General features: G+C 70.6%; 96 protein-coding genes, 1 tRNA gene and 1 pseudogene (1 of these 98 only partly in view). 49 read left to right on the forward strand and 49 right to left on the reverse strand.

Annotated elements, in window-relative coordinates:
- Positions 1-81 precede the first annotated feature (81 nt).
- From ACFU8W_RS11670 to ACFU8W_RS11700, 7 genes are all read right to left on the reverse strand, one after another.
- Entirely contained in the window at positions 82-741 is a 660-nt protein-coding gene (locus ACFU8W_RS11670; protein WP_327246280.1) for a response regulator transcription factor, read from the reverse strand.
- Complete coding sequence (locus ACFU8W_RS11675; RefSeq protein ID WP_384034973.1) at positions 714-2,006, reverse strand: sensor histidine kinase; 1,293 nt, start codon at positions 2,004-2,006, stop codon at positions 714-716. The genes ACFU8W_RS11670 and ACFU8W_RS11675 overlap by 28 nt, the downstream gene beginning before the upstream one ends.
- Before the next feature lie 133 nt (positions 2,007-2,139).
- A complete protein-coding gene (locus tag ACFU8W_RS11680; RefSeq protein WP_345518135.1) occupies positions 2,140-2,598 on the reverse strand; it encodes an anthrone oxygenase family protein in 459 nt (152 codons plus the stop codon).
- 110 nt (positions 2,599-2,708) lie between these two features.
- On the reverse strand, positions 2,709-3,530 hold the full coding sequence (locus ACFU8W_RS11685) for a glycoside hydrolase domain-containing protein (RefSeq protein WP_266985507.1): 822 nt from the start codon (positions 3,528-3,530) through the stop codon (positions 2,709-2,711).
- Between the two features lie 206 nt (positions 3,531-3,736).
- Complete coding sequence (locus ACFU8W_RS11690; RefSeq protein ID WP_384034978.1) at positions 3,737-5,350, reverse strand: von Willebrand factor type A domain-containing protein; 1,614 nt, start codon at positions 5,348-5,350, stop codon at positions 3,737-3,739.
- A 140-nt stretch (positions 5,351-5,490) separates the two neighbouring features.
- The gene (locus ACFU8W_RS11695) at positions 5,491-6,366 is read right to left on the reverse strand and encodes an ABC transporter permease (RefSeq protein WP_384034981.1); all 876 of its coding nucleotides are present in this window, start codon (positions 6,364-6,366) and stop codon (positions 5,491-5,493) included.
- Complete coding sequence (locus ACFU8W_RS11700) at positions 6,363-9,086, reverse strand: alpha/beta fold hydrolase (RefSeq protein ID WP_384034984.1); 2,724 nt, start codon at positions 9,084-9,086, stop codon at positions 6,363-6,365. Before ACFU8W_RS11700 ends, ACFU8W_RS11695 begins: the two co-directional genes overlap by 4 nt.
- Positions 9,087-9,249: 163 nt before the next feature.
- Between ACFU8W_RS11700 and ACFU8W_RS11705 the strand changes: the two genes are divergently transcribed.
- Positions 9,250-9,669 carry a GNAT family N-acetyltransferase gene (locus ACFU8W_RS11705; protein ID WP_384035351.1) on the forward strand — a complete coding sequence of 140 codons (420 nt, stop codon included), beginning with the start codon at positions 9,250-9,252 and terminating at the stop codon, positions 9,667-9,669.
- 82 nt (positions 9,670-9,751) lie between these two features.
- On the opposite strand, the gene ACFU8W_RS11710 is transcribed toward ACFU8W_RS11705, so the two are convergent.
- Positions 9,752-10,570, reverse strand: a complete 819-nt coding sequence (locus tag ACFU8W_RS11710) for a maleylpyruvate isomerase family mycothiol-dependent enzyme (protein ID WP_384034987.1) — start codon at positions 10,568-10,570, stop codon at positions 9,752-9,754.
- Positions 10,571-10,659: 89 nt separating this feature from the next.
- Positions 10,660-11,253 (reverse strand): DUF4291 domain-containing protein, encoded by a 594-nt coding sequence (locus tag ACFU8W_RS11715; RefSeq protein ID WP_384034990.1) that lies wholly within the window; start codon positions 11,251-11,253, stop codon positions 10,660-10,662.
- Positions 11,254-11,477: 224 nt separating this feature from the next.
- On the opposite strand from ACFU8W_RS11715, the gene ACFU8W_RS11720 reads away from it, so the two are divergent.
- Both ACFU8W_RS11720 and ACFU8W_RS11725 read left to right on the forward strand, forming a co-directional pair.
- Positions 11,478-12,206: a VC0807 family protein gene (locus tag ACFU8W_RS11720; protein ID WP_384034993.1), complete on the forward strand. Its 729-nt coding sequence runs from the start codon at positions 11,478-11,480 to the stop codon at positions 12,204-12,206.
- A 278-nt stretch (positions 12,207-12,484) separates the two neighbouring features.
- Positions 12,485-12,907 (forward strand): hypothetical protein, encoded by a 423-nt coding sequence (locus ACFU8W_RS11725; RefSeq protein WP_345518104.1) that lies wholly within the window; start codon positions 12,485-12,487, stop codon positions 12,905-12,907.
- 106 nt (positions 12,908-13,013) lie between these two features.
- Here ACFU8W_RS11725 and mmsA read toward each other — a convergent pair whose 3' ends face one another.
- The 5 genes from mmsA to iolC are packed head-to-tail and all read right to left on the reverse strand — an operon-like array spanning position 13,014 to position 19,340.
- On the reverse strand, positions 13,014-14,513 hold the full coding sequence (gene mmsA / locus ACFU8W_RS11730) for a CoA-acylating methylmalonate-semialdehyde dehydrogenase (protein ID WP_384034998.1): 1,500 nt from the start codon (positions 14,511-14,513) through the stop codon (positions 13,014-13,016).
- Between the two features lie 20 nt (positions 14,514-14,533).
- Entirely contained in the window at positions 14,534-16,414 is a 1,881-nt protein-coding gene (iolD, locus tag ACFU8W_RS11735; protein ID WP_384035001.1) for a 3D-(3,5/4)-trihydroxycyclohexane-1,2-dione acylhydrolase (decyclizing), read from the reverse strand.
- Positions 16,411-17,355: a 5-deoxy-glucuronate isomerase gene (gene iolB, locus ACFU8W_RS11740; protein WP_384035004.1), complete on the reverse strand. Its 945-nt coding sequence runs from the start codon at positions 17,353-17,355 to the stop codon at positions 16,411-16,413. The genes iolD and iolB overlap by 4 nt, the downstream gene beginning before the upstream one ends.
- A gap of 30 nt (positions 17,356-17,385) precedes the next feature.
- Entirely contained in the window at positions 17,386-18,273 is an 888-nt protein-coding gene (locus ACFU8W_RS11745) for a deoxyribose-phosphate aldolase (protein ID WP_345518096.1), read from the reverse strand.
- Complete coding sequence (gene iolC / locus ACFU8W_RS11750; RefSeq protein ID WP_384035006.1) at positions 18,270-19,340, reverse strand: 5-dehydro-2-deoxygluconokinase; 1,071 nt, start codon at positions 19,338-19,340, stop codon at positions 18,270-18,272. Before iolC ends, ACFU8W_RS11745 begins: the two co-directional genes overlap by 4 nt.
- Before the next feature lie 133 nt (positions 19,341-19,473).
- Between iolC and ACFU8W_RS11755 the strand changes: the two genes are divergently transcribed.
- From ACFU8W_RS11755 to ACFU8W_RS11765, 3 genes are all read left to right on the forward strand, one after another.
- The gene (locus ACFU8W_RS11755; protein ID WP_384035008.1) at positions 19,474-20,436 is read left to right on the forward strand and encodes a sugar phosphate isomerase/epimerase family protein; all 963 of its coding nucleotides are present in this window, start codon (positions 19,474-19,476) and stop codon (positions 20,434-20,436) included.
- Positions 20,437-20,522: 86 nt separating this feature from the next.
- The gene (locus tag ACFU8W_RS11760) at positions 20,523-20,900 is read left to right on the forward strand and encodes a peptidoglycan-binding protein (RefSeq protein ID WP_384035011.1); all 378 of its coding nucleotides are present in this window, start codon (positions 20,523-20,525) and stop codon (positions 20,898-20,900) included.
- A gap of 218 nt (positions 20,901-21,118) precedes the next feature.
- A complete protein-coding gene (locus ACFU8W_RS11765) occupies positions 21,119-21,316 on the forward strand; it encodes a MarR family transcriptional regulator (protein ID WP_345518089.1) in 198 nt (65 codons plus the stop codon).
- A 116-nt stretch (positions 21,317-21,432) separates the two neighbouring features.
- Here ACFU8W_RS11765 and ACFU8W_RS11770 read toward each other — a convergent pair whose 3' ends face one another.
- Both ACFU8W_RS11770 and ACFU8W_RS11775 read right to left on the reverse strand, forming a co-directional pair.
- Positions 21,433-22,479, reverse strand: coding sequence for a zinc-dependent alcohol dehydrogenase family protein (locus ACFU8W_RS11770; RefSeq protein ID WP_384035015.1), 1,047 nt, complete (start codon positions 22,477-22,479; stop codon positions 21,433-21,435).
- 77 nt (positions 22,480-22,556) lie between these two features.
- Positions 22,557-24,785, reverse strand: coding sequence for an MMPL family transporter (locus tag ACFU8W_RS11775; protein WP_384035018.1), 2,229 nt, complete (start codon positions 24,783-24,785; stop codon positions 22,557-22,559).
- 157 nt (positions 24,786-24,942) lie between these two features.
- On the opposite strand from ACFU8W_RS11775, the gene ACFU8W_RS11780 reads away from it, so the two are divergent.
- The 3 genes from ACFU8W_RS11780 to ACFU8W_RS11790 all read left to right on the forward strand — a co-directional run bounded on the left by ACFU8W_RS11780 (position 24,943) and on the right by ACFU8W_RS11790 (position 28,727).
- Positions 24,943-25,728 carry a TetR family transcriptional regulator gene (locus ACFU8W_RS11780; protein WP_384035021.1) on the forward strand — a complete coding sequence of 262 codons (786 nt, stop codon included), beginning with the start codon at positions 24,943-24,945 and terminating at the stop codon, positions 25,726-25,728.
- 134 nt (positions 25,729-25,862) lie between these two features.
- Entirely contained in the window at positions 25,863-26,171 is a 309-nt protein-coding gene (locus ACFU8W_RS11785) for a heavy-metal-associated domain-containing protein (protein WP_327246263.1), read from the forward strand.
- A 138-nt stretch (positions 26,172-26,309) separates the two neighbouring features.
- Positions 26,310-28,727, forward strand: coding sequence for a heavy metal translocating P-type ATPase (locus ACFU8W_RS11790; protein WP_384035023.1), 2,418 nt, complete (start codon positions 26,310-26,312; stop codon positions 28,725-28,727).
- A gap of 485 nt (positions 28,728-29,212) precedes the next feature.
- Here the strand turns inward: ACFU8W_RS11790 and ACFU8W_RS11795 are convergent, their stop codons facing one another.
- The 6 genes from ACFU8W_RS11795 to ACFU8W_RS11820 form a co-directional block, all read right to left on the reverse strand.
- Positions 29,213-30,502 (reverse strand): citrate synthase, encoded by a 1,290-nt coding sequence (locus ACFU8W_RS11795; protein WP_327246261.1) that lies wholly within the window; start codon positions 30,500-30,502, stop codon positions 29,213-29,215.
- A gap of 129 nt (positions 30,503-30,631) precedes the next feature.
- On the reverse strand, positions 30,632-32,932 hold the full coding sequence (locus tag ACFU8W_RS11800) for an ATP-dependent RecD-like DNA helicase (RefSeq protein WP_384035028.1): 2,301 nt from the start codon (positions 32,930-32,932) through the stop codon (positions 30,632-30,634).
- Between the two features lie 212 nt (positions 32,933-33,144).
- Entirely contained in the window at positions 33,145-33,960 is an 816-nt protein-coding gene (locus tag ACFU8W_RS11805; protein WP_345518075.1) for an ABC transporter permease, read from the reverse strand.
- A 38-nt stretch (positions 33,961-33,998) separates the two neighbouring features.
- On the reverse strand, positions 33,999-34,883 hold the full coding sequence (locus ACFU8W_RS11810; RefSeq protein ID WP_345518073.1) for an ABC transporter permease: 885 nt from the start codon (positions 34,881-34,883) through the stop codon (positions 33,999-34,001).
- Positions 34,884-34,896: 13 nt separating this feature from the next.
- On the reverse strand, positions 34,897-36,099 hold the full coding sequence (locus tag ACFU8W_RS11815) for an ABC transporter substrate-binding protein (RefSeq protein ID WP_384035033.1): 1,203 nt from the start codon (positions 36,097-36,099) through the stop codon (positions 34,897-34,899).
- Positions 36,100-36,202: 103 nt separating this feature from the next.
- The gene (locus tag ACFU8W_RS11820) at positions 36,203-37,240 is read right to left on the reverse strand and encodes an ABC transporter ATP-binding protein (protein WP_345518069.1); all 1,038 of its coding nucleotides are present in this window, start codon (positions 37,238-37,240) and stop codon (positions 36,203-36,205) included.
- Positions 37,241-37,355: 115 nt separating this feature from the next.
- Here ACFU8W_RS11820 and ACFU8W_RS11825 point away from each other — a divergent pair, with 115 nt between their 5' ends.
- From ACFU8W_RS11825 to ACFU8W_RS11840, 4 genes are all read left to right on the forward strand, one after another.
- Positions 37,356-38,177, forward strand: coding sequence for a GntR family transcriptional regulator (locus tag ACFU8W_RS11825; RefSeq protein WP_345518067.1), 822 nt, complete (start codon positions 37,356-37,358; stop codon positions 38,175-38,177).
- Positions 38,128-38,934: a cache domain-containing protein gene (locus ACFU8W_RS11830; protein ID WP_384035038.1), complete on the forward strand. Its 807-nt coding sequence runs from the start codon at positions 38,128-38,130 to the stop codon at positions 38,932-38,934. Before ACFU8W_RS11825 ends, ACFU8W_RS11830 begins: the two co-directional genes overlap by 50 nt.
- Before the next feature lie 392 nt (positions 38,935-39,326).
- Complete coding sequence (locus ACFU8W_RS11835; protein ID WP_384035041.1) at positions 39,327-39,662, forward strand: hypothetical protein; 336 nt, start codon at positions 39,327-39,329, stop codon at positions 39,660-39,662.
- A 539-nt stretch (positions 39,663-40,201) separates the two neighbouring features.
- On the forward strand, positions 40,202-40,669 hold the full coding sequence (locus tag ACFU8W_RS11840) for a transglycosylase SLT domain-containing protein (RefSeq protein WP_345518061.1): 468 nt from the start codon (positions 40,202-40,204) through the stop codon (positions 40,667-40,669).
- 259 nt (positions 40,670-40,928) lie between these two features.
- On the opposite strand, the gene ACFU8W_RS11845 is transcribed toward ACFU8W_RS11840, so the two are convergent.
- From ACFU8W_RS11845 to ACFU8W_RS11855, 3 genes are read right to left on the reverse strand one after another with little or no spacing between them, the layout of a single operon-like run.
- The gene (locus tag ACFU8W_RS11845; protein ID WP_384035044.1) at positions 40,929-41,759 is read right to left on the reverse strand and encodes a sugar phosphate isomerase/epimerase family protein; all 831 of its coding nucleotides are present in this window, start codon (positions 41,757-41,759) and stop codon (positions 40,929-40,931) included.
- Positions 41,756-42,901 carry a dihydrodipicolinate synthase family protein gene (locus tag ACFU8W_RS11850; protein WP_384035048.1) on the reverse strand — a complete coding sequence of 382 codons (1,146 nt, stop codon included), beginning with the start codon at positions 42,899-42,901 and terminating at the stop codon, positions 41,756-41,758. Before ACFU8W_RS11850 ends, ACFU8W_RS11845 begins: the two co-directional genes overlap by 4 nt.
- Positions 42,898-44,049 (reverse strand): Gfo/Idh/MocA family protein, encoded by a 1,152-nt coding sequence (locus ACFU8W_RS11855; protein ID WP_384035051.1) that lies wholly within the window; start codon positions 44,047-44,049, stop codon positions 42,898-42,900. Before ACFU8W_RS11855 ends, ACFU8W_RS11850 begins: the two co-directional genes overlap by 4 nt.
- A 108-nt stretch (positions 44,050-44,157) precedes the next feature.
- On the opposite strand from ACFU8W_RS11855, the gene ACFU8W_RS11860 reads away from it, so the two are divergent.
- Together ACFU8W_RS11860 and ACFU8W_RS11865 are read left to right on the forward strand one after the other, a co-directional pair.
- On the forward strand, positions 44,158-45,261 hold the full coding sequence (locus tag ACFU8W_RS11860; RefSeq protein ID WP_345518052.1) for a LacI family DNA-binding transcriptional regulator: 1,104 nt from the start codon (positions 44,158-44,160) through the stop codon (positions 45,259-45,261).
- Between the two features lie 121 nt (positions 45,262-45,382).
- On the forward strand, positions 45,383-46,171 hold the full coding sequence (locus ACFU8W_RS11865) for a sugar phosphate isomerase/epimerase family protein (protein WP_384035056.1): 789 nt from the start codon (positions 45,383-45,385) through the stop codon (positions 46,169-46,171).
- 121 nt (positions 46,172-46,292) lie between these two features.
- On the opposite strand, the gene ACFU8W_RS11870 is transcribed toward ACFU8W_RS11865, so the two are convergent.
- On the reverse strand, positions 46,293-47,231 hold the full coding sequence (locus ACFU8W_RS11870; RefSeq protein WP_384035059.1) for an EamA family transporter: 939 nt from the start codon (positions 47,229-47,231) through the stop codon (positions 46,293-46,295).
- A 100-nt stretch (positions 47,232-47,331) separates the two neighbouring features.
- Between ACFU8W_RS11870 and ACFU8W_RS11875 the strand changes: the two genes are divergently transcribed.
- Positions 47,332-48,240 (forward strand): LysR family transcriptional regulator, encoded by a 909-nt coding sequence (locus ACFU8W_RS11875; RefSeq protein WP_384035062.1) that lies wholly within the window; start codon positions 47,332-47,334, stop codon positions 48,238-48,240.
- A 198-nt stretch (positions 48,241-48,438) separates the two neighbouring features.
- Complete coding sequence (locus ACFU8W_RS11880) at positions 48,439-50,268, forward strand: glycoside hydrolase family 3 protein (protein ID WP_384035065.1); 1,830 nt, start codon at positions 48,439-48,441, stop codon at positions 50,266-50,268.
- A gap of 76 nt (positions 50,269-50,344) precedes the next feature.
- On the opposite strand, the gene ACFU8W_RS11885 is transcribed toward ACFU8W_RS11880, so the two are convergent.
- Both ACFU8W_RS11885 and ACFU8W_RS11890 read right to left on the reverse strand, forming a co-directional pair.
- Positions 50,345-51,829, reverse strand: coding sequence for a S28 family serine protease (locus ACFU8W_RS11885; protein WP_384035068.1), 1,485 nt, complete (start codon positions 51,827-51,829; stop codon positions 50,345-50,347).
- Positions 51,830-51,930: 101 nt separating this feature from the next.
- Positions 51,931-52,365, reverse strand: coding sequence for a hypothetical protein (locus ACFU8W_RS11890; RefSeq protein WP_384035071.1), 435 nt, complete (start codon positions 52,363-52,365; stop codon positions 51,931-51,933).
- 223 nt (positions 52,366-52,588) lie between these two features.
- Here ACFU8W_RS11890 and ACFU8W_RS11895 point away from each other — a divergent pair, with 223 nt between their 5' ends.
- Entirely contained in the window at positions 52,589-53,020 is a 432-nt protein-coding gene (locus tag ACFU8W_RS11895; protein WP_384035074.1) for a hypothetical protein, read from the forward strand.
- 10 nt (positions 53,021-53,030) lie between these two features.
- On the opposite strand, the gene ACFU8W_RS11900 is transcribed toward ACFU8W_RS11895, so the two are convergent.
- The 5 genes from ACFU8W_RS11900 to ACFU8W_RS11920 form a co-directional block, all read right to left on the reverse strand.
- The gene (locus ACFU8W_RS11900; RefSeq protein ID WP_384035077.1) at positions 53,031-56,771 is read right to left on the reverse strand and encodes an ABC transporter ATP-binding protein; all 3,741 of its coding nucleotides are present in this window, start codon (positions 56,769-56,771) and stop codon (positions 53,031-53,033) included.
- 154 nt (positions 56,772-56,925) lie between these two features.
- A complete protein-coding gene (locus ACFU8W_RS11905; protein WP_384035354.1) occupies positions 56,926-57,825 on the reverse strand; it encodes a serine hydrolase in 900 nt (299 codons plus the stop codon).
- A 399-nt stretch (positions 57,826-58,224) separates the two neighbouring features.
- Positions 58,225-59,910 (reverse strand): thiamine pyrophosphate-binding protein, encoded by a 1,686-nt coding sequence (locus ACFU8W_RS11910; RefSeq protein WP_384035080.1) that lies wholly within the window; start codon positions 59,908-59,910, stop codon positions 58,225-58,227.
- A complete protein-coding gene (gene speB / locus ACFU8W_RS11915; protein ID WP_266985424.1) occupies positions 59,907-60,884 on the reverse strand; it encodes an agmatinase in 978 nt (325 codons plus the stop codon). The genes ACFU8W_RS11910 and speB overlap by 4 nt, the downstream gene beginning before the upstream one ends.
- 171 nt (positions 60,885-61,055) lie before the next feature.
- A complete protein-coding gene (locus tag ACFU8W_RS11920) occupies positions 61,056-62,522 on the reverse strand; it encodes a sodium:solute symporter (protein ID WP_384035083.1) in 1,467 nt (488 codons plus the stop codon).
- Between the two features lie 132 nt (positions 62,523-62,654).
- On the opposite strand from ACFU8W_RS11920, the gene ACFU8W_RS11925 reads away from it, so the two are divergent.
- The 5 genes from ACFU8W_RS11925 (at position 62,655) to ACFU8W_RS11945 (ending at position 68,327) form a co-directional block, all read left to right on the forward strand.
- Positions 62,655-64,139 carry a PucR family transcriptional regulator gene (locus ACFU8W_RS11925; RefSeq protein WP_384035086.1) on the forward strand — a complete coding sequence of 495 codons (1,485 nt, stop codon included), beginning with the start codon at positions 62,655-62,657 and terminating at the stop codon, positions 64,137-64,139.
- A gap of 189 nt (positions 64,140-64,328) precedes the next feature.
- Entirely contained in the window at positions 64,329-65,486 is a 1,158-nt protein-coding gene (locus tag ACFU8W_RS11930; RefSeq protein WP_266985418.1) for an acyl-CoA dehydrogenase family protein, read from the forward strand.
- Positions 65,487-65,505: 19 nt separating this feature from the next.
- On the forward strand, positions 65,506-66,381 hold the full coding sequence (tesB, locus tag ACFU8W_RS11935) for an acyl-CoA thioesterase II (RefSeq protein ID WP_384035090.1): 876 nt from the start codon (positions 65,506-65,508) through the stop codon (positions 66,379-66,381).
- Between the two features lie 89 nt (positions 66,382-66,470).
- A complete protein-coding gene (locus tag ACFU8W_RS11940; protein ID WP_384035093.1) occupies positions 66,471-67,472 on the forward strand; it encodes a cation diffusion facilitator family transporter in 1,002 nt (333 codons plus the stop codon).
- Positions 67,473-67,754: 282 nt separating this feature from the next.
- A complete protein-coding gene (locus ACFU8W_RS11945; RefSeq protein WP_376662687.1) occupies positions 67,755-68,327 on the forward strand; it encodes a hypothetical protein in 573 nt (190 codons plus the stop codon).
- 159 nt (positions 68,328-68,486) lie between these two features.
- Here ACFU8W_RS11945 and ACFU8W_RS11950 read toward each other — a convergent pair whose 3' ends face one another.
- Both ACFU8W_RS11950 and ACFU8W_RS11955 read right to left on the reverse strand, forming a co-directional pair.
- On the reverse strand, positions 68,487-69,266 hold the full coding sequence (locus ACFU8W_RS11950; RefSeq protein ID WP_384035097.1) for a phosphatase: 780 nt from the start codon (positions 69,264-69,266) through the stop codon (positions 68,487-68,489).
- Between the two features lie 405 nt (positions 69,267-69,671).
- Positions 69,672-70,280, reverse strand: coding sequence for a TetR/AcrR family transcriptional regulator (locus ACFU8W_RS11955; RefSeq protein ID WP_384035100.1), 609 nt, complete (start codon positions 70,278-70,280; stop codon positions 69,672-69,674).
- Between the two features lie 108 nt (positions 70,281-70,388).
- Between ACFU8W_RS11955 and ACFU8W_RS11960 the strand changes: the two genes are divergently transcribed.
- The 12 genes from ACFU8W_RS11960 (at position 70,389) to ACFU8W_RS12015 (ending at position 84,784) form a co-directional block, all read left to right on the forward strand.
- The gene (locus ACFU8W_RS11960) at positions 70,389-71,996 is read left to right on the forward strand and encodes a carboxyl transferase domain-containing protein (protein ID WP_384035103.1); all 1,608 of its coding nucleotides are present in this window, start codon (positions 70,389-70,391) and stop codon (positions 71,994-71,996) included.
- 13 nt (positions 71,997-72,009) lie between these two features.
- On the forward strand, positions 72,010-74,088 hold the full coding sequence (locus tag ACFU8W_RS11965) for an acetyl/propionyl/methylcrotonyl-CoA carboxylase subunit alpha (protein ID WP_345518002.1): 2,079 nt from the start codon (positions 72,010-72,012) through the stop codon (positions 74,086-74,088).
- Positions 74,085-75,023 carry a hydroxymethylglutaryl-CoA lyase gene (locus ACFU8W_RS11970; RefSeq protein ID WP_384035106.1) on the forward strand — a complete coding sequence of 313 codons (939 nt, stop codon included), beginning with the start codon at positions 74,085-74,087 and terminating at the stop codon, positions 75,021-75,023. The genes ACFU8W_RS11965 and ACFU8W_RS11970 overlap by 4 nt, the downstream gene beginning before the upstream one ends.
- 29 nt (positions 75,024-75,052) lie before the next feature.
- The gene (locus ACFU8W_RS11975) at positions 75,053-76,213 is read left to right on the forward strand and encodes an acyl-CoA dehydrogenase family protein (RefSeq protein ID WP_345517998.1); all 1,161 of its coding nucleotides are present in this window, start codon (positions 75,053-75,055) and stop codon (positions 76,211-76,213) included.
- A gap of 260 nt (positions 76,214-76,473) precedes the next feature.
- On the forward strand, positions 76,474-77,115 hold the full coding sequence (locus ACFU8W_RS11980) for a GNAT family N-acetyltransferase (RefSeq protein ID WP_384035109.1): 642 nt from the start codon (positions 76,474-76,476) through the stop codon (positions 77,113-77,115).
- The gene (locus ACFU8W_RS11985) at positions 77,112-77,471 is read left to right on the forward strand and encodes a hypothetical protein (protein WP_384035112.1); all 360 of its coding nucleotides are present in this window, start codon (positions 77,112-77,114) and stop codon (positions 77,469-77,471) included. Before ACFU8W_RS11980 ends, ACFU8W_RS11985 begins: the two co-directional genes overlap by 4 nt.
- Positions 77,472-77,579: 108 nt before the next feature.
- On the forward strand, positions 77,580-78,614 hold the full coding sequence (locus ACFU8W_RS11990) for an ABC transporter substrate-binding protein (RefSeq protein WP_384035115.1): 1,035 nt from the start codon (positions 77,580-77,582) through the stop codon (positions 78,612-78,614).
- 100 nt (positions 78,615-78,714) lie between these two features.
- On the forward strand, positions 78,715-79,566 hold the full coding sequence (locus tag ACFU8W_RS11995; protein WP_384035118.1) for a siderophore-interacting protein: 852 nt from the start codon (positions 78,715-78,717) through the stop codon (positions 79,564-79,566).
- Between the two features lie 152 nt (positions 79,567-79,718).
- The gene (locus tag ACFU8W_RS12000; RefSeq protein WP_384035121.1) at positions 79,719-81,167 is read left to right on the forward strand and encodes a pyridoxal phosphate-dependent decarboxylase family protein; all 1,449 of its coding nucleotides are present in this window, start codon (positions 79,719-79,721) and stop codon (positions 81,165-81,167) included.
- Positions 81,151-82,428 carry a lysine N(6)-hydroxylase/L-ornithine N(5)-oxygenase family protein gene (locus tag ACFU8W_RS12005; protein WP_384035124.1) on the forward strand — a complete coding sequence of 426 codons (1,278 nt, stop codon included), beginning with the start codon at positions 81,151-81,153 and terminating at the stop codon, positions 82,426-82,428. Before ACFU8W_RS12000 ends, ACFU8W_RS12005 begins: the two co-directional genes overlap by 17 nt.
- The gene (locus ACFU8W_RS12010) at positions 82,425-83,012 is read left to right on the forward strand and encodes a GNAT family N-acetyltransferase (protein ID WP_384035126.1); all 588 of its coding nucleotides are present in this window, start codon (positions 82,425-82,427) and stop codon (positions 83,010-83,012) included. Before ACFU8W_RS12005 ends, ACFU8W_RS12010 begins: the two co-directional genes overlap by 4 nt.
- Entirely contained in the window at positions 83,009-84,784 is a 1,776-nt protein-coding gene (locus tag ACFU8W_RS12015) for an IucA/IucC family protein (protein WP_384035129.1), read from the forward strand. The genes ACFU8W_RS12010 and ACFU8W_RS12015 overlap by 4 nt, the downstream gene beginning before the upstream one ends.
- A gap of 89 nt (positions 84,785-84,873) precedes the next feature.
- Here the strand turns inward: ACFU8W_RS12015 and ACFU8W_RS12020 are convergent, their stop codons facing one another.
- Complete coding sequence (locus ACFU8W_RS12020) at positions 84,874-86,499, reverse strand: beta-N-acetylhexosaminidase (protein ID WP_384035132.1); 1,626 nt, start codon at positions 86,497-86,499, stop codon at positions 84,874-84,876.
- A 422-nt stretch (positions 86,500-86,921) separates the two neighbouring features.
- Here ACFU8W_RS12020 and ACFU8W_RS12025 point away from each other — a divergent pair, with 422 nt between their 5' ends.
- The gene (locus ACFU8W_RS12025) at positions 86,922-87,197 is read left to right on the forward strand and encodes a hypothetical protein (protein WP_384035135.1); all 276 of its coding nucleotides are present in this window, start codon (positions 86,922-86,924) and stop codon (positions 87,195-87,197) included.
- A gap of 43 nt (positions 87,198-87,240) precedes the next feature.
- Complete coding sequence (gene glmS / locus ACFU8W_RS12030; protein WP_345517978.1) at positions 87,241-89,070, forward strand: glutamine--fructose-6-phosphate transaminase (isomerizing); 1,830 nt, start codon at positions 87,241-87,243, stop codon at positions 89,068-89,070.
- 104 nt (positions 89,071-89,174) lie between these two features.
- On the opposite strand, the gene ACFU8W_RS12035 is transcribed toward glmS, so the two are convergent.
- Together ACFU8W_RS12035 and ACFU8W_RS12040 are read right to left on the reverse strand one after the other, a co-directional pair.
- The gene (locus tag ACFU8W_RS12035) at positions 89,175-89,747 is read right to left on the reverse strand and encodes an acetate uptake transporter (RefSeq protein WP_266985374.1); all 573 of its coding nucleotides are present in this window, start codon (positions 89,745-89,747) and stop codon (positions 89,175-89,177) included.
- A gap of 237 nt (positions 89,748-89,984) precedes the next feature.
- The gene (locus ACFU8W_RS12040; RefSeq protein WP_037694266.1) at positions 89,985-90,506 is read right to left on the reverse strand and encodes a universal stress protein; all 522 of its coding nucleotides are present in this window, start codon (positions 90,504-90,506) and stop codon (positions 89,985-89,987) included.
- Positions 90,507-90,818: 312 nt separating this feature from the next.
- Here ACFU8W_RS12040 and ACFU8W_RS12045 point away from each other — a divergent pair, with 312 nt between their 5' ends.
- The 4 genes and pseudogenes from ACFU8W_RS12045 (at position 90,819) to ACFU8W_RS12060 (ending at position 93,567) form a co-directional block, all read left to right on the forward strand.
- On the forward strand, positions 90,819-91,151 hold the full coding sequence (locus ACFU8W_RS12045) for a hypothetical protein (RefSeq protein ID WP_384035141.1): 333 nt from the start codon (positions 90,819-90,821) through the stop codon (positions 91,149-91,151).
- Positions 91,152-91,530: 379 nt separating this feature from the next.
- Positions 91,531-92,756: pseudogene (locus tag ACFU8W_RS12050) on the forward strand (helix-turn-helix domain-containing protein).
- A 10-nt stretch (positions 92,757-92,766) separates the two neighbouring features.
- Positions 92,767-93,369, forward strand: coding sequence for an oligoribonuclease (gene orn / locus ACFU8W_RS12055; protein ID WP_345517974.1), 603 nt, complete (start codon positions 92,767-92,769; stop codon positions 93,367-93,369).
- Between the two features lie 125 nt (positions 93,370-93,494).
- Positions 93,495-93,567: transfer RNA gene (locus ACFU8W_RS12060), tRNA-His, on the forward strand.
- Positions 93,568-93,676: 109 nt separating this feature from the next.
- Here the strand turns inward: ACFU8W_RS12060 and ACFU8W_RS12065 are convergent.
- The 8 genes from ACFU8W_RS12065 to ACFU8W_RS12100 form a co-directional block, all read right to left on the reverse strand.
- Entirely contained in the window at positions 93,677-94,708 is a 1,032-nt protein-coding gene (locus ACFU8W_RS12065; RefSeq protein ID WP_384035144.1) for a LacI family DNA-binding transcriptional regulator, read from the reverse strand.
- A gap of 238 nt (positions 94,709-94,946) precedes the next feature.
- Positions 94,947-96,407, reverse strand: coding sequence for a GH1 family beta-glucosidase (locus tag ACFU8W_RS12070; protein ID WP_345517970.1), 1,461 nt, complete (start codon positions 96,405-96,407; stop codon positions 94,947-94,949).
- A gap of 122 nt (positions 96,408-96,529) precedes the next feature.
- Positions 96,530-97,450 (reverse strand): carbohydrate ABC transporter permease, encoded by a 921-nt coding sequence (locus ACFU8W_RS12075; protein ID WP_384035147.1) that lies wholly within the window; start codon positions 97,448-97,450, stop codon positions 96,530-96,532.
- Positions 97,451-97,464: 14 nt separating this feature from the next.
- Positions 97,465-98,463, reverse strand: coding sequence for a carbohydrate ABC transporter permease (locus tag ACFU8W_RS12080; RefSeq protein WP_384035150.1), 999 nt, complete (start codon positions 98,461-98,463; stop codon positions 97,465-97,467).
- 170 nt (positions 98,464-98,633) lie between these two features.
- Entirely contained in the window at positions 98,634-99,959 is a 1,326-nt protein-coding gene (locus ACFU8W_RS12085) for an extracellular solute-binding protein (RefSeq protein WP_345517966.1), read from the reverse strand.
- A gap of 751 nt (positions 99,960-100,710) precedes the next feature.
- Positions 100,711-102,192, reverse strand: coding sequence for a cellulose binding domain-containing protein (locus ACFU8W_RS12090; RefSeq protein WP_384035154.1), 1,482 nt, complete (start codon positions 102,190-102,192; stop codon positions 100,711-100,713).
- Between the two features lie 135 nt (positions 102,193-102,327).
- On the reverse strand, positions 102,328-103,746 hold the full coding sequence (locus ACFU8W_RS12095; protein WP_384035157.1) for a sensor histidine kinase: 1,419 nt from the start codon (positions 103,744-103,746) through the stop codon (positions 102,328-102,330).
- Positions 103,743-104,441, reverse strand: a complete 699-nt coding sequence (locus ACFU8W_RS12100; protein WP_384035160.1) for a response regulator transcription factor — start codon at positions 104,439-104,441, stop codon at positions 103,743-103,745. The genes ACFU8W_RS12095 and ACFU8W_RS12100 overlap by 4 nt, the downstream gene beginning before the upstream one ends.
- 78 nt (positions 104,442-104,519) lie before the next feature.
- Here ACFU8W_RS12100 and ACFU8W_RS12105 point away from each other — a divergent pair, with 78 nt between their 5' ends.
- Entirely contained in the window at positions 104,520-105,047 is a 528-nt protein-coding gene (locus ACFU8W_RS12105; RefSeq protein WP_384035163.1) for a hypothetical protein, read from the forward strand.
- A 32-nt stretch (positions 105,048-105,079) separates the two neighbouring features.
- On the opposite strand, the gene ACFU8W_RS12110 is transcribed toward ACFU8W_RS12105, so the two are convergent.
- Complete coding sequence (locus tag ACFU8W_RS12110; protein ID WP_384035166.1) at positions 105,080-105,970, reverse strand: spermidine synthase; 891 nt, start codon at positions 105,968-105,970, stop codon at positions 105,080-105,082.
- 85 nt (positions 105,971-106,055) lie between these two features.
- Positions 106,056-106,571 carry a hypothetical protein gene (locus ACFU8W_RS12115; protein ID WP_384035169.1) on the reverse strand — a complete coding sequence of 172 codons (516 nt, stop codon included), beginning with the start codon at positions 106,569-106,571 and terminating at the stop codon, positions 106,056-106,058.
- A 239-nt stretch (positions 106,572-106,810) separates the two neighbouring features.
- On the opposite strand from ACFU8W_RS12115, the gene ACFU8W_RS12120 reads away from it, so the two are divergent.
- Positions 106,811-108,190 (forward strand): tetratricopeptide repeat protein, encoded by a 1,380-nt coding sequence (locus ACFU8W_RS12120; protein WP_384035172.1) that lies wholly within the window; start codon positions 106,811-106,813, stop codon positions 108,188-108,190.
- A 125-nt stretch (positions 108,191-108,315) separates the two neighbouring features.
- Here the strand turns inward: ACFU8W_RS12120 and ACFU8W_RS12125 are convergent, their stop codons facing one another.
- Positions 108,316-108,912 (reverse strand): histidine phosphatase family protein, encoded by a 597-nt coding sequence (locus ACFU8W_RS12125; RefSeq protein ID WP_327246202.1) that lies wholly within the window; start codon positions 108,910-108,912, stop codon positions 108,316-108,318.
- Positions 108,913-109,160: 248 nt separating this feature from the next.
- On the opposite strand from ACFU8W_RS12125, the gene ACFU8W_RS12130 reads away from it, so the two are divergent.
- The 6 genes from ACFU8W_RS12130 to ACFU8W_RS12155 all read left to right on the forward strand — a co-directional run.
- The gene (locus ACFU8W_RS12130) at positions 109,161-110,093 is read left to right on the forward strand and encodes a phosphatase PAP2 family protein (protein ID WP_384035357.1); all 933 of its coding nucleotides are present in this window, start codon (positions 109,161-109,163) and stop codon (positions 110,091-110,093) included.
- The gene (locus ACFU8W_RS12135; RefSeq protein WP_384035175.1) at positions 109,993-111,186 is read left to right on the forward strand and encodes a hypothetical protein; all 1,194 of its coding nucleotides are present in this window, start codon (positions 109,993-109,995) and stop codon (positions 111,184-111,186) included. Before ACFU8W_RS12130 ends, ACFU8W_RS12135 begins: the two co-directional genes overlap by 101 nt.
- Complete coding sequence (locus tag ACFU8W_RS12140) at positions 111,177-112,790, forward strand: hypothetical protein (protein WP_384035178.1); 1,614 nt, start codon at positions 111,177-111,179, stop codon at positions 112,788-112,790. Before ACFU8W_RS12135 ends, ACFU8W_RS12140 begins: the two co-directional genes overlap by 10 nt.
- Positions 112,787-114,121: an AAA domain-containing protein gene (locus tag ACFU8W_RS12145; protein ID WP_384035181.1), complete on the forward strand. Its 1,335-nt coding sequence runs from the start codon at positions 112,787-112,789 to the stop codon at positions 114,119-114,121. Before ACFU8W_RS12140 ends, ACFU8W_RS12145 begins: the two co-directional genes overlap by 4 nt.
- Positions 114,122-114,270: 149 nt before the next feature.
- On the forward strand, positions 114,271-114,612 hold the full coding sequence (locus ACFU8W_RS12150) for a hypothetical protein (RefSeq protein ID WP_345517946.1): 342 nt from the start codon (positions 114,271-114,273) through the stop codon (positions 114,610-114,612).
- A 178-nt stretch (positions 114,613-114,790) separates the two neighbouring features.
- On the forward strand, positions 114,791-115,343 hold the 5' portion of the coding sequence (locus ACFU8W_RS12155) for a hypothetical protein (protein ID WP_345517945.1). Its footprint extends 188 nt past the window's final position; only the first 553 of its 741 coding nucleotides appear in the window; it begins with the start codon at positions 114,791-114,793; the stop codon falls past the right edge of the window.

Raw genomic sequence — 115,343 nt, forward strand, 5'->3', positions numbered from 1 at the left:
GAGGTACATCGACTACCGCACAGGACAGTTGACGCCGTATCACTCACAGCACTGTCGCACGTGCGGCCACGGGAAGGGGAGTTACGCGCGGAGGAACGCCAGCACCGCCAGCACCCTGCGGTGCGTCTCGTCGGCCGGCGGCAGGTCCAGCTTGGCGAGGATGTTGCCGATGTGCTTGCCGACCGCGGCTTCGGAGACCACCAGGTCGCGGGCGATCGCGCCGTTCGACCTGCCCTGGGCGACCAGGGCGAGCACTTCCCGCTCGCGGGCGGTGAGCCGCTCCAGCGGATCGCGGCGGCGACGCAGGAGTTGGCGTACGACCTCCGGGTCGACGACGGTGCCGCCGTCGGCGACCTCCCGCAGGGCGTCGATGAACTCCTCGATCTGGCCGACCCGGTCCTTGAGCAGATAGCCGACACCGGATCCGTCTCCTGAGTCCAGGAGTTCGGCGGCGTACGTCCGCTGCACGTACTGACTGAGCACCAGAACCGGCAGAGCGGGCTGCTTCTCGCGGAGTTCCACCGCCGCGCGCAGTCCTTCGTCCTGGAGACCGGGCGGCATCCGGACGTCGGTCACGACGATGTCCGGAGTGTGTGCGGCGACGGCCGCGAGGAGCGCTTCCGCGTCGCCGACGGCGGCGACGACCTCGTGGCCGCAGCGGGTGAGCAGTCCGATGAGACCTTCACGGAGCAGCACGCTGTCCTCGGCCAGCACTACGCGGAGCGATCGGTCCACTCGCAAGGAATCTCCACACGCAACAGGGTCGGGCCGCCGGGCGGGCTGGACAGCGCAAGTCTGCCATCCAGTACGGAGACCCGGTCGGCGAGACCGGTCAGCCCGGTTCCTTCGCCACCGGTGCGCGCACCGCCCCGCCCGTCGTCGCGGATCTCCAGGAAGAGCCGGCCCGCGGCGTGGCCGCCGGTCACCTCGGCGCGGCTCGCACCGCTGTGCCTGGCGACGTTGGCGAGCGCCTCGCGGACCACGAAGTACGCGGCCGCCTCGACGGCCTCGGGGAACCGGCCGGGGAGCGCCAGTTCCAGGTCGACGGGGGTCGCGGACCGGTCGGCCGCGTCGGAGACGGCCGCTTCCAGGCCGTAGTCGGCAAGGACCTTGGGATGGATGCCGTGGATCAGTTCGCGCAGTTCGGCCAGCGCCTGACCGGCCTCCTGGTGGGCCTTGGCCAACTGGTCGGCGAGGGGGCCGGGCGGCGCGTCGAGGCGGGCGAGTCCGAGGGTCATGGTGAGCGCGACGATGCGCTGCTGGGCGCCGTCGTGGAGATCGCGTTCGATGCGGCGCCGTTCCGCCTCGAAGGCGTCGACCAACCGGACCCGGGAGCGGGTGAGTTCGGTGACCCTGTCCCCCATGTCGTCGCCCCTGTCGGCGATGAGGAGGCGGGTCAGTCCGGCTCTCGCCCCGGCCAGCAGGCCCAGCGCGTAGCAGCCGAGCGCGAGGAGGACGAGTCCGAGCACAGCGGTGGCGAAGGCTTCGGGCCAGGTGGTGACCGTCCACTGCTTCACCACGCGGGCCTCTTCGCCGTTCCCGTACACCTGCATCACCGCGGGGGTGGACATCAGCGCCAGTGGGACGGCCACGCACACACCCAGCGCGAGGGCGTCGAGCGGCCACAGGACCACGGCCCAGAGCAGCGTGTACCCGAGTTCCCGCCAGGTCGCAGGCTCCCGGTAACGGAACGCCAGCCAGCTCCACAGCCCGGGTTCGGCCGGGCGGCGGTGCGGGCCGGGCGCCGGGGCCCGGTCCATCAGGCGGAGCCGTACCCGCTCCAGGGACCCCACCGGGATCCCCGCGAGGGCGGTCAGCGCGAGCAGCGGCAGCCCGAGCACCACGAGGGTGAGCGCACCGCCGAGCAGCACGCCGAGCGTGATCACGAACAGCACCACGACGCCTGCCGCGGCTCCGCTCAGCAGGTATCCGGCCGACCGCCAGGGCCACGACGACAGCAGATAGCGGGGTCCCGGCAGGGCCTGCCAGACGTTCCGAGGGCGCATGGCCTCACCGTAGAAGACGCTGCTCCGCCGGAACCATCGGTGCTGCCGGAGTCCCGGGGGTAGGGCTGGGCATACCTCCGGGACTCTCTGCGGCGGCTCAGCGGTTGACGGGGTCTTCCACCTGACCCACGGGCTAGACCGCGGCAGCGACCAGCAGCGCGAATGCCGCTGCCGAGAGCACGGTGCGGATCCGGTGGAGAGCGGTCCAGCGGGACTCGAATGCCTGGCGGGCCGTGCTGTCGTCGCCGCCCTCGGCCGCCGCGAGCGCCGAGTTGAGCGGGATGTTGCCGCTCACGGTGACAAGGTGGCTGAGCGCCGCGCAGACCAGCCCGCCTGCGACGAGTCCCCGCTCGACGGAGGTCCGGCCGTCGACGGGGACGACGAGCGCGGCGACCGGGAAGGCGATCACGCCGAGGAAGAGGACGAGGAACACCGGCCCCGGCACCTTCTCGTTGAAGCGGCGCATCGCGGCGGTGAACTGATCGTCCGGCAACAGCTTCAGGCCGGGCATGATCCCGGTCGTGAAGCACACCAGGAAGCCGGCATAGAGACCGGTGGTGACGGCGGCGAGTGCGAGCAGCAGAGAGGCCATGGCGCACATCATGGCGCGGCGCGGCGGGCCGCGCGGCACCCTTTCGCCAAGGCGCCGCTGCCCGGCCCGCCCCCTGCCCCCGTCCGCCCCTGCTTCACGTCCGCCGGACGCTACTTGGCGACGACGGCCACCGGCGCGTCCCACGCGTCGCGGTCGATGGTGAGGGTGGCCCCGTCGTGGGTCACCTTCTTGTTGACCGCGTACTGGTGGCCGCGGCGGTGCCCGGTCCACAGGGTCTTGTCGTACGGGAATCCGGTGGTCGTGGAGTAGATGTCGTCGTACCGGGCGTACCAGAGGATCTCCGGCAGGTCGGTGCGCGTCGCGGCCTTGGCGACGACGGCGGCGCTGGAGTTGCTGAAGCCGTAGAAGCCGGTCCAGTACCCCTTGGCGTGGACCGTCTTGTCCCAGGAGCGGATGTAGGCGAGGACGGTGTTCACGCAGGACGTGTTGGTGGGGTCGAAGTACTCCATGTCCAGGTAGACCGGGCTGCCGGTCCTCATCCCCAGCGCGGACGCCTTGGCCACCGCGTCGGCGCCGTCGGTGGCGCCCAGCGCGGTGGCGTTGGCGGCGGTCATCTTCTCGGGGTTGTTGCTGGTCTGGCACGGCGGTTGCGCGCCGACGTACAGCGGGATCAGCTTCCAGCCCCCGGCGCTCACGGACTTCACCCAGGACGGGGTGAGCTGGGGCTGGGCGCACCCGCGGTTCTTCCCGCCGATGTACACCGCGGCAGCCCGGTACACCGAGGTGGCCCGCCACTTCTGCATGGTGGTGAGCGTCGGTGCGGTGCAGGTGTCGAAGGCGTGGCCGGTGAAGACGGTCGGCGCGGGCCGGGTGACGGTGGTCGCGGTGGCCGCCTCTGCGGCGAACGCCGCACCGGCCAGCACGCCCACCCCGGCCAGCGCCATTCCTATCCGGCGCCGCTTCTTCGACATGCGGTGATTCGACACAGAGACCTCGACGATGAGTACGGGGACGACATGGGACGGGACGGAGCCGGCTGGACACTGCGTCAACAGGCGACTCGGAAGCAGCAAACCTTCTCATACGGAAATCCGATATCGACCGTATGAGCGGTTCCCTTGCCCAAACCTGAGCCAACTCTGAGACTTCCTTGACCGAATCCGGCGCCCCGGCCGGGTCAGCCCATCTCGCCCTCCTGCTCGCCCCCGCCGTCGGGCCCCCTGTCGTCGCCCCGGAGCCGGTCCGCCTGCGTGATCGCCGTCGCCAGCTTCCGTACGGAACTGTCCTCCGTGCCGGCCGCCAACGCCGACGCCCGGGTGGAGAGTTCACCGAGACCCGGCTGACCCGGCAGCGTGCCGCCGCGCAGTTCCTCCGCGAAGTACGCCGCCACCGCGGCCACCTGGAGCCGCTTGTTGCCGTCGTCGCTCCACAGGCTGCCGTCGATCGCGCCGGTCCCGACCGTTCCCGACTGCTCGTGCGGCGCCCGTGTCTTCGGGTCCAGCCAGCGCACCGTCGCGGTCGCCACATGTCCGGCGGCGCCGTCCCGGAGCCGTACGGCATAGAGCGCGGTCACCGTGTGCCCGGGGCCGACCTCGCCGCCGTCCACGCTGTCGTCGCGGAAGTCGTCGTCGGCCACCTTGCGGTTCTCGTACCCGATGAGCTTGAACTGCTTGACGTTCTTCGGGTCGAAGGCGACCTGCGCCTTGGCGTCACGGGCCCGCAGTTCGATGTGGGCGGGAAGCTGGTCGACGAAGACCTTGCGCGCCTGGGTCTCGTCGCCGATGTAGGTGGTGTGGCCGTCGCCCTTGTCGGTGAGGCGTTCCATCAGCGCGTCCCCGTAGTCACTGCCGACGCCGACGCCGAAGAGGGTGATGCCGTACTCACGGCGGGCGTCGTCGATCCGTTCGAGGATGGCGTCGGCATCGGTCTCGCCGGTGTTGGCGAGGGCGTCGGAGAGCAGGACGACCCGGTTGTTCGCGCCCGCGCGGTGACCGGCGACCGCCTCTTCGTAACCGCGCCGGACACCCGCTTCCACATTGGTGGAGTCGGTGGGTTTCATGGAATCGACCGCGTCACGGATCTTTCCGCGGTGGTCCCGCAGCCGGGTCATCGGCACCAGGGTCTTCGCCTTGTCGCTGAAGGTGACCAGGGAAACGGAGTCGTCGTCGCGGAGTTCGTCGGTGAGGATCGAGAGGGACTTCTTCACCAGGTCGAGGCGGCCGGTCCCGGCCATGGAGCCGGAGATGTCGACGACGAAGGTCAGCGCGGCGGGCGGGCGTTCGCCGTCTTCGTCCGCGACACGGGTGGCCAGACCGACCCGTACGAGCGACCAGTCACCGGAGCCTTCGCCCGCACGTGCCCCGTCGACCGTCACCGAGAATCCGTTGCCGGCCGGCCGCCGGTAGCCCTGGCGGAAGCTGTTGACGAACTCCTCGGGCCGTACGGTCTCCGCCCCCGGCAGTTCGCCGTCTCCGAGCTTGCGGCGCGCGTACCCGTAACTGGCGGTGTCCACGTCCAGTGCGAACGTGGAGAGATAGTCCGGCGCCACGGGCTTCTCCGGCCTGTCCTCCGCCTTCTGCGAGGCGCCGTCCTCGGCGCCGGGCGCGGGCGCGGGGGCGACCTGGCCGCCCCGGCTCTTCCCCTGCGGGCCGTCGGCACGTTCGGCGGACGAGTTGTACCCGCCTCCCCCCGCCCCGCAGCCGGTGAGCAGCGCCCCACCCGCAAGCATCCCGGCCGCCAGCACCAGGCCGAGCGTCCTTCGATACGTCCGGCCATGCGTCCGGTTTTCCATCCCGTACCCCCAACCATCGCGTCAGCACTTGTGAATGTGACGTTCGGGGCGGCGCCGGGGAGCAGACGAAGACGTTGCGGAACAGTCTCGATGCGGCAACGGCGGGCAGAAACGGCGCGAACCGCCGCGGAACATCAACGTCAGGACACGATGTCCTTACGGCTGAACCCGCGGAACGCGAAAGCGAACAGGATCAGGGCGTACGTCACCGAGATCGACGCCCCCTTCACCATGCCGCCCCACTCCAGGTCCGGCTGGAGCGCGTCCGCCCAGGCGAACTGCCAGTGCGCCGGCAGGAAGTCGCGCCAGGAGCCGAGCGCGGTGACAGCGTCCAGCACATTGCCGACGATGGTCAGCCCGACCGCACCGCCGACCGCGCCCAGCGGGGCGTCGGTCTTCGTCGACAGCCAGAACGCCAGCCCGGCAGTGACCAGTTGGGAGACGAAGATGTAGGCGACGACGAGAGCGAGCCGCGGCACGGTGTCGCCGGTCGCGAGCGCACCGCCGGTGGGGAGTTCGAGCGGCCCCCAGCCGTACGCCGCCGCTCCCGCGGCCAGTGCGACGAGTGGCAGCAGCACCATCGCGGCCAGGCTGAAGCCGAGCGCCACGACGAGTTTGCTCCACAGCAGCCTGGCCCGTGGCACGGGTGCGGCGAGCAGGTAGCGCAGCGAGGACCAGCCGGCCTCCGAGGCGACGGTGTCCCCGCAGAACAGTGCCACCGGCACCACGAGCAGGAACCCGGCCGAGACGAACAGGCAGGTCGCGGCGAAGTTCGCGGCGGACGCGGTCGCGGTGTCCATCAGCGTGAGCCGGTCGCCGCCGCCCCGGGAGCCCGGGGTGCCGCCGATCGCGAAGGCGGTGATCAGGATGAACGGCAGCGCCGCCAGCACCCCGCCCATCAGCAGGGTGCGCCGCCTGCGCAGCTGCCGAACCGCCTCGACACGCAGCGGCAGGGTGCGCCGGGCCAGGTAGCCGGGCGCCTCGGCGGCGTGGGTGGCATCGACTGCGGCACTCATGCGGAGCCTCCGGAGATCAGAGTGAGGAACGCGTCCTCCAGGCGACGGTGCGGCCCGACCCCCGTCAACGGCACGTCCAGCCGGACCAGTTCGGCGATCAGCCGGGAGGAGTTCGCGCCGTCGAGCCGGACGAGCAGGCCCAGCCCGTCGTCCGTACGGACGGCCGAGCCGATCCCGGGGAGTGCGGCGATCTTCTCCACCAGCGGTTCGGCGATCTCCTCGGCGACGGTGACGAGCAGCATGTCGCCCGAGCCGGTGATCTCGGCGACCGGTCCGGCCTGCACGAGTCGGCCCCGGTCCATGACCACCAGGTGGGTGCAGGACTGCTCGACCTCGGAGAGGAGATGGCTGGAGACGATGACGGTCCGGCCCCCGGCCGCGTAGCGGATCATCACGTCCCGCATCTCGCGGATCTGGGGCGGGTCGAGCCCGTTGGTCGGCTCGTCGAGGATGAGGAGGTCCGGCATGCCGAGCATGGCCTGGGCGATCGCGAGCCGCTGCCGCATGCCCTGGGAGTACGTACGCACGGCGCGGGCCAGCGCGTCACCGAGCCCTGCGATCTCCAGGGCCTCCTCGATGTGCGAGTCCCCGGCGGGGCGGCCGGTGGCCTGCCAGTACAGCTCCAGGTTGGCGCGCCCGGACAGGTGCGGCAGGAATCCGGCGCCCTCGACGAACGAGCCGACCCGGGACAGCACGGGCGCGCCCGGCCGGATGGTATTCCCGAAGACGCGGATCTCGCCGTCGTCGGGCGTGATGAGCCCCATCAGCATGCGGAGCGTGGTGGTCTTGCCCGCGCCGTTGGGCCCGAGGAGTCCGAGGACCTGGCCCTTCTCCACACGGAAGGAGAGGTCCTTCACGGCGTACCGGTCGGCGGACTTGGCGTACTTCTTCGACAGTCCGGCGATCTGGAGGGGGACCTCGGCGAGCACCGGATCGGGGGCGGGGGTCGCGGTACGCCGCCGTGCGGTGAGCAGCAGGGCGAGAGCGATGACGGCGGCCGCCGCCGGGAGCCCCCAGGTCCACCACGGCAGGGCGGCCGATGCCGTCTTCACCGCGGGGGCGGTGGGGACGGTCAGCGGGCCGGCGAGGGAGACGCTGTACGTGGTCGGCTCGGTCGGTGAGGCGTAGCCGAGGTCCGTGGCGGAGAGGACGAGCCGGAGCCGGTGTCCGGCGTCGAGTGCGTGGTCGACGGCGGGCAGGGTCAGCTCGACGGTCTTGTTCTGCCGCTCCGGCGTGATCCGGTAGGGGGCGACGAGCTGGGCGGGCAGCACCTGCTGCTTCCCGTCCGGCGAGACGTCGTACACCTTGCCGAACAGGACCGCGTCGCCCTGCCCGGCCGTCACCTTCACGCGGACGGTGGGCGATCCGGTGATGCGCATCGACGTATCGAGCGGTGCGGAGTCGAAGCGGGCGTACTGACCGGGGAAGTCGACCGACAGACCGACGCCGAGGGACGAGAGCTGGGCAATGCCGCCGCCGACGCCCGGGACGGCGGACACGGCGGGCGGGTTGGCACCGGCGGGGTTGCGGAACGTCTGCGTCCGACGGTCCGCGGATCCACCGCTCCGCCCGCCACTCGCCGGTGCACCCGCGCCCGCGATGCCCGGCCCGTCGCTCGTCGCGGTCAGCGCGATCTCCCGGTCGCCGCTGGACAGCCCGGGATACGTGTCGCTGCTTGCCCCGCGCTGGAGCGCCGCCCCGTCTGTGGAGTCGATTCCTCCGGTACGAGTGACGCGGAAGGCGGGTCCGGTGCCGGCGCCCTTGTCCTCCTTCAGATAGCGGTCGAACCAGGCCCCGATCCGGTTCTCGACCCGCCCGCTCTCCATGTCCCCGCCGTCGTGCCCGCCCGCGATCCAGTCGACGGCGACGGGTGCGCCGTTCCCGCTGATGGTCCGCGCCATGGCATCGGCCTGGCCGAGCGGGAAGAGGGAGTCGGTCTGCCCCTGCACGATGAGCGCGGGCACCTTGATGCGGTCGCCGACGGCGCTCGGCGACCGTTCACTGAGCAGCGCACGCGCGGCGGCGTCCGGCTTCCCGGAGACGGCGACCCGTTCGTACATGGCACAGAGCTGCTTCTCGAACTTCTCGCAACCGCCGCCCGAGGTGACGAAGATCCCGGCCCAGAGCTTCTTGAAGACCCCGTCGGGGAAGAGTGCGTCGGCGAGGTTCCAGTAAGTGATCACCGGCGCGATGGCGTCGACGCGCCGGTCGTATCCGGCGGCGAGGAGCGAGACCGCGCCACCGTACGAGGCGCCCGTGACGCCGACCCGCGGGTCGCCCTTCGCGTCCAGCTGCACCTCGGGCCGCCGGGCCAGCCAGTCGATCAGCCCGGACACGTCCTTGACCTCGCGGTCGGGCGCGTTGAGCGAGATCTCCCCGCCGGACTTCCCGAATCCGCGGGCCGACCAGGTCATGACGGCGTACCCGGCACCGGCCAGCTCCTCCGCCTGCGCCCGCACATCGTCCTTGGAACCGCCGAAGCCGTGCCCGATCAGCACGGCGGGCCGTCGCTCCGAACCGCCGGACGTGAAGTACGAGGTGTCGAGGGAGACCCCGTCGATCCGCATCGTCCGGTCCTCGCGGTGCACGGCGGGCGCACGGTCGTCGGCCACCGCGGTCCAGGTACCGGCACCCGCGAGCACGACGAGCGCGGCCACGGCCGCCGCCCACCGGCTGCGCTTGCGGGTCCACCGGCGCCATCGGGAGTCAGGGGTCTGCATGTGACGACCCTAAGCGCACGGCCCGCGCGCCCGGGCTGCCGCGAGGGGGAACTGTTCGGCCTCCTTCCGGCGTACGGTGCTCCCCTGCCGTACTCCGTACGCGGTATGCCCGCGCCCGGCCCGCCTCCCCAAGGCTCCCGAAAGGTTCCCGATGGACAACCACGTGGAGATCCGCCGCGCGACGACCGTGGCCGAACTCACCGCAGCCCAGCACCTGTACGACGGTCCGGCGCGCCAGGAATGGGCGGAACGGTTCCTCGCCTCCGACGGCCATCTGATGCTGATCGCCTATGTGGACGAGGTGCCCGCCGGTTTCGTCTCCGGCATCGAGATGACCCACCCGGACAAGGGCACGGAGATGTGCCTCTACGAGCTCTCGGTCGACGGGCCCTGCCGTCGGCGCGGCATCGGGCGCGCCCTGACGGAGGCGCTGGCCGCCGTCGCCCGGGAGCGCGGCTGCTACGACATGTGGGTGGGTGTGGACCTCGACAACGAGGCCGCCCTCGCGACGTATCGGTCGGCGGGGGCGGGTGACGACGGCCGGTTCGCCATGCTGACCTGGAAGTTCGACGCATCCGCGTAATCGGACCGCGAGAGCCCGCGCGTGCCGGCCGCCTCCGACGCCAGGTCCCTCGCCCGGCTGACGGGCCGTGAGCTCGGCTGCCTCAGGGAGCAGTGAACAAGGTCGGGAAGCGGGGTGCGAGCCAGGGCTTGCGACCCCAGGTGAGCACGCGGCCGCGGGCGATGGCGCCCCAGGGATCGCAGCGGCCGAGCGCGATCAGCAGGAACGTCACCGGCTCGATGAGGATCGTGCAGTCCGGGCGGCTCACCGGCCCGCGCTCGACGGTCACCGCACCGTCGGTGACGATCACCCCGAACCGCGAGCCGCCGCGCAGACGGATGTCGAAGCGGGCGGTCAGCCCGGCGCATGCGGCGGAGACGACCCGCGGCATGACCGTGAGCATGAAGGGCATCGACAGCTCGACCCGGCTGCGGTCGAGCATGTGCGGACGGCCGAGCGCGCGGGCGAGATCGTAGCCGTGGCCGAGCATGTGGGTGAGCAGGTACGAGCCGAGCGCCGCGAGATCCATCGAGCCCAGCGGCGTTTCCACCGGCTCGTCCGGCGCTCGGTGTTCCGCGGCTCCGAGGAAGGCGGCCGCCTGTGCCACGATCATTGCGGCCAGCGGATCCGCCCCACGCTCCTCGAACCCGGCGAGGGCGCGCTCGTTGGCCGCCGCCAGGCTCTGCGGCGTGCCGTCGCCGTAGCTGCGCTCGTGGCCCGCGGCGACCTCCGCCATCAGCTCGTTGGCCTGCGCCAGATGGGCTGCCGCCTCACCGAGCGTCCACTCGGATCCGGGGACGGGCACGCTCGTGTCCGTGCGGCCGCGCAGCAGCGCCGCTATCTCCTCGGCGGTGTCGCGTATCGCCTCGGCGATCCCTTCGGGAAGCGTGTCGTGCCGCTCCCGGGCAGGCGTGGGTTCCACGGCTGTCTCCCCTCGTCCGTCTCCCCTGGCCGGTCTCCGCGTTCGGGGCCCGGTGGACACGTGCAGAATGCCAGGTCGCGCAGGTCGGGTCAGCCCCTGGGCGGCGTCGCGTCCGTCCCGTACGGCAACTCGGCCGGCAGCAGTGCCCTCGCCTCGTCGAGCCGGCCCGCCCGCACATGGCCGTGGATCTCCCGGGCGAGCGGGGTGACGTCACGGATCGAGACCGTCCACTCGTCCGCGTACCGCCGCGCCGCTTCTGCGCCGAGCCCCAGTTGCAGGGAGCGGTACGGAAGCGGGTTCAGCCGGAGGTCGCGTTCGGGGTCCCACTGGACGCGGGCCGGGGAACGGCGCAGGCTGCGTCGCCAGCTCTCGGCGTCCGGGTGAACTCCCCTTACGTAGTGGGAGAGTTCGGCATGGTTCAGGGCCCAGGCGAAACCCTCGCGGGTGATCTCCACCGCCAGGACGGTCTCCTGGCCCTCCTTCGTGCCCCAGCCGCAGCGGTACATCATCCACAGGAAGCTGGGCTTGATCCACGTCATGCGGTCGCGCTTCCAGGCCGCGGGGAAGCGGCCGTCACGTGCGGCGGGAAGGCCGACGGACGGGGTGTACGCCTGGTAGACGGTGACGGTCATGTCCGTGTACTGGGCACGGATCTCGTGCTGTGGCCTGGTCGGGGCGGTCATGGCCTCATCACATCACCCGCCGGACGGGCTCGGCGAGCGGGTTACGGGGTGTGCGAGCCCCGGATTCCCAGCCCGCTGTCCGGGATGTCATCGGCCGGGCCTGACATTCGTCATACGGACCTCGGTACACGCGGCTCTGCCGGGCACCGGGCCCCGGCGGCCAGTCTGTACGTACCGAGAGCGGGGCCGCGAAGGCGTCCGCCGATACGGGAGAGGAACCCGTCATGAGCAGCCCGGCCGCCACAGCCACCGCCCCTGTCGCAGATGCTCCGGTCGCCGCCGCCCCGTCCGCTCCCCGCAGCGCGCTGCTCGACAGTGTGCTTCCGCTGCTCGTGGATGTGGGCGTGCCGCTCGTCTCGTACTACGCGTTGAAGGCGGCGGGTACGGGGACGTTCGCGGCGCTGGCCTGGAGCAGTGTGGTGCCGGTCGTCCGAACCGTGTGGGGGGTGGCGCGCAGGCGCCGGCTCAACGGTCTGGCGGCGCTGATGGTGACGGTCAACGTGGTCGGACTGCTGACGAGCCTGATGGTCGGTGACCCGCGGCTGATGCTCGCCAAGGACAGCGGGGTGAGCAGCATCATCGGGCTCGTCGTCCTGGTGTCCGCATGGAAGGGGCAGCCGATGATGAGCGCGGCGGTGCGGCCGTGGCTGGTCAAGGGGGATGCGGCCAAGGACACCGCGTGGCAGCGGCTGTCCGCGGAGTCGGCGGCGTTCCGGCGGGCGGAAGTGCGGTTCTCGGCGGTGTGGGGTGCGGCGCTGCTGGGTGAGTGTGTGGTGCGGACGGTGGGGGCGTACACCGTGCCGGTCGAGACGATGGTGTGGCTCGGCACGGTGATCATGGTGGCGACGATGGTGTTCGGGTTCCTGGTCTCGGGCCGGGTGGGCGCCGTTCCGATGGCGCGGATGATCGCCGAGGCGGCCCCTGCCGAGAGGGCCACGGACGCCGCACGGTGACGCCGTGAGCCGAAGGGGGGAGCCGTCGCGGCTCCCCCCTTCGGCTTTCCGGACTCGGCACTGATCCAACCCGGGTGATGCGTCGCTGAGCGGCCGATGGGACGACCGGCCATTACCCGGGAGGTAATTGAGCACCTCCGCCCTCCGTCCATACCGTCCGGGTACGGGCCTGCGTCCCACCGAGAACGCCGCCGTCCGGGGGCCGCTCCTGCCTCCGCCGCGCGGACCGGCGGCGGCTCGTTGCCCGCGTGACCGCATGACAACGAAAGGAAGACCTCATGATGTCGTCCCAGAACGTGGGTACGGTCCCGTCCACGGGCGCCGCCCGTTCCGATGGCCTTCTCCGCCTGGCCCTCGTGGCGGACGTGGTCCTCACCGGTGCGAACGGCATCGGCTACCTCGCGCTGGCCACGGTCCTGGACTCGTTCCTCGGCGTGCCTCAGTCCGTGCAGTACGCGGTGGGCGTCTTCCTCACCGTGTACGCCCTGTGGGTGCTGGTCGTCTCCCGTCAGGAGCGCATCAGCCGCGGCGCGGTCGCCGTCGTCATCGGCCTGAACGTGGCATGGGCCGTGGCAAGTGTCGTGACCGTGCTCGAGGACGCGCTGACGGCGACGGGCGCCGGCAACGGGTGGATCGTGTTCCAGGGCCTGACGGTGGCGGCCATGGGTGCGGTCCAGTACGTGGGTCTGCGGCGCATGTGAGAGCGGGCCGGGCAGCCGGATACGGCTTCCGTGCATGCCGACGGCCCGTACGGATACAGCTTCCGTACGGGCCGTCGGCGCGGAAGAGCAGCGGAACCAGTGGCGATCAGTGGTTGCGCGGGAAGCCCAGGTCCACGCCCGCCGGGGCGTCCGCCGGGTCCGGCCAGCGGGTGGTGACGACCTTGCCACGGGTGTAGAAGTGCACGCCGTCGTTGCCGTAGATGTGGTGGTCGCCGAAGAGCGAGTCCTTCCAGCCACCGAAGGAGTGGTAGCCCACCGGCACCGGGATCGGCACGTTGACGCCGACCATGCCGGCCTCGATCTCCAGCTGGAAGCGGCGGGCGGCGCCGCCGTCGCGCGTGAAGATCGCGGTGCCGTTACCGAACGGCGAGGCGTTCATGAGGGCGACGCCCTCCTCGTACGTCTCGGTGCGCAGAACGCAGAGCACCGGGCCGAAGATCTCGTCCTTGTACGCGTCCGAGTCGGTGGACACGTGGTCGAGGAGGGAGAGGCCGATCCAGTGGCCGCCCTCGAAGCCGTCGACGGTGTGGCCGGTGCCGTCGAGGACGACCTCGGCGCCCTGGGCCGCCGCGCCGGTGACGTACGAGGCGACCTTGTCGCGGTGGGCCGCGGTGATCAGCGGACCCATCTCGGACGTCGGGTCGTTGCCGGGACCGATCTTGATCTTCTCGGCCCGCTCCTTGATCTTGGCGACGAGCTCGTCACCGATGGCGCCCACCGCGACGACCGCGGAGATCGCCATGCAGCGCTCACCGGCGGAGCCGTACGCGGCGGAGACCGCGGCGTCGGCGGCGGCGTCGAGGTCCGCGTCCGGCAGGACCAGCATGTGGTTCTTCGCACCGCCGAGCGCCTGGACGCGCTTGCCGTTGGCGGAGGCGGTGGTGTGGATGTAGCGGGCGATCGGGGTCGAGCCGACGAAGGAGACCGCGGCGACGTCCGGGTGGTTCAGCAGCCCGTCGACCGCGACCTTGTCGCCGTGCAGGACGTTCAGCACGCCGTCCGGCAGACCGGCCTCGGCGGCCAGCTCGGCCAGCAGGTTGGCGGCCGACGGGTCCTTCTCGCTGGGCTTGAGGACGAACGTGTTGCCGCACGCGATGGCCAGCGGGAACATCCACATCGGCACCATGGCCGGGAAGTTGAACGGCGTGATGCCCGCGACGACACCGAGCGACTGACGGATCGAGGAGACGTCGACCCGGCTGGATACCTGGGTGGACAGCTCGCCCTTGAGCTGGGTCGTGATGCCGCAGGCGAGCTCGACGATCTCCAGACCGCGGGCGACCTCGCCGAGCGCGTCGGAGTGCACCTTGCCGTGCTCGGCGGTGATCAGCGCGGCGATCTCGTCGCGGTGGGCGTCGAGCAGCGCGCGGTAGCGGAAGAGGACGGCGGTGCGGGCGGCCAGCGAGGACGTGCCCCACGTGGCGTACGCGTCCTTCGCTGCGGCGACCGCGGCGTCGACCTCTTCGAGGGAGGCGAGCGCGACCTGGGTGGTGACGGCGCCGGTGGCCGGGTCGGTGACCGGGCCGTAGTTGCCCGACGTGCCCTCGACGGTCTTGCCACCGATCCAGTGGTTGACGGTCTTCATTACGAAACTCCTTCAGGCCTTCAGAGGTGGCGGCGTCGGGCTGCGACTTGCCGGTCGTAGTCTTCCCGGGCTTTTACCGCCGACGGGCGGGTGGCCGTTTCGGCTACAGGAACATCCCACCACGCCTGCGCCGGAGGGGGGCCCGACACTGTGTCTGCCGTTTCGGTCTCGACGTAGACACAAGTGGGGCGGTCCGCGCTCCGTGCCTCGGTGAGGGCTTCGCGCAGGTCATGGACGGTCTTCGCGCGCAGCACCCGCATTCCGAGGGAGGCCGCGTTGGCGGCGAGATCGACGGGCAGCGGGGGACCGGTGAAACTCCCGTCGGCGCTCCGGTGCCGGTAGGCCGTGCCGAAGCGTTCGCCGCCGACCGTCTCGGAGAGCCCGCCGATGGAGGCGTAGCCGTGGTTCTGCAGGACGACGACCTTGATCGGGAGGTTCTCCTGCACGGCGGTGACGATCTCGGTGGGGTTCATCAGGTACGTGCCGTCGCCGACGAGCGCCCAGACGGGACGGTCGGGGGCGGCCAGCTGCACGCCGATCGCGGCCGGGATCTCGTATCCCATGCAGGAGTAGCCGTACTCCACGTGGTACTGGCGTCGGGAGCGGGTCCGCCACAGCTTGTGCAGGTCGCCGGGGAGCGAACCCGCGGCGTTGATCAGGATGTCGTCGTCGGAAACCAGGGTGTCGAGCAGGCCGAGGACCTGGGCCTGGGTGGGCCGGGCGTGGGGGTCGTCGGCGGCGAACGCGGCGTCGACGCGCTGCTCCCAGCGCTCCTTCGCCTCGGTGCACTCGGTCTCGTACGCCGGGTCGACGCGGTAGTTGCGCCCGTTCAGGGCCCCGCTCAGCGCTTCGAGGGCGGTGCGGGCGTCGGCGACAAGCGGGAGTGCGGCGAGCTTGTGGGCGTCGAAGCCGGTGATGTTGAGGTTGAGGAAGCGCACCGCCGGGTTGGAGAAGAGGGTGGCGGAGGCGGTGGTGAAGTCGGAGTAGCGGGTGCCGATGCCGATGACCAGGTCGGCGCTGCGGGCCAGCTCGTCGGCGGCCGCGGTGCCGGTCGGGCCGATGCCGCCGACGTCGGCGGGGTGGTCGTGGCGCAGCGAGCCCTTGCCCGCCTGGGTGGAGGCGACCGGGATCCGGGTGGCGGCGGCGAACGCGGCGAGGGTCTCCTCGGCGGCGCTGTGGTGGACGCCGCCGCCTGCGACGATCAGTGGCCGGCGGGCGGTGCGCACGGCCCGTACCGCCTGCTCCAGCTCGTGGGCGTCGGGCGCGGGCCGGCGTACGTACCAGATGCGCTCGGCGAAGAACTCCTCCGGCCAGTCGTACGCCTCCGCCTGTACGTCCTGCGGCAGCGCGAGTGTGACGGCACCGGTCTCCGCCGGGTCGGCGAGGATCCGCATCGCCTGGAGGGCGGCCGGGACGAGCGCCTCGGGGCGGGTGATCCGGTCGAAGTAGCGGGAGACGGGGCGCAGACAGTCGTTGACGGAGACATCGCCGGCGGACGGGACTTCGAGCTGTTGCAGGACGGGGTCGGCGGGGCGGGTCGCGAAGGTGTCGCCGGGGAGCAGCAGGACGGGGAGGTGGTTGATCGTGGCAAGGGCGGCACCGGTGACGAGGTTGGTGGCGCCGGGGCCGATCGATGTGGTGACGGCGTGTGCGGAGAGCCGGCCGGACTGGCGGGCGTACCCGACGGCGGCGTGCACCATGGACTGCTCGTTGCGGCCCTGGAGGTAGGGCATGGAGGGCCCGGTCTCCAGCAGCGCCTGGCCGATTCCGGCGACGTTGCCGTGGCCGAAGATGCCCCAGGTGGCGCTGATCAGACGCTGCCGCCGGCCGTCACGCTCGGTGTACTGGCGGGCGAGGAAGGAGACCAGGGCCTGGGCGGTGGTGAGCCTGCGGGTGCTCATCGGGATGCCTCCTGACCGGAGAGTCCGGAGGGACCGGAGAGTCCGTGGAGCGGGAGCCGGGGGTCGACCGGCTGCGCCGGCCAGGTGTCACGGATCCAGCCGTGATCGGGGTGGTCGCTGATCAGCCACTCCCGCTGCTCCCCCGGGCCGGCCATCACATTGATGTAGTACATGGTGTGGCCGGGGGCGGCGATGGACGGGCCGTGCCAGCCGTCGGGGATCAGGACCGCGTCGCCGCTGCGGACCTCGGCGAGGACATCCGTGCCGCCGGGCCGGGACGGGGAGACACGGTGATAGCCGAACCCGGCCGTGCCGCCCCGCTCCTCGATCTCGAAGTAGTAGATCTCTTCGAGGACCGACTCGGCTCCGGGACGGTGCTCGTCATGTTTGTGCGGCGGATACGAGGACCAGTTGCCGCCGGGGGTGAGGACCTCGACGGCGATCAGCCGGTCGCACTCGAACGTGTCGGCGGCGGCGAAGTTGTTGACCTGGCGTGAGCAGGTCCCGGAGCCGCGCAGCTCGACGGGTACCTCCGGCGCGGGGCCGTAGCGAGCGGGGAGTCGTCGCTCGCACTTCGCTCCTGCCAGGGCGAAGCGGCCTCCTGCGCCGGAGGCGATCTGCGCGTGGGCCTCACGTGGTACGTAGGCGAAGTCGGACACCCCGCTGAACACGCTTTCCCGGCCCAGCAGTTCAAAGATCTCACCTGAGGTGTGCACCGTACAGCCACCGGTCAACGGCAGGACGATCCACTCACTCTCCCCGGTGACAAGTGTGTGAACACCACCGGGCTGCAGCTCCACCACACGCAGGCTCGACCGGTCCCAGCCGGCCCGCTTCGGATCGATGTCCAGGGCGTACGGTCCCTCCGCCGCGCTGCCCGCGGGCAGATGCCACCGGTGCCGCGGCCGTTCCCGTACGCGTTCCTCATGGTCCGTCGTCATGCCTTCTCCCTACCCCTCCCTGTCCACTCGCTACAGCAGTGCCACGGCCGTGTCGACGGCACCGGCCACGTCCCCGTCGACCGGATAGAGCAGCGACCTCCCCACCACCAGCCCCTGAACAGTGGGAAGTCGCAGCGCGCCACGCCATTTCTCGAACGCCCCCTCCTGGTCGCCGCCCACCTCGCCGCCCAGCAGCACGGCAGGCAGCGTCGACGTCTCCATCACGCGCGCCATGTCGTCGGGGTTCTCGGTGACGGGGACCTTGAGCCAGGTGTACGCGGAGGTCCCCGCGAGCCCCGAGGCGATGGCGATCGAGGTGGTCACCGCGGCCGCTCCGAGGTCGTTGCGGACCTTGCCGTCGATCCGGCGGCAGAGAAACGGCTCGACGAAGACCGGCAGCCGGTGCGCGGCCATGGCGTCGATGGCGCGGGCGGTGGCGTGCATGGTGTCGAGGGAGCCGGGGTCGTCGTAGTCGATGCGGAGCAGCAGCTTGCCCGCGTCGAAGCCGAGCCGGGCGAGGTCGTCGGGCCGGTGGCCGGTGAAGCGGTCGTCGAGTTCGAAGGAGGCGCCCGCGAGTCCACCGCGGTTCATCGAGCCGATGACGACCTTGTCCTCCAACGCGCCGAGGAGCAGCAGGTCGTCGAGGATGTCGGCGGTACCGAGGACACCGTCGACGCCGGGGCGGGAGAGGGCGAGGCAGAGCCGCTCCAGGAGCTCGAACCGGTTGGCCATGGCCAGTTCGTGCCCGCCGACGGCGAAGGAGCCGCGGGCCGGATGGTCCGCCGCGATGATCATCAGGCGCCCGCTGTCACCGACGAGGGGCCGTCTGCGGCGGCGGGCGGCGGCCTCGGCGACGGCTTCGGGGTGGCGCACGCGCAGCCGTACGAGGTCGGCGACGGATGAGGCCGCGGGTGTCATGAGACCGCCCCGGGCCCGGTTCCGGGTTCGGGTTCGCCGGTGGTGACGGCGCCACGGACGAGTGCCTCTTCCACCTCGTGGGGGAAGGGCATGGCGGGCGAACAGGCGAGCCGGGAGGCGACGATGGCACCGGCTGCGTTGGCGTACCGCATGATGCGCTCGGTCTCCCAGCCCGCGAGCAGCCCGTGGCAGAGCGCCCCGCCGAAGGCGTCTCCGGCGCCGAGACCGTTGACGACGTCCACGGGCAGGGGCGGGACGTCGGCGACGGTGCCGTCCCGGTGGACGGCGAGGACACCCTTGGGGCCCTGCTTGACGACAGCGAGCTCGACCCCGGCGGCGAGCAGGGCGCGGGCGGCCGCATACGGCTCGCGTTCCCCGGTGGCGATCCGGCACTCGTCGAGATTGCCGACGGCGACGGTGGCGTGGGCGAGGGCCTCGCGGTAGCGCGCGGTGGCCGTGGGGTGGACGAGGTGGTCCGCGCCGGGGTGATCGGGCTCGCCGGCCCAGAACATCGGGCGCCAGTCCAGGTCGAAGACCGTGCAGCGACCTCGCGCGAGGCCCCGCTCGCTGCCGGATTCCGCCCGCGCCTCGCCCCTGGCGCGCAGCGCCGCCAGCGTCGCCGTGCGACTGGGTTCCGCGCACAGTCCGGTGCCGGTCATCCAGAAGACCCGGGCCGCCCGGATCGCGTCGAGGTCGAGTTCCGCTTCGTGGATCTCCAGGTCGGGCGCCTTGGGCAGGCGGTAGAAGTAGAGCGGGAAGTCGTCCGGCGGAAAGATCTCGCAGAAGGTCACCGGCGTCGGATACGCGTCGACAGGCGTCACCCATCGGTCGTCCACCCCGAACTCCCGCAACTGCTGGTGGAGATAGCCCCCGAACGCGTCCCGGCCGGTGCGTGTCACCACCGCCGTCCGTCGGCCGAGCCGGGCGGCCGCAACAGCCACATTGGTCGGTGAGCCGCCGAGGAACTTCCCGAACGTGTCGACCTGAGCCAGCGGGCGTCCGGTCTCCAGGGGGTAGAGGTCCACCCCGATCCGCCCCATGGTGATCACGTCGTACATCTCAGGCATACGCATCCCTTCGACCGGCGACCGGAGCGGCTGCCCCCAGGTCTAGCCCTCCCTCCGGAACCCTGTCAACATTTTGTCCGGACATACGGACGTACTCTTGACACTTGTCTTCCGGCGCCGAATTCTTGGCCGCATGACCTCCTCCGCTTCCGCTCCGGCCCGCATCCGTATCGGCTCGGCACCCGACTCCTGGGGGGTCTGGTTTCCCGACGATCCCCGTCAAGTGCCGTGGCAGCGCTTCCTCGACGAGGTGTCCGAAGCGGGTTACGAGTGGATCGAGCTGGGCCCGTACGGCTATCTCCCGACCGACCCGGCCCGCCTCGCCGAGGAGACCGGCCGCCGCGGACTCACCGTCTCCGCGGGCACCGTTTTCACCGGATTGCACCACGGCCCGGACGTCTGGGAACGGACCTGGGCGCATGTCGCCGACATCGCGGCACTCACCCGGGCGATGGGCGCCGGGCATCTGGTGGTCATTCCGTCGTTCTGGCGCGACGACAAGACGGGGGAGATCCTTGAGGACCGCACCCTCACCGCGGAACAGTGGCGCCGGCTCACCACGCAGACGGAGCGGCTGGGCCGCGAGGTGCGGGACCGTTACGGACTGCGGATCGTCGTCCACCCCCATGCCGACACCCATATCGACAGCGAGGAGAACGTCAACCGGTTCCTCGACGCCACCGATCCCGACCTGGTCTCGCTCTGTCTCGACACCGGCCACTACGCCTACTGCGGCGGGGACAGCGTCAAGCTGATCGAGACCTACGGCGAGCGGATCGGCTATCTGCACCTCAAGCAGGTCGATCCGGACGTCCTGGCCGAAGTCGTGGCGGACGAGGTGCCGTTCGGGCCGGCCGTGGCACGGGGCGTCATGTGCGAACCACCGAACGGTGTGCCCGCTCTGGGGCCCGTGCTGGACGCGGCCCGCCGGCTGGACGTCGACCTGTTCGCGATCGTCGAGCAGGACATGTATCCGTGCCCGCCCGACAAGCCACTGCCGATTGCCCGCCGTACCCGCGCCTTCCTTCGCTCCTGCGGCACCCCGGCGCAGACACCCGCGCCCGAGCAGGACACACCGAACCGGGCTCGGATGTGACGTCCGGGCGGTGTGCGGTGTTGTGCTCGGAGAGAAGCGGGTGCGGTGCCTTCCGCACCCCGTGACCGCACGAGGAGCAACTCACCGTGATCCGCACGATGTCTCTCTCCGCCAGGACGGCTGGGGCCTCGGCCCTGGCCGCACTCGCTTTGGCCGCCACCCTCACCGCCGCGCCCGGCGCCTCGGCCACCGGGCGCGTCCCGGAGCAGTCGCTCCTCTCGCCCGGCGCGGCCTGCGTGTTCTACGACGGCAACCAGCTGACCTTCTTCGGCGAACAGGGCGAACGGGTCTTTGAGGTGCAGTGTCTTCTGGCCAACCGCCGCTATCTGCCGTGGAGCGCCGTCGACGGCACCTTCGGGACGACGACCCTCGCCGCCGTTCTCCGTTTCCAGGCGGACCACCCGCCACTCGTCCCGGACGGCCTGGTCGGTCCGCAGACCTGGTCCGCACTCTGGCACGCATAGCCGCCTCCGGCCCGGATGTACGCCTTCTGTCACAGATATCACCCTCTCGTCACACATGTCTGCGTTACGTGGGTCTTCCGTCACAGGCGCTCGACAGCCCCTCCCCGCTCGTCACTCCGTGTCGTTCACCGGACACAGGCTGAGTGATCGTCAGCGTCCGTGCCGCAGTGCCCCCGACAGCCCCCCAGCTGCCGCTGCGGCGCAGAGAGGTGTCACTTATGACGGACAGAAGGCTCTGGTCCTACAAGGACATTGCCGCGCACATCCGGGTGCAGCCGGAAACCGTTCGCTCGTACCGCAAGCACGGTCTCCTTCCCGCACCCGACCATGTGGAGAGCGGTAAGCCCTACTGGTACGCGGACACCGTCCGCGCCTGGGTCGCTGCCCGCCCGAGCAACCGGGGCCGCAAGGACTGACGCCCTCTCCCCCGCCTCCGTCCGTTCCAGGCCCCGTACAGCGACCGGCTCCCACCCGGTGCCGCACGGGGCCTCCGTCCGTGTCCGGTTCCCGTGGCGCCCAGCCCTCGGCCGGGCTACTTCATGGGGTCGATGATCGTCACTCCTGCCCCTGGCGTCTTCCCCATCGCGGCGAGTGCCGCCGGTGCCGCGTCCAGCGGGATGGTGGACGTCACCAGCAGGTCGGGGCGGAGAGTGCCGGCCCGCACCATGTCCATCATCGGCGGGTAGTCGTGCGCGGCCATTCCGTGGCTGCCGAGGATCTCCAGTTCTTGACCGATCACCCGCGCCATGGGAACAACGGGGTCACCGGCCACCGTGGGCAGCAGTCCCACCTGGACATGGCGCCCCTGCCACCGCAGGCTGCGGACCGAGGCGGCACAGGTGACCGGCGAGCCCAGCGCGTCGAGTGACAGATGCGCTCCGCCTCCGGTCAGTTCGCGCACTGCTTCGTCCGCCCCGCCCGGGTGTGCGGACGCGTCCACGCACGCCGCCGCCCCGAACGACCGGGCCAGTTCGAGCGCGCGAGCCGAGACGTCGACCGCGACCACCCGTGCCCCGCACGCCACCGCGATCATGACGGCGGACAGTCCGACCCCGCCGCAGCCGTGCACCGCGACCCACTCGCCCGGCGCCACGCGCCCCTGACCGACGACGGCCCGGAACGCCGTGGCGAACCTGCACCCCAGACCGGCTGCCGTGGCGGACGACAGCCCCTCCGGCACGGCGACCAGATTGACGTCGGCCTGTTCCAGAGCCACGTACTGGGCGAACGAGCCCCAGTGGGTGAAGCCCGGCTGGGTCTGCCGCTCACAGACCTGCTGGGCCCCGGCCGCACAGGCGGGGCAGCGCCCGCAGGCGCAGACGAAGGGCACGGTGACCCGGTCACCGGGCCGCCAGTTGACAACGCCCCGCCCCACTTCCTCGACCACACCGGCGAGTTCATGGCCCGGCACATGCGGCAGGGCGATGTCCGGGTCGTGGCCCATCCAGCCGTGCCAGTCGCTGCGGCACAGCCCGGTCGCCTCGACTCGAACCACGACACCCTGCTCGGAGGGGACCGGATCCGGGACATCCTGCACCCCGGCGTCCTGCCCGAACTCCTCGAACACCACTGCCCTCATCAGCCCGCCCTTCGTTCCGCCCGCCGGCCGGACCGCCACCTGTGCTGTCCGTCGAAGCACTCGTCGGACCGTCGAATCTACGCCCCGGTGCTGATCTTGTCCCGATCGGGAGCGGCTGTGGACATGCCCTCGGCGAGGACCGGTGCGGGCCCCCCTTCGCTCAGCCCGAACTTCTGATGGAAGGCCCGCAGCGGTGCGGGTGCCCACCAGGTCACCCGGCCCATCAGCTTCATCACCGACGGCACCAGCAGGCTCCGCACCACCATGGCGTCCATCAGCACGGCCAGCGCGATGCCGAGGCCCAGCATCTTCGTGTTGGTCACCCGCGACGTACCGATGGCGACCATCACCACCGCGAGGATCACGGCCGCCGCGGTGATCAGTCCGCCGGTGTGCCTCAGCCCGAAGGTCACCGAATGCTCGTGGTCTCCGGTGCGGTCGTACTCCTCCTTGATCCGGGAGAGCAGGAACACCCCGTAGTCCATGGAGAGTCCGAAGGCGACGCAGAACATCAGTACGGGCAAGGTCGTCTCTATGTCCCCTGTACTGGTGAAGGAGAGCAGTCCCGACAGATGCCCGTCCTGGAAGACCCAGACGACCGCTCCGAACATCGCTGTAAGGCTCAGAGCGTTGAGCACCACTGCCTGGAGCGGGATGAGCACGCTGCCGGTGAGCAGGAAGACCAGCAGCAGCGTCACGAGGACGATGATGCCCACCGCCCACGGCAGCCGGTCCGCGATGGCGTCCTTGGAGTCGACGAGGACCGCCGCCGTACCCGTCACCGAGGTGTCGAACGGGGCGGGCTGGGCCCGGAGCTCGCGTACGAGCCGCTGGGACTCCTCCCCCACGGCCTCCCCCTTGGGCAGCACGCTGAAGTACGCGGACCGCCCCTCCGTCACCGGTCCGTCGACTCGGAGCACGCCGGGGAGCGCAGTGATCCTGTTCCGGTAGTCGGCGTACTGGGCGGGCGTCGCGCTGCCTACCGCGAGGACTTCGAGGCCGCCGCCGGGGCTGCCGGGAAAACCGTCCCGTATGTGCTGCTGGACGACATGCGACTCGGCACCTGCGGGCAGCTGGCGGTCGTCCGCCGTACCGAACTTCACCCCGAGGAACGGCAGTCCGAGCAGGACCAGGCCCACCGTGGTGAGGACGGCGAAGACCGGCGCCCGGCGCATCACCAGGGTCGCGAACCGCCCCCACCCCCTGCCCGGCGCGTCCGGCTCGTGGTGCGCCTCGCTCCCCCGGCGGCGCAGCAGTCGGCGCAGATCCAGGGAGTTGACCCGAGGACCGAGAAGCATCAGCGCGGCCGGCAGCAGGATCAGCGCGGCAGCGGCGGCCAGCAGAACCACGGCAATGCCCGCATAGGCGAACGAGCGCAGGAAGTACTGCGGGAAGACCAGCATCGCGGCCAGCGAGACGGCCACGGTCAGCGCGGAGAACACCACCGTGCGCCCCGCGGTGCGCAGGGTCGTGCCCACCGCCGCCCGGGTGTCCGCTCCCGCTGCGAGCTCCTCGCGGAACCGGCGCACGATGAACAGGGCGTAATCGATGGCGAGCCCGAGGCCGAGGGCCGTGGTGAGGTTCTGGGCGAAGACCGAGACGTCGGTGAACTCGGTGATGCCCCGCAGTACGGCGTTGGTCCCCAGGATCGCGACGATGCCGACGCCGAGTGGCAGCAGGGCCGCGATCGCGCTGCCGAAGACCATGACCAGCAGCACCAGAGTGACCGGAAGGGCGATCATCTCGGCCCGCAGCAGGTCCTCCTGGATGGTCGTCTGCATCTCGTGCTGTACGGCGACGGGGCCGCCGACCGAGACCTTCACCGGGCCGTGCGTCCCTCGGTAGGTGGGGGCTATCCGGTCCAGGATCTCGCCCACCGCCTTGTCGTGGCCCTCGATCCTGGCCGCGATCAATGCCTCCCGCCCGTCCTTGGCGCGGAGCCCGGGCGACCTGCTCTGCCAGTACGAACCGACGCCCGTGATGTCCTTCTCCGCAGCCAGCTCCTCGGTGAGCCGTGCGGCCTCGGCGGCCACCGCAGGGTCGTCGACAGAAGTGCTGCCGCTGTCGACCAGCAGCAGAAGGTTGGGCTGTGACGCGGGAAACTCGCGCTCCAGCGCCTTGGTCGTGTAGGTGGACTCGGCAGCGGGAGCCTCCCAGCCACCGCTGCCCATCCGGTCGGCGACGCCGCTGCCCGCGAACACCGCGAGCACCGTGACCACCAGGGCGGCCAGCAGCGCGAGCCGTGGTCGCGCGGTGACGAACCGGGTCCAGCCCCCCAGACGCTCCGAGCGGTTGACTTGAGGCATGGTGCGGTGTCCCCTTCCCCCGGACCCGGGCGGCACAGGGCAGCATGGGTCACTCGTTGCCACATACACTGGCAAACACGAGTCATCGCTCGCGTTCCACAAGAATGCGAGCGCCCACTCGCGTTTGTCAAACGCGTGAGGAAAGCTGGGGATCACCGTGTCGGAGGCCAGATCCGGAGCCGCCGGAGCCGCCGGGAGGAAGGGCGCCACCGGGGACGCGGGCGCCACCGAGGGGAAGGGCGCCACCAAGGCCGCACACGCCTCCGGGAGCGCGGGCACCACCGCCGGCCGGCCGCGCCGCCGCCAGGCCCGCGGCGAAGCCCGCATCGCTCAGCTCCTCAAGGCGGCCGCCAGCGTCTTCTGCGCGACCGGCTACACCGCCGCGAGCACCAACGCCATCGCCCGCGAGGCCGGCGTCTCGCCCGGCACGCTCTACCAGTTCTTCCCGAACAAGGAGGCCATCGCCGTCGAACTCGGCGACCAGCTGCTGGGGCGCTGGCGCGAGACGTACGGAGCGGCCTTCCTGCCGGACAATCTGGCACTCCCCCTCGACCGGATGCTCGACGCCACCCTCGACCCGCTGATCACGTTCAACTGCGAGAATCCGGCCTTCACCGTCCTGATGCACGGCTCCGAGATCCCCGGCGTGATCATCCGCGAGCACGACACCCTGCACACGACGATGCTCACCCGGGTCGAGGCCATCCTCGGCGGCTACCTCCCGGACACGCCGCCGGCCGAGATCACCCGCATCGCCACCATGATCTTCATCCTCTTCAAGGCGGGACTCGACGTGATCATGGCCCACGAGGGCAAGGAGCGGGAGGCGTACATCAAGGAGTTGAAGACCGTACTCCTCCGCTATCTGGAGCCACTGGTCGGCGACCGGCCCCTCCGAGCCCCCTCGGCCGCCGCGGCCACCGCTCCACCGAATGGCCGATAGCGCGCGAAGCGACAGCACCCCCTCTCGCATTCATACCCCCTGGGGGTATAGAGTTGCTTCTGTTGGGGCGCACCGGCCTTCCCGGGGCTCCCTGGCGCCACACTGCGGCTGTACGCGTCGAAGAGGAGAACACCATGACCACCGAGACCCAGCTCCCCCAGGCCACCGGCTCCTGCTGCTCGCCCGGTGGCTCCTGCCACGACGGTGCGGGGACCGAAGCGCCGGCGGGCGCGGTCACCACCGTCTACCAGGTGACGGGCATGACCTGCGGGCACTGCGAGGGCGCCGTCTCCGAGGAGATCTCCGGCATCGAGGGCGTCACCTCGGTGAAGGCAGTGGCCTCCACCGGGCAGGTGACCGTCGTCTCCGAGGCGCCGCTCTCCGAGGACGCCGTCCGCGCCGCGGTCGACGAGGCGGGATACGAGCTCGCCGGCCAGGCCTGAACGCCGTCCGGGCCCACCCGGACACCAACAAGACCCCGCACCGTCGGCATCACCTGCACCACCCCTTGCGCCGCCGGGCCGGACCGACCAGCAGATACTGGTGGGACACGGCCCGGTCGGCATTTCAGGAGTTCGGACATGCACAGCGCTACAGAGGCCGAAGCCCCGGCAGTCGTGAGTTCGGAAGCGGAACTCACGATCGGCGGGATGACCTGCGCCTCGTGCGCGGCCCGCGTCGAGAAGAAACTCAACCGGATGGACGGCGTCACCGCGTCCGTGAACTACGCGACGGAGAAGGCGCGCGTCGCGTTCGGCGCCGGGACCCGGCTGGCCGACCTGATCGCCACGGTCGAGAAGACCGGATACACCGCACAGCCGGTACAACTGCCCGCACCGACGCCGCCCCCGGAAACGCCCTCGGCGCCCGAGGCCACCAGCCCCGCCGAGGCCGAACGGACCGCAGGGACCCGACAGATCCGGGAAACCGAAGCGGCGGCGGACACCGACACCGCGCCGGAGGAGACCGAAGCCGAGCGCGGCGCGGCCGACGCTCTCGCCGTCCTGCGGCAGCGGCTGATCGTCTCGGCCGTCCTCGCCTCCCCCGTCGTGCTCCTGGCCATGGTCCCGTCCCTCCAGTTCGACAACTGGCAGTGGCTCTCCCTCACCCTCGCCGCACCCGTGGTCGTCTGGGGCGGACTGCCCTTCCACCGCGCCACCTGGACCAACCTCCGGCACGGCGCGGCCACCATGGACACCCTCGTCTCCGTCGGCACGCTCGCCGCGTTCGGCTGGTCGCTCTGGGCGCTGTTCTTCGGGGACGCGGGCATGACCGGGATGCGGCACGGCTTCGACTTCTCGGTCTCACGCGCAATGGGGTCTCCCCTGCTCGAGCGGAGCCGAGAGCTCGGGGAAGGCTCCTCCACCATCTATCTGGAGGTGGCCGCCGGGGTCATCACCTTCATCCTGCTGGGCCGCTATCTGGAGGCGAAGTCCAAGCGGAAGGCCGGTTCCGCGCTGCGTGCGCTGATGCACCTCGGCGCGAAGGACGTCTCCGTCCTCAGGAACGGCACCGAAGTACGCATCCCTGTCGCCCGGCTCACCGTCGGCGACCACTTCGTGGTCCGTCCCGGCGAGAAGATCGCCACCGACGGCACCGTCACCGAGGGCGCCTCCGCCGTGGACGCGTCGATGCTCACCGGCGAGTCACTGCCGGTCGAGGTCGGCGTCGGGGACCCCGTCACCGGTGCCACGCTCAACGCGGGCGGCCGGCTCGTCGTCGAGGCGACACGGGTCGGCGCCGACACCCAACTGTCCCGGATGGCCAGGCTCGTCGAGGACGCCCAGAACGGAAAGGCCGAGGTGCAGCGCCTCGCCGACCGGATCTCCGCGGTCTTCGTCCCGGTCGTCCTGCTGCTCGCGCTGGCCACCCTGGTCGTCTGGCTGCTGCTCACGGACGATGCGACCGCCTCGTTCACCGCCGCCGTCGCCGTACTGATCATCGCCTGCCCCTGCGCGCTCGGCCTCGCCACTCCCACCGCGCTCATGGTGGGCACGGGGCGCGGCGCGCAGCTCGGCATCCTGATCAAGGGCCCGGAGGTCCTGGAGACCACCCGTCGTATCGACACGATCGTCCTGGACAAGACCGGCACGGTCACCACCGGCCGGATGACCCTCCAGGACGTCCACGCGGCGCCCGGCACCGACGCGACACAGCTGCTGCGGCTGGCCGGCGCCCTGGAGCACGCCTCCGAGCACCCGATCGCCCAGGCCGTCGCCACCGGCGCCGCCGAACGCACCGGTGACGCACTCCCCACCGTCCAGACCTTCGTCAACGTCCCGGGGCTCGGAATACGCGGCACCGTCGACGGACACCAGGTGCTCGTCGGACGCCCCCAGCTGCTCACCGACGCCGGGATCACCGTCCCCGAGGCGCTGTCCGACGCCCTCGCGGACGCGGCGGCCCAGGGACGTACGTCCATCGCGGTCGCCTGGGACGGCGAGGCGCGTGGCGTTCTCGGGGTCGCCGACGCGATCAAGGACTCCAGCGCGACAGCCGTCGCCGAGCTGCGCGCCCTCGGCCTCAGGCCGGTGCTGCTGACCGGCGACAACCGGGCCGTGGCGGACGTCGTCGCCCGTGCCGTCGGCATCGACGAGGTCCACGCCGAGGTGCTCCCCGAGGAGAAGGTGCACGTCATCGAGCGGCTCCGGGCGGAGGGACGTTCGGTCGCGATGGTCGGGGACGGTGTCAACGACGCTGCGGCCCTCGCCACCGCCGACCTCGGGCTGGCCATGGGCACCGGCACGGACGCCGCGATCGAGGCGAGCGATCTGACCCTCGTTCGTGGAGATCTCAAGGTGGCCGCCGATGCCATCCGGCTCTCCCGGCGCACCCTGACCACGATCAAGGGCAACCTTTTCTGGGCATTTGGCTACAACGTTGCCGTCCTACCCCTTGCGGCATTTGGCCTGCTCAACCCTATGATTGCCGGAGCGGCGATGGCCTTCTCATCGGTCTTCGTCGTGACGAACAGCCTGCGGTTGCGCGCCTTCACATGATTTCCACAAAGAGATCTAGATCACATCGGTTTGAGGGTAACCATCCGATGGGTTCGCGAGTCTAAGAGTGCGATGCCAAGGATGTCTTGGGGGACGTCCGACGAAGCGTCTTGGGGGATGCTTCAGGCAAGCGTTGGCCGGGGCACGTGCACCGGGGAGCTATGAGCGGCCCTCCCGAAAGGTACGTACCCCGGCAGACCGCGAGACGTGCAACCGCAGTGACGTAGTGCAGCACGAGGAATACCCAGGAGCTTCGGCTCCCGCAGACGCCCGGCCGGATCCCGTGGGGGGAATCCGCTCCGGGATATGGGAAGCGCCTCGCTGTCGGCCCGTGGGGGGATCGATGGCGGGGCGCTTCTCGCTCTCGGGGCCTGGGCCGGGTACGCAAATCGCCCCGGACACCGCGCTCTGTGCGAAAGCGCGGTACGCGGGGCGAAGGCAGCCCGGCCGCAGTGGCCGGGGCGGTGCAGAGGGTGCTACGGGATTCAGCGACCCTCGACCGGGACGAAGTCGCGCAGGACCTCGCCGGTGTAGATCTGGCGCGGGCGGCCGATGCGGGAACCCGGCTCCTTGATCATCTCGTGCCACTGGGCGATCCAGCCGGGGAGCCGGCCGAGCGCGAAGAGCACGGTGAACATCTCGGTCGGGAAGCCCATGGCCCGGTAGATCAGACCCGTGTAGAAGTCCACGTTGGGGTAGAGGTTGCGCGAGACGAAGTACTCGTCGGAGAGCGCGTGCTCCTCCAGCTTCAGCGCGATGTCGAGCAGCTCGTCGGACTTGCCGAGCGCGGACAGCACGTCGTGGGCCGCAGCCTTGATGATCTTGGCGCGCGGGTCGAAGGACTTGTAGACGCGGTGGCCGAAGCCCATCAGCCGGACGCCGTCCTCCTTGTTCTTCACCTTGCGGATGAAGGAGTCGACATCGCCGCCGTTGGCCTGGATGCCTTCGAGCATCTCCAGCACCGACTGGTTGGCGCCACCGTGCAGCGGGCCCCACAGCGCCGAGATGCCGGCCGAGATCGAGGCGAACATGTTCGCCTGCGAGGAACCGACCAGACGCACGGTGGAGGTCGAACAGTTCTGCTCGTGGTCCGCGTGCAGGATGAGCAGCTTGTCGAGCGCGGAGACGACGACCGGGTCCAGCTCGTACTCCTGGGCGGGGACCGAGAAGGTCATGCGCAGGAAGTTCTCGACGTACCCGAGGTCGTTGCGCGGGTAGACGAAGGGGTGGCCGATCGACTTCTTGTACGCGTACGCGGCGATCGTCGGCAGCTTGGCCAGCAGGCGGATCGTCGAGAGGTGGCGCTGCTCCTCGTCGAACGGGTTGTGGCTGTCCTGGTAGAACGTGGACAGCGCGCTGACGACCGAGGACAGCATGGCCATCGGGTGGGCGTCGCGCGGGAAGCCGTCGAAGAACCGCTTGACGTCCTCGTGCAGCAGCGTGTGCTGGGTGATCTCGTTCTTGAAGGTCGAAAGCTCGTCAACCTTCGGAAGCTCACCGTTGATGAGCGTGTACGCGACCTCGAGGAACGTCGAGCGCTCGGCGAGCTGCTCGATGGGATAGCCGCGGTACCGCAGGATGCCCTGCTCACCGTCGAGGTAGGTGATGGCGGATTTATACGCGGCGGTGTTGCCGTATCCGCTGTCCAGCGTCACCAGGCCGGTATTTGCCCGGAGCTTCCCGATGTCGAAGCCCTTGTCGCCGACGGTGCTGTCGATCACCGGGTAGGTGTACTCGTCATCGCCGTACCGCAGTACTACAGAGTTGTCGCTCACGTCATCCCTCACCGACGTAGTGCCTCTTCTTCGAGGTTCCCTGACTGTCTCCACCCTCCCCCATTTGGCTCAGGAGAGTGCACTCGGGGTCGTCCATTGGACCTACTGGCGGCACTCAGTGCCGCCAACTTACTCATCCTGCCCCCTTGACTCCGGTTCCGGAAGGGCCTCGTGATGTTTGCCACCGATTTGATCGATCATTTTTTCCGCTGATCCTCCGCCCGACCCTCCGCGCAGCCGGTAATCCAGCGCCGTACAGCGTCTGCCTGCGGAAACCGTGCGGACCGCCTGGCCGATCGCCTGCCGGGAGCCGACCAGCACGACGAGCTTCTTGGCCCTCGTCACGGCCGTGTACAGCAGGTTCCGCTGGAGCATCATCCAGGCGCTCTTGGTGACGGGGATGACGACGGCCGGGTACTCGCTGCCCTGGGAGCGGTGGATCGTCATGGCGTACGCGTGTGCCAGCTCGTCCAGCTCGTCGAAGTCGTACGGGATCTCCTCGTCCTCGTCGGTGAGGACCGTCAGCTGCTGTTCATCGAGGTCAAGGGCGGTGACGACGCCGACCGTGCCGTTGAAGACGCCGTTCTCCCCCTTGTCGTAGTTGTTTCGGATCTGGGTGACCTTGTCGCCGACCCGGAAGACCCGGCCCCCCATCCGCTTCTCCGGCAGGTCGGGGCGGGCCGGGGTGATGGCCTGCTGCAGCAGGCCGTTGAGCGTGCCCGCGCCGGCCGGACCGCGGTGCATGGGGGCGAGGACCTGGACGTCACGCCTCGGGTCGAGGCCGAACTTGGCCGGAATACGGCGGGCGGCGACGTCCACCGCGAGGACGCCCGCGTCCTCGGTCTCGTCCTCGACGAAGAGGAAGAAGTCGCTCAGGCCCTGGGTGAGCGGCGGCGTCCCGGAGTTGATCCGGTGGGCGTTGGTGACGACTCCGGACTGCTGGGCCTGGCGGAAGATCGTCGTCAACCGGACCGCGGGAACGGGTCCGCCCTCGGCGAGCAGGTCGCGCAGCACCTCCCCCGCGCCGACCGAGGGCAGCTGGTCGACATCCCCGACGAGCAGCAGATGGGCACCGGGTGCCACCGCTTTGAACAGCTTGTTGGCGAGCAGCAGATCGAGCATCGACGCCTCGTCGACGACGACGAGATCGGCGTCCAACGGACGGTCCCGGTCGTAGGCCGCGTCCCCGCCGGGCTTCAGCTCCAGCAGCCGGTGCACGGTGGACGCCTCGGCGCCGGTCAGCTCGGACAGCCGTTTCGCGGCCCGCCCGGTGGGCGCGGCCAGAACGACCTTTGCGCGCTTGGCACGGGCCAGCTCGACGATGGAGCGAACGGTGAACGACTTGCCGCAGCCGGGTCCGCCGGTCAGCACAGCGACCTTCCGGCTGAGCGCGAGCCGTACGGCCGCCTCCTGCTCGGGGGCGAGCGTCGCCCCGGTACGACCGGCGAGCCACGTCAAGGCCTTGCCCCAGTCCACGTCCTGGAAGGCCGGCAGCCGGTCCTCGGGAGTCCGCAGCAGCCGCTGCACCTGCGCGGCGAGAGCGACCTCGGCGCGGTGGAACGGTACGAGGTAGATCGCGGTGATCGGCTCGCCTCCCTCGGGCGACGGCACCTTCTCCCGTACGACGCCCTCCGGATCCTCGGCCAGTTCGGCGAGGCACTCGATGACCAGCCCCGTATCGACCTGGAGCAGCTTGACCGCATCGGCGATCAGCCGCTCCTCCGGGAGGAAGCAGTGCCCCTGGTCGGTGGACTGCGACAGCGCGTACTGCAACCCCGCCTTGACCCGCTCCGGACTGTCGTGCGGGATGCCGACCGCCTGCGCGATCTTGTCCGCGGTGAGGAAGCCGATGCCCCAGACGTCGGCGGCCAGCCGGTAGGGCTGGTTCTTCACGACGGAGATCGAGGCGTCCTCGTACTTCTTGTAGATACGGACGGCGATGGAGGTGGAGACGCCCACACCCTGGAGGAAGACCATCACCTCCTTGATCGCCTTCTGCTCCTCCCAGGCGGCGGCGATCATCTTCGTCCGCTTCGGGCCGAGCCCCGGGACCTCGACCAGCCGCTTCGGCTGCTGCTCGATGATGTCGAGCGTGTCGACGCCGAAGTGGGTGGTGATCCGGTCGGCCATCACCGGCCCGATGCCCTTGATCAGTCCGGAGCCGAGGTAGCGGCGGATGCCCTGGATGGTGGCGGGCAGCACGGTCGTGTAGTTCTCCACCGTGAACTGCTTGCCGTACTGGGAGTGCGAGCCCCAGCGCCCCTCCATCCGCAGCGACTCCCCGACCTGCGCACCCAGCAGCGAACCGACGACGGTCAGCAGATCACCCGCACCCCGACCCGTGTCGACGCGGGCGACCGTGTACCCGTTCTCCTCGTTCGCGTAGGTGATCCGCTCCAGGACCCCTTCGAGGACGGCCATGTTGGACATGCCTCGACCGTATCGGGCGCCACCGACACTCCACACGCCGAGTCACGGACCCACGCGGTGAGACAACTGCCGCGGACGTGGCGGCGCTCGGTGTGCAGCAGCCGGTCGCCGACCGCGAGATCGCCTGCGAGTTCGGCGGCGAAGCCGATGAAGGCGGCCCGGGAGACGGCCTCGGTGCCCCGGAGGCTTCCTGGGAGTGGGAGCTGCTCCTCTCAGATACGACTGCCGGAGGCGGTGTCCGACGACAGCCGTTGGGCGAGATAGATCGGTATGACGGAGAGCAGGACCAGGACGGCGGCGACGACGTTGACGACGGGTGCCTGTTGGGGCCGGGCCATGTTGGAGAAGATCCAGACGGGCAGGGTCTGGACGCCGGGCCCTGCGGTGAAGGTCGTCACGACGATCTCGTCGAAGGAGAGCGCGAAGGCGAGGAGCCCGCCCGCGACGAGCGCGGAGCGCACCAGCGGGAAGGTGACGTCGACGAACGTACGGAAGGTGTGCGCCCCGAGGTCCATGGCGGCCTCCTCGTACGATCCGGACATCCGGCGCAGCCGGGCGATCACGTTGTTGAAGACGACCACGATGCAGAAGGTGGCGTGTCCGACGATGACGGTGAACAGGCCGAGGCCCACGCCGAGCGGTTCGAGGACGGTGCGGAAGGCGGTGTTGAGCGCGACGCCGGTGACGATGCCGGGCAGCGCGATCGGCAGGACGACCACGAAGGAGATGGCCTCGCGTCCGAAGAACTTGTAGCGCTGGCAGGCGAAGGCGACGAGCGTGCCGAGGACCAGGGCGATCGCGGTCGCGCCGAGCCCGGCCTTGAGCGAGGTCCACAGCGCGCCGCGGGCGCCGGAGCTGTGCCAGGCATCGACCCACCAGTCGAAGGTGAGTCCGGGCGGCGGCCAACCCGAACTACGGTCCGGGTTGAGGGAGTTGATGAGGACCAGGAGCAGCGGGACGTAGATCACCGCGAAGCCGAGCCCGGCGGCGATGCGCACGGTGATGCGCGCGGGGCGGGAGAGATTCATCGTAGGGACCTTCGCTGTGCGTGATGCGATGCGGACCGTCAGAGGCTGCTGAGGGCTCCTGTGCGGCGCACCGCGAGCAGATAGAGCACGATGATGACCACCGGCACCGTGCCGAGGGCGGCGGCCAGCGGCAGGTCCAGAGTGATGTTGGAGTAGATGAGGTTGCCGATGAGCTGGGTCTTGCCGCCGACAATCTGTACGGCGATGTAATCGCCGAGGCTGAGCGAGAAGGTGAAGACCGAGCCGGCCGCGACGGACGGGAGGACCATCGGCAGCACCACGGCACGGAAGGTTCTGCCGGTGCGGGCGCCGAGGTCTGCGGAGGCGTCCAGGATGTTGGCCGGGAGCTGCTCGAGTCCGGCATGGATCGGCAGGACCATGTACGGCAGCCACAGGTACGTCAGCACGAGGACGGTCGCGGTCAGACCGTAACCGGGCCCCTTGATGCCGAGCGGCCCCAACAGCCAGTCCAGCAGGCCGCCTTGGGCGAGGATGAGACGCCAGGCGTACGCCTTGACGAGATAGCTGGCCCACAGCGGAGTGAGGATCGCCACGACGAGGAGCGGCCGCCACCTGGGCTGCGCGATGCGGGCCGTGTAGAAGGCGACGGGGAAGGCGATCAGGACACACAGCACGGTGACCGCCAGGGCGACGCCGACACTGCGCAGGGCGACCTGCCGGTAGACATCGGTGGTGAACAGCGCGGTGAAGTTGTCCGTGTTCCAGATCTTCACCACGTTCGAGGTGAAGGCGTCCGTGGTCCAGAACGCGGACAGGAACAGCACGGTGAGCGAGCCGAGGTAGGCCAGGACGAGCCAGGCCAGCGGCGCGGAGAGCAGCAGGGACAGCTGCAGCCGGGGGCGTCGGTGCAGGATCCCGGCGAGCCGCCGGACGGGTCCGGCGGCGTGCGCGGTGTCGGTCATCGGTGGGTAACCCTCAGCCCTTGATCCCGGTCCAGGCCTGGACCCACTTGGCGTACGGCACGCACGTGGTGTCCGTGCGTCCGTCCACGCACTGCGGGATGGGCGTGGTCCAGAAGTGAACCTGCTTCCAGTACGACTCATCGGCCGCGTGATACGTGGCGCAGTGGTTCTTGTCGGCGGTCTCCGCACAGGCCTTGGCGTTGGACGGGGCCTCGCCGAAGTACTCGGCGACCTGGGCGTTCACCTTCGGGGAGACGATCCAGTCCACCCACTTGTAGGCACAGTTCGGGTGCTTGGCCTTCGCGGAGATCATCCAGGTGTCGGACCAGCCGGTGGCGCCTTCCTTGGGAAGGACGGCCTTGACCGGGACCTTCTCGGCCTGGGCGGTGTTCAGGATGACCTGCCAGCTGGTGCCGACCACGGAGTCACCGCTCTTGAAGGCGGAGACCTCCTTGAGGTAGTCGCTCCAGTACTCGCCGACGTTCGCGTTCTGTTCCTTGAGCAGGGCGACCGCGGCGTCGAACTGCTTCTGGTCCAGGGCGTACGGGTCCTTGATGCCGAGGGACGGCTTGCTCTTCATCAGGTACAGGGCGGCGTCCGCGATGTAGATGGGCGAGTCGTACGCCGTGACCTTCCCCTTGTGCGCCGAGGACTTGTCGAAGACCGCGGACCAGGAGTCGGGTGCCGGGGAGACGTTCTTCGTGTTGTACATGAGGAGATTGGCGCCACGGCCGTGCGGGATGCCGTAGGAGACACCCTTGACCGAGTTCCACTGCTGGTCCTTGAGCCCGGAGAAGACGTCCTTGTAGTTGGGTACCAGCTCGGTGTTGACGGGTGCGGCGTCGCCGGACGCGATCAGGCGCAGCGACGCATCGCCGGAGGCCGAGACCGCGTCGTACTGGCCGGTCTTCATCAGGCTGACCATCTCGTCGGAGGTGCCCGCGGTCTTGGTGTTGACCTGACAGCCGGTCTGCTTCTCGAAGTCGGTGACCCAGTCGACCTTCGGGTCGTTCGAGCCGTCCTCGGCGTAGCCGGCCCAGGCGATCAGGTTCACCTGTCCCTCCGTCTTGCCGAGGGACTTCTGCGCGGCGAGCTTCGGCGGGGTGAAGGCGCCGCCGCCGGGCGACGTCCCGGCGGTGTCCGAAGAACCGCAGGCGGCGGCAAGGAGCAGGGCGCCGAGCGCGGCCGCTGCTCGGGACGTTCGGTTCAGACGCACAGGGGTCTCCACGGAAGGGGGAAAGGGCGGGGAAGGGTTGTGCGGGTGTGTACGGCCACCGGGCTTCAGCGGCCCGGGGGTTGTGTTGCGCGTGTCCACGCGGTCACCGGGTCCCGGGGACCCTGAAGTTGTGCCTTTGGTGCCACTCGAGCGTGACCCGGGAGCCGCGGAAGGCGGCGACGTCCTCGGACGAGGTCTCCAGGTTCTGCTGGAGGGCGGTGAGCCGGCCGCCCGCGTCGAGGTCCACCAGGAAGCGGGTGGCGTCCCCCAGGTAGACGACCTCCGCGACGGTGCCGGTGGCACGGGAGTGGCGCGGCTCGTCGGCGAGTGCTGATTCCTTGAGTACGCGGATCTTCTCCGGCCGGATGCTGTACGTCGCCCGGTCGCCCACGACCTGCTCCGCGGCGTCGTCGGTCAGCAGGTTCGACGTACCGACGAAGCCGGCGACGAACGGCGTGGCGGGACGTTCGTATATCTGGGCCGGAGTGCCGACCTGCTCGATGCGCCCCTGGTTGAAGACCGCGATCCGGTCGCTCATCGTCAGCGCCTCCTCCTGGTCGTGGGTGACGAAGACGAAGGTGATGCCGACCTCTCGCTGGATCGCCTTGAGCTCGACCTGCATCTGCTCGCGCAGCTTGAGGTCGAGGGCGCCCAGCGGCTCGTCGAGCAGCAGCACCTTCGGTCGGCCGACCAGGGCGCGGGCCAGCGCCACGCGCTGGCGCTGGCCTCCGGAGAGCTGGGACGGGCGGCGGGTGCCGAAGTCCGCGAGACGTACGCTCGCCAGAGCCTCCCTGGCCTGCTTCAGACGCTCGGGCTTGGGCACTTTGCGGACCTTGAGGCTGTAGGCGACGTTCTGCTCCACGGTCATGTGCGGGAAGAGCGCGTAGTCCTGGAAGACGGTGTGCACGTCGCGCTCGAAGGGCGCCAGACGGGTGACATCGGAGCCCGCGAGCTCGACGGTTCCGCTGGTGGGGGCCTCGAACCCGGCGATCATCCGGAGCACCGTGGTCTTGCCGGAGCCGGACGGTCCCAGCATCGAGAAGAACTCGCCGTCCGCGATCTCCAGTTCGACTCCGGCCACGGCCTCCGTCCTGCCGAACGTCTTGCGCAGGTTCTGCAGCCGAATGGCCATTCCCTCCATGGGCGGGAACCTTTCTGGTGCTGTCGGGAGTTGGCCGTAAACATATGAAGTCATAGTTCTAATTTCAAGGCCCCGCTAAGGTAAAGGCTGTGCCAACTCTGGCAAGGTGGTGATCGTGAACCGAGACAAACCCGGCGCCCGCAGAGTCGTCTTCACACCCGTCGACACCCTGGCCCGCGTGGACGCCGTCGTGCGGCGGCTCGGTGACGCCATCGACCTCGGGCTGCTCGCCGACGGCGAGCAACTCCCCGGCGAGACCGACCTTGCGGCCCAGCTCGGCGTCTCCACCGTGACCCTGCGGGAAGCCCTGATGGCGCTGCGGCAACAGGGGCTGGTCACCACCCGCAGAGGGCGTGGCGGAGGCAGCTTCGTCACCGTGCCCGAGGGCCCCGCGGAGGACCGGCTCCTGGCCCGTCTCGCCGAGTGGAGCACCGAGGAACTCCGTGATCTCGCCGACCACTGGGCGGCCGTGTCCGGGACCGCCGCCCGGCTCGCGGCCCAGCGCACCGAGCCCGATGATCTGCGGCAACTGCGCAGGTCTCTGGGAGAGTTGGTGGACGCCAAGGACTCCGGGGCGCGCAGTCGCCTCGTCGGGCGCTTCCATGTCGAGCTGGCCGCGGCCGCCCAGTCCGCCCGGCTGACCAGGGAAGAGGTCACTCTCCAGACCGAACTGGGGGCACTGCTGCGCCTCCCGCTCGGCGAGGACGAGCATCTCAAGGACTCCGTGGATCGTCACCGCGCCGTAATCTCGGCCGTGCATGATGGGGCGGATGACCGTGCCCGGGCCCTGGCCGAACAATGCGTGCAGGCCTCCATGGCGCGCCTGATCGAACTCCGCCTCGGCTCTGCCGACGGTGCGCGCGGTCCACGTCCGAAGGAGGCCCCCGATGGGCAGCAGTCCCCGTCTCGCAAGCGAGGCCGGACCGGTCCTGTGTGACGAGTTGACCGTCGCCGACGCGGCCGCCCGTGTCCGTGACGCGCTCGAAGGAGTCTTCGACGCCGTGGCCAGGACCGCTGCGGACACCGAGGCGGTGCTCGCCCCGGCCGTCGCGGGCGGCCACCGGCCGGTCTCGGCCGATCTGGCGGCGCTCCGCCCCGGCCTGCATGCCCGCCTCGCCCAGTACGAACTGATCTCGGGGCTCGGCTTCGTCGCGGCGCCAGGACTGCTCGACGACGTACCGGCGTGGCTCGAGTGGTGGCAGACCGCCGTGGACGGGTCCGTGCATCCGCTGTTGCTCGACCTGGACCCGGAGCACTCGATGTACTCCGACTACACCCACTGGGACTGGTACACCCTGCCCCGCGACACCGGGCAGCGGGCCGTCGCCGGGCCGTACGTCGACTACCTCTGCTCCGACGAATACAGCCTCACTCTCTCGGCACCGGTGACGGTCGGAGGACGCTTCATGGGGGTTACGGCTGCCGACGTCTACCTGCGGCGCTTCGAAGCGGTCGTCATGCCCCTGCTCCAACGCCTGCCGGAACCCGCCCGCCTGGTGAACGCACGCGGCCGGGTCGCCGCCTCCACCGACCCTCACCATCTGGTCGGCTCACTCACCAAGGACCCGATTTTCGCGACGGTACTGACCGGCCGAACCACCGGCATCGAACACGGCGGACTCCAACTACGTCCCTGTGACGGCGTTCCGCTCATCCTGGTGACAGCGAATCCCACCGCGCCACGCTCCGCGTAAGAGGAACTCACAAAATGGGAGTCCGATCAGCTTGCGGCGTCTGGTGCGTGCGATCGCAAGGCGCTGGAAGGTCCTCGGACGGGGTCTCCCCTGCTCGAACGAAGTCGAGAGCTTGGGGAAGGAGCTACTAGGGCATTTCGGCAACGCAGCGAGCGTGCGTGCCAGGCGTCGCGAGCCGGGCGCCCATTTTGTGAGCTCCTCTAAGCGCAGGCCGGGCTGGAGCTGCCGGCACCCATGCTCGAGGACGCCCGGCTCGCCGGGGAGCGACCGTTGTTCCGCCGGCCGGTCCGGCCGCGCGCAGGCAGGCGTCCCTATGATGCTGCGCCGACCGGCGCCGTCGCCACATTCCCGACCCGGCCCGGCACCACCCCCTTTGTCGCAGAGGACCGCCCATGCCTTTCCGCCGGATCGCCGCTCTGGCAGCAGCGTCCGTGACCGTACTGCTGTTGACCTCCTGCGGCAGCAGCAAGGTGCACGGCACCGTAACCGAGAAGGAGCACAAGCCGGCCCGCACCACGTGGACGACCGAGCCGGTCACGAAGAGGCAGTGCACCACGTCCCGGAGCAATGGCAAGACCAAGAGGTCGTGCCGAACGGTGCGGACCGGCACCCACCGCGTCTCGCACCGGCATCCGGCGTGCTGGCAGATCGAGCTGGACGACGACGCGCACGAGCTGTGCATATCCAAGAGCCGGTGGGACAAGGTGCGCATCGGCGACCGGTGGTGACCCGCCGGGACCCGTGCCGCGGCGCCGGCTCGGTCCGGCTCGACGCTCCTGGCCCAGGTAGCCCCTGACCCCGTCCAGCAGCCGATGAGTCGCCCCGCTCGCATACGGGGCCAGGCGGATCCGCAGCCGACTGCTTCGGACGAGCCGGATGGCCCGGAGCAGCTCGGCGGCTACCCCCTCGGGCTCCCCCGCCCCTTTGAATGGGCCGACTGAATGGGTCGACCGCGCTTTCATTACATTGCGCTTTTTATTCATTACGCGTGGCGAAGTGAATAGGGGCCCTTTGACCGGTGCAAGGCGATATAACCATGTCCGTTTTGGGATGATTTAATGCTTCTGTCATGTGACGTGAGCGATATGGCGTGCGTCACCATGATACGACTTAGTAGGGCAAAGACCCCCTCTCGCGGCCCGTTTGCGGCCATTTCGGACACTGTTGCCCGTTCCCTGTACGTATCCCGATAGTAATAAGGGTCATTGACCGGAACTTGAACCCCGTTTAAGAATTCTTGGCATCCCCACGGAAGAGGTAATTTCCGATGCAGATCTCCGCGATGTCCAAGAAGTTCGCTCGCATGACCCAGACCAAGAAGATCTCGCTGGGCATGGCCGCCGCCGGCGCCGCAGTCGTCGCCGGTTCCCTCGTCAGCGCCCCGGCCGCCTCGGCCGCCACCCCCGCCCAGGCCGGCGGCAACGTCAACACCTGGATCAACCAGTCACTGGAGATCATGCGGGCGCAGGGCATCCCGGGCTCCTACAACGGCATCTACAAGAACCTGATGCGCGAGTCCTCCGGCAACCCCAACGCCATCAACAACTGGGACTCGAATGCCGCCAAGGGCATCCCTTCCAAGGGTCTGCTCCAGGTCATCGACCCGACCTTCAAGGCGTACCACGTCCCCGGCACCTCGTGGAACATCTACGACCCGGTCGCCAACATCACCGCCGCCTGCAACTACGCGGCCCACCGCTACGGCTCGATCGACAACGTCAACTCGGCCTACTGATCTGCTTGCGATGAGGCCGGTCTCGGCGGCTACCGAGCCGGCCCTGTCCGACCGGCCACAGCAGTCGTAGGAGATGGGCCCGGTAAGACGAAATGGGGTCCGGTCAGAAGACCGGACCCCTCTCGTTTTCCCCCTCCGTCAGGGCTTCCCGATCCCCCCGGATCCCTCCCGGAAGCGCCCGACGCAAGATACGACCCGGCAGGGTACGGAAGGGTTGCGTCCCTTTGCGATGTCTTTACCCGCCGCTTCGCATCCGCTCTCAGCAGGCGTGCTCGACGTACCGCGCCGCGACCTCCGCGAGGACTTCGGCGCCGTCGCGCGCCCACAGGTCCTCGTTGAAGATCTCCACCTCGATCGGTCCGTCGAAGCCGGTGGCCTCGACCATCTCGCGGAATGCGCGGAAGTCGACGCTCCCGTCGCCGAGTTGACCCCGCCCGACGAGTACCCCCGCCGGGAGCGGGGTGATCCAGTCCGCCAGCTGGAACGAGTGGATACGGCCGCCCTCCCCCGCCCTCGCGATCTGTGCGGCCGCCTGGTCGTCCCACCAGATGTGGTACGTGTCGACGACCACACCGACCTGCTCCGCCGGGAAGCGCTCCGCGATGTCCAGTGCCTGGGACAGGGTGGAGACGACACAGCGGTCCGAGGCGAACATCGGGTGCAGGGGTTCGATCGCCAGGCGTACGCCGCGTTCCTGCGCATACGGGCCCAGCTCGGCAAGCGCTTCCGCAACGCGTTCGCGGGCGCCGTGGAGATCGCGGCTGCCGGACGGGAGACCGCCGGAGACCAGGACCAGGGTGTCGGTGGACAGGGCCGCCGCCTCGTCGATCGCCGTGCGGTTGTCGTCCAGGGCTCGGGCCCGTTCGGCCGGGTCGAGCGCAGTGAAGAAGCCGCCCCGGCAGAGGCTGGTGACGGTCAGGCCCGCGTCCTTCAGAAGCTGCGCGGTGCGCTCGACCCCGTACTCCTGGACAGGGCCCCGCCACAGGCCCACCTTGTCGATGCCCGCCTTGACGCAACCCTCGGTGAGCTCGGGCAGCGACCACTGCTTGATGGTCTCCTGGTTGATGCTCAGGCGCGACACGTCCGTCACCGGGCACCTCCGGCGACCGTGAGCAGGGCGCGCATCCGGGATTCGGCCAGCTCCGGGTCGGGGAACAGCCCCAGCCGGTCGGCGAGTTCGTACGCCTTCGCCAGGTGGGGCAGTGAGCGGGCGGACTGGAGGCCGCCGACCATCGTGAAGTGGTCCTGGTGGCCGGCCAGCCAGGCGAGGAAGACCACGCCCGTCTTGTAGAAGCGAGTGGGCGCCTGGAAGAGGTGCCGGGACAGCTCGACCGTGGGGTCGAGGAGTTCACGGAAGCCCTTCACGTCCCCGGTGTCCAGGACGCGTACCGCGTGGGCGGCCAACGGGCCGAGCGGGTCGAAGATGCCGAGCAGGGCGTGGCTGAAGCCCCGGTCGTCGCCCGCGATCAGCTCGGGGTAGTTGAAGTCGTCGCCGGTGTAGCAGCGGACCCCGCCGGGAAGACGGCGGCGTACGTCGATCTCGCGCTCGGCGTCGAGGAGCGAGATCTTGATGCCGTCGACCTTGTCGGGGTGTTCGGCGATGACCTTGAGGAAGGTGTCCGTGGCGGCGTCGAGGTCCGATGAGCCCCAGTAGCCCTCCAGCGCGGGGTCGAACATCGGGCCGAGCCAGTGCAGGACGACCGGCTCCGAGGCCTGGCGCAGCAGGTGTGCGTACGTCTCCAGGTAGTCCTCGGGACCGTTCGCCGCGGCGGCGAGGGCGCGGGACGCCATCAGGATGGCCTGGGCACCGCTCTCCTCGACGAGGGTGAGCTGCTCCTCGTACGCGGCCTTCACCTCGGCGAGCGTGGCGGGCCCTGCGGGAAGCTGGTCGGTGCCGACGCCGCATGCGATCCGGCCCCCGACGGCCTTTGCCTCGGCGGCGGAGCGGCGGATGAGCTCGGCGGCGCCGGCCCAGTCCAGACCCATGCCGCGCTGAGCGGTGTCCATGGCTTCGGCGACGCCGAGACCGTGCGACCACAGATGGCGGCGGAAGGCGAGGGTGGCGTCCCAGTCGACGACCGCGGGGTCGTCGGGGCTGATGTCGGCGTACGGGTCGGCGACGACATGGGCGGCGGAGAAGACCGTACGGGAGGCGAGCGGAGCCCCGGCCGGTGCGAGGTCGAGCGGGGTGGTTCGGGGTTCGTACGGGCCCTGCGGGAGATGGATCGTCACAGGGTCAGCTCCGGTACGTCCAGGCGTCGGCCCTCGGCGGAGGACTTGAGCCCGAGCTCGGCGAGCTGGACACCGCGGGCACCGGCCATCAGGTCCCAGGTGTACGGCTCGTCGAGCACGATGTGGCGCAGGAAGAGCTCCCACTGGGCCTTGAAGCCGTTGTCGAAGGCGGCGTTGTCGGGGACTTCCTGCCACTGGTCGCGGAACGACTCGGTGACCGGGAGGTCGGGGTTCCAGACCGGCTTGGGGGTGGCCGAGCGGTGCTGGACGCGGCAGTTGCGCAGCCCGGCAACGGCGGAGCCGTGCGTTCCGTCGACCTGGAACTCGACGAGTTCGTCGCGGTTGACGCGGACGGTCCAGGAGGAGTTGATCTGGGCGACGGCGCCACCGGCCAGCTGGAAGATGCCGTAGGCGGCGTCGTCGGCGGTGGCGGGGTACGGCTTGCCCTGCTCGTCCCAGCGCTGCGGGATGTGCGTCTGGACGTGCGCCTGAATGGTCTTGACCTGGCCGAACAGCTCGTGGAGCACGTACTCCCAGTGCGGGAACATGTCGACGACGATGCCGCCGCCGTCCTCGGCACGGTAGTTCCAGGAGGGGCGCTGGGCCTCCTGCCAGTCGCCCTCGAAGACCCAGTAGCCGAACTCGCCGCGCACGGAGAGGATCTCGCCGAAGAAGCCGCCGTCGATGAGACGCTTCAGCTTCAGCAGGCCCGGCAGGAAGATCTTGTCCTGGACGACGCCGTGCTTGATCCCTGCGTCCTTGGCGAGGCGGGCCAGCTCCAGTGCGCCCTCGACGTCCGTCGCGGTGGGCTTCTCGGTGTAGATGTGCTTGCCCGCGGCGATCGCCTTCTTGATCGCTTCGACGCGGGCCGAGGTGACCTGGGCGTCGAAGTAGATGTCGATGGTCTCGTCCGCGAGGACCGCGTCGAGGTCGGTCGACCACTCGGTCAGACCGTGCTGGGCGGCGAGTTCCTCCAACGCATGGGCGCGGCGGCCGACGAGGACGGGCTCGGGCCACAGCACCTCGCCGTCACCGAGGTCGAGGCCGCCCTGCTCGCGGATCGCGAGGATCGAGCGCACCAGGTGCTGCCGGTATCCCATGCGACCCGTGACGCCGTTCATGGCGATGCGCACTGTCCTGCGTGTCACGAAGTTCCCTCCATACAGCCGTAGCAAGCGCTTTCTATGCGGTATGACGCTAGCCTGCCGACAGCGGCCCGGACAAGAGGGCTCCGTCCAAAACCCTCGGAGGAAGCGATGACAGTCACCCTCGCGGACGTGGCGGCTCGCGCCCGGGTGTCGCCCGCCACCGTCTCGCGTGTGCTCAACGGCAACTACCCGGTGGCGGCGTCCACCCGGGAGCGGGTGCTGCGCGCGGTGGACGACCTGGACTACGTACTCAACGGACCGGCCAGCTCGCTCGCCGCCGCCACGTCCGACCTGGTCGGCATCCTGGTCAACGACATCGCCGACCCGTTCTTCGGGATCATGGCCGGGGCGGCGCAGACCGAGATCGGCGGGCCGGGCGACGGCTCCGGGCGGGCCGGGGGCGAGAAGCTCGCCGTCGTCTGCAACACCGGTGGCTCGCCCGCACGCGAACTCACCTACCTCACCCTGCTCCAGCGTCAGCGTGCCGCGGCCGTCATTCTCACCGGCGGCGCGGTGGAGGACCCGGCGCACCAGGCGGCGATGGCGGCGAAGCTGGCGAAACTCGCGGACGCCGGGACCAGGGTGGTGCTCTGCGGGCGGCCCCCGCTGCCCGAGGGCGAAGCGGTCGTGGCGGCGCTCGCCTTCGACAACCGGGGCGGCGGCCGACGCCTCACCGAGCACCTGCTGACGCTCGGCCACCGGCGGATCGGCTATGTCGCGGGCCCGGTGGAGCGGACGACGACGCGCCACCGGCTGGAAGGGCACCGCGACGCGATGGCGGCGGCGGGCCTGTACGGGGACGACACGACCACGGAAGGGCGTCTCGCGAACGGCCGGGACGAGGATCGTCTCACCGTCCACGGTCCGTACGACCGCCGGTCGGGTTACGACGCGACGCTCGAACTCCTGCGCCGCGAACCGGAGGTGACGGCGATCGTCGCCGCCAACGACACCGTGGCCCTGGGCGCGAGCGCGGCGATCCGGGACCGCGGTCTGCGTATCCCCGAGGACATCTCGGTGGCCGGTTTCGACGACCTGCCGTTCTCGGTGGACGCGGTCCCGGCCCTGACGACCGTACGGCTGCCGCTGTTCGAGGCGGGGGCGCGGGCCGGCCGGCTGGCGATGGGCAAGGAGACCCCGCCGCCCGGAGGCATCGCGACGATCGCGGCGGAGCTGATGGTGCGGGGGTCGACGGCGCCGCCGCGGAAGTGACGCGGCCGGGTTCCGCTCCCCGGTCCGGGGTACCCGCACCGCGTGCCGTGGGCCGATGATGTGCGGGCCGCTGTCCGGTCCGTACGGCGCAGGGGCAGGTACCGACGGAAGGAACACGCACGTGAAACTCGCTTTCTCGACCCTCGGAGTACCGGGGATGCCGATCGCCGACGTCATCCGGCTGGCCGTCGACCACGGCTACCAGGGGGTGGAGCTGCGCGCCCACCCCGAGGAGCCGGTGCACCCGGGGCTCTCCTCGACCGAACGCGCCGACGTGGCCGAGGAGTTCAAGAAGGGCGGCGTCGAGATCCTGACCGTCGCCGGGTACGTCCGGGTCGCCGCCGAGGGGGACGACCAGCCGGTACTGGACGAGCTCGCCGGGCTGGTGGAGCTGGCGCGGGATCTGGGCGCCTCCCACGTCCGGGTCTTCCCCGGTGGCGGCGGGCTGGCCCCGGAGGTGGCCGATGCGAACGCAGCCCGCCGACTGGGCGCCGCCGCCCCCTACGCCGCCGACCTGGGCGTACGGATCCTGCTGGAGACCCATGACTCGCACCGGGCCGGTGCGGACGTGGCCCGGATCGCCGGGACGGTCGGACACCGGCAGATCGGTGCGTTGTGGGACATCATGCACACCTGGCTGGCGGGCGAGGAGCCGGTCGCGAGCCATGCGGTGCTCGCCCCGCACCTGGGATACGTACAGGTCAAGGACATCGCATCGGCGGAGGACACCGAACCGTTGGCGCTCGGGGCCGGCGTGCTGCCGCTGGGTGCCTGCCTGGACACGCTGGACGCGCACAGCTGGGTCTGCTGGGAGTACGAGAAGCGCTGGCACCCGGACGCGGCCGAACTGCCCGGGCTGCTGAGCGCGGGACGGGAGCATCTGCTGCGGCTGGGTGCACCGAAGGAGTAGCGGGAGTCGGCGGTAAAGGACTCCCGGGGGAGCAGGGCTTCCCGGGAGTCCTCCGTCATGTCCGGGTTCTGCTGCCGGTCCGCCGACGGCATCGCCAGTGAAACCAGTGCCCCTCCCGGCACTAGGCCGGAGAGGGAGCCGGATTCGGCTCCGGCTCCCTCTCCGGGGCCGGATCGCCGTCAGGCCCACCCGCCGTACGCGTCCGGCGCGTCCCCGCCAGTGACGTGAGCGCCACTCCGCCCACCAGCAGCGCCGCAGCGCACCACCGCAGCGGACTCACCGACTCGCCGAGGAACAGCGCGGCCGAGGACATCCCGAAGACCGGGACGAGCAGGGTGAACGGGGCCACGGACGACGCCGGGTGGTGGCGCAGCAGGAAACCCCACGCCCCGAAGCCGAAGACCGTGGTGATCCAGGCGACGTAGACGATGATGCCGATGCCGCTCCAGTCCAGTGCGGCCAGCGCGTCGGCGTCGCGGTCCCAGCCCTCGAAGAGGAGGGAGAGACCGAGCAGCGGCAGGACGGGCACGGTCGAGACCCACACCATGAAGTTGAGGGAGTCGGGCGGGGCGGCCTTGCGGGTCAGGACGTTCGACACGCCCCAGCAGGCCGCCGCCGCGATCACCAGCACGAAGGCGAGCACGGGGCCGCTCGCGCCCTCGTCCACCGCCGCGACCCCGATACCGGCCAGCGCGATCCCCATCCCCAACATCCTTGCTCCACCCGGCCGTTCGCCGAGCACCACGGCCGCGAAGAGGGCCGTGAAGACCGCCTGGACCTGGAGCACCAGGGAGGACAGACCGGCGGGCATTCCGCGGTCCATGCCGATGAACAGCAGACCGAACTTCGCCACCCCCAGGACCAGCCCGACGCCCACGATCCACTTCCACGCGACCTTGGGCCGCCCGACGAAGAAGACCGCGGGCAGCGCCGCGACCAGGAAGCGGAGGGCGGAGAAGAGCAGCGGCGGGAAGTGCCCGAGGCCGGCCTCGATGACGACGAAATTGACGCCCCAGACGGCAGCCACCAGGGCGGCCAGGGCGATGTGAAGGGGACGCATGGAGCGAGGATCACCCGCCGGGACCATGTAGCACCAGCGCGGATTTCTTCATGGTGAAATTGAGCGTTGCTAATGAATCAGGAAGGTCCGGGAGGTTCCGGTGCTCGATCTGTCCCGGCTGCGCGCACTGCACGCCATCTCCGTGCACGGGTCCGTGGCGGGCGCCGCGGCCGCGCTCGGCTACACCCCGTCGGCGGTCTCCCAGCAGATCACGAAGCTGGAGCGGGAGACCCGCACGACGCTGCTGGAGCGGCGCGGGCGCGGTGTCGCGCTCACCGAGGAGGCGCTCCATCTCGCCTCCACCGCCCAGCAGTTGCTGGCAATCGTGGAGCGCGCCGAGACGACGCTGGAGGAGCGCCGGGGGCTGCCGACGGGGCGGCTGTCGATCGGCGCCTTCGCGTCCGCGGCGCGCGGTCTGCTGCCCGGCGTGCTGGCCGAGCTGGACCGGGACCACCCCGCCCTGGACGTGCGGCTGACCGAGGTCGACCCTCACCTGTCGGTCGATCTGGTGGCCAAGGGCGTGATCGATCTCGCTGTCGCGCACGACTGGGACATCGCACCATTGCCCGCCCCCGAAGGCATCGCGCAGGCGGTGATCGGTGACGACGGGTGCGATCTGCTGGTGCCGGAGGGACATCGCCTCGCCGGGCGGGACGCGGTGCGGCGCGAGGAGTTGGCGAAGGAGCGGTGGATCTGCCAGCCGCCGGGGACGGTCTGTCACGACTGGCTCGTACGGACGCTGCGGGCAGCGGGTTACGAGCCGGACATCCGGCACCAGGCGGAGGAGAACCACACCCAACTGGCGCTGCTCGCCGCCGGTCTCGGGGTCGCGATGATCCCGCGGCTGGGGCGGGGACCGCTGCCGGCGGGAGTGGTGGCGGTGCCGCTGGACCCCGTACCGGTGCGGCGGCTGTACGCGTTGTGGCGCACGGAGGCGGCCCGGCGGCCCGCGATCACGGTGGCGGTGGAATCGCTTCAGGCGTGGGGTGCGGGGGCGGGCTTGGGGTAGGGGCCGCGCGGGACTTCGGGGGTGCGGGCCTGTGGCCATGGGCCCGCACAGGGCACCGAACGGGCCGAGCCGGATCGCACGTCGCCGAGCCGATTATCGGGCCGCCCCCTTGACTGGAAGTTACTTTCTAGATATTCGTGCCCTTTGGAAGTTACTTTCACCGCCCCCTCTCCCCTGAGCACGGCCGAAGGAGCTCACGTGCACCACCGCACCTCCAGACGCACCCTCCTCACCGCCACCGCCGTGACCGCCGCAGCGGTTGCGACCGGTGCGGTCTCCGCCCCCGGGGCATTCGCCGCCTCCGCAGCCTCCTCCGCCCCCAGCACCGAGCGCCTCAAGCAGCTCATCTCCCGGATGAGCCTGGAGGAGAAGGTCGGTCAGCTCTTCGTGATGCGGGTGTACGGGCACTCCGCCACCGAGCCCGACCAGGCCGACATCAACGCGAACATGGCCGAGATCGGGGTCCGTACCGCCGCCGAGATGATCGCCAAGTACCACGTCGGCGGAATCATCTACTTCGCCTGGGCGCACAACACCCGCGATCCGCACCAGATCGCCGACCTCTCCAACGGCATCCAGCGCGCCGGTCTCGCCGGTCCCACGCCCCTGCCGCTCCTGATCTCCACCGACCAGGAGCACGGCATCGTCTGCCGCGTCGGCGAGCCCGCCACGCTGATGCCGGGTGCGATGGCGCTCGGTGCCGGCGGTTCGCGTTCCGACGCGCGCCGGGCCGGGCAGATCGCGGGCGCCGAGCTCGCCGCGATCGGCATCAACCAGAACTACGCCCCGGACTCCGACGTCAACGTCAACCCGGCCAACCCGGTGATCGGCGTACGGTCCTTCGGCTCCGATCCGCAGGCCGTGGCCGGGATGGTCGCCGCGCAGGTGAAGGGGTATCAGAGCGCCGGGATCGCCTCGACGGCCAAGCACTTCCCGGGCCACGGCGACACCAACACCGACAGCCACACCGGCCTGCCCTACATCCACCACTCCCGCGACCAGTGGGCCGAGCTGGACGCGCCGCCGTTCCGCGCCGCGATCGCCGCGGGCATCGACGCGATCATGACCGCGCACATCGTCGTTCCCGCGCTCGACGCAGCCGAGGACCCGGCGACCCTGTCCCGGCCGATCCTCACCGGCATCCTGCGCGAGGAGCTCGGTTACGACGGTGTCGTGGTCACCGACTCGCTCGGCATGGAGGGGGTGCGCACGAAGTACGGCGACGACCGCGTGCCCGTCCTCGCCCTGCAGGCGGGTGTGGACCAGCTGTTGAACCCGCCGAACCTCGACGTCTCCTGGAACGCCGTTCTGGCGGCCGTGAAGAGCGGCGAGATCAGCGAGGCCAGGATCGAGGAATCGATCCTGCGCATCCTGCGACTGAAGGCGAAGCTGGGGCTGTTCGACGACCCGTTCGTCAGCCACGAGGGCGTGGACCGTGCCGTCGGCACCCGGGCGCACCTCGCCGCCGCCGACCGGATCGCGGAGCACACCACCACACTGCTGGCCAACACCGGTGCGGTGCTGCCGCTGTCCCGCCGCTCCCACAAGAACCTCCTCGTGGTCGGCGCCGATCCCGCCTCCCCGTCCGGCACCACCGGACCGCCGACCACCACCCTCGCCGGCGCCTTCACCGAACTGGGGTACGCGGCGACCGCAGTGTCCACCGGCACCGCGCCCAGCCAGGCGAAGATCGCCGAGGCGGTGGCGGCCGCGCAGGGCAAGGACGCGGTGATCGTGGGGACGTACAACGTCTCGGCGACCAGCTCCCAGCGCACCCTGGTCAGCGCCCTCGTGGCGACCGGCGTCCCGGTGATCACGATCGCGATCCGGAACCCGTACGACATCGCCCAGCTGCCCGCCCACGCGGCGAGCCTGGCCGCGTACTCCTGGACGGATGTCGAACTGCGCGCCGCGGCCCGGGTGATCGCGGGCCGCGCCGAACCGGAGGGCCGACTGCCCGTGCCGGTGCAACGGGCGGACGATCCGACGCAGGTGCTGTACCCGGTCGGCTACGGCCTGACGTACTGACCGGACGGGCTACGCGCGCGTGCCGGGTCCGAACCGTGCGGTTCGGACCCGGCACGCATCACACCGTGCCGGCCTTCTACGGCCGCAACGCGGGGCCCTGCCTGCGCTCGCTCGTCACGTCGCGCTTGTCGAGCCGCGCGTCGTACGGCGCGAGCGGCTTCGCCTTGGCCGGGTCCGACTGCACGGCGGCCGGGGCGACGCCCGCCCAGCGAAGGATGTCGGCGGTCGCCTTCGCCTTCTCGTCGGCGGAGAGACCGGCCACATTGGAACCGTGGTTGCCGCCGGCCACCGTGTAGACGTGGCTGTCATGGGCGCCGCTGCCGAGGCGGAAGCGCTCCGCACCCCACGGGTCGTTCTCCCCGTACACCCACATCATCCGGGTGGCGTTGTGCTTCACCCAGGTGTCGACGTCCCGCATCGCCGACGGCTGGAACGTCATCGGGATGGAGCTCGGCACGAAGTTGCGCGGCGGCTGGTATCCGTAGCGGCTGAGATTGCCGAGCCACGGCTGCTTGATGTCCGGCGAACCGAGCTGGGTGCCCGCCTGGTAGTAGTACGGCGTGTACCGCTCCAGGCCCTGGTCCGCGTAGGCGGAGAAGCCCGAGATGGTGTCGATCGAGTCCCAGATCGCCTGGTCGGGCGCGGTCTTGGCATCGGCGGGGATGGTGTCGCAGTCGGCGAGCAGGCTGTACTGCCAGTACGCCCAGACGTAGTCCATGACGACGGCCTCGTACGCCTTGTCGAGGGATCCGACGGTGTTGAAGGTGTAGCCGTTGGTGTCGGCGTACTCCTTGTACTTCTTCTCCAGCGGCTCGCGGCGGATCAGCGCCTCGCGCTGCACGCCCTCGAGCCGGTCGCGGCACTCCTTCGTGCCGACGTTCTCGAAGAACCGGTCGTAGGCCGAGTCCTCCTTGTTGACCACATCGTTCGGCGCGACGTACGCGACGACGCCGTCCATGTCCTTCGGGTAGAAGCGCTCGAAGTACGTGGCGGTCATACCGCCCTTGGAACCGCCGGTGCTCAGCCAGTTCTCGGTGTAGATCTGCTTCAGCGCGGTGAAGACGCGGTGCTGGTCGCTGGCTGCCTGCCAGATGTCGAGCTTCGACCAGTCGGCCGGGGCGGGGCGGGACGGGGTGAAGAAGCGGTACTCCATCGAGACCTGGTTGCCGTCGATGATCCGGGTCGGCTCGGAGCGGCTGGGGTTCGTGGAGACGTTGTACCCGCCGGTGTAGAAGACCGTCGGGCGCGAGGTGTCCTTGTGCAGCAGGGTGATGCGCTGCTGGAACGTGCCCTTGGACGGGTGCCGGTGGTCGATCGGCTGAGTGTAGTTGAGAACGAAGTAGCGGTAGCCGGCGTACGGCTTCTCCTCGATCAGACTCATCCCGGGTATGGCCAGGATGCGGTCCTTGATGTCCGCGGTCGCATCGGCGGACCTGTCGGACCCGACGGACCGGATCGCGGTCGCGTCCGCGGCACTGGCCGCACCGACGGAGGCACCCGTCGCGCTCACCGTACCTATCAGCACCGCGAGCGAAAGGAAACCTCTGAGCGCCTTGCGCATGCACCCTCCCCGGGAATTTCACCTGGATTCACAAGATTCATCGCGAATCTAGCGGTGCAACACCCGGCTGACCAGCCCCTCCTGTCACTTCGTCAGAAATATCAGCAGAGTATCCAGCCCGTGGCGCCGGATTTTCCGGCTACGGAACCCGCGGCCCGGACACATCGGTGCAGTGCGTGGACGGTCACCCGGCCGGTCTGCTCGGTGAACCTGCCGCTGTCGGCGACGGGCCGGCCGCCGCGCGCCTGGATCATGACGGACATCTTGCGGCGCGGGCCCGGCTTCTTCGCGACCGTGATCGCGCAGGCGTAGGAGCGGCTCCTGAAGATGCGCACCTCACCCGTGGAGAACGTCACTGTCTTCGCGAGCCGTCCGCCGCAGGACGATGCGGCGTCGGCGCTGCCGGCCCCGGGACCGCCGAGCACCAGCCCGACAGCGGTCACCAGCGCCAGTACGAAGACCTGGACCAGCACCCGTCGTCCGGTGCCGCCGCCTCCGGCGGTTTTCCCGTTCCTGTTCCCCAACAGTTCCCTCACCCCATCGAACGCTCTCGCCCCCGCGCGGCTCATACGCATACATGCGTACGACGCGAAGGGCCATCCGAAGGTTGCATGCGGCGCGCTCCGCATACCGCGCAACCGAACCTCCACACCACGGGTCCAATAGGGCAAAGTCATACGAAAGGTAGGAACTGTCGTGCTCCAACTCCGCAAAGCGTCCGGCCCGCGCGGCCGCCGCAGCGTAGGCCGCACCCTTCTCGTGACCGCTCTCCTGGCCGCCGCCTCCGTGGTCCCCGCCGCCACTGCCGCGCCGCTGACCCCGGCGCGCGCGACGCAGATGCGCAGCACCCACTCCACCCCCGCCCATCAGCAGGTCGCCCACTTCTACGGCGCCTATGTCGACGCGGTCACGGCCGAGGGCGGCAGCAAGCTCGCCACCGCCCTCCGGTCGTTCTACCTGACGCCCGGGCTCCGCTCACAGCTGCGCACCTGGGAGGCGCGCAACCACGCGGACGGGGTGCTCCGCGCCCAGAACACACCGCTCGCCGTCCACGTCACCGCGGGCGACAGCGGCGCCGGTCACACCTGGTCGAAGGTGCGGCTGACCTGGAGCGGCGGCAAGCATCCCGTGTACACGTATCTGACCGTTCAGTCGGACCTGCAGACCGGCAAGATCTCCGGCATCCGCTGAGACCCGCGGTTCAGACTCCCGCCGGCTCGTCCTCCCCGATGAAGGTGCGCCACAGCACGGCGTAATGCCCTTCCTTGGCGAGAAGTTCGTCATGCGTGCCGTCCTCGACGACCCGGCCGTGGTCCATCACCACGACCCGGTCGGCGCGGGCGGCCGTGGTCAGCCGGTGGGCGACGACGAGGGTGGTGCGCCGGCCGGTCAGCCGGTCGGTCGCCTGGTTGACCAGGGCCTCGCTGGCAAGGTCCAGGGAGGCGGTCGCCTCGTCGAGCAAGAGGATGTCGGGGTCGACGAGTTCGGCGCGGGCGAGTGCGATCAGCTGGCGCTGGCCGGCCGAGAGGTTGCGGCCCCGCTCGGCGACCTCGTGCAGATAGCCGCTGTCCAGCGTGGCGATCATGTCGTGCGCGCCGACCGCCCGGGCCGCCGCCTCCACCTGGGCGTCGGTGGCGTCCGGCCGCCCGTACGCGATGGCGTCCCGGACCGTACCCGCGAAGAGGTACGCCTCCTGCGGTACGACTCCGAGCCGGTGCCGGTACGCGGTGAGGTCGAGGCGACGCAGATCGGCGCCGTCCGCCGTGACCCGGCCGCCCGTCGGGTCGTAGAACCGGGCGACGAGCTTGACCAGGGTGGACTTCCCGGCGCCGGTCTCCCCGACGAACGCGACGGTCTGCCCGGCCGGGATCCGCAGGTTGATGCCGGTGAGTGCCTCTTCCTCGTCGTCGCCGGAGCCGTACGCGAAGGTCACGTCCTCGAACGCGATCTCGCCGCGCAGCGACAGCACGTCCAGCGGCTCCTCGGAGTCGGCGGTGGAGGTCGGCTCCCGCAGGAGTTCCTGGATGCGGCCGAGGGAGACCGTGGCCTGCTGGTAGCCGTCGAAGACCTGCGAGAGCTGCTGCACGGGCGCGAAGAACAGGTCGATGTAGAGGAGATACGCCACGAGGGCGCCGGTGGTGAGCGTGCCGTTGTCGACGCGGCCCGCGCCGACGATCAGTACGGCGGCCGCGGCCACCGACGACAGCAGCTGCACGAACGGGAAGTAGACCGAGATCAGCCACTGGCCGCGCACCCGGGCCTCGCGGTAGTGGTCGCTGCGGTCGGCGAACCGCTCCGCGCCGTCCTTCTCGCGGCGGAACGCCTGCACGATCCGGAGCCCGGAGACGGACTCCTGGAGGTCGGCGTTGACGACGCTGATCCGCTCACGGGCCAGCTCGTACGCCTTGACGCTCTTGCGGCGGAAGAAGAACGTACCGATGACCAGCACCGGCAGGGTCGCGAAGACGACGAGCGCCAGCTGGACGTCGAGGACGAGCAGCACGCCCATGATGCCGAAGAACGTGACGGCGGAGACGAAGGCCGTGACCAGACCGGTCTGGAGGAACGTGGACAGCGCGTCCACGTCCGTCGTCATCCGGGTCATGATGCGACCGGTGAGCTCGCGCTCGTAGTAGTCGAGACCGAGCCGCTGGAGCTGCGCGAAGATCTTCAGCCGGAGCGAGTAGAGCACCCGCTCTCCGGTGCGGCCCGTCATCCGGGTCTCGCCGATCTGCGCCGCCCACTGCACCAGCACGACGAGCAGGGCGAGCACGGACGCCGCCCAGACCGCACCGGTCGCCATCCGCGTGACGCCCTGGTCGATGCCGTGCCGGATCAGTACGGGCAGGAGCAGGCTCATGCCCGCGTCGACGGCGACGAGCGCCAGGCTGACCGCCAGCGGAAGCCCGAAGCCGCGCAGCAGCCGGCGAAGCCCGTACGACTCCTCGCGCCGGACGGCGCGTGCCTCGTCGATCCCGGGGGTGTCGGTGGCCGGGGGAAGCGCCTCGACCTGGGCGAGCAGCTCGGGCGTGGCGGGCATGCCGGCCGCGCCGGTGTCGCGGGGCTCCTCCTTGCGGACCCAGAGTCCGGGGCTGATGCCGCGCTCGGCGTCGAAATCGGCTTCCAGCTCCTCCTGGAGGGCCCGGTTGTCCTCGACGGCCGTGTCGGCCATCACCGGCTGGTGGCCCGGGGAGGTGCCGCCCAGCTCGTCCGGGTCGGTGAGCAGACGCCGGTAGAGGGCGGAGCGGCGCTCCAGCTCCTCGTGCGTGCCGATGTCGGCGAGTCGGCCGTTCTCGAGTACGGCGATGCGGTCGGCGAGGCCGAGGGTGGAGCGGCGGTGGGCGATGAGGAGGGTCGTCCGCCCCTCCATGACCTGGGCGAGGGCCTCGTGGATCTCGTGCTCGACGCGGGCGTCGACGGCGGATGTGGCGTCGTCGAGGAGGAGCAGCCGGGGGTCGGTGAGGATGGCGCGGGCGAGCGCGACGCGCTGGCGCTGGCCGCCGGAGAGGGTGAGTCCGTGCTCGCCGACCTTGGTGTCGTAGCCGTTCGGCAGATCGGCGATGAACCCGTCCGCCTGGGCGGCGCGGGCTGCCTGCTCGATCTGCTCCTGGGTGGCGTCCGGGTGCCCGTACGCGATGTTGGCGCGGACCGTGTCGGAGAAGAGGAAGCTGTCCTCCGGTACGAGGCCGATGGCGGCCCGCAGCGAGTCCTGGGTGAGCTCCCGGACGTCGTGGCCGCCGACCAGGACGGCGCCGTGCGCCACGTCGTAGAAGCGGGGCAGCAGCAGGGAGACGGTGGACTTCCCGCTGCCGGAGGCGCCGACGACGGCGACGGTCTCGCCGGGTTCGATGGTGAGCGAGAACCCGTCGAGGACCGGCCGCTCGGGGTCATACCCGAACCGCACATCGTCGAACTCGACGCTCGCCGGGGCGTCGGCGGGGAGCTCCACCGTGCCGTCCTTGATGGTCGGCTCGGTGTCGATCAGCTCGATGACACGCTCCACACCGGCGCGGGCCTGCTGCCCGACGGTGAGGACCATGGCGAGCATCCGGACCGGCCCGACGAGCTGGGCGAGGTAGGTCGAGAACGCGACGAACGTACCGAGAGTGATCTCGCCGCGAGTGGCGAGCCAGCCGCCGAGCGCCAGCATCGCGACCTGGCCGAGCGCGGGGACGGCCTGGAGGGCGGGGGTGTACCTGGAGTTCAGCCGGATCGTGCGCAGCCGCCCGGCGAACAGCTTCCGCCCGACCTCGCGCAGCTTCCCGGTCTCCTGCTCCTCCTGCCCGAACCCCTTGACGACCCGGACCCCGGAGACGGCGCCGTCGACGACTCCGGCGACGGCGGCGGCCTGCCCCTGGGCGTACCAGGTGGCGGGGAAGAGCCGGGAGCGGGAGCGTCGGGCGATGAACCAGAGCGCGGGGGCGACGGCGAGCGCGACGAGGGTCAGCACCGGCGAGAGCCACGCCATGATCACCAGGGAGATGAGGAACAGCAGCACGTTCCCGATCGTCATCGGGAGCATGAACAGCAGCCCCTGGATCAGTTGAAGGTCACTGGTGGCGCGCCCGACGACCTGCCCGGTGGACAGCTCGTCCTGCCGCTTCCCGTCGAGCCGGGTGAGCGTCCGGTACATGTCGGTGCGCAGATCGTGCTGTACGTCGAGGGCGAGCCTGCCGCCGTAGTAGCGGCGGATGTACGTCGAGATGTACACCAGCACGGCGGTGGCGATCAGGAGGCCGGTCCAGACGCCGAGGGAACGGGTGTGGTTGCCGACGACATCGTCGATGATCACCTTGGTGATCAGCGGGACGACTGCCAGCACGGCCATCCCGGCGAGCGACGAACCGAGCGCCAGCAGCACATTGCGCCGATAGCGCCATGCGTAACCGCCCAGTCGCCGTGCCCAGCCCTGCTGTGCTGCGTCCGTGTCCCCGTCCGTCACCGGTGCCTCCCGTTCGACCTGGTCTACCGGAAGGCACCAACGCGATCAGCTGCGGATTTCATCCCGCCGTTACAAAGACCGTCCCATCGGAGTAGGACCGGCGTACGTCGTCCGACGGAGCGCACGGGGGTGGGGGGCGCGGCTCGGGCGCGCCCTACGACCCGGGCGTGGCCGTCAGCATCGGCACGGCAGGGGCCTCCGGCACCGCCGGGACCGCCTCCTGCGGCGTGGCCGGCGGGGCGACGGTCGCCCTGGTCACGGCGGCCGGATTCAGGTCCTTGTGGATGGCGCGGGCGACGGCCTGGATGGTGTTGATGCCGTCGTTCATGGTCTTGTTGTCCTGAGTGAGCACGGTGATGCCGTAGTCGTGCCCCTTCCCGGTGAACGCACCGATGCTGTGCACCCGCCAGCCGTGCGTGGCACGCGGCAGCCAGCCGTTCTTGACCTGGACGGTCACCCCGGACGGGGCTCCGGCGGGCGTTCCCCAGCGCTGCGAGGAGATGACCTTGCGCATCAGGCCGAGCTCGTACGCGCGCGCGTTGTCGCTGAGAACGGAGTTCTTGGCGGTCAGCAGCGTCAGCAGCCGCAGCTCGTCCTGCGCGGTGATCTGGGTCAGCCCCCAGTAGCCACCGGAGCCGGGCACGGTGTGCGTCATGCCCGCGGCCTTCAGGAACGCCTTCACCTTGGTCACGCCGAGCTGCTTCCACAGGCTGGTGGTCGCGCTGTTGTCGGACTTGGTGATCATGGCGGTGGCGAGGTTGATCTCGCGCTGGGTGAGATAGCGGTTGTGCTTCTTGTTGTCCCAGAGCAGCGTCGCGAGGACGGTCGCCTTCACAACGCTCGCGGAGTCGTACGTGCTCGTGGACCGCATCGTGCAGGACGTCTTGGTGGTCCGGTCGTAGAGCGCGATCGCCGTGGTCGACCTGCGCCCCTTGAGGGCGGCGGTGATGTCGGTCGTCAGCTTGGCGGCGAGTCCCGCCTTGCCGGAAGTGCACCTCACGGTCGGCGTCGCGGCTGCGGCGGGCGTGGCCGCGAGGGTCACGGGCGCGAGCATGCCCGCGGCGAGCGTGACGGCGAGCGCGGTGCGCGCGCGGCGGGATATACGAGGCTGGTCCGTCATGAGACGTGTCCCCCCTGAGTGATCTGTACGGTGCGCCCCCTGCACACCCGTCAGGGATGACTCACGACCGGCCGAAAAGTTGTACGCGCCGCAGCCGGAACGGCCGGATTCCGACCCGGGGACACCGGCTGCGGGATGCGTATCCGAGGGATTTGCGGCCGATCGCGCACCGGGGGCCGCCGGAGCACCTCGACGGACATGATCCGGGCGTGCCAGATGTCGCTCCTCCTCGTCTTCGAGAAGGGCGGCCAACTCGTCCACGAGGTCAGGGAAGACCTCGTGGACGAGGGGAGGTTCCGAGTCCATGCCCCGGGACCCTAGCGGGGCCGCGGCCTACAGGTGCGTCGGCTCGAACATCCTCAGCAGTGCCGGAAGCACGACCACCGAAGGGCCGGGCTCCGCAAAGGACTTCGCCAGGTCGTCGGCGAGCGTCTCCGGGGTCGTACGGACCGCCGGTACGCCGAACGACTCGGCGAGGGCGACGAAGTCCGGGCGGGACAGTTCCGTCGCCGTGGCCTCGCCGAACGCACCCGTCATGTACTCGCGCAGGATGCCGTAGCCGCCGTCGTCGACGATCAGCCAGGTGACCGGCAGGTCGTACTGACGGGCCGTGGCCAGTTCCGCGATGGAGTACATCGCGCCGCCGTCGCCGGAGACCGCCAGGACCGGCTTCGTACGGTCGGCCGCGGCCGCGCCGAGCGCTGCCGGGAAGCCGTAGCCGAGACCGCCCGCGCCCTGCGCCGAGTGCATCGTGTTCGGGTGGCGGGCGTCGAAGGCGGACCAGGCCCAGTAGGCGAGGATCGTCATGTCCCAGAAGCTGGGGGACGTGTCGGGCAGCGCCTCGCGGACCGAGGCGATGAGCTGCTGCTCCAGCGTGAGGTCCTGGCCTGCGATCCGTGTCCGTACTGCGTCGAGGACCGTTCGCACGCGGTCCGCCGCCGCCTCGTCCTCACGGCGGTCGACCGCTTCGAGGAGGTCGGCGAGGGCCTCGCGGGCGTCGGCGTGGATGCCGAGCGCGGGATGGTTGGACTCCAGCTTCCCGGCGTCCGCCTCGATCTGGATGACCCGGCCGCGCGGGCTGAACGTGTGGTAGTTCGAGGAGAGTTCGCCGAGTCCGGAGCCGATGACCAGCAGGACGTCCGCCGCTTCGAGGAAGTCCGTCGTGTGGCGGTCCTCCAGCCAGGACTGGAGCGAGAGGGGGTGCTCCCAGGGGAACGCTCCCTTGCCGCCGAAGGTGGTGACGACCGGGGCGTCGATCTTCTCCGCGAGGGCGAGCAGCTTGCCGGACGCGTCGGAGCGCACGACTCCGCCGCCCGCGATGATCGCCGGACGTTCGGCGTTCGACAGCAGGTGCGCTGCCACGGCCGTCAGTTCGGGACGCGGGTGCAGGGGGCGCGGGGTGGCGTCCATCGCCGTGACGGCGGGCAGGGTGGTCTCGGCCAGGAGTACGTCCTGCGGGATCTCGATCCAGACCGGCCCGTGCGGGGCCGTCAGCGCGGACTCCCACGCGGCGGCGATCGCGGACGGGATCTGCGACGCCGTACGGACCGTGTGGACCGACTTCACGATGTCGCGGAACGACGCCTTCTGGTCCCGGAGTTCGTGCAGATAGCCGTGGCGGCCGCCGCCCAGACCCGCGGTCGGGATCTGGCTGGAGATGGCCAGTACGGGGGCGGACGCGGCCGCCGCCTCCTGGAGCGCGGCGAGGGAGGTGAGTGCGCCCGGCCCGGTGGAGAGCAGCAGCGGCGCCACTTCGCCGGTGATCCGGCCGTACGCGTCGGCGGCGAAGCCCGCGTTGTTCTCGACGCGCAGCCCGACGTACGAGAGGGAGGAGCGGCGCAGCGCGTCGAACATGCCCAGCGCGTGCTGCCCGGGCAGCCCGAAGACGGTGGTCGCGCCGAGGCCCTGGAGGGTCTCGACGACGAGGTCACCGCCGTTGCGTCCGGCGGCCGGGTTCAGTGCGGCCGCGATCTGCTCGGGGGTGAGCTGCGGGCGCTCGTCGTGGTGGTCGTGGGTCACTTGCCCTGCGTCCCCTTCGCCGCCGCGATCTGACGGGACATGATCGTCGTCAGCTCGTACGCGGTGTGGGAGGCGGCGACGGAGGTGATCTCCGCGTGGTCGTACGCGGGGGCGACCTCGACCAGGTCGGCGGAGACCAGGTTGCAGGAGGACAGGCCGCGGACGATCTCGAGGAGCTCGCGGGAGGTGAGGCCGCCCGCCTCGGGGGTGCCGGTGCCGGGCGCGTGCGCCGGGTCCAGGACGTCGATGTCGATGGAGATGTACAGCGGGCGGTCGCCGATGCGCTGGCGCAGCTGGTCGGCGATCTCGTCGACCCCGCGGCGCATGACGTCGGCGGAGGTGACGATGCCGAAGCCCATCTTGGCGTCGTCGTCGAGGTCCTGCTTGCCGTACAGCGGGCCGCGGGTTCCGACGTGGGAGAGCGCGGACGTGTCGAGGATGCCCTCCTCGACGGCCCGGCGGAACGGGGTGCCGTGGGTGTACTCGGCGCCGAAGTAGGTGTCCCACGTGTCGAGGTGGGCGTCGAAGTGGAGCAGGGCGACCGGGCCGTGCTTCTTCGCGACGGAGCGCAGCAGCGGGAGCGCGATGGTGTGGTCGCCGCCGAGGGTCATCATGCGGGCGCCGGTGCCGAGGAGGTCGTCGGCCGCGGCCTCGATCGTCTCGACCGCCTCGTTGATGTTGAACGGGTTGGCGGCGATGTCACCTGCGTCGGCGACCTGCGCGAGGGCGAACGGCGAGGCGTCCTGCGCCGGGTTGTAGGGGCGCAGCAGGCGCGACGCCTCACGGATCGCGTTGCCACCGAAGCGGGCGCCGGGGCGGTAGGAGACACCCGTGTCGAAAGGCACACCGACGACGGCGACATCGGCGGTGCCGACCTCGTCGAGCCGGGGCAGCCGCGCGAACGTCGCGGGACCGGCGTACCGCGGGACGCGGGAGGAGTCGACGGGGCCGCGCGGCGTTTCGTTGCTGCTCATGTGGAGTGCCTTTCTTCGGGCGATGCGGGTGGTACACGCTTCGTGGGCGTTCGTGCGGTATTCAGTGTGCGGGGTGCGGTGGAGTGCGAGTGAGGGCCCCCACGGCAAACGGTTCCGTCCTCAACCGCCGGACGGGCTTGAACGGCCCGCCCGGCGATTGAGGACAAGTGATCAGACGGTCACCGGGGCCGAGTCGGGCGCCTCTGCTTCGGCGCCCCGGCCCGCCAGGCGCTCGCGCCAGGCGGCGAGCACCGCCGCGTCGGTCGGCTTCGTGGCCAGGGACACGATCACGTACACCGCGAGCGAGGCCAGCAGCCCGTAGTAGACCGGCTCATTGGCGAGGATTCCGTACGACGCCATCAGACCGATCACCGCGAGGCCACCGACGGACACCGCGGCCAGCGCACCGGCGGCCGTGCCGCGACGCCACAGCAGACCACCGAGGATCGGCACGAGCAGCCCGCCGACGAGCAGGTTGTACGCGACGGTCAGGGCCTCGACGACGTTGTTGAGGGCGATGGCGATGGCGATGACGGCCACACCCATGATGAGGATGAAGGCCCGGTTGCCCTTCACCTCGTCGTGCTCCTCGCCGCCGCTCCGGGTCACCGCGCCCCGCAGCCTCGACCAGATGTCGTTGTTGGCGACGGTGGCGCAGGCGATCAGCGCACCGGACGACGTCGACATCACCGCGGCGAGCGCGGCGGCCAGCACCAGTCCGCGTACACCCACCGGCAGTTCGTCCTTGACGATGGTCGCGAAGGCCGCGTCGGCGCTGGGCAGCTTCGGGTACATGACCTTGGCGGCGGTGCCGATGACGGCTCCGGCGATCGCGTACACCAGGCAGTACGTACCGGCGACGGTGCCGCCCCAGCGTGCGGTGCGGTCGGTGCGCGCGGTGAACACGCGCTGCCAGATGTCCTGGCCGATCAGCATGCCGAAGGTGTAGATCAGCACGTAGGTGAAGATCGTCTCGCCGCCGATGCCCAGCGGGTCGAAGTACTCGGTGGGCAGCTTCGCCTTCATCTCGCTGAAGCCGCCGGCCTTGATGACGGCGATCGGCAGGAGCAGCAGCAGGACGCCGATCGTCTTGACGACGAACTGGACCATGTCCGTGAGCGTGATCGACCACATGCCGCCGAGCGTCGAGTACGCGACGACGATGGCGCCGCCGAGGATGATCGCGACGGTGCGGTTCAGGTCGAAGAGGACGTCGAAGATGGTGGCGTACGCGATGGTCGAGGTGACCGCGAGCATCAGCGTGTACGCCCACATGACGACACCGGAGATGAGTCCGGCCCGGCCGCCGTAGCGCAGGTCGAGCATCTCGGAGACCGTGTAGACCTTCAGCCGGGCGATGCGCGCCGAGAAGAAGATGGACAGGGCGAGCAGTCCGAGGCCGATGGTGAAGACCATCCAGGCGCCGGAGAGTCCGTACTGGTATCCGAGGCCGACGCCGCCGATGGTGGAGGCACCGCCGAGGACGATCGCGGCCATGGTCCCGGAGTACATCCAGGGGCCGAGGCGGCGGCCCGCCACCAGGAATTCGCTCTTGGACTTGGCGCGGCGCATGCCCCACCAGCCCATCGCGAGCATGCCGGCCAGATAGACGATGATCACTGCGTAGTCGACAGCCATGGGCTTACCTCCGTCTCAGTAGCTTCGCGAAATGTTGCGGGTATGTGTTTCGTGAAGACGGTAGGTGGCTCACAAGCGGCGCTGAAGTGTACGTTTCATCCATTCTCGTCGTAGCCAATGGATGGACCATCCATGCCGGACATTCCCACCGGACGCCATTCCCCCACCGGATCCGCTCCCCCCACCCCGCCCATCCCGCTCGCCGAGCTGCTCGCCCGCGAGGAGCTCCGGCTGCGCCGGATCGCGGGACCGGACCACGCCGACCTGTTGTGGGTGCACACCTCGGAGATGGCCGACCCGTACCCGTATCTGCTCGGCGGTGAGCTGCTGCTGAGCGCCGGGGTGCTGCTCAAGGACCCGGACACCTATGTCGCCCGGCTGGTGGAGGCGGGTGCGGCGGCGCTCGGTTTCGGGGTCACGCCGGTGCACGACGCCGTGCCGCAGGCCCTGATCGAGGCGTGCGACCGGCACGGGCTGCCCCTGGTGGAGGTGCCGCCCGAGACCCCGTTCACCGCGATCGCCCGAGCGGTGTGGCGCCTGATGGCCGAGGCCCGGCACCGGGAGCTGCGTCGGGTGACGCGCGCCCAGCAGGCCCTGGCCACGGCGGCGGCCCGGCCGGATCCGGTCCCCGCGGTGCTGCACCAGCTCGCCGCCCAGCTGTCGGGGCGGGCGGTCCTGCTCTCCGCGGCCGGCGAGGAGCTGCACGCGGCGGGCCGCCGCCCACCCCCCGAGGTGCGGGCGGCGCTGACCCGGCTGACCCACGTGGTCTCCCCCGCCGCGCCTCCCGCCTCCCCCGCCCCGACATCCGCGACCGACGCCGTCGGCGACACGCATCTCTTCGCGTACGCGCTCGGCGGCGGCCAGGGGCTCGTCCTGGCGCTGTCGACGGGGCGGCGCGAGGCGGGCGACCACACGGTCACCGGTATCGCGGTCGTCCTTCTGTCCCTGCTGGCCGCCCCGCACCAGGGCGCCGACGCCGCGGGCCGGTCGGCGGCACTGGTGCGGTTGCTGCTGGGCGCGGACCCGGCGGCCGTCGCCCCGCTGCTCGGCGGCGCCGAACTCTGGACTGTGGTGCATGCCCGGCGCAGCGGTGGCGGCCCCGTCGACCCGCTGACCGCCGGGGCACTGGGGGCCGCACTGGGGTCGGCACTGGTCGACGCGGGCCGGGGCGGCGACGCGGTCAAGGTCCTGGTCCCGGGTGGCGAGCGGGTCACGCCGCAGCCCGGCTGGACACTCGGCACCTCCGCCCCCGTCTCCATCACCGCGCTGGACCTCGCCGACGGCCAGGCGGCCCGCGCCCTGGGCCGGGCCGTGGCCACCCGCACCCCGCTGGCCCATCACCACACCGACACGGGGCAGGGCCTGGCCGCGCTCGTCCCGCCCGCCGAGGCGGAGGCGCACGCCCGTGCCCTGCTCGCCCCGCTCACCCCCACGCTCGCGGAGACGCTCCGCTGCTGGCTGGGTCTGCACGGCAGCTGGGACCGGACGGCGGTGGCGCTGCAGGTCCACCGCAACACGGTCCGCCAGCGCATCGCCCGCTGCGCGACGCTGCTGGACGCGGACCTCGACGACATGGACGTACGGACGGAGCTGTGGTTCGCGCTGCGGCGCCAGTGACTGCGTGCCGCGGTTCATGCGGAGGCGCCCGGCGGCGTCGGGCTGTGATGTGGGCGACCACCGCCGGAGAACCCTGGACAGCTTCAGTGACCGCCGGGTAACTTTTGACCAGAACTGAGCAAGCGCTTAGCCATCCCGCTGGCCGATGCTCGCCCGAAGCTGATCGAAGCCGACAGAGGAGGCACCCCCGTGCGCCGTACGGTATTCAACGAGGACCACGAGGCGTTCCGGGAGACCATCCGCGCCTTCATCGCGGCCGAGGTCGTCCCCGTCTACGACGAGTGGTTCGCCGCCGGCCAAGCGCCGCGCGAGTTCTACCACAAGCTCGGCGAGCTGGGCGTCTTCGGCATCGAGGTGGACGAGGAGTACGGCGGCGCCGGCATCGACTCGCACAAGTACGAGGCCGTCATCTACGAGGAGACCGCCCGCGCCGGTGTCTCCTTCGGCGGCTCGGGTGTGCACACCCTGCTCGGCCTGCCGTACATCAAGATGCTCGCCACCGACGAGCAGAAGAAGCGCTGGCTGCCGAAGTTCACCACCGGCGAGGAGATGTGGGCCCTCGCGATGACCGAGCCGGGCACCGGCTCCGACGTCGCGGGCATGAAGACCACCGCCAAGCTCTCCGAGGACGGCACGCACTACGTCCTCAACGGCGCCAAGACCTTCATCACCGGTGGTGTGCATGCCGACCGCGTGATCGTGTGCGCCCGTACGTCCGCTCCCCGCGAGGACGACCGCCGCTTCGGCATCTCCCTGTTCGCCGTGGACACCAAGTCGGCGGGCTACTCCGTCGGCCGCAAGCTGGACAAGCTCGGCCTGAAGGTCTCCGACACCGCCGAGCTGGCCTTCGTCGACGTCAAGGTCCCCGTCGAGGACCTGCTCGGCGAGGAGAACAAGGGCTTCGGCTACCTCGGCACCAACCTTGCGTCCGAGCGCTGGGGCATAGCCTTCGGCGCGTACGCGCAGGCCGCTGCCGCCGTCCGGTTCGCCAAGAGCTACGTGCAGGACCGCACGGTCTTCGGCAAGACCGTCGCGTCGTTCCAGAACACCAAGTTCGAGCTGGCCGCCTGCCAGGCCGAGGTGGACGCGGCCCAGGCCGTCGCCGACCGCGCGCTGGAGGCCCTCGACGCCGGTGAGCTGACCGCCGCCGAGGCCGCCTCCGCGAAGCTGTTCTGCACGGAGGTCGCGCACCGCGTGATCGACCGCTGCCTCCAGCTGCACGGTGGCTACGGCTTCATGAACGAGTACCCGATCGCCCGCCTGTACGCGGACAACCGCGTCAACCGCATCTACGGCGGCACCAGCGAGGTCATGAAGTCGATCATCGCCAAGTCCATGGGTCTGTAGAACGGTTACGTTCTTCTCCATGAGCGCAGCACTTGAATCCCTGCTCGATCTGCTCGACCTGGAGCAGATCGAGCGGGACATCTTCCGGGGCACGAGCCGTTCGGCGGTCGTGCCCCGGGTCTTCGGCGGTCAGGTCGCGGCCCAGGCACTCGTCGCCGCGGGCCGCACCGTCCCCGCGGACCGCACGGCCCACTCCCTGCACTCCTACTTCCTGCGGATGGGCGACCCGGGCGCGCCGATCGTCTACAGCGTCGACCGGATCCGCGACGGCCGCTCCTTCACCACCCGCCGGGTGGTGGCCGTCCAGCACGGGCAGCCGATCTTCCACCTCTCGGCGTCCTTCCAGACGTACGAGGAGGGCCTGGAGCACCAGGCGGACATGCCGCCCGCTCCCGACCCGGAGACGCTGCCCACGGCGGAACAGATGCTCCCGCGGTACGCGGACGCGTTCACCGAGCCGGGTGTCATGGACCGGCTGCTGGAGGCGCGGGCCGCCGTCGACCTGCGCTATGTCGACGCCCCGCCGTTCGCCAACGTCGGCACACCGCAGGAGCCCCGCTCCCAGGTGTGGTTCCGCACCAACGGCAAACTCGCGGACGACCCGCTGCTGCACGTCTGCATGGCCACGTACGTCTCCGACATGACGCTGCTCGACTCGGTACTGCTCGCGCACGGGCGCGGCGGCTGGACGGTCGGCGACGTGGTCGGCGCGAGCCTGGACCACGCGATGTGGTTCCACCGGCCGTTCCGGGCCGACGAATGGCTGCTGTACGACCAGGAATCGCCGTCCGCGTCCGGTGGGCGCGGGCTCGGCCAGGCCCGCATCTACACGCAGGACGGCCGGCTGGCGATCACCGTCATCCAGGAGGGTGTGGTCCGGGTCCCGCGGGACTGAGACCGACCGGCACCCGGGGGGACGCCGCCTCCCATGTGCCGGCCGGTCCGGGCAGGCCGCGGCCCGCCCCCTCATGGATACTCCCCACCATGAGCGCCGAGAACAGCACCAGCGGCAGCGCGACCGGTGGGGAGTCCACGTTCACGGTCATCGTCGCGGCGATCGCCAACCTCGGTATCGCCGTGGCGAAGGCGATCGCGGGGCTGATCAGCGGATCGAGCGCGATGCTCTCCGAGGCGGCGCACTCGGTCGCCGACACCGTCACCGAGGTCCTGCTGCTCACCGCCCTCAAGCGCAGCGAGAAGCCCGCCGACGAGGAACACCCGCTGGGCTACGGCCCCGAGCGCTACATCTGGGCACTGCTCGCGTCGGTCGCCACGTTCGTCGGCGGCGCGGTGTTCGCCATCTACGACGGCATCCACACGCTCGTCCGGGGCGAGGAACTCGGCGACCCGCTGGTCTCGTACATCGTGCTGGCCGTCGCGTTCGTTCTGGAGGGCTACTCCCTGCGCACGGGCCTGCGCCAGGTCCGCGGTGAGGCCGCCCGTCTGGGCGCACCCACCACCCACTACTTGCGCCACACGCCCGACACCGCGGTCAAGGCGGTCGTGATGGAGGACTCGGCGGCCCTGGCCGGCCTGGTCCTCGCCGCGGGCGGCCTCCTCGGCGGCACGCTCACCGGCTCGGGCGTCTGGGACGGCATCGCGTCGATCCTGATCGGCGCCCTGCTGGTGTACGTGGCCTGGGTGCTGGGCCGCTCCAACGCCCAGCTGCTGATCGGCCGCCCGGTACCGAGGGAGATGCGGGAGGGGGTCCGCGAGGAGCTTCTCTCCGTACCGCACATCATCGAAGTCCTGGAGCTCACCACCCTGATCCAGGGACCGACGGAGATCCTCGTCGCCGCGAAGATCGACTTCCGGGACGCGTCGACTGCGGAGCAGATCGAGTGGGCGTGCGAGGAGGCGGAGGAGCAGTTGCAGGAGCGGTATCCGGCGATCCGCCGGGTGTATCTGGACCCGACGCCGGGGCTGGGGCAGCAGCGACGGGCAGGCCGACCGGGGGCGGGACCAGATACCGGTACGGGGGCCTGATACGGCGACGGCCAGGCAGCGTGCCCGCACGGCGCCGGAGGGCCCGGCGGTGAAGCTGCTCAAGGCCGGGCAACGGCGCGGCCGCGGCCGGAGGGGTCCGGAAAGTCCGGAAACCCCCTCGCACCACCCGTCGGCCATGGCCCCGGGGTGTGTGCGAACGGTCGGAACTGTGTCTCGGCCGCGGGACCACATTGACGCGGAGCAAGAATTAGGTAAGCCTTACCTCGCTTTTATGTGGGTCTTGTGCAGACCCACGTCCGCACTCCCCTCGGAGCCCTTCACATGCTGTCCCCCGCCGCCGCCTCGGTGCCCGCCAGAACGCCCTCCCGTCCTCTCCGCCTGTACGACTCATGGTGGACCGTGGCGGCAGCCGGCCTGGTGGCGATGATCGTGCTGACGGCGGGGCTGTGGTGCTCCCTCCATGTGCGCACCGACCAGACGCTGCACACCGCCGTGCTCTTCGTCCACCTCGCCTCGCTGGTGCTCGGCTTCGGCGCGGTGCTCTCCGCCGACTACTACGGCCTGCTGTGGGCCACCGGCCGCTGCCCGCTCGGCGAGGTCATAGCCGCCACGTCCCGGCTCCACGTGCCGATCTGGGCCGGTCTCGGCGGGCTGGTCGCAAGCGGGCTCATGCTCCAGCCCGACCTGCACTCCCTGCTGACCCAGACGAAGATCGCGCTGGTCGCCCTGCTCACCCTCAACGGCCTTCAGGCGGGCCTCCTCGGTCGCCGCCTCGCCGAGGCCACCGAGCCGATCGGCCGGGGCATGACGGCCTGGGGAGGCGCCACGGCGCTCCTGTCCCAGGCCTGCTGGTGGGGCGCGGTCGCGATCGGCTTCCTCAACACGAACCGCTGACCGGTCCCACCTCAGCGGATCACGCCTGCCGACGGTCGCTCCTGCATGGAAATCACCGGGTCCCGGACTGTTGTGACGCTCCGTCCGCCTCCGGAATGTCCGCAGGGCAGAGCGCCTCACAGCTGTCGGCCCGGATCGGCCCCGTGCCGTCCGTACGCATCAGAGCAGCCCGGCCGCGTCCAGCAGATAGTCCGTCATCGGGTCGTAGAACCGTGGGTCGAGCACGTGATCGTCCAGCGGCACCACCACCTGCACGGTGCCCTCCGCCTCACCCAGGAAGAGCGCCGGGTCGTTGCAGTCCGCGTACCCGACCGCGTCGAGCCCCCGCTGCCCCGCGCACCCCGCCCACCCGTGGTCGGCGACGACCAGGTCCGGCAGCGGCCGCCCCTCGCGCTCAAGACCGTCCAGGATCGCCGCCATCGGCGCCGGTGAGTGCGTGTGCCACAGCGTCGCCCCGCGCTCCATCACGGCCACATCGGCGAACTGGAAAACCATGCCCTCGTCCGCCATCAGCCCGGAGGGAATCCGCACGATCTCGCACCCGGCGCCGCGCAACGCATCCGCGGTCTGCCGGTGCACATCCAGCAGCCCACCCGGATGCCCGGTCGCGAAGAGCACCCGCTCCTCCCCGGCCGCCGCCTTGCGCAACCGGGCCGCCATGCGCTCCAGCGCGTCGACGGTCAGCTCGGGATCGATGGTGTCCTGCCCGTGCCGGTGCTCCGGATCATCGTTGACCCCACAGCGCTCGGCCATCACGGCGAGCACGTCCTGCTCATCGGCCCACCGGTTGCCGAGCTCCAGCCCCAGCCAGTAGTGGCGGTCCCCGTTGGCGAGCCTGCGGTAGTGGGTGAGGTTGTTGTCGCGGGGGGTGGCGACGTCTCCGGCGATACGCGTGCGGACGAGGTGTTCGACGAGGGCGGCGCGGCTGGGTATCGGCATGAACCCATTGTGCCGTCAGGTGTGCGCAGTGTGCCGGGTGTCTTGCACGGCGGACGCGGAGGGGCGGGTGGCGCTGCCCCCTTCGGACCGTCGCCCAGCGGTCCGATCCCGGCGCTCCGCCGTGCGGTGGTGCTCCCGCGGCCCGATGGGGCGTGGCGCGGGGCGCCTTCCCGTACCACCGTGCGGATGGACGTGCCCCCCACCGGATCGCGACTGTCGCGACCCGGTGGCCCGCGACCCGGTGGGTCAGGACCCGGACGGTCGCGACGCGGTGTGCCACACCGTCACATGCTTTTGATCCCTTGGGGAATTACCCTCCCCACCCCACCTCCGGTCACCCACAAGGGTGAGGTTCCGCTGTCCCGCCGACCCCGCCGCCACCCGACATCTGTGGTCAGGACGTGTTCAACGCTCCACAGCCGCCGCGGCGAACGCCCCCCGCGCCAGCCGGTGCAGCAGCGCCGCCGTCGCCGCGCGGCCCGGCAGGGCGCCGGGGCGGCCCAGGTGCGGGGTCGAGTTGAGCAGGCCGAAGACCGCGTGGACGGTGGCACGGGCCTCGCTCTCGGGGAGGAGCGGATAGAGGGCGCTGACCACCTCGACCCACAGCTCCACGTACTGCCGCTGGAGCTGCCGCACGCGCTTGCGGTCGCTGTCCCGGAGGCGGTCCAGCTCGCGGTCGTGCAGGGTGATCAGGGGGCGGTCGTCCAGGGCGAAGTCGATGTGGCCCTCGATGAGCGCGTCCAGCAGGGCCTCCGGGGAGCCGTCGCCGGAGCGCGCGTCCTCCGTGACGCGGAGCCTTCCGCCGGCCAGGAGGCGCTCACTGATGCCGACCAGCAGCTCGGCGAGCATCGCGTCCTTGCCGGGGAAGTGGCGGTAGAGGCCGGGGCCGCTGATCCCCACGGCTGCGCCTATCTCGTCGACGCCCACACCGTGGAAGCCGCGCTCGGCGAAGAGGCGGGCAGCCTCCTTGAGGATCTGCTCGCGGCGCGTCGGGGCATCCGTCCTGGTGGTCATGGATTCGATTCTAGACAGTGGCGTTAGCGAGCGTTAACCTGAAGGAAACGTGTTAACGCTCATTAACCGGATCGGCGGACCGGCCGACCGGGCAAGGGGGCTCGACGGATGCAGCAGGCACCGGTGCTGGCGAGTGCGGCGGATCCCGCGTCTCAGGGCTGGCTGGCCAACGAAGAGGCGCACCGCGCGCTCGGCGACGAGCTGCGGGCGCGCCTGGCCACGGCCAGGCTGGGCGGGGGTGAGAAGGCCCGCGCCCGGCATGTGGCGCGCGGCAAGCTGCTGCCCCGGGAGCGGGTGGACACCCTGCTGGACCCGGGTTCGCCCTTCCTGGAGCTGGCACCGCTCGCGGCCGAGGGACTGTACGGGGGTGCCGCTCCGGCGGCCGGGGTGATCGCCGGGATCGGGCGGGTCAGCGGCCGGGAGTGCGTGATCGTCGCCAATGACGCCACGGTCAAGGGCGGCACGTACTACCCCATGACGGTGAAGAAGCACCTGCGGGCCCAGGAGGTGGCGCTGGAGAACCGGCTGCCGTGTCTGTACCTCGTGGACTCCGGTGGCGCGTTCCTGCCGATGCAGGACGAGGTGTTTCCCGACCGGGAGCACTTCGGGCGGATCTTCTACAACCAGGCGCGGATGTCGGGGGCCGGGATTCCGCAGGTCGCGGCCGTGCTGGGGTCCTGCACGGCCGGTGGGGCGTACGTCCCCGCGATGAGCGACGAGGCCGTGATCGTGCGGAACCAGGGGACGATCTTCCTCGGCGGTCCGCCGCTGGTGAAGGCCGCGACCGGCGAGGTCGTCACGGCGGAGGAGCTGGGTGGCGGCGAGGTCCACTCCCGTACGTCGGGCGTCACCGACCATCTCGCGGAGGACGACGCGCACGCCCTGCGGATCGTCCGGAACATCGTGGCCACGCTGCCCGCGCGCGGGGCCCTGCCCTGGTCCGTGGAGGCCGTGGAGGAGCCGAAGGTCGATCCTGCGGGGCTGTACGGGGCCGTGCCGGTCGATTCGCGGACGCCGTACGACGTACGGGAGGTCATCGCGCGGGTCGTCGACGGGTCGCGGTTCGCCGAGTTCAAGGCGGAGTACGGGACGACGCTGGTCACCGGCTTCGCCCGGATCCATGGGCATCCGGTCGGCATCGTCGCCAACAACGGCATCCTGTTCTCCGAGTCCGCCCAGAAGGGTGCGCACTTCATCGAGCTCTGCGACCAGCGCGGCATCCCGCTGGTCTTCCTGCAGAACATCTCCGGGTTCATGGTCGGGCGCGACTACGAGGCCGGCGGCATCGCCAAGCACGGCGCCAAGATGGTCACGGCCGTCGCCTGCACCCGGGTCCCGAAGCTGACCGTCGTGGTCGGCGGGTCGTACGGGGCGGGGAACTACTCCATGTGCGGGCGGGCCTACTCGCCGCGCTTCCTGTGGATGTGGCCCAACGCCAAGATCTCCGTCATGGGCGGCGAGCAGGCCGCGTCCGTCCTCGCGACGGTCAAGCGCGACCAGCTGGGCGACGACTGGAGCACGGAGGACGAGGAAGCCTTCAAGGCGCCGATCCGCGCACAGTACGAGACGCAGGGCAACGCGTACTACGCCACCGCCCGGCTCTGGGACGACGGGGTGATCGACCCGCTGGAGACCCGGCAGGTGCTGGGGCTCGCTCTGACCGCGTGTGCCAACGCCCCGCTGGGTGAGCCCGGCTTCGGCGTCTTCCGGATGTGAGGAACAGATGACGATGTTCGACACCGTTCTGGTCGCCAACCGCGGCGAGATCGCGGTCCGGGTGATCCGGACCCTGCGCGAACTGGGTGTGCGGTCCGTCGCCGTCTTCAGCGACGCGGACGCCGACGCCCGGCATGTACGGGAGGCCGATACGGCGGTGCGGATCGGACCCGCACCCGCCGCCGAGAGCTATCTCAGCGTGCCCGCGCTGATGGAGGCCGCCCGCCGCACCGGCGCGCAGGCCGTGCACCCGGGGTACGGATTCCTCGCCGAGAACGCGGGGTTCGCTCAGGCGTGCGCGGACGCGGGGCTCGTCTTCATCGGGCCGCCCGCCTCCGCGATCTCGCTGATGGGCGACAAGATCCGGGCCAAGGAGACCGTCGCGGCGGCCGGAGTTCCGGTCGTGCCGGGGTCCTCCGGCAGCGGGCTCAGCGACACACAGCTCGCCGAGGCGGCGCGCACGATCGGTATGCCGGTGCTGCTGAAGCCCTCGGCGGGCGGCGGCGGCAAGGGCATGCGGCTGGTGCGCGACGAGGCGCTGCTCGCCGACGAGATCGCCGCCGCCCGGCGCGAGGCGCGTGGCTCGTTCGGGGACGACACCCTGCTCGTGGAGCGGTGGATCGACCGGCCGCGCCACATCGAGATCCAGGTCCTGGCCGACGGTCACGGGAACGTGGTGCATCTCGGCGAGCGCGAGTGCTCGCTCCAGCGCCGCCACCAGAAGATCATCGAGGAGGCGCCGTCCGTCCTGCTCGACGAGAAGACCCGGGCGGCGATGGGCGAGGCGGCAGTCCAGGCGGCCCGCTCCTGCGGGTATGTCGGCGCGGGCACGGTGGAGTTCATCGTCCCGGGCAACGACCCCGCCTCGTACTACTTCATGGAGATGAACACCCGCCTCCAGGTCGAGCACCCGGTCACCGAACTGATCACCGGCCTGGACCTGGTCGAGTGGCAGCTGCGGGTCGCCTCCGGCGAACAACTCCCGTACAAGCAGCCGGACATCACGCTCACCGGGCATGCGATCGAGGCCCGGATCTGCGCCGAGGACCCGGCCCGCGGCTTCCTGCCGTCCGGCGGCACGGTGCTCTCCCTCGGCGAGCCGAACGGCCAGGGTGTACGGACCGACTCGGGTCTCAGCGAGGGGGTCGAGGTCGGCAGTCTGTACGACCCGATGCTCTCGAAGGTCATCGTCCACGGACCCGACCGGGCCACGGCGCTGCGGCGGCTGCGCACCGCCCTGTCGGAGCTGGTGATCCTGGGCGTGCCGACCAATGCCGGATTCCTTCGCCGGCTGCTCGCCCACCCGGCGGTGGTGGCGGGCGACCTCGACACCGGGCTGGTGGAGCGCGCGGTGGACGGGCTGGTGCCGGACGGGGTGCCGGAGGAGGTGTACGCGGCGGCGGCGCTGCTGCGGCAGCCGGCCGCCGGGGGCACCTCGCCCGGGGCCGGCTCCGGTTGGGTCGACCCGTTCTCGGTGGCCGACGGCTGGCGGCTGGGCGGCGCCCCCGCCCGCACGGTCCGCCACTTCCGGCTGCCGGGCCACGACCCGGTGCAGGTCGGCGTGCGCTCCTGTCCGGCGGGCACCGAGCTGACGTTCGGTCATGTCGGGGAGGGCGCACTGCCGCCGGCGCCCGCGACGGGCACCTGCGGCCCACTGGCCCCACTGCCCGGCGGCATGGAGACAGCCAGGGTCATCGATGTCTCCGCCCACCGGCTCACCTTCGAACTCGCCGGTGTCACCCATACGTTCACCCATGCCACCTCCCCGGAGGGGACCTGGCTGGGCCGCGACGGCGACACCTGGCACGTACAGGACCACGACCCCGTGGAGGCGTCCCTCAGCGGCGCCGCACACGGCGGCGCGGACACGCTCGCCGCGCCCATGCCGGGCACGGTCACCGTGGTGAAGGTGGCCGTCGGGGACGAGGTCGTCGCCGGGCAGAGCCTGCTCGTCGTGGAGGCGATGAAGATGGAGCACGTCATCTCCGCCCCGCACGCCGGGACCGTCACCGAGCTCGATGTGACGGCCGGCACCACCGTCGCCATGGACCAGGTGCTGGCCGTGGTGGTTCCGAGCGAGGAGGAAGCATGACCGCCGGGAACCTGCCCATGATCGTGCCCGCACCGGATCTGCCCGCCCGGGTACGCATCCACGAGGTCGGCGCCCGCGACGGGCTGCAGAACGAGAAGGCGGTCGTCCCGACCGAGGTGAAGGCGGAGTTCATCCACCGCCTCGCCGCGGCCGGCCTGACCACCATCGAGGCAACCAGCTTCGTCCATCCGAAGTGGGTGCCCCAACTCGCCGACGCGGAGGACCTTTACCCCCGCCTCGGGGACATCGAGGGGGTCGCGCTCCCCGTGCTCGTACCGAACGAACGCGGGCTGGACCGCGCCCTCGCTCTCGGTGCGCGCCGGATCGCCGTGTTCGGGTCGGCGACCGAGACGTTCGCCGCCCGCAATCTCAACCGCACGGTCGCCGAGTCGCTCGCCATGTTCGAGCCCGTCGTCGCCCGCGCCAAAGCGGACAAGGTGCACGTCCGCGGCTATCTGTCGATGTGCTTCGGCGACCCGTGGGAGGGCCCGGTCCCCGTCCACCAGGTCGTGCGCGTCGCCAAGGCGCTGATGGACCTCGGCTGCGACGAACTCTCCCTGGGCGACACCATCGGCGTCGCCACCCCCGGCCATGTGCAGGATCTGCTCTCCGAGCTGAACGAGGAGGGCGTGCACACCAACACCATCGGGGTGCACTTCCACGACACGTACGGCCAGGCGCTCTCCAACACCCTCGCGGCGCTCCAGCACGGTGTCGCCACCGTGGACGCCTCCGCGGGCGGCCTCGGCGGCTGCCCGTACGCGAAGAGCGCCACCGGAAATCTCGCCACCGAAGACCTCGTGTGGATGCTCCACGGCCTCGGCATCGACACCGGGGTCGACCTCGACGCGCTCACCGCCACCAGCGTGTGGCTCGCCGAACAACTGGGCCGCCCGAGCCCGTCCCGTACCGTCCGCGCGCTCTCGGTTCAATAAACACAGTCCCACAAGGAGTGACCCCCGCCATGTCCCTGGATCACCGACTGACCGCCGAACACGAGGAACTGCGCCGCACCGTCGAGGAGTTCGCGCACGACGTGGTCGCCCCGAAGATCGGCGACTTCTACGAGCGCCACGAGTTCCCGTACGAGATCGTGCGCGAGATGGGGCGGATGGGCCTGTTCGGGCTGCCGTTCCCGGAGGAGTACGGCGGCATGGGCGGCGACTATCTCGCCCTCGGGATCGCCCTGGAGGAGCTGGCCCGCGTCGACTCGTCCGTGGCGATCACCCTGGAGGCCGGGGTCTCACTCGGCGCCATGCCGGTCTACCGGTTCGGTACGGAGGAGCAGAAGCAGCAGTGGCTGCCGAAGCTCTGCTCGGGCGAGGCACTGGGTGCCTTCGGGCTGACCGAGCCGGACGGCGGGTCGGACGCGGGCGCCACCCGCACGACGGCCGTGCGCGACGGGGACGAGTGGGTGATCAACGGCTCCAAGTGCTTCATCACCAACTCCGGTACGGACATCACCGCTCTGGTCACGGTCACGGCGGTGACCGGGCGCAAGGAGAACGGCGCCCCGCTCATCTCGTCGATCATCGTGCCGTCCGGAACCCCCGGCTTCACGGTCGCCGCTCCGTACTCCAAGGTCGGCTGGAACGCGTCGGACACCCGTGAGCTGTCCTTCTCGGACGTGCGGGTCCCGGCGGCGAACCTGCTGGGCGAGGAGGGCCGCGGGTACGCGCAGTTCCTGCGGATCCTCGACGAGGGACGGATCGCGATCTCGGCGCTGTCCACGGGTCTGGCGCAGGGCTGTGTGGACGAGTCGGTGAAGTACGCCAAGGAGCGGCACGCCTTCGGCCGGCCGATCGGCGCCAACCAGGCCGTCCAGTTCAAGATTGCGGACATGGAGATGCGGGCGCACATGGCCCGGATCGGCTGGCGGGACGCGGCGTCGAGGCTCGTGCACGGCGAACCGTTCAAGAAGGAGGCGGCGCTCGCCAAGCTGTACTCGTCGACGGTGGCGGTGGACAACGCGCGTGAGGCGACGCAGATCCACGGCGGCTACGGCTTCATGAACGAGTACCCGGTGGCGCGGATGTGGCGCGACTCCAAGATCCTGGAGATCGGCGAGGGTACGAGCGAGGTGCAGCGGATGCTGATCGCGCGGGAGCTGGGGCTGCCGGCCTGAGGGATGTGCGGCAGGACTCCGCAGCCGCCGTGCGTCGAGCACCCGACGCACGGCGGAACCTCCCTCCGGTGGCCAGCTGTTCTTCGAGCGCGATGATCTCCAGGTGTCAGCGGTGACCTTTCCTGCGCCACAAGCAGACCGCCACGATTCAGCGCGGAGCACCGCCCGCCGGGAACCGCCGCGGCAGCCTCGCCCGGTACGACGTCACAGCGCGGGCAATTCGTTCGACAGATCCGGGACCGCCCCGGCAGAGTCTGTTCATGGACCCCCAGCACTGGCCCCTGTACGGGCTCCGCATCCGCACGCCTCGCCTGGAACTCCGCCTGCCGGACCTGGAGTTGCTCGACGAACTGGCAGGCGTCGCCGCCGACGGGGTGCATGCGCCGGACCGCATGCCGTTCACCGTGCCCTGGACCGACGGCCCGCCCGCCGAACGCGGCCGGGCCGTGTACCAGCACGTGCTGTCCACCGTCGCCAACTGGTCCGTACGGGAGTGGGTCCTGAGCCTCGTCGTGCTGCACGAGGGCAAGGTCGTCGGGCGGCAGGATCTCGGGGCGCGCGACTTCGCGGTGACCGGTGAGGTGCACACCGGGTCGTGGCTGGGGCTGGTGCACCAGGGCCGGGGCATCGGCACCGAGATGCGGGCCGCCGTGCTGCATCTGGCGTTCGCCGGGCTCGGCGCCCGGAGCGCGATCTCGTCCGCGATGACGGACAACCCTCGTTCGCTGGGCGTCTCGCGCCGGCTCGGCTATCTGCCCGACGGGCTGGAGGTGGCCGCGCTGCGGGGCGCTCGCGTCACCCTGCAGCGGCTGCGGATCGACCGCGACCGCTGGGAGGAGCACCGCACCGTCGATGTGCGGATCGCCGGACTCGACGCGTGCCGGAAGGACTTCGGCGGATGACGCTCCTGGTGCACACCTTCGTACGGGGGAAGAGCGGCAAGCCGCACCTCCTCGACGACCCCCCGGACGGCAGCGACATGGCGGGGTTCGAGAGCTGCCGGACCGCCTTGTGGGGGTCGGAGCGGGTCCGGGCGCTCGGGGCGCGGTTCCTGCCGGAACTCGCGTCCTACGACCTGTACGTCGAACCGGAGGACGTCGACGACTTCCTCGCCGAGTGCGAACTGCTGCGCCCGCACGCGGCGGAACTCGACGCGCACTGCGGCTACCGCGAGGGCTACGTGGCCGAGCGGTTGGCCAACATCACCGCTGCGGCCCGGCGGGCCCAGGACGTCGGCGGCGGGGTGCTCGTCTGGTAGCCGGGCCGGTCGGGCAGGCCACCCCCTGGACAGTTGGTGAGGTTAGGCTAACCTACCTTTGAACTCGTCAGCGGGCGCCCACCGGCGCGTACGAAAGCAGACACACCCATGCCCAAGGTCCGGACCACCCCCCTCTCCCGTCGCGGCCTGCTTGCCGCCGGCGGCGCCGTCGGTCTCGGCGCCGTACTCGCAGCGTGCGGCGACAGCGACTCGAAGGACTCCGGCTCCGGGTCGGGTTCGAGTGCCGAGAAGTCCGGGCCGTGGACGTTCAAGGACGACCGCGGCCAGACCGCGAAGGCCGCAAAGGTCCCGAAGAACATCGTCGCCTTCACCGGTGTCGCCGCCGCCCTCCACGACTACGGCATCGAGGTCAAGGGCGTCTTCGGCCCGACGAAGACCAAGGACGGCAAGGCCGATGTGCAGGCCGGCGACCTCGACGTCAGCAAGGTCGAGATCCTCGGCAACGTCTGGGGCGAGTTCAACGTCGAGAAGTACGCGGCGCTCGACCCGGAGCTGCTCGTGACCGCCATGTGGGAGAAGGACGCCCTCTGGTACGTGCCGGACGAGTCCAAGGACAAGATCCTGAAGCTGGCCCCGAGCGTGGCCCTGTGGGCCGCCCAGACCACCGTCCCCAAGGCGATCCAGCGCCACGAGGATCTCGCCGCCTCCCTCGGCGCCGACGTCAAGGCCGCCGCGGTGACCGACGCCAAGGCCCGCTTCGAGAAGGCCGCGGCCCGGCTGCGCGCCGCCGCCAAGTCCAAGCCGAACATCAAGGTCATGATCGGCTCGGCCAGCCAGGACCTCTTCTACGTCTCGCTCGCCAAGATGTCCGCGGACACCCTGTACTTCCAGGAGCTGGGCGTGAAGTTCGTCGAGCCGAAGGTCAACGCCGCGGGCTTCTTCGAGGAGCTGAGCTGGGAGAACGTCGACAAGTACGACGCCGACATCATCATGATGGACAACCGCTCCTCGGCCCTGCAGCCCGACGCCCTGACGTCCAAGCCGACCTGGGCGCAGCTGCCCGCCGTCAAGGCCGGTCAGGTCATCCCGCGCACCACCGAGCCGATCTACTCCTACGACAAGTGCGCGCCGATCCTCGAGGACCTCGCGAAGGCCATCGAGGACGCGAAGAAGGTCAGCTGACCGAACGTCAGGCACTCCCCCCTCCGGCCCGGCCCGGGTTGTCCCCCGGCCGGGCCGGGCCGTTTTCCTTCGCTTCCCGGTTCCTGGAAGGAGCCCTCACATGACGACCGCAGCCGCACCCCCCGTCGCCCCCTTCCGGTTCTTCGACCTGACGGTCACCCGGACCAGGCGGCTGGGACCCTCCATGCTCCGGATCACCTTCGGCGGTCCGGGGCTCGACGGCTTCGCCGCCGGGGGCCGCGACCAGAGCCTGTCGTTGTTCCTGCCCCACCCCGACCAGCCGGAACCAGTCGTTCCGGTCGACAAGGACGGCAACTGGTTCGCCGCCTGGCGCGCCCTGCCCGAGGACATACGGGCCGTCATGCGCTCGTACACCGTCCGCGCGCAGCGCCGCGCTCCCGACGGATCGACCGAAATCGATATCGACTTCGCACTGCACGAGGACGGCGGACCCGCCTGCCGCTGGGCCGCCACCGCCGCCCCCGGAGATCTCCTGAAGGCGCTCGGCCCGGCCGTCGAGGACAACACTGCCGTCCGCTTCCGGCCCCCGGAGGACACCGACTGGGTGCTGATCTGGGCCGACGAGACGGCGCTGCCCGCCGCGTCGGCAGCCCTGGAGTGGCTGCCCGCGGGCATGCAGGCGCGCGTCTGGCTCGAGGTCCAGCACACCGAGGACCGCCAGGCGCTCACCACCGCGGCCCGCGCCCGGATCAGCTGGCTCGTCCGGGACGAGGGCGCACCGTCCGCCGTGGACGCCGTACGCGCCGCCGAGCTGCCCGAGGGAACCCCGTATGTCTGGATCGCGGGCGAGTCGTCGAATGTACGGGCGCTGCGCCGCCACCTGGTCCAGGAGCGCCGGTTCGACCGCAGGCGGGTGACGTTCGTCGGCTACTGGCGTCGCGGGATGAGTGAGGAGCAGCTGCGCGCGGAAGCGGCCACCGAGGACGCGTAATCCGGACAACTTCGGCGTCCCGTGGGGGGCGAGGGAACAACTCGATGCGAAGTTAGGTTAGGCTAACCTTACTTCGACATCGAGCCCTCGCCCCCCATTCCTCTGCCCTGAGGGCGCCGATGAAGTTTCCCCGCATCCGGGAGGACCCCTTCATGCGTTCGCACCTGCTCAATGACTCGACCGCGGAGCACTACCGCCGCTCCGTGACCGCAGGGATCGAACGGGTCGCAGCCAAACTCGCCGCCACCGACCGGCCGTTCTCCGGGATCTCCGTCGACGAGCTCTCCCCGGTCGTCGACGCGATCGATCTGGACCGTCCGTTGGGCGATGCGTCCGCCGCCCTCGACGAGCTCGACCGCGTCTATCTCCGTGACGCCGTCTACTTCCACCACCCCCGCTACCTGGGCCACCTCAACTGCCCGGTGGTCATCCCCGCCGTCCTCGGTGAAGCCGTCCTCTCGGCCGTCAACTCCTCCCTGGACACCTGGGACCAGAGCGCGGGCGGCACCCTGATCGAGCGCCGGCTGATCAACTGGACCGCGGCCCGGATCGGCCTCGGCCCGGCCGCCGACGGCATCTTCACCAGCGGCGGCACGCAGTCCAACCTGCAGGCCCTGCTGCTCGCCCGCGAAGAGGCCAAGTCCCTCCCCGGGCAGTTCGACCGACTGCGGATCCTCACCTCCGAGTGCAGCCACTTCAGCGTCCAGAAGTCGGCGAAACTCCTCGGTCTCGGACCGGACTCCGTCGTCTCCGTCCCCGTCGACCGGAACAAGCGCATGCAGACCGTGGCCCTCGCCCGCGCCCTTGAGCAGTGCGCCGCCGAGGGTGCCGTCCCGATGGCGGTCGTCGCCACCGCGGGCACCACGGACTTCGGCTCGATCGACCCGCTGCCCGAAATCGCCGCGCTCTGCCAGCAGTTCTCCACCTGGATGCATGTCGACGCCGCGTACGGCTGTGGGCTGCTCGCCTCCGGCGAACGCCGCCATCTCCTCGACGGCATCGAGCACGCCGACTCCGTGACCGTGGACTACCACAAGTCCTTCTTCCAGCCGGTGAGTTCCTCGGCCTTGCTGGTCCGCGACCGGGCCACCCTGCGCCACGCCACGTACCACGCGGAGTACCTCAACCCGCAGCGCATGGCCGCCGAGCGCATCCCCAACCAGGTCGACAAGTCCCTGCAGACCACGCGCAGATTCGACGCACTCAAACTGTGGATGACCCTGCGCGTCATGGGCGCGGACGGCATCGGCGAGCTCTTCGACGAGGTCTGCGACCTGGCCGCCGAGGGCTGGCAGCTGCTCACCGCCGACCCGCGTTTCGACGTCGTCGTCGAGCCGCAGCTCTCCACGCTGGTGTTCCGCTGCGTCCCGGACGCCGTCACCTCACCCGCCGAGATCGACCGCGCCAACCTCTACGCCCGCAAGGCGCTCTTCGCCTCCGGCGAGGCCGTCGTCGCCGGGACGAAGGTCGGCGGCCGCCAGTACCTGAAATTCACCCTGCTCAACCCCGAAACGACCGCACAGGACATCGCCGCGGTCCTCGACCTGATCGCCGGCCACGCCGAGCAGTACCTGGGAGACTCTCTTGACCGCGCTTCCTGACCCCCACGACTTCATCGGGATCGGCCTCGGCCCGTTCAATCTCGGCCTCGCCTGCCTCACCGAACCCATCGACGAACTCAGCGGTGTGTTCCTGGAGTCCAAGCCGGACTTCGAGTGGCACGCCGGGATGTTCCTCGAAGGCGCCCATCTCCAGACGCCATTCATGTCGGACCTGGTGACGATGGCCGACCCCACCTCGCCGTACTCCTTCCTCAACTACCTGAAGGAACGCGGGCGGCTGTACTCCTTCTACATCCGGGAGAACTTCTACCCGCTGCGGACCGAGTACAACGACTACTGCCGTTGGGCCGCCGCCCAGCTGAGCAGCGTCCGCTTCAACGAGACCGTCGAGTCGGTCACATACGACGAGAGCACCGCTCTCTACACCGCCCGCACCCTTGCCGGAAGCGTCTTCCGCGCCCGGCACCTGGTACTGGGTACAGGAACTCCCCCGTACATCCCGGAGGCGTGCCGGGACCTGGGCGGCGACGTCCTGCACAACTCCCGCTACCTGGAGAGAAAGGCGGCCCTCCAGGCGAAGGAGTCCATCACTCTCGTCGGCAGCGGGCAGAGCGCGGCGGAGATCTACTACGACCTGCTCTCCGAGATCGATGCGCACGGCTACCGGCTGAACTGGGTGACGCGCTCACCGCGGTTCTTCCCGCTGGAGTACACCAAGCTGACGCTGGAGATGACCTCCCCCGAGTACGTCGACTACTTCCACACCCTGCCCGAACAGACCCGCTACCGGCTGGAGTCCGGCCAGAAGGGGCTCTTCAAGGGCATCGACGGCGAACTGATCGACGCGATCTTCGACCTGCTCTACCGGAAGAACCTGCCCGGACCGGTCCCCACCCGCCTCCTCACCAACTCCGCGCTGCGCAGCGCGCGGTACGAGGAGAGCAGCGGCACATACACGCTCGGCCTGCATCAGGAGGAGCAGGACAAGGAGTACAGCCTCACCACCGAGGGGCTGATCCTCGCCACCGGCTACCGCTACACCCCGCCGGCCTTCCTGGAGCCGATCACCGGACGGCTGCGCCACGACAGCCACGGCCGCTTCGACGTGGCCCGCAACTACTCCATCGACACCACCGGGCGCGGCGTCTTCCTGCAGAACGCGGGCACGCACACCCACTCGATCACCTCGCCCGACCTGGGCATGGGTGCCTACCGCAACGCGTACATCATCGGCGAGCTGCTCGGCCGTGCGTACTACCCCGTCGAGAAGTCCATCGCCTTCCAGGAGTTCGCCGTATGAACACCGACCTCGGTACGCTCACCGTCCGCGCCCTCGACCCTTCCCCGACCTCCCGGTCCGGTTCGAGCGGATCAGGCTCCATGTCCGACGCCGAACTGGTGCACAGCTGGGTCACCCACCCCAAGGCGTCCTTCTGGCTGATGGGCGACGCCCGGCTGCAGGACGTCGAGCGGGAGTACCTGGCGATCGCCGCCAACCCGCACCACGACGCGTTCATAGGACTGCACAACGGAGAGCCCGCCTTCCTGATGGAGCGGTACGACCCCGCCGAGGTGGAGCTCAAGGGGCTGTACGAGGCCGAGCCGGGCGACATCGGGATGCACTTCCTCGTCGCCCCGACGGACACCCCTCTGCACGGCTTCACGCTCGCCGTGATCACCACTGTGCTGGAGACGCTGTTCGCCGATCCGTCGGTACGCCGGGTCGTCGTCGAACCGGACGTCCGCAACACGGCCGTGCACGCGCTCAACAAGGCCGTGGGCTTCGAGGTCCTTCGCGAGATCACCAAGCCGGAGAAGACCGCCCTGCTCAGCGCCTGTACCCGGGAACAGTTCCACGCCGCGCGCGCAGGAGAGGCCCGATGACCACCGTCACCGCCGCCGTCGCGCACCTCACCCCCGAGCGCTGGGCCACCGCCAACCGGCAGCTCGTCCGCAAGGCCCTCGCCGAGTTCACCCACGAGCGGCTGCTGACCCCCGAACCGCTCGGCACCGGCCTCTACGCCGTGCGCAGCGACGACACGGCGACCGAGTACCGCTTCGCCGCCCGGCGCTTCGCGCTCGACCACTGGCAGGTCGACGCCAACTCCGTCACCCGCCACCGGAACGGCACGGAACTGCCTCTGGACGCGCTGGAATTCTTCGTCGAACTGCGCGAGACGCTGGGGCTTTCGGCGGAGATCCTGCCGGTCTACCTGGAGGAGATCTCCTCCACGCTGGCCGGAACCGCGTACAAACTCACCAAGGAACCGGTGACCTCCGCCGCGCTCGTCGCCGCCGGATTCCAGGCGATCGAGACGGGCATGACGGAGGGCCACCCCTGCTTCGTCGCCAACAACGGGCGACTCGGCTTCGGCATCGACGAGTACCGTGCGTACGCCCCCGAAGCGGCGAGCGCGATCCGGCTGGTCTGGCTCGCCGCCCGCCGCGACCGCGCCACGTTCACAGCGGGCGCCGGGCTCGACTACGAGACGCTGATCAGCGGCGAACTGAGCGGGGAGACCCGGCAGCGGTTCGCCGCCACGCTGACCGGCCTCGGGCTCGACCCCGACGACTACCTGTTCATTCCCGTCCACCCCTGGCAGTGGTGGAACAAACTGGCCGTCACCTTCGCCGGAGAACTCGCCCAGCACCGTCTGGTCTGCCTCGGCGAGAGCGACGACAGCTACCTCGCGCAGCAGTCCATCCGCACCTTCTTCAACACCGGCAACCCGGAGAAGCACTACGTCAAGACGGCACTGTCCGTCCTGAACATGGGCTTCATGCGCGGGCTCTCCGCCGCGTACATGGAGGCGACGCCCGCGATCAACGACTGGCTGTCCGGGCTCATCGAGCGCGACGAGGTACTGCGCGCGGCCCGATTCTCGATCATCCGCGAGCGAGCGGCCATCGGCTACCACCACCGGACGTACGAGGCGGCCACCGCCAAGGGCTCCCCGTACCTGAAAATGCTCGCCGCGCTCTGGCGGGAGAGTCCGGTACCCGGACTGGCGCCGGGCGAACGGGTCGCGACCATGGCATCGCTCGTCCACTCCGACCACGAGGGCAACTCCGTCGCAGGCGCACTGATCGCCGAGTCGGGGCTGGCACCCGCCGACTGGCTGCGCCGCTACCTGGACGCCTACCTGGTACCGGTGCTGCACAGCTTCTACGCGTACGACCTGGTGTACATGCCGCACGGCGAGAACGTCATCCTGGTCGTCGAGAACGGCGTCGTCACCCGCACGGTCTTCAAGGACATCGCCGAGGAGATCGCGGTCATGGACCCGGACGCGGTCCTGCCGCCCCAGGTCGAGCGGATCCGCGCCGAGGTCCCGGACGACATGAAACTGTTGTCGGTCCTCACCGACGTCTTCGACTGCTTCCTCCGCTTCCTGGGCGCCGGGCTCGCCACCGAGGGGATCCTCGACGAGGAGACGTTCTGGCGGACGGTCGCCGCCTGTGTGTCCGGCTACCAGGAGTCGGTGCCGCAGCTCGCGGACAAGTTCAAGCAGTACGACATGTTCACGGAGGAATTCGCACTGTCCTGCCTGAACCGGCTCCAGCTGCGCAACAACAAGCAGATGGTCGATCTGACGGACCCGTCGGGTGCGCTGCAGCTCGTCGGCACACTCAGGAACCCGATCGCGGGATTCTAGGCAAGCCTTGCCCCGATCGCAGGGCGGGTCCGGAAGATCGGACCCGCCCTGCGATCGGGGACAGAGCGTCCGCAGGACGCCCGGTCACCTCACTGTGCGGGCCACGGAACCTGCGCCGACCGGTAGTAGTCGATCCCCAGCGCGGAGAACCTCGGCCCCTGCGCCGCGAGCCGCACCTTGTACGCGTCCCAGTCGTGCGTGGACGCAGGCGACCAGCCCAGCTCGGCAACGCCCGGCAGCCGCGGGAACGCCATCTGCTCGACCTCGTCGCTGTTCGTCACCGTCTCCGACCAGGTCGGCGCCTCGACCCCGAGGATCGAGTCCTCCGGGGCGCCTTCGAGGTACGTCGCCGGGTTCCAGTCGTACGAACGCTGCACCTCGACATAGCCGGCCCAGGCCAGGCCCAGCTTGGTGTCCTTGTTGTACTTCATGTCGAGGTACGTACGGTCCGCAGGGGACAGCACGAGCTTCGTGCCGTTCTTCGCCGCGTCCGCCACCTGCTTGCGCTCGGCGGCGCCCGTCCGGTCGTAACCCCAGTACTGGGCGACCGCGCCCGCGACGGGCGTGGCCCCGGTCAGCTGATGCCAGCCGACCACGGTCTTGCCGTATGTGCCGACGATGGCCTGCGCCCTGTTCATGAACGTCACGTAGTCGTCGTGGCTGGTGGAGTGCGCCTCGTCGCCGCCGATGTGGAGGTACTTGCCCGGCGTCAGCGCGGCCAGCTCACGGACCACGTCGTCCACGAAGGTGTACGTGATCTCCTTCGGCACGCACAGCGAGCTGAAACCGACGCTCGTGCCGGTGTAGAGCGGCGGTGCGACCCCGTTGCAGTTCAGCTCGGCGTACGAGGCGAGTGCCGCATTGGTGTGGCCCGGCAGGTCGATCTCCGGGACGACCTCCAGGTAGCGCGAGGAGGCGTACCGGACGATCTCCTTGTAGTCGCTCTTGGTGTAGTAGCCGCCGGCTCCCCCGCCGACCTCGGTCTGCCCGCCGTACGTGGCCAGCCGCGGCCAGGAGTCGATGGCGATGCGCCAGCCCTGGTCGTCGGAGAGATGCAGATGGAGCTTGTTCATCTTGTAGAGGGCGAGCTGGTCGATGTAGCGCTTGACCTCGGTGACGGAGAAGAAGTGCCGGGAGACATCGAGCATCGCGCTGCGGTACGCGTAGCGCGGCGCGTCCGTGACCGTACCGCCCGCGACCTGCCACGGCCCCGCCTGGCGGCTGTTCTTCTCCACGTCCGCCGGGAGCAACTGACGGAGCGTCTGGACGCCGTGGAAGAGGCCTGCCGGGCCGCGCGCGGTGATGGTGACGGATCCGTGGCTCGACTTCAGCGTGTAACCCTCCGCGCCCAGCTCACTGTCGTGGGAGCCGAGCCGGAGCCGGATGCCGTCGCCGCCACCGCGGTCGGTGACCGGCAGGGCATACCCGGTGGAGGGGCGCAGCACGCCCGCCAGGTAGGTGCCGATCCTCCGGGTCTCGGCGGAGTCGCCGTCGACGCGGATCTTCGTTCCCGCGGTGATGGTGTACGGGGATCCGCCCGCCTTCACCTCGGCGGGGGCGGGCACGATCTGCCCGAGCGGACGGGGCTCGGTGGCGGAGGCCTGGCCGCTGTGCGCGGCGGCTCCCCCCGGAGCCGCGCCGACACTGGAGATTCCGGCCGCCGTGACGAGCAGCAGCGAGCCGAGCAGACGGGGGAGTGCGGTGCGCTGTGTCATGTGCAGTCTCACAAGCCGGGTCCCTTTCGACGGGTTCACACCTGTGGATCTCCTGAGCAACGAACCATCACCATGCGTATCGTGCGCCTCACGCGTGGTCAAGGTGTAGACCACTTCCCCGTTCCGCGACCGACGGAATCACCCGGCATGCGACCGCTGGAGGCGGTCCCGTCGCCCCTGGTGGCGCAGCGCGCGCAGAAGGGCCGGAGTGGAGTAGCGGGCAGGCCTCCGGCGAGGGGCGGCGGGACGCTCACCGCCGGCGGGTTCACCGCCGCCGAACAGGTCGCGCCGAAGCGCCTCGGAGTGACTCCCGGGCGGTTTCGGCACCCGTCCGGACACAAAGAGAGCGTGATCACATTCACTCTTGCCCGATATCGGGCAGAATTGTTGCGTTGAGGCTCCGTTCACCGCAATATCGACGAGTGCCTGAACGCCGCTCGTCACACGACGACCTCATCGATCACCTGGTGCGCTCCACCACGCTCCAGCGCGGCGAAGCCGCCCGGGTGATCCTCGATGTGCTGGCGTACTTCGACGAGACGACCGACGGCTTCGTCCGCCGCCGCCACCGCGAACTGCAGTCCGGCGGCCTGGTGAACACGGAGATCTTCGAACGCATCGCGGCCGAGCTGCCGCACCGGGCGGTCGCGCCGCCGGAGCTCTCGCTCCGCCAGCTGCGCCGCATCGTCTACGGCTGAGCACCAGGCACCACAACGACGTCGATGGAGGGGCAGAGATTCTATGTGCGGAATCGTCGGATATATCGGAAAGCGTGATGTGGCTCCGCTGCTGCTGGAGGGGCTGCAGCGGCTGGAGTACCGGGGGTACGACTCCGCGGGCATCGTCATCACCGGCAAGGCAGCGGCCGGAAAGCCCGCCACGCTGAAGATGGTCAAGGCGAAGGGCCGGGTCCGCGAGCTGGAGGCCCGCGTCCCCAAGCGTTTCACCGGCACCACCGGCATCGCCCACACCCGCTGGGCCACCCACGGCGCCCCGAGCGACGAGAACGCCCACCCGCACCTGGACGCCGAGAACAAGGTCGCCGTCGTCCACAACGGCATCATCGACAACGCCTCCGAGCTCCGTGCGAAGCTCGTCGCCGACGGCATCGTCTTCCTCTCCGAGACCGACACCGAGGTGCTGGTCCACCTGATCGCCCGTGCGCAGGCGGAAACCCTTGAGGAGAAGGTCCGCGAGGCGCTTCGCTCGGTCGAGGGCACGTACGGCATCGCCGTCATGCACGCCGACTTCAACGACCGCATCGTCGTCGCGCGCAACGGCTCCCCGGTCGTCCTGGGCATCGGCGAGAAGGAGATGTTCGTCGCCTCCGACGTCGCCGCGCTGGTCGCCCACACCCGCCAGGTCGTCACCCTCGACGACGGCGAGATGGCCACCCTCAAGGCCGACGACTTCCGTACGTACACGACGGAGGGCTCGTCCACGACGGCCACGCCGACCACCGTGGAGTGGGAGGCCGAGTCGTACGACATGGGCGGCCACGACACGTACATGCACAAGGAGATCTCCGAGCAGGCCGACGCGGTCGACCGGGTGCTGCGCGGTCGCATCGACGACCGGTTCTCCACCGTGCACCTGGGCGGCCTCAACCTGGACGCCCGTGAGGCGCGCGGGGTCCGCCGGATCAAGATCCTGGGCTGCGGCACCTCGTACCACGCGGGCCAGATCGGCGCCCAGCTCATCGAGGAGCTGGCCCGCATCCCCGCGGACGCCGAGCCCGCCTCCGAGTTCCGCTACCGCAACCCGGTCGTCGACCCCGACACCCTGTACGTCGCGGTCTCCCAGTCCGGTGAGACGTACGACGTGCTGGCCGCCGTCCAGGAGCTCAAGCGCAAGGGCGCACGGGTCCTCGGTGTGGTCAACGTGGTCGGCTCGGCGATCGCCCGGGAGGCCGACGGCGGTACGTACGTCCACGCCGGCCCCGAGGTCTGCGTCGTCTCCACCAAGTGCTTCACCAACACGGTGGTCGCGTTCGCGCTGCTCGCCCTGCACCTGGGCCGCATCCGCGACCTGTCGGTCGCCGACGGCAAGCGGATCATCGACGGGCTGCGCAGGCTGCCCGCGCAGATCACCGAGATCCTCGAGAACGAGGACGAGATCAAGAAGCTGGCCGCGGAGTACGCGGACGCCAAGTCGATGATGTTCATCGGCCGGGTGCGCGGCTACCCCGTCGCCCGTGAGGCCTCCCTGAAGCTCAAGGAGGTCTCGTACATCCACGCCGAGGCCTACCCGGCGTCCGAGCTGAAGCACGGCCCGCTGGCCCTGATCGAGCCCGCGATGCCGACGGTCGCGATCGTGCCGGACGACGACCTGCTGGAGAAGAACCGCGCCGCGATGGAGGAGATCAAGGCCCGCAGCGGCCGGATCCTCGCGGTCGCGCACCAGGTCCAGGAGAAGGCCGACCACACCATCGTGGTGCCGAAGAACGAGAACGAGCTGGACCCGATCCTGATGGGCATCCCGCTCCAGCTCTTCGCGTACCACACGGCACTGGCCATGGGCCGCGACATCGACAAGCCGCGGAACCTCGCGAAGTCCGTCACCGTCGAGTAACTCGCACCACCCGTACGGCAGGAGAGCGGCCCCGCACCACGTCAGGTGCGGGGCCGCTCCCGTTCGGCCGGTGCCGCCCCAGGTCGCACCGGCCGGTGACTGCCTCAGCCGGCGGCCGTCACGCCCCGGCCGGCAGCACGCCCCGGCAGCGCCGTCGGCCACTTGGCCAGCGCCGCCGTCGCTCCGTACCAGGCGGCGAGACCGGCCAGCGCGGCCAGCCAGCCGCCGACCTTGCCGAGCCCGTCGCTACCGGCGAACTGCCCGACGCCCAGGAGCAGAAGCCCCAGGAAGAGCAGTGCGTACGTCCCCTGCGCGAGCAGACCGCCGCCGGCCGCCCCGAGGGTGAGACTCAGCGCGAACAGCGCCCAGAGCAGCAGGAACAGCCCCGCCGCATGACCGGAGACATGGGCATCGGCACCGGTGCCCCAGGTGAACCAGAAGGCGCCGAGCCCGACGAAGGCCGTGCCGGTGAAGGCGCTGCCGCCGCGGAACTCCAGCAGTCCGGCGACGAACAGGGCGATACCGCCGACATACAGTGCGAGCGAGACGGCGTCGGCCGCCGTCACGCCGTCGATGACCCGGGTGTGACCGATGCCGAACGCCAACAGGGTGAGTCCCAGGGCGAGATGGCCGAGGGTGGAGGTGCTGCTGCTTCCCGCAGAGACGTCATTGTCCACGGCGGGCTCCCTTCAAAGGCAGTGGTGCTGTTTCCCAGTGACCCTTATGTACCCTTCACAAGCACACAATCCACCTTTACGGGTGAGTAGATTGCCTGTTTTCAAGGGCGAGTTGACGCCACGTCGGCCGGCCCGGCCAGGACGCCTCCGCGTCAGGAAGGAAAAGCCCTGGGTCCCGTCGCCGTCTGCCGCACGGCCCGGCCTCCGGCCGGACGACGGCAGTGTGACGACGGACCCTCAGGGAATGACCACGACCGGGCGCTGGGCGCGCCGTGCCAGCCGCCCCGCCACCGAGCCGAAGATCCGGCCGACGATGCCGTGCGTGGAGCCGACGACGATCGCGTCGGCCGAGTACTCGCGGCCGACCTCCTCCAACTCGTGGCAGATGTCGCCGCCCCGTTCGACGAGCACCCACGGCACCTCGGAGAGGTAGTCCGCACAGGCGAGCTCCAGACCGAGGACCTCGGTGCGGTGATCGGGCACGTCGACGAAGACGGGCGGCTCGCAGCCTGCCCAGACCGTGGTCGGAAGCCGATTGGCGACATGGACGATGATCAGGCCGGAACCTGATCTTCGGGCCATCCCGATGGCATAGGCGAGGGCTCGCTCACTGGACGTGGAGCCGTCGAAGCCGACCACGACCCCATGCCGGAAGGCGGGATCGCAGGAGTGGCGTGGTTCTTCGACCGCCAGAGGGTCCGACAGTGGGTCGGCTACCTGCTTGCGGTCCGCGGGTTCGGGGATTTCGTGACCGGCCATCGGTGTCTCGGCGAAGAGAGTCCTCGTGAGGAGAGAGCTGCTTGGGGAAGGTGTGTCAGCGGGCAGTGTTGCGGTGTCCTGGAATCATCTTCCCAACCCCTTACCCCCAAGGGTACGGCGCCACTCCTCCACTGCCCAGACCCTCGCAAAGCGCGTGCGACGTTCCACGGAGCATGCCCGAGGCAGCCGCGGATGGCAATGCCGGTTGCGTGGTACACGGAGGCCGTCCGGGCAGGGGACGGCATCGGGCGACCGGCCGCGGCGGACACCCGTCGGCGACCGAGTGGCACCACTCGGTCACCACCCCGCAGGGTGACCACCACGTGTCACCGCGCCACCCCGGGGAGCGACGCCGCGCCCGCACCCGCCCCGGCCGACCGGCCGACCACGCCCGTGACCACCGCCGACCGGTCCGCGGCCGGCGTGGTCCGCCGCCCGACGTTCAGCCGCCTGCCCGAACCGGCCGCCCTCGCGGCGTACGGCACATCCGTCGGCGATGCACGCGGCCTCGCTCTCGGCCTCGCGGGTCGGCACGACCGCCTGCCGCACCCCGCTCCGCCGGTCCGGGCCCGTGGCCGCCCACCGGACCGAGGGGGCACACAGGAGCAGTCACACCAAGGGGTCGTACGCCGGTCGAACGACTGAATCCGGCACACGCAACCGTAGGTTTTCAGCCAACTTCTCACCCCTGCCGAATCCTTGGCGAATTGGCCGATCAACCCCCTTGCTACCAGGCAAGAAGAGACCACGCGGTACGCTTCCACCCGACAGGGACGGGCCACGAACGGGAGGCGCACTTCCCTGCACGGCCCGGGGGTGGAACGCTTCGTGATCGAATGCTTCCCGCCAAGTGGCCATGTCGACATAGTGCTGGTTGGTCAACTTGTCACGACGGCACCACGAGACGCAGTAGATTCGATCTTGGGTGCCGAAGACTGGGGACTCGTGCAGGACCGAGGGGAAACGTGCAGCGACAGGCCCGCAAGGACCAGGAAGACGCGAACACCGAGGGGGGCTTAGCGTCATGAGCCAGGACTCCGCCGCCGCAACGGAGGCTGTACGGAAGCTGAGCGGACGACGACGTCGGGAAATCGTCGCCGTCCTGCTGTTCAGCGGCGGCCCCATCTTCGAGAGCTCCATTCCGCTTTCCGTCTTCGGGATCGACCGGCAGGACGCGGGAGTTCCGCGCTACCGACTCCTCGTCTGCGGCGGGGAGGACGGGCCGCTGCGTACTACCGGGGGGCTCGAACTCACCGCGCCGTACGGCCTGGAGGCGATCAGCAGGGCAGGCACCGTCGTGGTGCCCGCCTGGCGTTCGATCACCTCGCCACCGCCCACCGAGGCGCTGGACGCGCTGCGCCGCGCCCATGAGGAAGGGGCCCGCATCGTCGGGCTGTGCACCGGCGCGTTCGTGCTCGCCGCCGCGGGGCTGCTGGACGGCCGTCCCGCGACCACGCACTGGATGTACGCACCGACGCTGGCCAAGCGCTACCCGTCGATCCGCGTGAGCTGTTCGTCGACGACGGCGATGTGCTCACCTCCGCCGGGACAGCGGCAGGGATCGATCTCTGCCTGCACATAGTCCGCACGGACCACGGCACCGAGGCCGCCGGGGCCCTCGCCCGCCGGCTCGTCGTGCCCCCGCGGCGCAGTGGCGGTCAGGAGCGCTACCTCGACAGGTCTTTACCTGAGGAGATCGGCTCCGACCCGCTCGCCGAGGTCGTGGCCTGGGCACTGGAGCACCTCCACGAGCAGTTCGACGTGGAGACGCTCGCCGCGCGCGCCTACATGAGCAGGCGGACCTTCGACCGGAGGTTCCGTTCGCTGACCGGCAGCGCACCGCTCCAGTGGCTGATCACCCAGCGCGTGCTGCAGGCGCAGCGGCTCCTGGAGACGTCCGACTACTCGGTCGACGAGGTCGCGGGCCGCTGCGGCTTCCGCTCGCCGGTCGCGTTGCGCGGACACTTCCGGCGCCAGCTGGGCTCCTCCCCCGCCGCGTACCGGGCCGCGTACCGGGCCCGCCGTCCGCAGGGCGGACCCATGGAGCCGGTGGTGACGGCGATCGAGACGGTCGTGCCCGCACAGGGCACGACCGCGAGCCGGAGGGCCGGCCTGACGGCGACCCCGTCGGGCCCTCCGGCCGCACCCTCCACGGCGGCCGGGGCGGGGCAGCCGGAGCACGGGAAGCCGGGCTCCGACGCATACGCCACCGGGCGCCCGACCCTGCCGGGGCAGCGCAGCGCCCCGTAGGGTGGGACGCATGAACGATCGCATGGTGTGGATCGACTGCGAGATGACCGGGCTCTCGTTGACGGAAGACGCACTCATCGAGGTGGCCGCACTGGTCACCGACTCGGAGTTGAACGTGCTCGGCGAAGGGGTGGACATCGTGATCCGCCCGCCGGACAGGGCCCTGGAGACGATGCCCGAGGTGGTGCGGCAGATGCACACCGCCTCGGGCCTCCTCGACGAGCTGGCCGACGGCACCACGCTCGTCGACGCCGAGGCCCAGTTGCTGGCCTATGTGCGCGAGCACGTGAAGGAGCCGGGCAAGGCGCCGCTCTGCGGGAACTCGGTCGGTACCGACCGGGGATTCCTGGCCCGGGACATGGCGGCCCTGGAGGGCTACCTGCACTACCGGATCGTCGATGTGTCCTCGGTCAAGGAGCTGGCCCGCCGCTGGTACCCGAGGGCGTACTTCAACAGTCCGGAGAAGAACGGCAACCACCGGGCACTCGCGGACATCCGTGACTCCATCACGGAGCTGCGGTACTACCGGGAGGCGATCTTCGTACCGCAGCCCGGGCCGGATTCGGACCAGGCCAAGGCCATCGCGACACGCCTGACGGCACCCCCGTCGTAGGACCTCGGGAAGCCGCTGGTCACGGGCGTTCCAAGGTCCGGGATCAGCGGCTGAACAACGGGGGCGCGAGCACCCTCTCGGACCCTGTACACTTTTTCTCGGCCGGTCAGAAAAGACCGGACACGGTGGGTATAGCTCAGATGGTAGAGCACCTGGTTGTGGTCCAGGATGTCGCGGGTTCGAGTCCCGTTACTCACCCTGAAGGGAAGGGCCCCGGTCTTCGGACCGGGGCCCTTCTCCATGTGATGCCCTCTCACCAGGGGGCCGAGTGACGGTCGTCACACCGCTGTCGGCCCGGCGGCGGGCGTCACGACGAGTCGCGGACGATCAGCTCGGTGGGAAGCACGATCTGCGGGCGTTCCAGGTCCTCCCCCGCGATCTCCTGGAGCAGCACCCGGGTCATCTCCCGGCCCATCTCCTCGATCGGCTGACGCACGCTGGTGAGCGCGGGGTCCATGTGGCGGGCCACGGCCGAGTCGTCGAAGCCGACGAGCGCCACATCGTCCGGGATGCGCCGACCCGCCTCACGGAGCACCTGACGGGCGCCCGCGGCCATCACGTCGGAGGCCGCGAAGACCGCGTCGACATCGGGCCGGCGGGCCAGGAGGTCGCGCATGGCGCGGGCGCCGCCCTCCTCGGTGAAGTCGGCGGGGGCGATCAGCCGCTCGTCCGGGTCGAGACCGGCGGAGGCGACCGCCTTGCGGTAGCCGTCGAGGCGCCGCTGGGCACCGTACACATCGAGGTGCCCGGTGATCGTGGCGATGGACCGGCGGCCCCGGGAGATCAGATGGTCGACGGCGCTGCGGGCGCCCTCGAAGTTGTCCGAGTCGACCGCGGCGAGCGGTTCGGAGGCGGATCTGCGGCCGCTCATCACGGCCGGCATCCCGAGCTGCTCCAGCAGGTCGGGCAGGGGGTCGTCGGCGTGCACGGAGACCAGCAGCACACCGTCGACGCGGTGCGCGGTCAGGTACTGGGCCAGCCGCCGACGCTCGCGGTCGTTGCCCGCCAGGGTGAGCAGCAGCTGCATGTCGGTCTCGGCGAGGGCGGCCCCGACGCCCCGCACGATGTCGGAGAAGTACGGCTCGGCGAAGAAGCGGCTCTCCGACTCGGGCACGACGAGGGCGATGGCGTCCGTGCGGTTCCCGGCCAGGGCGCGGGCCGCGCGATTGGGCACATAACCCAGCTCGGCGACCGCCGCCTCCACCGCCTCACGCGTGTGCGCGCTGACCCGTGGTGAACCGTTGATGACCCGCGAGGCGGTACCGCGCCCCACCCCCGCCCGTGCCGCGACTTCTTCGAGCGTGGGCCGCCCACCGCTCCGTACTCGCGCTACCGTCATGGCCGCCTCCCGTTCGCGGTCAATTTCTCACAGTCGGATAACCAAACCAAGTCCCGATGTGGGATCCCTTGACACTCCACCGGGCCGACCGCCCGCACCGCAGCTTCCCTTTGGGAGCGCTCCCACTCTACGCGCGTGGTCAAGGTTCTCGCAGCGTCCGGGGGGCGGGGAGGACTCAACTGCCCGGCGGAAACGGCTGGGACCCGGCACAGGGCCGGGTCCCAGAGGTCAGCGGGGGTCAGGAGGCGTCGGTCGGGGGAAGCGCGTGGCGGCGGATCACATCGGCGTACCAGTGGGCGCTCGCCTTGGGGATGCGGCGCTGGGACGCGTAGTCCACGTACACCGCGCCGAAGCGCTTGGAGTACCCGTACCCCCACTCGAAGTTGTCCATCAGCGACCACAGGAAGTAGCCGCGGACGTCCGCACCGTCGGCGATGGCTCGCTGCACGGCGTCGAGGTGGCCGTGCAGGTACTCGATCCGCTCGGGGTCCTCGACCCGCCCCTCGGGCGAGACGTAGTCGTCGAAGGCCGCGCCGTTCTCGGTGACCATCAGCGGCAGCCCGGGGTGGTCACGGGTGACGTCCATCAGCAGGTTGTACAGGCCGTTGGGGTCGATCGCCCAGTTCATCGCGGTGCGCTCCTTCCCCTCGGCGAGGTGGAAGGCGACGTGCTCGGAGCCGGGCCACGGGGAGTAGTCGCTGACGCCGTGGCCGTCGTTGCGCGAGTCGCCGACGCCCTCGGCGGGCGTGGAAACCAGCGTGGGCGTGTAGTAGTTGATGCCCAGGACGTCGACCGGACGGGAGATCGCGGCCAGGTCGCCGTCGTGGACCAGCTGCGACCAGTCGACGATGTGCGAGGTGTCGGCGATCAGGTCCTCGGGGTACTCACCGCGCAGCATCGGTCCGGTGAACACCCGGTTGCCCACCGCGTCGATCCGGCGGGCGGCGTCCACGTCGGCCGCACTGTCGGTCAACGGGCGGACCTGGTGGAGATTGAGGGTGACCGAGGTCTGCGCGCTAGCGGGGAGTTGACCGCGCAGAACCTCGGTCGCCCGGCCATGGGCGAGGTTGAGGTGGTGGGCCGCCCGCAGTGCGGACGCGGCCTCGGTGCGGCCGGGAGCGTGCACACCGGAGCCGTATCCGAGGAAGGCCGAGCACCACGGCTCGTTGAACGTGGTCCACATGCCGACGCGGTCGCCGAGGGCGCCGGCCATGATCGCCGTGTAGTCGGCGAACCGATCGGTGGTGACGCGCTGCGGCCAGCCGCCCGCATCCTCCAACTCCTGGGGAAGATCCCAGTGGTACAGCGTGGCGACGGGGGTGATGCCGGCCTCGAGCAGCTCGTCGACGAGCCTGCGGTAGAAGTCCAGACCGCGTTCGACGGCGGGCCCCCGCCCGGTGGGCTGCACCCGGGACCAGGAGATGGAGAAGCGGTAGGCCTTCAGGCCCAGTTGCTTCATCAGCTGCACGTCGTCGCGGTAGCGGTGGTAGTGGTCGGCGGCGATGTCGCCGGTGTCACCGTTGCGGACCTTGCCCGGTGTGCGGCTGAAGGTGTCCCAGATGGAAGGGGTTCGGCCGTCCTCGGCGGCGGCCCCCTCGATCTGGTAGGCGGCAGTGGCCGCCCCCCAGACGAAACCGGTCGGGAAGTTCGTTGCCTCGGGTGCCCGCTGCGGGGCGATGTCGGGTCGTACGGCGGTCATGCGGGAGCGCTCCCAGGGGTGGACGAACGAAGTCAGGGAAAGGGTGGAACTCCGGGGTCCGTACGGCCTGCGGTCAGGCGCAGGCCGTACCGGACGTCCGGGAAGGGGCTGTTGACGCCACGTCAGCCCTTGACGGCGCCGGACATGATCCCCCCGACAATCTGCTTGCCGAAGATCACGAACACCACGAGCAACGGCAGCGTGCTGATCAGCGCGCCGGCCATCACGATGCTCTGGTCGGGGACGTAGGAGGCGCTCAGCTGGCCGAGGGCCACTTGGAGCGTGGGGTTCTCCTGGTTCAGCGCGAGGTAGGGCCAGAAGAAGTCGTTCCACGCCTGGACGAAGGTGAGCATGCCGAGCACCATCATCGCCGGGCGGGCCACCGGGAGCACGATGCTCCACACGACGCGGAGGTTGTTCGCACCGTCCATCCTGCCCGCCTCGATGAGCTCGTACGGCAGCGCCTCGAGCAGGTACTGCCGCATGAAGAACACGCCGAAGGCACTCACCAGGGTCGGGAAGATCACCGACTCCAGCTGACCGCCCCAGCCGATGTCGGACATCATCATGAACAGCGGAACGACGCTGAGCTGCGGCGGAATCGTCAGGGTGGCGACGACCATCGTCATCAGTACCCCGCGTCCCTTGAAGCGCATCTTGGCGAAGGCGTAACCGGCCAGGGTGCAGAAGAACAGGGTCGCGACGGTGATGCAGCTGGACACGATGAGCGTGTTGAGAATGGCCGTGCCGAGGTGGGCCTGTTCCCAGGCTGCCTCGAGGTTGTTGAACAGGTTGCCGCCCGGCAGCAGCGGCGGCGACGTGTCCAACACCTCGTCCTGGGTGCGGGACGCGGTGACGAGCGTCCAGTACAGCGGGAACAGCGAGCCGAGGCCGACGACGACCAGGGCGAAGTAGGCGAAGGGGCCGGCGTGGTGCTGGCGGCCTGCGCCGGGCTTGAACCGGCGGGGGCGTGGGGGTTCGCTGCGGGCGGCGGCCTCGGAGATGCGGCGGTCCGGAGCGGTGATCGGGCTGGTTGTGGTCATGGATATCGCTCCCGTCAGGCCGCGTTCTTGCGCATGAAGCGCCCGATGAGCCAGTTGATCGCGGCAATGAGCAGCAGCAGGACGAGCATGGCCCAGGCGACTGCGGCGGCCGGACCGAGGTGCCCGAGATTCCAGCCGTAGTTGTAGAGGTAGATGCTGAGCGTCTCGTACTGGTTCTCGGTGCCACCCTGCGCTCCGTTGGCGCCGCCCTCGAGCAGAAGGGGTTCACCGAACAGCTGCATGGAGCCGATGGTCGAGATGACGATCGTGAAGAGGATCGTCGGCCGCAGCGCGGGAATGGTCACGTTGCGGAACTGCTGCCAGCGCGAGGCTCCGTCGAGCGAGGCGGCCTCGTACAGGTCGGCTGGGACGGCCTGCATCGCGGCCAGGTAGATCAAGGTGTTGTAGCCGGTCCAGCGCCAGATCACGATGACGGCGATGGCGATGTTGGACGTCCAGTGGCCGTTGACCCAGTTCGTCTCGCCGGCGCCGAAGAAGCCGAGGACCCAGTTCAGCAGACCACCGTCGGCCCGGAACACCAGGGCGAAGACCAGCGCCGCGGAGGCCACCGAGGTGGCGTACGGGGTGAGGATCACGGTGCGCCAGAAGGTGCTGGCGCGGAGCCTGTAGTTCAGCAGGTGGGCCAGGCCGAGCGCGACCATCAGCTGCGGGACGGTCGAAATGACGCCGATGACGAAGGTGTTGGTGACCGCGGTCCAGAACTCGGAGTCCTGCAGGATGGTACTGAAGTTCTCCCAGCCGACCCACTCCATCTGGTCGAGACCGGTCATCTCCACCCGGTGCAGGGCGATCCAGCCGGTGTACAGGAGCGGGTAGAGCCCGAAGGCGCCGAAGACAAGGAAGAAGGGCGCGATGTAGGCGTACGGCGATACCTTGTCGTCGAAGCGCCACAGCCGACTGCGCCATGCCTGGCGGCCGGAAGTCATGGGCTTCGGAGCGCGCCGGCCGGGCCGGGAGCCGTGTGCGCCCCGGGTGGGGGTCGTGGTTGCCACAGGTGGGAGTCCTTCCCTGGGGTGTGCCGACACCGCAGGGGCAGGCCGGACCTCTGGTCAGGTCCGGCGGAGGTGTCGGAAGCCGTGCACGGTGCCGGTTCGGGAGCCGGCACCGGTGCGGGCGGGCCGGGACGCGTGGATGGCGTCCCGGCCGCCCGCACCGGCGAGGATCAGCCGATCACCTTGTCGATCGCCTTGGTGGCGGCGTCCCAGGCCTTGTCCGGGTCGGTGCCCCGCTGCTCCATGTTGTTGATCTGGGTGGAGATGGAGTCCTTGATGATGCCGTCCTTCGGGCCGAGCACGGCGGCGGGGATGGAGGTCGCCTCTTCGGCGTAGATCTCACCGATCGGGGCGTTGTTGAAGTACTCCAGCTTGGCGCTCTTCACGTCGGCCAGGTCGTAGGCGCCCTTGTTGGACGGGAAGAGACCGGCCGCCTTGAACACGGCGGCCTGCTGCTCCGGCGCGGTCAGCCACTTGACGAGCTCACCGGCCTCCTTGACGTGCTTGCCCTTCGCGGGCACGGACAGGAACGAGCCGCCCCAGTTGGCCGCGGTCGTCCCCGGGGTGCGGGCGATGTCCCACTTGCCCTTGAACGCGTCACCGGAGTACGTGGAGATCTGGGCGGCCATCCATGCGGGGCAGGCCATGCTGGCGATACTGCCCTTGCGCAGGGCCGCCTGCCACGGCGGGGTGAACTGGGCCAGGCCCTGGGTCAGCTTCTTGTCGACCGCCTCGGTGGCCAGGTCCCAGCCCTTCTTGACGCCGGCGCTCTCCTTGTAGATCGCCTTGCCGTCCTTGGAGTAGTACTGCTCCTCGTTCGAGCTGACCACACCGTTGTACATGGCGCTGGCGGAGTCCATGAAGAAGGTGCCCTTGGGAGCCTTCTTGTTGTACTCCTCACCGAGCTTGAGGTAGTCCTCCCACCCGCCGGCGACCTTCTTGGCAACCTCGGCGCGGTCCGTCGGCAGGCCTGCCTGCTCGAACAGGTCGCGGCGGTAGCAGAGCGACATCGGGCCGATGTCGGTGCCGGCACCGATGACCTTGCCCTCGTCGGTGGTGGCCTGAAGTGCCTTCCAGCCGACCCACTGGTCGGCGTCGATGACCGTGGACAGGTCGGCGAAGGCGTCCGCCTTGGTGTCGACGAGCTCCTTGACGCGGCCGACCTCGATGCCCTGCACGTCGGCCAGGCCACTGCCCGTGTTGAGCTGCTGAAGGAACTTGGGGTAGTAGACCTTCTCGTCGGCCGTGGCGTTTTCCTTGACCGTGATGTTCGGGTGCAGCTCGTGGTACTTCGCGAAGAGACCGGCTTCCTTGTAGCCGAACTGCCCGAAGTCGGCGACGGTCAGCGTGATCTGCCCGTTCGCATCGGAGCCCGTGTCGTCCGACGAATCGGAATCGCTGCAGCCGGTCAGCAACAGGGCCGTGGCTGTCAGGCCCGTGGTGGCCAGAACCGCGGCTCTGCGGCTTCGACCGGCGACGGTGCGGGTGATACGCATTCCACTACTCCTTGTTCCAGGGTGGGACTGGCGTTCTGACTGCGCGGCATACGCGCTGGTGAGGGCGAGTGCCGGGTGGTGCAAGGGGGGAGAACACGGGCAGTGCCGTTCGCACGAGAAGGCCTCGCACGATGTGGGAGCGCTCCCATGCGTCGATGTCGGAAGGTTGCTGCCTTGGAGGGGTGGGTGTCAAGAGTTGAAGACGCTTCCGTTGCCCGAGTGTGTCCTGCAAGTCACGAGACCGTGTCCCGCCGAAGGCTTGCCAAAGCGGGTGAACGCAATCTCCGGACTGACAAGCTCTAGAATTCCAGCAGGTCAAAGGCTTGTTGCCAAACGATCACAGGATCGGACCCCGCAAGCGCGCCCCCGGCGGCCCGGCTCCGGGAAACACTTCTCGCCCCACCCCGTTCGCGCCGAAGGGCACGCCGGAAGGTGAACGGGGCGCGGCCCCCAGAGGCACCTCCAGGGCCCCTGCGCGTTCTTTCCCCGAAGCCGACACCCCGGGACATCGTCCGGCGGCATGTGCAGGGGCAGATGCGGACTCAGACCTCGCGCAGCCTGGCCGGCGTGCGGGGCACGTCCCCCGCCGCCGGTGCGCTGCGCCGTTCGCGGCTGATGCACCGAGGGGCCCGGCACTGCGGGGGACCTCCGTCGTGGTGGCCATGAGGGGGCGCACCCCGGCCGGGTGTGGGGGTGTGTGGGGCCGGCCGGGATGCGCGCGGGGGGGTGGCGGTCTCGGGTGCGGGAAGGGCTACTTGTAGGCGCCGAACGCCTTCGTGAAGGCCAGCGGCTCCTGCACGATCGAGCTGCACGACGCGTCCGCGTACGGCTTCGCGCCGCCCGCGCACTCCTTGTCCCGCGTGCCCGACCACATCGCCAGCCGGCCCAGCCCCTTCTGCCGGCCGAACTGCACCAGCTGTGCGGCGTCCTCGACCTTGAAGATCTCGGTACTGACGTCGTTCACGCCGATCATCGGCGTCACGGCGACCGCCTTCCATGCCGCCGTGTCCGACAGCCCGAGCACGCCCTTGATCTGGGCCTGCGTGGCGGTGGCCGCCTGGATCGCGTACGCGCCCATGTCGCCGCTGTACGAGGCGCCGTAGTCCATCGCCATGATGTTGACCGCTCCGACCTCGACGCCGTTCTTCTTCGCGTCGGCGATCAGGTCCACGCCCGGCTGGGTGAGACCCTCGGGCATCACCGGCAGGGTGAAGGACACGTCGAGGCCCGGGTGCGACTTCTGGAGCTGCGCGATCGCCTGCGCGCGGCGGGAGTTGGCCGCCGCGTCGGGGAGCGCGCCGCCCTCGATGTCGAAGTCGACCTTGGTCAGCCTGTACGTGTCGACGACCTTGCCGTACGCCGCGGCGAGTTCGGTGGTGGAGGTACAGCCGAGCGCCAGTTCGGAACCGGCCGCGCCGCCGAAGGAGACCCGGACGTCACCACCCTTGGCGCGCAGCGCGCCGATCTGGGAGGCGACGTGGTCGTCGCCGAGGGCGGTGACACCGCCCCAGAGCGGGACACAGCTGCCGCCGGAGGTGATGAAGGCGAGGTTGAACTCCTTCACCCCGGTGCTGGTGGCGGTGCCGACCAGGTCGTACGCGGGGTAGAGCGACGTGTCGACGTACGGGGCGAAGCCGGCGCCGCTCGCCGTGCCGCCGCCGCCCTCGGTCGCGGTGGGCGTCGGTGTGGGGGTCGAGGTGGCCGTCGCGGTCGGCGAAGGCGACGCCGTCGGGGCGGCCGTCGGCGTCGGCGTCGCGGTCTCCGTCGGGCGGCCGCTCGGCTCCGGCGTCGCGCCCGTGTCGACCGAGCACGTGGCGTTGTTGATCAGGCACCCCGTCGGGTCCGCGGCCGTGCCGTCCGAGGTGGTGACGAAGCCGACGGTGACCGACGTGCCGGGCGCCAGCTCCTTGTTCCAGCTCGCGGGCCTCACAGTGACATGGCTGCCGTTGACCGTGTGTTCGCCGTTCCAGAGGGAGCTGACCCTCGTGCCTGCGGGCAGGTCGAATTCGAGCGTCCAGTCCGACTGCGTGGTGCCTGTGTCGTTGGTGACGACGTACTGCCCGGTGTAGCCGCCCGTCCAGCCGCTGGTCCTGGTGTACGCGGCACCGACCGAGGCGGCCTGTGCCGTGCCCGTGAGGGCGAAGACGGTGCCGCCGATCACTGCCGCGGCGACGACGGCGCCGATCGCCTTGGTCCTGGTGCTCGCTGTGCGCCGGTGCGTACTGGTGCCCATCGCGTGCCTGCCTCTGTCGTACGGGGGGTGGGGTGGGGTGCGGGAGCACGCTAGCGGCACCGGAAGCGACAAATGATCCATTCCGGGCGCCGGTTGATGTTCTTAGGGCTGGCTTAAGGAGCGCATCGGCGCTGGTTAAGAACGGCCGGCGAAGCGGAGCCTGCGGCGCTGCCGGCCCACTCGGTGGCCGCGCCTTCCCTGCTCGGGCCGGCGCCCGTCGCGCCAGATCCAGATGCGGATCTCCGTGCCGCCGAGCACCGACCGCCCGATCCGCACATCGCCGCCGGTGGACTCCGCGACCCGGCGGACTATGTCCAGCCCGAGCCCGGTCGAGCCCACCGTGCTCCGGGCGCCGCCCCGCCCGCTGCCGCCGCGCGCCAGCGCCGCCTTGGGGTCGGCGATACCGCCGCCGGCGTCCGAGACGAGCACGATCACCGCGTCGCCGCTGTGGTGCACGTCGACGGCGAAGGCGGTGCCCTCGGGGGTGTGCCGGAAGACGTTGCCGAGCAACGCGTCGAGGGCGGCGACCAGTTCGGGCCGGGCAACCGGGATCCGTACCGCACGGTCGACGCCCGCGAGGCGCACCTTGCGTCCCTCGTCCTCGGCGAGCGCCGACCAGAAGACCATCCGTTCCCGGATCACCTCGGAGGCGTCGCAGCCCGCCCCGGGCCCGCTGTTCATCCCCTGCGTCTGCGGGCGCTGTTCGCGGGCGGTGCGGATGATCGTGTCGACCTCGTGCTCCAGCTGCTCGACCGCGGCCCGGGTCTGTTCGGCGGCCGGCCCCTCGCCGAGCGAGGCGGCGTTGAGGCGCAGGACGGTGAGCGGGGTGCGCAGCCGGTGCGAGAGGTCTGCGGCGAGCTCCCGTTCGTTGGCGAGGAGCTGGACGACCTGATCGGCCATCGAGTTGAACGCGACGGCGGCGGACCGCAGTTCGGTCGGCCCCTCCTCCGGGACCCTGGTCCCCAGTCGGCCCTCCCCCAGGTCATGGGCGGCGCCCGCGAGCCGCTGCGCGGGCTCCACCATCCGTACACCGAGCCGGTCGGCGACCGCGACGGAACCGACGATCAGGGCGGCACCGACGCCGGCCAGCATCAGCCATGCGGTGGCGACCCCGTTGGACTCCTCGCCCTCGGGCACGAACACTTCGACCACGGCGATGTCCCCGGAGCCCAGCGCGGTCGGCTGGAGCAGCGCGGAGCCGCCGGGCACCTCGGTGATCGAGGCGCGCCCCGACTTCCGTACGGTCTCCAGGTCCTTGCGTGTGGCACGCCGGGCTCCGATCTCCACCGGCCGACTGCCGGGTTCCGCGGCGGCGGGGATGTGGACGGCCATCCGGCCCACGCTGCCGGGCTCGGTGGTGAGGACGGCCGTCTCCAGTTCGTCGCGGTCGGTGGTGATGGAGAGCGTCGGACCGATCGTTGCGGCCTGCCGCTCGGCGTCGGAGAAGGCGCGGTCGCGGGCCATCTCCTTGATGACGAGACCCAGCGGCACGGCGAAGGCGACGACGACCATCGAGGTGACGGCCAGACAGACCTTGACCAGGGCCCATCTCATGCGGGCGGCGCCGCGGGCGGCTGGAGCTTCACACCGACGCCGCGCAGGGTGTGCAGGTAGCGCGGCCGGGCCGCCGTCTCGCCCAGCTTCCGCCGCAGCCAGGACAGATGGACGTCGATGGTCTGGTCGTCGCCGTACGACTGCTGCCAGACCTCGGCCAGGAGTTCCTTGCGCGGGACGACGACTCCGGGACGCCCGGCGAGAAAGGTCAGCAGATCGAACTCGCGGCGGGTGAGGTCGAGTGCCGTGCCGTCCAGCTCGGCCTGACGGCGCAGCGGATCGATGGACAGACCGCCGACCCGGATGACGCGCGGCGAAGGTGCCTCGCCCCCGGCGCGCGAACGGCGCAGCACGGCGGCCATCCGTGCCGAGAGGTGTTCCACCGAGAAGGGTTTGGTCAGGTAGTCGTCGGCCCCGTCGTTGAGCAGCCGGACGATCTCACTCTCGTCGTCCCGCGCGGTCGCGATGATCACGGGTACGTCGGTGATGCCCCGGAGCATCTTGAGCGCCTCGGCGCCGTCGAGATCGGGCAGGCCGAGGTCGAGGATGACCACGTCGAAGCGGAAGTGGGCGACCTCGCGCAGCGCTTCGAGCGCGGTGCCGACGCTCCGTACCGTATGGGAGGCCTCGGTCAGGTGCCGGATGAGGGCCGAACGCACGAACTGGTCGTCCTCGACAACGAGCACACTTGGCATGGGCGGCACCGTACGCCATGGGACGGCTCCGGGTCCTCCCCGGGACAGCACCGGCCGCGGTGGGGCAGGATGGACCGGATGCGACGAGGACTCGTACACGCGCTGGCGTGGTTGCTCGCCACCGCGGCGGCGGTCACGTTGTCGTGGTGGGGTGTGCACACGGTCATGGCGGGGACGGCGTACGACCCGCCGCGTGCGGTGCCGATCTCCGCGAGCGCACGCGACGACGGGCGCGGCGCGGCGGCGCCGGCGTCCTCGACACGACGCCCGGCTCCGTCGCCCTCACCGACGCCGCGCAGCACTCCTCGGGCAACTCCGAAACCGTCCGCAACCCCGTCGCCGCGGCCGTCCCGCACTCCTGCTCCCCCGCAGCCGACCAAGCCGTCCGGCACAGTGCGGAGTTACGGGACGGACGGCGGCCGGGTCGTCTTCGAGCTGGGCGCCGCCTCGGCCAAGCTGGTGTCGGCGACACCGGATCCGGGCTGGTCGATCCAGGTCTGGAAGAACACGACCTGGATCCGGGTGAACTTCAGCACCGACGACGGCACGACGGTGTCGGTCTTCTGCACGTGGAACGATCATCCGCCGGCGGTCGACATCGTCTGATCGGCTGAGCGCGGCGCCGGTGCGACGCGCAGTCACTGGAACACGGAGGACGGCGGCGCCGGGGACGGCCGGGCGTCCGCATCGCGCACCGCAGCCGCGCCGCCGGTGAAGTCGGCGAGATCCCGGCCGTGTTCGACGCGTCCCGGGTGCGGATCGGTGGCGACCCTGCGGGTCAGTTCGGCGACCTTGAGCGGCAGCCCGGAGGCGAGCAGCACGGCGTTGCCGAAGCGGCGGCCGCGCAGCACCGCCGGGTCGGCGGCGAGGGCCAGCTCGGGGAAGACGGCGGCGGCGGTGGCGATCTGGCCGCGGAGATGGGCCAGCGGCGGGCCGTCGGTGAGATTGGCCACGTACTGCCCGGTGGGCTTCAGCACCCGGCGTACGTCGGTGAGGAACTCGGTGCTGTTGAGGTGGGCGGGGGTGCGGGATCCGCTGAACGCGTCGGCGATGACGAGGTCCGCCCAGTCGTCCGGGATCTTCCCGAGCCCGGCGCGGGCGTCCGTGGAGCGGACCCGGATCCGGGCCTGCGGGTCCAGGGGCAGCTCCCGGCGGACCAGTTGGACGAGCGCCGCGTCCAGCTCGACGATCTGCTGGGTGGAGCGGGGGCGGGTCGCGGCGATGTAGCGGGCGAGGGTGAAGGCGCCGCCGCCCAGGTGCACGACGTGCAGGGGCTGCCCCGCGGGGGCGACGAGATCCGCGATGTGGCCGATCCGGCGCTGGTAGGAGAAGGAGAGGTGCGAGGGGTCGTCGAGGTCGACATGGGACTGAGGGGCGCCGTCGAGGTTCAGCGTCCAGGCACGGGGGCGCTCCCGGTCGGGTATCAGCTCGGCGAGACCGCCGTCGACCGCCTCGGCGAGGGTCTCCGGCCTGCGGTCGGAACGCTTCCGGGCGTTCGCGCCACCGCTGGATGCTCCTCGACGTGCCACTGCTGTTTCCCCTGCTCGCTGCTCATCGCTCCGGCCCGGTGCCGGACCGGCACCGAGGGGGAACACGCCCCCGGCCATTATGAGCTCAGCGGCAGTTGTCGGCCGCCTCGATCAGCCGGGCCGCCTGGTCGAGGGCGGCCCGCAGCGCGGCAGGGTCGGTGACCGGGGCGTCGTCGGCGGGCGGCAGCAGCCAGCCGCTGCCGGAGACCGGCGGCTCGGCAGGAATGCGGAGTCCGCGGCCGTTCGTCTGCGTACAGGCACTGCCGGGTACGTCCCAGACCTCGGCCGTGCCCGGCGGCACCAGGAAGCCGAGGGTGTCGCAGGTGCCGTCGTGCAGGACCGGGCCGACGGCCTCCTGATCGGCGCCGCGGCGCAGGATGTCGACGGCCTCGAGGCCTTGGCGGGCAGGGACGGTCACCAGCTCGCAGGGCCCGGGGGCGGTGAGCGGCGGGGGCTCCGCCACGGCGGGCTCGGAGGCCGGGGGCCGGGGTGTGGCGGCTTCGGGGGTGGCGGGTTCGCGCTCCGCAGCCCCGGAACCGGTCGTCGTCGTGGTCGTCGTCGCAGTCGTTCGCGAGCCGGTCTCCGTGCCGAGATGCAACAAGGGACCTCTCCTCTCATCGCCGGGCGGAGCAGGACTCCGTCTCCACCTGAACCAACGCGTCGACTACGTCAAGGGCTACGGTGCCACGCCGCCGCAAAGGGTGGCAGTTCATGGCGGATCGCGGGCGAGATATCCGCTTTGTAGGCAAACACTGCGTGTGCGGTCCGTCACAGCAGGTACCTTCTTGCTCCGCCGGGACACCGGAAACAGGCCCGGCTTGCACCAGAGAGGGCCCAGCCATGGTGTCGACAGGGGCAGTTCCCAACCTCGCCTTCCGGCGGCTGCGCGGACCGCGCTCCGCCGGGGAGTTCGCTGCCGCGGTGCGCAGATCCGCCCGCGAGATCGGCGAGCAGGTCGCGTGCGACGCCCGGTACATCGGACGCGTGGAGTCCGGCGAGATCCGCTGCCCCAACTACGCGTACGAACGAGTCTTCCTGCACATGTTCCCCGGGACGACCCTGGCGGACCTGGGCTTCTCGTCACGCGAGACCGTACGCGGCCGAGGAGCGCGCGCCACCGCCGAGATCCCCGACACCCCACTGCCCCCCACGCTCCAGAGCGACAGCGACGAGGAGAGCGACGTGCTGCGTCGCGTATTCATGACCAGCGGCACCACCGCGATGGCGGCCGCAACCCTGGGCTTCGGCCTCGGCGCCACCGGCGCCGCCGCCGCTGCCGTACCCGCACAGCGCCCCACACAGCGACGGGTCGGCGAGGCCGAGGTGACCGCCGTCGAGAAGGCGGTTCGGCAGATCAGGCTGCTGGACGACCGGCACGGCGGCGACGGCCTCTACCGGCGGGCCGCGCAGCCGCTGAGGGCGGCGTACGCGCTGCTGGACGAGGGGACGACCACCCGCCGCTCCACGTCCGACCGACTGCATGCCGGGGCGGGTGAGCTGGCCATCTCGGTGGGGTGGCTGGCCCATGACTCAGGGCGTTTCGAGGACGCCCGCTCGCACTACGCGGAGGCGCTGGCGACGGCACGGCTGGCCGGTGACGCGGCGCTGGAGGCGCATGCGTTCTGCAACGCGTCGTTCCTGGCCAGGGACGCGGGGCGGCCGCGGGAGTCGGTACGGGCGGCGGAGGCCGGGCAGCAGGCGGCGACGCCGCTGGGCTCACCCCGACTGCTGGCGCTGCTCGCGCTGCGGGAGGCGGGGGGCCGGGCGGGGCTCGGTGATCGCAGCGGCTGCGAGCGGGCGCTGGGGCGGGCGCACGAGGCCTTCGGGCGGGGGACGCGCGATGCCGACCCGGAGTGGATGACGTTCTTCCGGGAAGCGGAGCTGGAGATGCTGGAGGCACAGTGCTGGTCGGCGCTGGGTGACTGGCCGCGGGCTGCGCGTCATGCGCGACGGGCCACACAGCTGCAGGATCCGCACTTCACCCGGAACCTGGCGCTGTACCGGGCCGAGCTGACGACGGACCTGGCGCATGCCGGGGCCGCGGCGGAGGCGGCCGCGACGGGGCACCAGGTGCTGGACCTGCTCGACCGGGTGCAGTCGTCCCGGATCCGGGCGATGTTGGCGGGGGCGGTGCGGGTGTTGCGGGCACAGCGCGGGTCACCGGAGGTGGCGGGGCTTCTGGAGCGGTGTGCAGAGATGGGCGTGCAGATGGGGGTGTAGGAGCACCCGGCGGGGCCGGGGCACCCCGACCGGTCCGACGGCTGGGTCCTCGGACGCCGGGCAGGCCCCTTCCCCGGCGCCGCCCTCCGCGAAGCGCCCACCGCGCCTTGGGGAAACAGCGGGACCTACCGGTCCAGGTGGCCCGTGTCGTTCCAGCGTTCCAGCGCCGGCGCCCCGTACGCCCACCCCAGGACCGACAGCGACGTCGGGTCCAGCCGGATGCGGGACGCGAACGACACGTCCTCGCCCAGCCACCGCGCCCCCAGCGCCCGCAGGATGTGACCGTGCGCGAAGACCAGCACGTCGCGGTCGGCCGAGCGCGCCCAGGCCACGATCTCGTCCGCGCGGGCGGACAGTTCGGAGAGGGTCTCGCCCTCCGGCACCCCGTCGCGCCAGATGAACCAGCCCGGCCGGATCGCCTGGATCTCGGCCGGGGTCATGCCTTCGTACGCCCCGTAGTCCCACTCCATGAGCGCGTCCCACGGCTGGGCGCGGTCCGCGAAGCCGGCTATGTCGCAGGTCTCCCTGGCGCGGACGAGCGGGCTGGTCCGGACCTCGAGGCCCGGCAGGTCCGCCCACGGTTTCCGGTGCAGCCGCTCGCCCAGCAGCTTGGCGCCCTCGCGGCCCGCGTCGAGCAGCGGGATGTCCGTCCTGCCGGTGTGATTGCCCTTGACGGACCATTCCGTCTGGCCGTGCCGGGCGAGCAGGATACGCGGTGCCATGACGGCTCCCCCTGAGATGTGGATCGGAGAAAACGACAACAGGGACGGGTCATCCGCCTTTGTCCATCATCGCTCACGTGCCCGGGAGGCAACCTCCGGGGCCGCATCGGCGTCCCTTCCCCCGCGGAGAGAGCTCCGCCGCGCACGGGGCGACCACAGGGGAGCCCCGGGGGGATTCGCCACCGACCTGCGCCGTACGGTTGAACGCCCGCCGTCGGACGCATGAACACATGATGGAGAGCATCCGGATGTCGCTTGCCACCGCCGCGCCCGCGTCGCGGCACCGGCCTCGATGGTGGGCCGAGCTGCCGCTGATCGCGATCGTGTACGCGCTCTACTCGGCGGGTCGGCTGCTGGTCCGAAGCGATGTGTCGACCGCCGTCGACCACGGGCTGCGCATACTTCATCTGGAAAAAGCGCTCTTCCTGAATGCCGAGCACCCGCTCAACCGCTTGATGACGGCCCATCCGGCGATAGGCATACCCTCCGACTTCGCGTATGCCTCACTGCACTACGTGGTCACCCCGGCCGTGCTGATCTGGATCTACCGGCGGCGCGCGGCCGCGTACCGCGCCGCCCGCACCTGGCTGATGACGTCCACGCTGCTCGGTCTGATCGGTTTCGCGCTGATGCCGACCTGCCCGCCGCGGCTGCTCCACGCCACGCATGGCTTCGTCGACACGATGGCCCAGTACAGCTCGTACGGCTGGTGGGGCGCCGAGGCGAGTGCGCCGCGCGGCATGGGCTGGATGACCAACCAGTACGCGGCGATGCCGAGCCTGCACGTCGGCTGGGCGCTGTGGTGCGGGATCCTGCTGTGGCGCCACGGCAGGCATCCGCTGCTGCGGGCCGCGGGTGTCGTGTACCCGCTCCTCACCACGTTCATCGTGATGGGCACGGCCAACCACTATTTCCTCGACGCGGTCGCGGGCGCTGCGGTGATGGGCGTCGGGGCGCTGCTCACCACGCCGGTGATGCGGCTCGCCGACCGGATCAGGGCAGCGGTACGGGCCCGCACCGCTGCGGCCGTCCCGGTCACGAAGTCCCCTGTTGTCAGTGCCGGATGCAAGACTTCCGCGGGTGAGCGAATACCCAGCCAGCGGACCTCCTCCGCAGACTCCACCGATGTCGCAGCATCGGCCGACGCAGCAGGCGACGACACTCCGGCAGCGGCTCGCTGAACTGCGCGGTCCCGCCGTCGCGCCGCATCCGCTCGATGCCCGCGCGCTGGCCGCCCTCGCCGCCAACCCGGGCTGCAAGCGGCGCGCCCTGCTGGACGGCGCAGGGGTGGACAAGGCCGCGCTGGCGGCCGCACTCGGCTCTCCCGCCGCGTTCGGTCAGTCGCAGTTCGCTTTCATGCGGGGCAACGCGTTCGAGGCGAGGGTCAAGGCCGATGGCGGCACGGAGCTGATGCGCCTGCTGTACGAGCGGCTCGGCGGGGGCGGCGATGCGCCGCGCGAGGTCCGGGTGCCGGATCTGGCGGCGGCGGGTCCCGAGGGCCGCGCGGCGCGTACGGCACTGGCGTTGCGTGAGGCGACCGAGGCGGGTGGCTGGGCTCTGCTCGATCACCCGATGCTGGCCCTGGAGGTGGCGGGCTCGCCTGCCTATCTGGAGCCGGACGCGGTGGTGGTGCACCCCGACGGCCGGTGGACGGTCGTGGAGATCAAGTCGTTTCCCATGATCGACAGTTCGGCGGACGCGGCGAAGGTCGGAGCGGCAGCCCGGCAGTCGGCGGTGTATGTGCTGGCGCTGGAGCGCATCGCGGCGGTCACGACGGGGGCGGAGGTCGACCACCGGGTGCTGCTGGTCTGTCCGAAGGACTTCTCCAACCTGCCGACGGCGTCGGTCGTCGACGTGCGCAAGCAGCGCGCGGTCACCCGCCGCCAGCTGACCCGGCTGACCCGGGTCGAGGACATCGCGGCAGCCCTGCCCGAAGGCACGACCTTCGACCCGGAGTGCTCCGCGCAGGAGCTGACGGCCGCGGTCGACGCGGTCACGGCTGCGTACGCACCGGAGTGCCTGGCCGCGTGCGAACTGGCCTTCCACTGCCGGGCGACGGCGCGTGCGGCCGGTGCGGTGGAGGCGCTGGGGCGGAGCGTACGGGGTGAGCTCGGCGGTCTGACGACGGTGGGCGCGGTACTGGCCGCGGCGGCGGGCAAGGAGGGCGATCCGGCCGACCCCACGGTCGCCGCCCTGCGCCGCGCCGCGGCCCTGCGCGCGGAGGCGCTGGAGCACCGGGGCGCGCCCCTGGAAGGAAGCCCGGCATGTCGCTGATCAGCACCCTGGCGCGGCTGGAGGCCGTGGAGAGCGGTCGGGCGCAGCCGATGGCCACCGTCCGGCACCGTCATCTCACCGGTGCGCCGCTCGTTCTCGTGCCGCTGACCACCGCCGGTGAGGCGGGCGCCCCGCTCGGCGCCCTCGTCGGAACCGACCGGGACGCGCCCCGGCTGCTCGCTGTGGCCCAGCCGCGCGACCGCGATCTGCGGTTCGCCTTCCTCGCCGAACTGGCCGAGGCTGTCCTGCCGCACATCGAGACGTACACGGACGTGGTGGAGCCGGCCGAGCGCAACGAGACCGATCCCGAGACCGGGAAGAAGGTCAAGGTCGAGGTCGAGTTGTGCACGGACGCGCCGCAGTTGATCGTGCCGAGCCGGGCGGGTCTCGACTTCGTGCGGCTGCTGGGCCGGTCCATGCGGTTCCGGCGCACCGTCGAGGACGACCCGGACACTCCGTACCCGGCGCCGGCCCGGGTCCCGCTGCTGGGCCGCTGGCTGACGCATTACGGGGAGCGGGCCCGGGTGCCGGGTTCCTCGCTGCTCCTCGCCATGACCGATCTGCTGAACCGGCACTGGGCGACCGGGCAGTCCACGCTGGAGGACCAGCATCTGGGGGCGCTGCTCGCCTGGATCGCCCCTGCGGCCGGCGAGTCCGGTGCCGAGGCCGCGCTCCGGGCCGAGCTGGAGCGGGACGCCGGCGGCCAGCTGCTCTGCCCGCCCGCCGGTCCGGCGACGGATCCGGCGTTCGACAACCGGTTGCTCGCGCCCGCGATCGAGAAGTACGACCGGGCGCGCACGTCGCTCGCGGCGGCCGAGGACGGCCTCGCGGCCGACGCCCGGTTCGGCGAACTGACCGCCGCCGAGCGGGAGATCAGGTCACTGCTGGCCGCGGTGGCACGGCCGACCTGGGACGCGGTGTGGCGGGGGCTCGACCTGATGCGGGAGCTGCCGGCCGGGTCCAGGACCGAGGACCGGTGGACCCGGGACCGCTGGTCGTTCACCGGCCACCGGGACCGGGTGCGGGCCGGGGAGCCGCCGCAGCCGCGCCGGGACGACGCGGTGACGGCGGCGGCAAAGCTGGCCTCGCGGGAGACGGCGCAGGCGCAGTTGGAGGCGCAGGAGGCGCTGGACGACCCGCTGGTGCTCGCCGGGCGCCGGCTGGCCGGTGAGGCGTTCGTCGGGGAGGTGGCCGAGGTGGTGATGGCGTACAGCGAGTCGAAGCGGCCCTCGCCGCGTCCGCTGGTCACGGTCCGGACGGGCGAGCGCCCTCACCTCGGTGAGCGCACCAAGGTGTACCGCACGCTGGACGGCAAGCCGCAGACCGCCGAGTTCGTGGCGTACGCCTCCGAGGATCTCCCGGACGCCGAGGAGCGGCTGCTGGTGCTGCGGATCACCGACCGGATGGGCCGGAGCAAGGAGCCGGCCCCTGGTTCGCTGCCGGAGCCGGGCGACCGGATCGTCTGGACCCTGTTCGAGCACGACCAGCGCAGCGGCCCGAAGCTGCCGGACCCGGAGGAGACGCCGTGGACGCACGGCGGCCCGCCGGGCGCCGCCGGACATTCCGAGAACCCCGACCCCGTGACCCCGGAGGACCTGTTGTGACGGCCGTATTCGACCCGGGAGCCGAGGCGGGGCGGGCCACCGCCCAGATCCTGGACGACACGCTGAACGGCACGGCCCGTGGCATCGTGGTGGACTCCCCGCCGGGTGCGGGAAAGTCGACGCTGGTGGTGCGCGCCGCGCTCGAACTCGCGTCGGCAGGGCGCCCGTTGATGGTGGTCGCGCAGACCAACGCCCAGGTCGACGACCTGGTGGTGCGGCTGGCCGAGAAGGACCCCGGGCTGCCGGTCGGGCGCTTGCACAGCAACGACGCGGACCCGTACGACAAGGTGCTGGACGGCCTGGCCAACGTACGGAAGTCGGCGAAGGCCGGGGATCTGGCCGGACTTGATGTCGTCATCTCGACGGCCGCCAAGTGGGCTCATGTGAAGAACGTCGAGCCGTGGGGGCACGCGATCGTCGACGAGGCGTACCAGATGCGCTCGGACGCACTGCTGGCCGTCGCGGGGCTCTTCGAAAGGGCGCTGTTCGTCGGTGATCCGGGGCAGCTGGATCCGTTCTCCATCGTCGGTGCGGACCAGTGGGCGGGGTTGTCGTACGACCCGTCGGCGAGCGCGGTCTCGACGCTGCTGGCGCACAACCCCGAGCTGCCGCAGCGCCGGCTGCCGGTGTCGTGGCGGCTGCCCGCGTCGGCCGCGCGGCTGGTCTCGGACGCGTTCTACCCGTACACCCCGTTCCGCAGCGGTACGGATCACGGCGACCGGCGGCTGACGTTCGGGGTCCCGTCGGACGGCTCCGCCCCGGACCGGGTGCTGGACGAGGCCGCGGAGTCCGGCTGGGGGCTGCTCGAACTCCCGGCCCGGCACACCCCGCGCACGGACCCGGAGGCGGTCCGGGCGGTGGCCCTGGTGGTCCGCCGGCTCCTGGACCGGGGCGGCGCGGCGACGAGCGAGCGCTCCCCCGACCCGGCCCCGGTGACGGCGGACCGGGTCGCGGTCGGCACGGCCCACCGGGACCAGGCGGCGGCGGTACGGGCGGCGCTCGCGGAGCTCGGTGTGACGGGTGTGGCGGTGGACACGGCGAACCGGCTCCAGGGCCGCGAGTTCGATGTGACGGTGGTCCTGCACCCGCTGTCCGGGCGCCCGGACGCCACGGCGTTCCATCTGGAGACGGGCCGGCTGTGCGTCCTGGCGTCCCGCCACCGTCACGCCTGCATCGTGGTCTGCCGGGCCGGCGTCGCGGAGCTGCTGGACGAGCACCCGTCGACGGAACCGGTCCAGCTCGGCGTCACGGTGAAGTTTCCCGACGGGTGGGAGGCGAACCACGCGGTCCTGGCCCACCTCGCGGAACACCGCGTCCCGTGGCGCCCGTAACACTGCCGGATCACAGGCAATGGGCCGTCGGGGGCGTGCGTCGTGCCGGGCGGTGACCCGGCGCGCCCCGCGCACCGCCTCCGAAGCGCACTTGCGGACGGTTGGACAATGGAGGGTGGCCGTCGGGCCCACCGAAGGAGGAACCTCACATGGCACAACCCGAGCGGAACGAGCGGCAGCGGCTGCGCCCCGCGCCCCTGCTCTTCGAGCCGTCAGCTGCGGTCGCCGACCCCGAGCACTTCTTCGACCTGGAGTCGATGGACGATCCGCAGGAGCTGCTGGCCCGCGCCACCGAGCTGACGCTGGCCTTCCGCGCCGCGACCGACCGGGCGGTCGAGTACCAGGCCATCGCCGCCGCCCAGCTGGCCGATCCGGGCCGGTTCGACCGGCTCACCATGGCGGACATCGCGGAGCGCGCGGAGTGGACCGAGGACTACGCGAAGCTGATGGTCGAGTTCGGCCGGGGCCTGCTGGGCGGCGCGCGGCCGTGACGCCGGAGCGTCCGGCCCTCGCCCCCTCCGGGTCCGGCCCCGGCTCTCGCTCCGGGTCTGACTCCGGGCACAGCCGTTGGCATATGCCCGCGCGCAAGATACTCCTCCCCACCCCACCCTGTCCGGGTTTCCGACAATTCCTACAATCCGCAGCGTCACTACCGGTATACAGGTAGTCATGAGTGCATGGCTGCCAGACGAGACCACCCCGCATCCCGGCACCGAAACCTGCGCCGGACCCCACACCGGCACCCGCGACGGTGCCGATGTCTTCACGGTCCTGCGGGACCGAGCCGGTGACCAGACCGCTCAGGTCACCGCGGCCGGAGCGGCCTGGCTGGCCGGCGCCGCCGCGTATCCGCGCTCCGCGCTCGCCCAGTGGGAGGCCCACCCCGGCTCCCCCGGCGTGCTGCCGTGCGGATCGGCGTTCGATGTGGTCAACGTGCCCGCGCTCTTCGGGCGGCGGATGCTGGAGCACCTGTGGGCCGACGGCCCGGGTTCCGGTCCGGTCGCCACGCACCGCGGGCGGATGCTGCTGTTCGCCGCCCCCGGAACCGCCCAGCGGCTGCCGTCGCTGCTCGACTGGGAGGAGTGGGGCACCGGCCATGGCCAGGCGGCGGAGCACGGCCCCGAGGCACCCTGGGAGAGCGAGGACCGTGAGGGCAGGGTCCCGCCGCTGCTCTGCCACGGCACCGGTGACGCGGTGACCGTTCCACCCCTGGCCTGCGACT

It is taken from the genome of Streptomyces sp. NPDC057565 (assembly GCF_042801455.1).
Classification (GTDB): Bacteria; Actinomycetota; Actinomycetes; order Streptomycetales; family Streptomycetaceae; genus Streptomyces; species Streptomyces yanii.

What these genes read in the sequence shown, in the direction of transcription:
- ACFU8W_RS11675 (WP_384034973.1), bottom strand. Translation starts at nt 2,006, where the DNA reads ATGCGCCCTCGGAACGTCTGGCAGGCCCTGCCGGGACCCCGCTATCTG.
- ACFU8W_RS11680 (WP_345518135.1), bottom strand. Translation starts at nt 2,598, where the DNA reads ATGGCCTCTCTGCTGCTCGCACTCGCCGCCGTCACCACCGGTCTCTAT.
- ACFU8W_RS11685 (WP_266985507.1), bottom strand. Translation starts at nt 3,530, where the DNA reads ATGTCGAAGAAGCGGCGCCGGATAGGAATGGCGCTGGCCGGGGTGGGC.
- ACFU8W_RS11690 (WP_384034978.1), bottom strand. Translation starts at nt 5,350, where the DNA reads ATGGAAAACCGGACGCATGGCCGGACGTATCGAAGGACGCTCGGCCTG.
- ACFU8W_RS11695 (WP_384034981.1), bottom strand. Translation starts at nt 6,366, where the DNA reads ATGAGTGCCGCAGTCGATGCCACCCACGCCGCCGAGGCGCCCGGCTAC.
- ACFU8W_RS11700 (WP_384034984.1), bottom strand. Translation starts at nt 9,086, where the DNA reads ATGCAGACCCCTGACTCCCGATGGCGCCGGTGGACCCGCAAGCGCAGC.
- ACFU8W_RS11715 (WP_384034990.1), bottom strand. Translation starts at nt 11,253, where the DNA reads ATGACCGCCCCGACCAGGCCACAGCACGAGATCCGTGCCCAGTACACG.
- ACFU8W_RS11720 (WP_384034993.1), top strand. Translation starts at nt 11,478, where the DNA reads ATGAGCAGCCCGGCCGCCACAGCCACCGCCCCTGTCGCAGATGCTCCG.
- ACFU8W_RS11725 (WP_345518104.1), top strand. Translation starts at nt 12,485, where the DNA reads ATGATGTCGTCCCAGAACGTGGGTACGGTCCCGTCCACGGGCGCCGCC.
- mmsA (WP_384034998.1), bottom strand. Translation starts at nt 14,513, where the DNA reads ATGAAGACCGTCAACCACTGGATCGGTGGCAAGACCGTCGAGGGCACG.
- iolD (WP_384035001.1), bottom strand. Translation starts at nt 16,414, where the DNA reads ATGAGCACCCGCAGGCTCACCACCGCCCAGGCCCTGGTCTCCTTCCTC.
- iolB (WP_384035004.1), bottom strand. Translation starts at nt 17,355, where the DNA reads ATGACGACGGACCATGAGGAACGCGTACGGGAACGGCCGCGGCACCGG.
- ACFU8W_RS11745 (WP_345518096.1), bottom strand. Translation starts at nt 18,273, where the DNA reads ATGACACCCGCGGCCTCATCCGTCGCCGACCTCGTACGGCTGCGCGTG.
- iolC (WP_384035006.1), bottom strand. Translation starts at nt 19,340, where the DNA reads ATGCCTGAGATGTACGACGTGATCACCATGGGGCGGATCGGGGTGGAC.
- ACFU8W_RS11755 (WP_384035008.1), top strand. Translation starts at nt 19,474, where the DNA reads ATGACCTCCTCCGCTTCCGCTCCGGCCCGCATCCGTATCGGCTCGGCA.
- ACFU8W_RS11765 (WP_345518089.1), top strand. Translation starts at nt 21,119, where the DNA reads ATGACGGACAGAAGGCTCTGGTCCTACAAGGACATTGCCGCGCACATC.
- ACFU8W_RS11770 (WP_384035015.1), bottom strand. Translation starts at nt 22,479, where the DNA reads ATGAGGGCAGTGGTGTTCGAGGAGTTCGGGCAGGACGCCGGGGTGCAG.
- ACFU8W_RS11775 (WP_384035018.1), bottom strand. Translation starts at nt 24,785, where the DNA reads ATGCCTCAAGTCAACCGCTCGGAGCGTCTGGGGGGCTGGACCCGGTTC.
- ACFU8W_RS11785 (WP_327246263.1), top strand. Translation starts at nt 25,863, where the DNA reads ATGACCACCGAGACCCAGCTCCCCCAGGCCACCGGCTCCTGCTGCTCG.
- ACFU8W_RS11790 (WP_384035023.1), top strand. Translation starts at nt 26,310, where the DNA reads ATGCACAGCGCTACAGAGGCCGAAGCCCCGGCAGTCGTGAGTTCGGAA.
- ACFU8W_RS11800 (WP_384035028.1), bottom strand. Translation starts at nt 32,932, where the DNA reads ATGTCCAACATGGCCGTCCTCGAAGGGGTCCTGGAGCGGATCACCTAC.
- ACFU8W_RS11805 (WP_345518075.1), bottom strand. Translation starts at nt 33,960, where the DNA reads ATGAATCTCTCCCGCCCCGCGCGCATCACCGTGCGCATCGCCGCCGGG.
- ACFU8W_RS11810 (WP_345518073.1), bottom strand. Translation starts at nt 34,883, where the DNA reads ATGACCGACACCGCGCACGCCGCCGGACCCGTCCGGCGGCTCGCCGGG.
- ACFU8W_RS11820 (WP_345518069.1), bottom strand. Translation starts at nt 37,240, where the DNA reads ATGGAGGGAATGGCCATTCGGCTGCAGAACCTGCGCAAGACGTTCGGC.
- ACFU8W_RS11830 (WP_384035038.1), top strand. Translation starts at nt 38,128, where the DNA reads ATGGGCAGCAGTCCCCGTCTCGCAAGCGAGGCCGGACCGGTCCTGTGT.
- ACFU8W_RS11835 (WP_384035041.1), top strand. Translation starts at nt 39,327, where the DNA reads ATGCCTTTCCGCCGGATCGCCGCTCTGGCAGCAGCGTCCGTGACCGTA.
- ACFU8W_RS11840 (WP_345518061.1), top strand. Translation starts at nt 40,202, where the DNA reads ATGCAGATCTCCGCGATGTCCAAGAAGTTCGCTCGCATGACCCAGACC.
- ACFU8W_RS11860 (WP_345518052.1), top strand. Translation starts at nt 44,158, where the DNA reads ATGACAGTCACCCTCGCGGACGTGGCGGCTCGCGCCCGGGTGTCGCCC.
- ACFU8W_RS11870 (WP_384035059.1), bottom strand. Translation starts at nt 47,231, where the DNA reads ATGCGTCCCCTTCACATCGCCCTGGCCGCCCTGGTGGCTGCCGTCTGG.
- ACFU8W_RS11885 (WP_384035068.1), bottom strand. Translation starts at nt 51,829, where the DNA reads ATGCGCAAGGCGCTCAGAGGTTTCCTTTCGCTCGCGGTGCTGATAGGT.
- ACFU8W_RS11905 (WP_384035354.1), bottom strand. Translation starts at nt 57,825, where the DNA reads ATGCTCGCGCCCGTGACCCTCGCGGCCACGCCCGCCGCAGCCGCGACG.
- speB (WP_266985424.1), bottom strand. Translation starts at nt 60,884, where the DNA reads ATGAGCAGCAACGAAACGCCGCGCGGCCCCGTCGACTCCTCCCGCGTC.
- ACFU8W_RS11920 (WP_384035083.1), bottom strand. Translation starts at nt 62,522, where the DNA reads ATGGCTGTCGACTACGCAGTGATCATCGTCTATCTGGCCGGCATGCTC.
- ACFU8W_RS11925 (WP_384035086.1), top strand. Translation starts at nt 62,655, where the DNA reads ATGCCGGACATTCCCACCGGACGCCATTCCCCCACCGGATCCGCTCCC.
- tesB (WP_384035090.1), top strand. Translation starts at nt 65,506, where the DNA reads ATGAGCGCAGCACTTGAATCCCTGCTCGATCTGCTCGACCTGGAGCAG.
- ACFU8W_RS11940 (WP_384035093.1), top strand. Translation starts at nt 66,471, where the DNA reads ATGAGCGCCGAGAACAGCACCAGCGGCAGCGCGACCGGTGGGGAGTCC.
- ACFU8W_RS11945 (WP_376662687.1), top strand. Translation starts at nt 67,755, where the DNA reads ATGCTGTCCCCCGCCGCCGCCTCGGTGCCCGCCAGAACGCCCTCCCGT.
- ACFU8W_RS11950 (WP_384035097.1), bottom strand. Translation starts at nt 69,266, where the DNA reads ATGCCGATACCCAGCCGCGCCGCCCTCGTCGAACACCTCGTCCGCACG.
- ACFU8W_RS11955 (WP_384035100.1), bottom strand. Translation starts at nt 70,280, where the DNA reads ATGACCACCAGGACGGATGCCCCGACGCGCCGCGAGCAGATCCTCAAG.
- ACFU8W_RS11960 (WP_384035103.1), top strand. Translation starts at nt 70,389, where the DNA reads ATGCAGCAGGCACCGGTGCTGGCGAGTGCGGCGGATCCCGCGTCTCAG.
- ACFU8W_RS11965 (WP_345518002.1), top strand. Translation starts at nt 72,010, where the DNA reads ATGTTCGACACCGTTCTGGTCGCCAACCGCGGCGAGATCGCGGTCCGG.
- ACFU8W_RS11970 (WP_384035106.1), top strand. Translation starts at nt 74,085, where the DNA reads ATGACCGCCGGGAACCTGCCCATGATCGTGCCCGCACCGGATCTGCCC.
- ACFU8W_RS11975 (WP_345517998.1), top strand. Translation starts at nt 75,053, where the DNA reads ATGTCCCTGGATCACCGACTGACCGCCGAACACGAGGAACTGCGCCGC.
- ACFU8W_RS11980 (WP_384035109.1), top strand. Translation starts at nt 76,474, where the DNA reads ATGGACCCCCAGCACTGGCCCCTGTACGGGCTCCGCATCCGCACGCCT.
- ACFU8W_RS11985 (WP_384035112.1), top strand. Translation starts at nt 77,112, where the DNA reads ATGACGCTCCTGGTGCACACCTTCGTACGGGGGAAGAGCGGCAAGCCG.
- ACFU8W_RS11990 (WP_384035115.1), top strand. Translation starts at nt 77,580, where the DNA reads ATGCCCAAGGTCCGGACCACCCCCCTCTCCCGTCGCGGCCTGCTTGCC.
- ACFU8W_RS11995 (WP_384035118.1), top strand. Translation starts at nt 78,715, where the DNA reads ATGACGACCGCAGCCGCACCCCCCGTCGCCCCCTTCCGGTTCTTCGAC.
- ACFU8W_RS12000 (WP_384035121.1), top strand. Translation starts at nt 79,719, where the DNA reads ATGCGTTCGCACCTGCTCAATGACTCGACCGCGGAGCACTACCGCCGC.
- ACFU8W_RS12010 (WP_384035126.1), top strand. Translation starts at nt 82,425, where the DNA reads ATGAACACCGACCTCGGTACGCTCACCGTCCGCGCCCTCGACCCTTCC.
- ACFU8W_RS12015 (WP_384035129.1), top strand. Translation starts at nt 83,009, where the DNA reads ATGACCACCGTCACCGCCGCCGTCGCGCACCTCACCCCCGAGCGCTGG.
- ACFU8W_RS12020 (WP_384035132.1), bottom strand. Translation starts at nt 86,499, where the DNA reads ATGACACAGCGCACCGCACTCCCCCGTCTGCTCGGCTCGCTGCTGCTC.
- glmS (WP_345517978.1), top strand. Translation starts at nt 87,241, where the DNA reads ATGTGCGGAATCGTCGGATATATCGGAAAGCGTGATGTGGCTCCGCTG.
- ACFU8W_RS12040 (WP_037694266.1), bottom strand. Translation starts at nt 90,506, where the DNA reads ATGGCCGGTCACGAAATCCCCGAACCCGCGGACCGCAAGCAGGTAGCC.
- orn (WP_345517974.1), top strand. Translation starts at nt 92,767, where the DNA reads ATGAACGATCGCATGGTGTGGATCGACTGCGAGATGACCGGGCTCTCG.
- ACFU8W_RS12065 (WP_384035144.1), bottom strand. Translation starts at nt 94,708, where the DNA reads ATGACGGTAGCGCGAGTACGGAGCGGTGGGCGGCCCACGCTCGAAGAA.
- ACFU8W_RS12070 (WP_345517970.1), bottom strand. Translation starts at nt 96,407, where the DNA reads ATGACCGCCGTACGACCCGACATCGCCCCGCAGCGGGCACCCGAGGCA.
- ACFU8W_RS12075 (WP_384035147.1), bottom strand. Translation starts at nt 97,450, where the DNA reads ATGACCACAACCAGCCCGATCACCGCTCCGGACCGCCGCATCTCCGAG.
- ACFU8W_RS12085 (WP_345517966.1), bottom strand. Translation starts at nt 99,959, where the DNA reads ATGCGTATCACCCGCACCGTCGCCGGTCGAAGCCGCAGAGCCGCGGTT.
- ACFU8W_RS12090 (WP_384035154.1), bottom strand. Translation starts at nt 102,192, where the DNA reads ATGGGCACCAGTACGCACCGGCGCACAGCGAGCACCAGGACCAAGGCG.
- ACFU8W_RS12095 (WP_384035157.1), bottom strand. Translation starts at nt 103,746, where the DNA reads ATGAGATGGGCCCTGGTCAAGGTCTGTCTGGCCGTCACCTCGATGGTC.
- ACFU8W_RS12100 (WP_384035160.1), bottom strand. Translation starts at nt 104,441, where the DNA reads ATGCCAAGTGTGCTCGTTGTCGAGGACGACCAGTTCGTGCGTTCGGCC.
- ACFU8W_RS12105 (WP_384035163.1), top strand. Translation starts at nt 104,520, where the DNA reads ATGCGACGAGGACTCGTACACGCGCTGGCGTGGTTGCTCGCCACCGCG.
- ACFU8W_RS12120 (WP_384035172.1), top strand. Translation starts at nt 106,811, where the DNA reads ATGGTGTCGACAGGGGCAGTTCCCAACCTCGCCTTCCGGCGGCTGCGC.
- ACFU8W_RS12125 (WP_327246202.1), bottom strand. Translation starts at nt 108,912, where the DNA reads ATGGCACCGCGTATCCTGCTCGCCCGGCACGGCCAGACGGAATGGTCC.
- ACFU8W_RS12130 (WP_384035357.1), top strand. Translation starts at nt 109,161, where the DNA reads ATGTCGCTTGCCACCGCCGCGCCCGCGTCGCGGCACCGGCCTCGATGG.
- ACFU8W_RS12140 (WP_384035178.1), top strand. Translation starts at nt 111,177, where the DNA reads ATGTCGCTGATCAGCACCCTGGCGCGGCTGGAGGCCGTGGAGAGCGGT.
- ACFU8W_RS12150 (WP_345517946.1), top strand. Translation starts at nt 114,271, where the DNA reads ATGGCACAACCCGAGCGGAACGAGCGGCAGCGGCTGCGCCCCGCGCCC.